104 protein-coding genes (1 of these 104 running past the window's edge) are annotated in these 112,939 nt (G+C 66.8%); 52 read left to right on the top strand and 52 right to left on the bottom strand.

Annotation, left to right across the window (positions count from 1 at the left end):
- The first annotated feature begins 35 nt into the window (after window positions 1–35).
- Entirely contained in the window at window positions 36–635 is a 600-nt protein-coding gene (locus AB1281_RS12435) for an NfuA family Fe-S biogenesis protein (protein WP_014037813.1), read from the top strand.
- Between the two features lie 10 nt (window positions 636–645).
- A complete protein-coding gene (locus AB1281_RS12430; RefSeq protein ID WP_430344898.1) occupies window positions 646–2,406 on the top strand; it encodes a hypothetical protein in 1,761 nt (586 codons plus the stop codon).
- Between the two features lie 144 nt (window positions 2,407–2,550).
- Here the strand turns inward: AB1281_RS12430 and AB1281_RS12425 are convergent, their stop codons facing one another.
- Window positions 2,551–2,964: a barstar family protein gene (locus AB1281_RS12425; protein ID WP_430344899.1), complete on the bottom strand. Its 414-nt coding sequence runs from the start codon at window positions 2,962–2,964 to the stop codon at window positions 2,551–2,553.
- The gene (locus AB1281_RS12420) at window positions 2,964–3,416 is read right to left on the bottom strand and encodes a ribonuclease domain-containing protein (RefSeq protein WP_430344900.1); all 453 of its coding nucleotides are present in this window, start codon (window positions 3,414–3,416) and stop codon (window positions 2,964–2,966) included. Before AB1281_RS12420 ends, AB1281_RS12425 begins: the two co-directional genes overlap by 1 nt.
- Window positions 3,417–3,635: 219 nt before the next feature.
- Between AB1281_RS12420 and AB1281_RS12415 the strand changes: the two genes are divergently transcribed.
- Window positions 3,636–4,247, top strand: a complete 612-nt coding sequence (locus AB1281_RS12415; RefSeq protein WP_005410310.1) for a superoxide dismutase — start codon at window positions 3,636–3,638, stop codon at window positions 4,245–4,247.
- 131 nt (window positions 4,248–4,378) lie between these two features.
- On the opposite strand, the gene AB1281_RS12410 is transcribed toward AB1281_RS12415, so the two are convergent.
- Window positions 4,379–5,227, bottom strand: a complete 849-nt coding sequence (locus AB1281_RS12410; RefSeq protein WP_430346064.1) for an endonuclease/exonuclease/phosphatase family protein — start codon at window positions 5,225–5,227, stop codon at window positions 4,379–4,381.
- Between the two features lie 162 nt (window positions 5,228–5,389).
- On the opposite strand from AB1281_RS12410, the gene AB1281_RS12405 reads away from it, so the two are divergent.
- Both AB1281_RS12405 and AB1281_RS12400 read left to right on the top strand, forming a co-directional pair.
- Window positions 5,390–6,955, top strand: coding sequence for an oligopeptide:H+ symporter (locus AB1281_RS12405; RefSeq protein WP_164116360.1), 1,566 nt, complete (start codon window positions 5,390–5,392; stop codon window positions 6,953–6,955).
- A 7-nt stretch (window positions 6,956–6,962) separates the two neighbouring features.
- A complete protein-coding gene (locus AB1281_RS12400; RefSeq protein WP_010486760.1) occupies window positions 6,963–7,589 on the top strand; it encodes a rhomboid family intramembrane serine protease in 627 nt (208 codons plus the stop codon).
- Between the two features lie 43 nt (window positions 7,590–7,632).
- On the opposite strand, the gene AB1281_RS12395 is transcribed toward AB1281_RS12400, so the two are convergent.
- Window positions 7,633–7,794 (bottom strand): hypothetical protein, encoded by a 162-nt coding sequence (locus AB1281_RS12395; RefSeq protein WP_165929939.1) that lies wholly within the window; start codon window positions 7,792–7,794, stop codon window positions 7,633–7,635.
- 209 nt (window positions 7,795–8,003) lie between these two features.
- Between AB1281_RS12395 and AB1281_RS12390 the strand changes: the two genes are divergently transcribed.
- The 3 genes from AB1281_RS12390 to cfa are packed head-to-tail and all read left to right on the top strand — an operon-like array spanning window position 8,004 to window position 10,360.
- Window positions 8,004–8,306 (top strand): GNAT family N-acetyltransferase, encoded by a 303-nt coding sequence (locus AB1281_RS12390; RefSeq protein WP_005417588.1) that lies wholly within the window; start codon window positions 8,004–8,006, stop codon window positions 8,304–8,306.
- A gap of 37 nt (window positions 8,307–8,343) precedes the next feature.
- The gene (locus AB1281_RS12385) at window positions 8,344–9,225 is read left to right on the top strand and encodes a DUF3298 domain-containing protein (protein WP_430346063.1); all 882 of its coding nucleotides are present in this window, start codon (window positions 8,344–8,346) and stop codon (window positions 9,223–9,225) included.
- Window positions 9,226–9,244: 19 nt separating this feature from the next.
- Window positions 9,245–10,360, top strand: coding sequence for a cyclopropane fatty acyl phospholipid synthase (cfa, locus tag AB1281_RS12380; RefSeq protein ID WP_430346062.1), 1,116 nt, complete (start codon window positions 9,245–9,247; stop codon window positions 10,358–10,360).
- A 173-nt stretch (window positions 10,361–10,533) separates the two neighbouring features.
- Here cfa and AB1281_RS12375 read toward each other — a convergent pair whose 3' ends face one another.
- The gene (locus AB1281_RS12375) at window positions 10,534–12,702 is read right to left on the bottom strand and encodes a M3 family metallopeptidase (RefSeq protein ID WP_101765794.1); all 2,169 of its coding nucleotides are present in this window, start codon (window positions 12,700–12,702) and stop codon (window positions 10,534–10,536) included.
- Between the two features lie 130 nt (window positions 12,703–12,832).
- Here AB1281_RS12375 and AB1281_RS12370 point away from each other — a divergent pair, with 130 nt between their 5' ends.
- Window positions 12,833–13,312 (top strand): glutathione peroxidase, encoded by a 480-nt coding sequence (locus tag AB1281_RS12370; RefSeq protein ID WP_075677299.1) that lies wholly within the window; start codon window positions 12,833–12,835, stop codon window positions 13,310–13,312.
- A gap of 78 nt (window positions 13,313–13,390) precedes the next feature.
- On the opposite strand, the gene AB1281_RS12365 is transcribed toward AB1281_RS12370, so the two are convergent.
- The 4 genes from AB1281_RS12365 to AB1281_RS12350 form a co-directional block, all read right to left on the bottom strand.
- Entirely contained in the window at window positions 13,391–14,170 is a 780-nt protein-coding gene (locus AB1281_RS12365) for a ferredoxin--NADP reductase (protein ID WP_430346061.1), read from the bottom strand.
- 80 nt (window positions 14,171–14,250) lie between these two features.
- The gene (locus tag AB1281_RS12360; RefSeq protein WP_430346060.1) at window positions 14,251–16,122 is read right to left on the bottom strand and encodes an ABC transporter ATP-binding protein; all 1,872 of its coding nucleotides are present in this window, start codon (window positions 16,120–16,122) and stop codon (window positions 14,251–14,253) included.
- Window positions 16,123–16,359: 237 nt separating this feature from the next.
- Window positions 16,360–16,809 (bottom strand): carboxymuconolactone decarboxylase family protein, encoded by a 450-nt coding sequence (locus AB1281_RS12355; protein WP_049398766.1) that lies wholly within the window; start codon window positions 16,807–16,809, stop codon window positions 16,360–16,362.
- 36 nt (window positions 16,810–16,845) lie between these two features.
- Window positions 16,846–17,742, bottom strand: a complete 897-nt coding sequence (locus AB1281_RS12350; protein WP_430346059.1) for an RNA polymerase sigma-70 factor — start codon at window positions 17,740–17,742, stop codon at window positions 16,846–16,848.
- A gap of 155 nt (window positions 17,743–17,897) precedes the next feature.
- Between AB1281_RS12350 and AB1281_RS12345 the strand changes: the two genes are divergently transcribed.
- The 3 genes from AB1281_RS12345 (at window position 17,898) to AB1281_RS12335 (ending at window position 20,568) form a co-directional block, all read left to right on the top strand.
- Window positions 17,898–19,415, top strand: a complete 1,518-nt coding sequence (locus AB1281_RS12345; protein ID WP_008268808.1) for a fumarate hydratase — start codon at window positions 17,898–17,900, stop codon at window positions 19,413–19,415.
- Between the two features lie 124 nt (window positions 19,416–19,539).
- Entirely contained in the window at window positions 19,540–19,875 is a 336-nt protein-coding gene (locus AB1281_RS12340) for a hypothetical protein (RefSeq protein WP_430346058.1), read from the top strand.
- Between the two features lie 57 nt (window positions 19,876–19,932).
- Window positions 19,933–20,568 carry a glutathione S-transferase family protein gene (locus AB1281_RS12335; RefSeq protein ID WP_430346057.1) on the top strand — a complete coding sequence of 212 codons (636 nt, stop codon included), beginning with the start codon at window positions 19,933–19,935 and terminating at the stop codon, window positions 20,566–20,568.
- 74 nt (window positions 20,569–20,642) lie between these two features.
- Here AB1281_RS12335 and arsC read toward each other — a convergent pair whose 3' ends face one another.
- From arsC to AB1281_RS12320, 3 genes are all read right to left on the bottom strand, one after another.
- A complete protein-coding gene (gene arsC, locus AB1281_RS12330; protein ID WP_430346056.1) occupies window positions 20,643–20,984 on the bottom strand; it encodes an arsenate reductase (glutaredoxin) in 342 nt (113 codons plus the stop codon).
- Complete coding sequence (locus AB1281_RS12325) at window positions 20,984–22,138, bottom strand: phospholipase A (protein WP_014037794.1); 1,155 nt, start codon at window positions 22,136–22,138, stop codon at window positions 20,984–20,986. Before AB1281_RS12325 ends, arsC begins: the two co-directional genes overlap by 1 nt.
- A 118-nt stretch (window positions 22,139–22,256) precedes the next feature.
- A complete protein-coding gene (locus AB1281_RS12320) occupies window positions 22,257–22,742 on the bottom strand; it encodes a DUF456 domain-containing protein (RefSeq protein WP_014037793.1) in 486 nt (161 codons plus the stop codon).
- Between the two features lie 235 nt (window positions 22,743–22,977).
- Here AB1281_RS12320 and AB1281_RS12315 point away from each other — a divergent pair, with 235 nt between their 5' ends.
- Window positions 22,978–23,187, top strand: coding sequence for a cold-shock protein (locus AB1281_RS12315; protein ID WP_014037792.1), 210 nt, complete (start codon window positions 22,978–22,980; stop codon window positions 23,185–23,187).
- A 72-nt stretch (window positions 23,188–23,259) separates the two neighbouring features.
- On the opposite strand, the gene AB1281_RS12310 is transcribed toward AB1281_RS12315, so the two are convergent.
- Both AB1281_RS12310 and AB1281_RS12305 read right to left on the bottom strand, forming a co-directional pair.
- Window positions 23,260–23,754 (bottom strand): glycine zipper 2TM domain-containing protein, encoded by a 495-nt coding sequence (locus AB1281_RS12310; protein ID WP_005410289.1) that lies wholly within the window; start codon window positions 23,752–23,754, stop codon window positions 23,260–23,262.
- Window positions 23,755–23,890: 136 nt separating this feature from the next.
- Window positions 23,891–24,325, bottom strand: a complete 435-nt coding sequence (locus AB1281_RS12305) for a hypothetical protein (protein ID WP_430346055.1) — start codon at window positions 24,323–24,325, stop codon at window positions 23,891–23,893.
- A gap of 79 nt (window positions 24,326–24,404) precedes the next feature.
- Between AB1281_RS12305 and AB1281_RS12300 the strand changes: the two genes are divergently transcribed.
- On the top strand, window positions 24,405–25,232 hold the full coding sequence (locus tag AB1281_RS12300; protein ID WP_033835434.1) for a tRNA threonylcarbamoyladenosine dehydratase: 828 nt from the start codon (window positions 24,405–24,407) through the stop codon (window positions 25,230–25,232).
- A 77-nt stretch (window positions 25,233–25,309) separates the two neighbouring features.
- Here AB1281_RS12300 and AB1281_RS12295 read toward each other — a convergent pair whose 3' ends face one another.
- Both AB1281_RS12295 and AB1281_RS12290 read right to left on the bottom strand, forming a co-directional pair.
- Complete coding sequence (locus AB1281_RS12295) at window positions 25,310–26,083, bottom strand: TatD family hydrolase (protein ID WP_430346054.1); 774 nt, start codon at window positions 26,081–26,083, stop codon at window positions 25,310–25,312.
- A complete protein-coding gene (locus AB1281_RS12290) occupies window positions 26,080–26,295 on the bottom strand; it encodes a DUF6116 family protein (protein WP_014037787.1) in 216 nt (71 codons plus the stop codon). Before AB1281_RS12290 ends, AB1281_RS12295 begins: the two co-directional genes overlap by 4 nt.
- A gap of 163 nt (window positions 26,296–26,458) precedes the next feature.
- Between AB1281_RS12290 and AB1281_RS12285 the strand changes: the two genes are divergently transcribed.
- The 11 genes from AB1281_RS12285 to AB1281_RS12235 all read left to right on the top strand — a co-directional run bounded on the left by AB1281_RS12285 (window position 26,459) and on the right by AB1281_RS12235 (window position 40,144).
- Entirely contained in the window at window positions 26,459–27,304 is an 846-nt protein-coding gene (locus tag AB1281_RS12285; RefSeq protein ID WP_430346053.1) for a glycine zipper 2TM domain-containing protein, read from the top strand.
- 126 nt (window positions 27,305–27,430) lie between these two features.
- Window positions 27,431–27,973, top strand: coding sequence for a GNAT family N-acetyltransferase (locus AB1281_RS12280; RefSeq protein WP_430346052.1), 543 nt, complete (start codon window positions 27,431–27,433; stop codon window positions 27,971–27,973).
- A 176-nt stretch (window positions 27,974–28,149) separates the two neighbouring features.
- Window positions 28,150–28,806 (top strand): glutathione S-transferase family protein, encoded by a 657-nt coding sequence (locus tag AB1281_RS12275; RefSeq protein ID WP_075677379.1) that lies wholly within the window; start codon window positions 28,150–28,152, stop codon window positions 28,804–28,806.
- A gap of 78 nt (window positions 28,807–28,884) precedes the next feature.
- Window positions 28,885–31,164 carry a thiamine pyrophosphate-dependent enzyme gene (locus AB1281_RS12270; RefSeq protein WP_430346051.1) on the top strand — a complete coding sequence of 760 codons (2,280 nt, stop codon included), beginning with the start codon at window positions 28,885–28,887 and terminating at the stop codon, window positions 31,162–31,164.
- Window positions 31,165–31,167: 3 nt separating this feature from the next.
- The gene (asnB, locus tag AB1281_RS12265; protein ID WP_430346050.1) at window positions 31,168–33,111 is read left to right on the top strand and encodes an asparagine synthase (glutamine-hydrolyzing); all 1,944 of its coding nucleotides are present in this window, start codon (window positions 31,168–31,170) and stop codon (window positions 33,109–33,111) included.
- Between the two features lie 66 nt (window positions 33,112–33,177).
- A complete protein-coding gene (locus AB1281_RS12260) occupies window positions 33,178–33,738 on the top strand; it encodes an NADPH-dependent FMN reductase (RefSeq protein WP_430346049.1) in 561 nt (186 codons plus the stop codon).
- A gap of 347 nt (window positions 33,739–34,085) precedes the next feature.
- On the top strand, window positions 34,086–35,516 hold the full coding sequence (locus tag AB1281_RS12255) for a replicative DNA helicase (RefSeq protein ID WP_075677331.1): 1,431 nt from the start codon (window positions 34,086–34,088) through the stop codon (window positions 35,514–35,516).
- A gap of 174 nt (window positions 35,517–35,690) precedes the next feature.
- Window positions 35,691–37,928 (top strand): TonB-dependent receptor family protein, encoded by a 2,238-nt coding sequence (locus tag AB1281_RS12250; RefSeq protein ID WP_430346048.1) that lies wholly within the window; start codon window positions 35,691–35,693, stop codon window positions 37,926–37,928.
- Window positions 37,928–39,517 carry an alkaline phosphatase D family protein gene (locus AB1281_RS12245; RefSeq protein WP_430346047.1) on the top strand — a complete coding sequence of 530 codons (1,590 nt, stop codon included), beginning with the start codon at window positions 37,928–37,930 and terminating at the stop codon, window positions 39,515–39,517. Before AB1281_RS12250 ends, AB1281_RS12245 begins: the two co-directional genes overlap by 1 nt.
- A 169-nt stretch (window positions 39,518–39,686) precedes the next feature.
- The gene (locus AB1281_RS12240; protein WP_430346046.1) at window positions 39,687–39,899 is read left to right on the top strand and encodes a hypothetical protein; all 213 of its coding nucleotides are present in this window, start codon (window positions 39,687–39,689) and stop codon (window positions 39,897–39,899) included.
- Entirely contained in the window at window positions 39,896–40,144 is a 249-nt protein-coding gene (locus AB1281_RS12235; protein ID WP_075677337.1) for a hypothetical protein, read from the top strand. Before AB1281_RS12240 ends, AB1281_RS12235 begins: the two co-directional genes overlap by 4 nt.
- Before the next feature lie 25 nt (window positions 40,145–40,169).
- On the opposite strand, the gene gstA is transcribed toward AB1281_RS12235, so the two are convergent.
- On the bottom strand, window positions 40,170–40,772 hold the full coding sequence (gene gstA / locus AB1281_RS12230) for a glutathione transferase GstA (protein ID WP_430346045.1): 603 nt from the start codon (window positions 40,770–40,772) through the stop codon (window positions 40,170–40,172).
- Window positions 40,773–40,895: 123 nt separating this feature from the next.
- On the opposite strand from gstA, the gene AB1281_RS12225 reads away from it, so the two are divergent.
- Entirely contained in the window at window positions 40,896–41,792 is an 897-nt protein-coding gene (locus AB1281_RS12225) for a LysR family transcriptional regulator (RefSeq protein WP_233490792.1), read from the top strand.
- A gap of 139 nt (window positions 41,793–41,931) precedes the next feature.
- Here AB1281_RS12225 and lpdA read toward each other — a convergent pair whose 3' ends face one another.
- From lpdA to purB, 6 genes are all read right to left on the bottom strand, one after another.
- Window positions 41,932–43,368: a dihydrolipoyl dehydrogenase gene (gene lpdA / locus AB1281_RS12220; RefSeq protein ID WP_008264626.1), complete on the bottom strand. Its 1,437-nt coding sequence runs from the start codon at window positions 43,366–43,368 to the stop codon at window positions 41,932–41,934.
- A 63-nt stretch (window positions 43,369–43,431) separates the two neighbouring features.
- Window positions 43,432–44,634: a dihydrolipoyllysine-residue succinyltransferase gene (gene sucB, locus AB1281_RS12215; RefSeq protein WP_014037775.1), complete on the bottom strand. Its 1,203-nt coding sequence runs from the start codon at window positions 44,632–44,634 to the stop codon at window positions 43,432–43,434.
- Between the two features lie 40 nt (window positions 44,635–44,674).
- Window positions 44,675–47,506, bottom strand: coding sequence for a 2-oxoglutarate dehydrogenase E1 component (locus AB1281_RS12210; protein ID WP_075677345.1), 2,832 nt, complete (start codon window positions 47,504–47,506; stop codon window positions 44,675–44,677).
- Between the two features lie 186 nt (window positions 47,507–47,692).
- Window positions 47,693–48,589, bottom strand: a complete 897-nt coding sequence (locus AB1281_RS12205; RefSeq protein WP_430346044.1) for a GNAT family N-acetyltransferase — start codon at window positions 48,587–48,589, stop codon at window positions 47,693–47,695.
- A 9-nt stretch (window positions 48,590–48,598) separates the two neighbouring features.
- Window positions 48,599–50,011: a JmjC domain-containing protein gene (locus tag AB1281_RS12200; protein ID WP_430346043.1), complete on the bottom strand. Its 1,413-nt coding sequence runs from the start codon at window positions 50,009–50,011 to the stop codon at window positions 48,599–48,601.
- 705 nt (window positions 50,012–50,716) lie between these two features.
- Window positions 50,717–52,084, bottom strand: coding sequence for an adenylosuccinate lyase (gene purB / locus AB1281_RS12195; protein WP_430346042.1), 1,368 nt, complete (start codon window positions 52,082–52,084; stop codon window positions 50,717–50,719).
- Window positions 52,085–52,378: 294 nt separating this feature from the next.
- Between purB and AB1281_RS12190 the strand changes: the two genes are divergently transcribed.
- Window positions 52,379–53,818: a class II fumarate hydratase gene (locus tag AB1281_RS12190; RefSeq protein ID WP_075677386.1), complete on the top strand. Its 1,440-nt coding sequence runs from the start codon at window positions 52,379–52,381 to the stop codon at window positions 53,816–53,818.
- Window positions 53,819–53,888: 70 nt separating this feature from the next.
- Here the strand turns inward: AB1281_RS12190 and AB1281_RS12185 are convergent, their stop codons facing one another.
- The 7 genes from AB1281_RS12185 to AB1281_RS12155 form a co-directional block, all read right to left on the bottom strand.
- The gene (locus tag AB1281_RS12185; protein ID WP_430346041.1) at window positions 53,889–54,314 is read right to left on the bottom strand and encodes a hypothetical protein; all 426 of its coding nucleotides are present in this window, start codon (window positions 54,312–54,314) and stop codon (window positions 53,889–53,891) included.
- Between the two features lie 106 nt (window positions 54,315–54,420).
- A complete protein-coding gene (locus tag AB1281_RS12180) occupies window positions 54,421–55,026 on the bottom strand; it encodes a hypothetical protein (protein ID WP_014037767.1) in 606 nt (201 codons plus the stop codon).
- 30 nt (window positions 55,027–55,056) lie between these two features.
- Window positions 55,057–55,944, bottom strand: a complete 888-nt coding sequence (locus AB1281_RS12175) for a hypothetical protein (RefSeq protein ID WP_430346040.1) — start codon at window positions 55,942–55,944, stop codon at window positions 55,057–55,059.
- Window positions 55,945–55,969: 25 nt separating this feature from the next.
- Window positions 55,970–56,998 carry an ABC-2 transporter permease gene (locus tag AB1281_RS12170; RefSeq protein ID WP_014037765.1) on the bottom strand — a complete coding sequence of 343 codons (1,029 nt, stop codon included), beginning with the start codon at window positions 56,996–56,998 and terminating at the stop codon, window positions 55,970–55,972.
- On the bottom strand, window positions 56,995–57,870 hold the full coding sequence (locus AB1281_RS12165) for an ABC transporter ATP-binding protein (protein WP_188485308.1): 876 nt from the start codon (window positions 57,868–57,870) through the stop codon (window positions 56,995–56,997). Before AB1281_RS12165 ends, AB1281_RS12170 begins: the two co-directional genes overlap by 4 nt.
- On the bottom strand, window positions 57,870–58,229 hold the full coding sequence (locus AB1281_RS12160) for a GntR family transcriptional regulator (protein ID WP_005410261.1): 360 nt from the start codon (window positions 58,227–58,229) through the stop codon (window positions 57,870–57,872). The genes AB1281_RS12165 and AB1281_RS12160 overlap by 1 nt, the downstream gene beginning before the upstream one ends.
- Window positions 58,230–58,231: 2 nt before the next feature.
- Entirely contained in the window at window positions 58,232–58,468 is a 237-nt protein-coding gene (locus tag AB1281_RS12155; protein ID WP_430346039.1) for a hypothetical protein, read from the bottom strand.
- Between the two features lie 94 nt (window positions 58,469–58,562).
- On the opposite strand from AB1281_RS12155, the gene AB1281_RS12150 reads away from it, so the two are divergent.
- The 7 genes from AB1281_RS12150 (at window position 58,563) to AB1281_RS12120 (ending at window position 64,916) form a co-directional block, all read left to right on the top strand.
- Window positions 58,563–58,811: a hypothetical protein gene (locus AB1281_RS12150; protein WP_430346038.1), complete on the top strand. Its 249-nt coding sequence runs from the start codon at window positions 58,563–58,565 to the stop codon at window positions 58,809–58,811.
- Between the two features lie 23 nt (window positions 58,812–58,834).
- Window positions 58,835–59,422, top strand: a complete 588-nt coding sequence (locus tag AB1281_RS12145) for a glutathione peroxidase (RefSeq protein WP_164115993.1) — start codon at window positions 58,835–58,837, stop codon at window positions 59,420–59,422.
- A gap of 96 nt (window positions 59,423–59,518) precedes the next feature.
- Window positions 59,519–60,496 (top strand): FKBP-type peptidyl-prolyl cis-trans isomerase N-terminal domain-containing protein, encoded by a 978-nt coding sequence (locus AB1281_RS12140; protein ID WP_014037761.1) that lies wholly within the window; start codon window positions 59,519–59,521, stop codon window positions 60,494–60,496.
- A gap of 23 nt (window positions 60,497–60,519) precedes the next feature.
- Entirely contained in the window at window positions 60,520–61,869 is a 1,350-nt protein-coding gene (locus AB1281_RS12135) for a UDP-glucose dehydrogenase family protein (RefSeq protein ID WP_049443188.1), read from the top strand.
- The gene (locus AB1281_RS12130; protein ID WP_005410256.1) at window positions 61,862–62,104 is read left to right on the top strand and encodes a SlyX family protein; all 243 of its coding nucleotides are present in this window, start codon (window positions 61,862–61,864) and stop codon (window positions 62,102–62,104) included. The genes AB1281_RS12135 and AB1281_RS12130 overlap by 8 nt, the downstream gene beginning before the upstream one ends.
- Before the next feature lie 10 nt (window positions 62,105–62,114).
- On the top strand, window positions 62,115–62,795 hold the full coding sequence (locus tag AB1281_RS12125) for a DUF2058 domain-containing protein (protein WP_075677394.1): 681 nt from the start codon (window positions 62,115–62,117) through the stop codon (window positions 62,793–62,795).
- 48 nt (window positions 62,796–62,843) lie between these two features.
- Window positions 62,844–64,916 carry an acyltransferase family protein gene (locus AB1281_RS12120; RefSeq protein ID WP_430346037.1) on the top strand — a complete coding sequence of 691 codons (2,073 nt, stop codon included), beginning with the start codon at window positions 62,844–62,846 and terminating at the stop codon, window positions 64,914–64,916.
- 12 nt (window positions 64,917–64,928) lie between these two features.
- Here AB1281_RS12120 and AB1281_RS12115 read toward each other — a convergent pair whose 3' ends face one another.
- From AB1281_RS12115 to AB1281_RS12100, 4 genes are all read right to left on the bottom strand, one after another.
- A complete protein-coding gene (locus tag AB1281_RS12115) occupies window positions 64,929–66,113 on the bottom strand; it encodes an MFS transporter (protein WP_430346036.1) in 1,185 nt (394 codons plus the stop codon).
- 85 nt (window positions 66,114–66,198) lie between these two features.
- Window positions 66,199–68,883 carry a methionine synthase gene (gene metH / locus AB1281_RS12110; RefSeq protein ID WP_430346035.1) on the bottom strand — a complete coding sequence of 895 codons (2,685 nt, stop codon included), beginning with the start codon at window positions 68,881–68,883 and terminating at the stop codon, window positions 66,199–66,201.
- Window positions 68,884–68,940: 57 nt separating this feature from the next.
- Window positions 68,941–70,032, bottom strand: a complete 1,092-nt coding sequence (locus tag AB1281_RS12105) for a homocysteine S-methyltransferase family protein (protein ID WP_049443192.1) — start codon at window positions 70,030–70,032, stop codon at window positions 68,941–68,943.
- Between the two features lie 13 nt (window positions 70,033–70,045).
- Window positions 70,046–70,975, bottom strand: a complete 930-nt coding sequence (locus AB1281_RS12100; protein WP_014037755.1) for an ArsR/SmtB family transcription factor — start codon at window positions 70,973–70,975, stop codon at window positions 70,046–70,048.
- Window positions 70,976–71,128: 153 nt separating this feature from the next.
- Between AB1281_RS12100 and AB1281_RS12095 the strand changes: the two genes are divergently transcribed.
- The gene (locus tag AB1281_RS12095; protein WP_125892114.1) at window positions 71,129–72,277 is read left to right on the top strand and encodes an acyl-CoA dehydrogenase family protein; all 1,149 of its coding nucleotides are present in this window, start codon (window positions 71,129–71,131) and stop codon (window positions 72,275–72,277) included.
- Window positions 72,278–72,360: 83 nt separating this feature from the next.
- On the opposite strand, the gene AB1281_RS12090 is transcribed toward AB1281_RS12095, so the two are convergent.
- On the bottom strand, window positions 72,361–73,272 hold the full coding sequence (locus AB1281_RS12090) for a hypothetical protein (protein ID WP_430346034.1): 912 nt from the start codon (window positions 73,270–73,272) through the stop codon (window positions 72,361–72,363).
- A gap of 251 nt (window positions 73,273–73,523) precedes the next feature.
- On the opposite strand from AB1281_RS12090, the gene AB1281_RS12085 reads away from it, so the two are divergent.
- Window positions 73,524–73,811, top strand: coding sequence for a hypothetical protein (locus tag AB1281_RS12085; RefSeq protein ID WP_430344838.1), 288 nt, complete (start codon window positions 73,524–73,526; stop codon window positions 73,809–73,811).
- Between the two features lie 196 nt (window positions 73,812–74,007).
- Here AB1281_RS12085 and AB1281_RS12080 read toward each other — a convergent pair whose 3' ends face one another.
- The 3 genes from AB1281_RS12080 to AB1281_RS12070 are packed head-to-tail and all read right to left on the bottom strand — an operon-like array spanning window position 74,008 to window position 79,121.
- The gene (locus AB1281_RS12080; protein ID WP_430346033.1) at window positions 74,008–77,181 is read right to left on the bottom strand and encodes a multidrug efflux RND transporter permease subunit; all 3,174 of its coding nucleotides are present in this window, start codon (window positions 77,179–77,181) and stop codon (window positions 74,008–74,010) included.
- Window positions 77,182–77,196: 15 nt separating this feature from the next.
- The gene (locus AB1281_RS12075; protein ID WP_430346032.1) at window positions 77,197–78,465 is read right to left on the bottom strand and encodes an efflux RND transporter periplasmic adaptor subunit; all 1,269 of its coding nucleotides are present in this window, start codon (window positions 78,463–78,465) and stop codon (window positions 77,197–77,199) included.
- Window positions 78,465–79,121, bottom strand: coding sequence for a TetR/AcrR family transcriptional regulator (locus tag AB1281_RS12070; RefSeq protein ID WP_014037749.1), 657 nt, complete (start codon window positions 79,119–79,121; stop codon window positions 78,465–78,467). The genes AB1281_RS12075 and AB1281_RS12070 overlap by 1 nt, the downstream gene beginning before the upstream one ends.
- A 250-nt stretch (window positions 79,122–79,371) precedes the next feature.
- On the opposite strand from AB1281_RS12070, the gene AB1281_RS12065 reads away from it, so the two are divergent.
- The 3 genes from AB1281_RS12065 (at window position 79,372) to AB1281_RS12055 (ending at window position 86,322) form a co-directional block, all read left to right on the top strand.
- Window positions 79,372–84,348, top strand: coding sequence for an NAD-glutamate dehydrogenase (locus AB1281_RS12065; protein ID WP_014037748.1), 4,977 nt, complete (start codon window positions 79,372–79,374; stop codon window positions 84,346–84,348).
- A 208-nt stretch (window positions 84,349–84,556) separates the two neighbouring features.
- The gene (locus tag AB1281_RS12060; protein WP_032962058.1) at window positions 84,557–85,330 is read left to right on the top strand and encodes an NAD kinase; all 774 of its coding nucleotides are present in this window, start codon (window positions 84,557–84,559) and stop codon (window positions 85,328–85,330) included.
- 47 nt (window positions 85,331–85,377) lie between these two features.
- The gene (locus AB1281_RS12055) at window positions 85,378–86,322 is read left to right on the top strand and encodes a 5'-nucleotidase (RefSeq protein WP_430344833.1); all 945 of its coding nucleotides are present in this window, start codon (window positions 85,378–85,380) and stop codon (window positions 86,320–86,322) included.
- Between the two features lie 125 nt (window positions 86,323–86,447).
- On the opposite strand, the gene AB1281_RS12050 is transcribed toward AB1281_RS12055, so the two are convergent.
- The 12 genes from AB1281_RS12050 to asnS form a co-directional block, all read right to left on the bottom strand.
- Window positions 86,448–86,999 (bottom strand): DUF2939 domain-containing protein, encoded by a 552-nt coding sequence (locus AB1281_RS12050; RefSeq protein ID WP_430344832.1) that lies wholly within the window; start codon window positions 86,997–86,999, stop codon window positions 86,448–86,450.
- Window positions 87,000–87,041: 42 nt separating this feature from the next.
- Window positions 87,042–88,034, bottom strand: a complete 993-nt coding sequence (locus AB1281_RS12045; RefSeq protein WP_075677410.1) for an aldo/keto reductase — start codon at window positions 88,032–88,034, stop codon at window positions 87,042–87,044.
- The gene (locus AB1281_RS12040; RefSeq protein WP_049463160.1) at window positions 88,034–88,720 is read right to left on the bottom strand and encodes a DUF2461 domain-containing protein; all 687 of its coding nucleotides are present in this window, start codon (window positions 88,718–88,720) and stop codon (window positions 88,034–88,036) included. Before AB1281_RS12040 ends, AB1281_RS12045 begins: the two co-directional genes overlap by 1 nt.
- On the bottom strand, window positions 88,717–90,156 hold the full coding sequence (sbcB, locus tag AB1281_RS12035) for an exodeoxyribonuclease I (protein WP_075677414.1): 1,440 nt from the start codon (window positions 90,154–90,156) through the stop codon (window positions 88,717–88,719). The genes AB1281_RS12040 and sbcB overlap by 4 nt, the downstream gene beginning before the upstream one ends.
- The gene (locus AB1281_RS12030; protein WP_430346031.1) at window positions 90,156–91,523 is read right to left on the bottom strand and encodes an FAD-dependent oxidoreductase; all 1,368 of its coding nucleotides are present in this window, start codon (window positions 91,521–91,523) and stop codon (window positions 90,156–90,158) included. Before AB1281_RS12030 ends, sbcB begins: the two co-directional genes overlap by 1 nt.
- A gap of 31 nt (window positions 91,524–91,554) precedes the next feature.
- Entirely contained in the window at window positions 91,555–92,829 is a 1,275-nt protein-coding gene (kynU, locus tag AB1281_RS12025; RefSeq protein WP_430346030.1) for a kynureninase, read from the bottom strand.
- Between the two features lie 160 nt (window positions 92,830–92,989).
- Entirely contained in the window at window positions 92,990–93,511 is a 522-nt protein-coding gene (locus AB1281_RS12020; RefSeq protein ID WP_014037741.1) for a 3-hydroxyanthranilate 3,4-dioxygenase, read from the bottom strand.
- 19 nt (window positions 93,512–93,530) lie between these two features.
- Window positions 93,531–94,193, bottom strand: a complete 663-nt coding sequence (gene can / locus AB1281_RS12015; protein ID WP_014037740.1) for a carbonate dehydratase — start codon at window positions 94,191–94,193, stop codon at window positions 93,531–93,533.
- 72 nt (window positions 94,194–94,265) lie between these two features.
- On the bottom strand, window positions 94,266–94,904 hold the full coding sequence (locus AB1281_RS12010) for an FMN-binding negative transcriptional regulator (RefSeq protein WP_430346029.1): 639 nt from the start codon (window positions 94,902–94,904) through the stop codon (window positions 94,266–94,268).
- 7 nt (window positions 94,905–94,911) lie between these two features.
- Window positions 94,912–95,226, bottom strand: coding sequence for a hypothetical protein (locus AB1281_RS12005; RefSeq protein ID WP_014037738.1), 315 nt, complete (start codon window positions 95,224–95,226; stop codon window positions 94,912–94,914).
- Between the two features lie 7 nt (window positions 95,227–95,233).
- Window positions 95,234–95,533 (bottom strand): hypothetical protein, encoded by a 300-nt coding sequence (locus AB1281_RS12000; RefSeq protein ID WP_005417403.1) that lies wholly within the window; start codon window positions 95,531–95,533, stop codon window positions 95,234–95,236.
- 30 nt (window positions 95,534–95,563) lie between these two features.
- The gene (gene asnS, locus AB1281_RS11995; RefSeq protein WP_014037736.1) at window positions 95,564–96,958 is read right to left on the bottom strand and encodes an asparagine--tRNA ligase; all 1,395 of its coding nucleotides are present in this window, start codon (window positions 96,956–96,958) and stop codon (window positions 95,564–95,566) included.
- Between the two features lie 128 nt (window positions 96,959–97,086).
- Between asnS and AB1281_RS11990 the strand changes: the two genes are divergently transcribed.
- The 7 genes from AB1281_RS11990 to zipA all read left to right on the top strand — a co-directional run bounded on the left by AB1281_RS11990 (window position 97,087) and on the right by zipA (window position 104,025).
- Window positions 97,087–97,425: a HesB/IscA family protein gene (locus AB1281_RS11990; RefSeq protein WP_006452998.1), complete on the top strand. Its 339-nt coding sequence runs from the start codon at window positions 97,087–97,089 to the stop codon at window positions 97,423–97,425.
- A gap of 90 nt (window positions 97,426–97,515) precedes the next feature.
- Window positions 97,516–98,058, top strand: a complete 543-nt coding sequence (locus AB1281_RS11985; RefSeq protein ID WP_430346028.1) for a CbrC family protein — start codon at window positions 97,516–97,518, stop codon at window positions 98,056–98,058.
- Window positions 98,059–98,243: 185 nt separating this feature from the next.
- Window positions 98,244–98,681: a 30S ribosomal protein S6 gene (gene rpsF / locus AB1281_RS11980; RefSeq protein WP_006452997.1), complete on the top strand. Its 438-nt coding sequence runs from the start codon at window positions 98,244–98,246 to the stop codon at window positions 98,679–98,681.
- Window positions 98,682–98,692: 11 nt separating this feature from the next.
- Window positions 98,693–98,923, top strand: coding sequence for a 30S ribosomal protein S18 (gene rpsR, locus AB1281_RS11975; protein WP_002804494.1), 231 nt, complete (start codon window positions 98,693–98,695; stop codon window positions 98,921–98,923).
- 105 nt (window positions 98,924–99,028) lie between these two features.
- Complete coding sequence (rplI, locus tag AB1281_RS11970; protein WP_014037734.1) at window positions 99,029–99,478, top strand: 50S ribosomal protein L9; 450 nt, start codon at window positions 99,029–99,031, stop codon at window positions 99,476–99,478.
- A 259-nt stretch (window positions 99,479–99,737) separates the two neighbouring features.
- The gene (gene smc, locus AB1281_RS11965; protein ID WP_430346027.1) at window positions 99,738–103,241 is read left to right on the top strand and encodes a chromosome segregation protein SMC; all 3,504 of its coding nucleotides are present in this window, start codon (window positions 99,738–99,740) and stop codon (window positions 103,239–103,241) included.
- Window positions 103,242–103,287: 46 nt separating this feature from the next.
- Window positions 103,288–104,025: a cell division protein ZipA gene (gene zipA, locus AB1281_RS11960; RefSeq protein WP_075677425.1), complete on the top strand. Its 738-nt coding sequence runs from the start codon at window positions 103,288–103,290 to the stop codon at window positions 104,023–104,025.
- A 187-nt stretch (window positions 104,026–104,212) separates the two neighbouring features.
- On the opposite strand, the gene AB1281_RS11955 is transcribed toward zipA, so the two are convergent.
- Window positions 104,213–104,659, bottom strand: coding sequence for an REP-associated tyrosine transposase (locus tag AB1281_RS11955; RefSeq protein ID WP_014037731.1), 447 nt, complete (start codon window positions 104,657–104,659; stop codon window positions 104,213–104,215).
- Between the two features lie 125 nt (window positions 104,660–104,784).
- Window positions 104,785–105,909 (bottom strand): pyridoxal phosphate-dependent aminotransferase, encoded by a 1,125-nt coding sequence (locus tag AB1281_RS11950; RefSeq protein WP_430346026.1) that lies wholly within the window; start codon window positions 105,907–105,909, stop codon window positions 104,785–104,787.
- Between the two features lie 336 nt (window positions 105,910–106,245).
- Between AB1281_RS11950 and ligA the strand changes: the two genes are divergently transcribed.
- From ligA to gyrA, 6 genes are all read left to right on the top strand, one after another.
- Complete coding sequence (gene ligA / locus AB1281_RS11945) at window positions 106,246–108,717, top strand: NAD-dependent DNA ligase LigA (RefSeq protein ID WP_430347000.1); 2,472 nt, start codon at window positions 106,246–106,248, stop codon at window positions 108,715–108,717.
- Window positions 108,718–108,766: 49 nt separating this feature from the next.
- A complete protein-coding gene (locus tag AB1281_RS11940; RefSeq protein ID WP_014037728.1) occupies window positions 108,767–109,252 on the top strand; it encodes a GNAT family N-acetyltransferase in 486 nt (161 codons plus the stop codon).
- Window positions 109,249–110,205: an EF-P lysine aminoacylase EpmA gene (gene epmA, locus AB1281_RS11935; RefSeq protein WP_430346025.1), complete on the top strand. Its 957-nt coding sequence runs from the start codon at window positions 109,249–109,251 to the stop codon at window positions 110,203–110,205. Before AB1281_RS11940 ends, epmA begins: the two co-directional genes overlap by 4 nt.
- Window positions 110,206–110,343: 138 nt before the next feature.
- Window positions 110,344–111,072, top strand: coding sequence for a DUF3011 domain-containing protein (locus AB1281_RS11930; protein WP_049443208.1), 729 nt, complete (start codon window positions 110,344–110,346; stop codon window positions 111,070–111,072).
- 47 nt (window positions 111,073–111,119) lie between these two features.
- The gene (gene mtnA / locus AB1281_RS11925) at window positions 111,120–112,184 is read left to right on the top strand and encodes an S-methyl-5-thioribose-1-phosphate isomerase (RefSeq protein ID WP_430346024.1); all 1,065 of its coding nucleotides are present in this window, start codon (window positions 111,120–111,122) and stop codon (window positions 112,182–112,184) included.
- Between the two features lie 217 nt (window positions 112,185–112,401).
- Window positions 112,402–112,939, top strand: the 5' portion of a protein-coding gene (gene gyrA / locus AB1281_RS11920; protein ID WP_014037724.1) for a DNA gyrase subunit A. Its footprint extends 2,183 nt past the window's final position; 538 of the gene's 2,721 nt are visible here — the first part of the coding sequence; the start codon lies at window positions 112,402–112,404; the stop codon falls past the right edge of the window.

Here is a 112,939-nt window from a genome sequence, read left to right as displayed (position 1 = left end):
TGAGCGGCTGACGCTTACTTGGCTAGAATAGCCTGATGATCCAGATCTCCGACACTGCCCAGACCCATTTCCGCAAGTTGATCGAACGCGAGGGCGTGCCCGGCATGGGCGTGCGCCTGAGCGCGGTCGACCCCGGTACGCCGCGCGCCGATGCCCGGCTGGAATTCGCCGAACCGACCGACCTGCTCGGTGACGAGTGGGCGGTGGACTGCGATGGTTTCACCCTCTATGTGGACGCCGGCAGCGTTGGCTGGCTCGATGGCGCCGAGATCGACATCGTCGCCGGCACCGCCGGTGCCCAGCAGCTGACCATCAAGGCGCCGCGCATCAAGGGTGAAGCGCCCGGTGATGCCGCCTCGCTGGTCGAGCGCGTGCACTGGGTGGTGGAGAACGAAGTCAATCCGCAGCTGGCCTCGCATGGCGGCAAGGTGGCTGTGCAGGAAGTCTCGTCCGACGGCGTGGTGCTGTTGCGCTTCGGTGGTGGCTGCCAGGGCTGCGGCATGGCTGACGTGACGCTCAAGCAGGGCATCGAAAAGACCCTGATGGGCCGCGTGCCGGGCGTGACCGCCGTGCGCGACGCGACCGACCACGACAGCGGCCACGCGCCGTACATTCCGCGCGGCAACGTCGCCTGATCGCTGACGCGTGCCTCTGACCCGGGCCGAGCAACTCATTGACCTGCTGCTGGCGCGCCAGCAGCCCCGCGCCGTCCTCGAGAAGACCACGCGCCTGCCCTATGGCTGGGCGCTGTGGCTGCGCTCGCTGGGGCCGCTGCCGCGGCCGTTCCATGCCCGCGACGTGATCGCAGTTTTCCTGCCGCGCCCGCTGCCGGGCCCGCCCGGCCAGTCGCCGCGGCTGTCGCCGTGGCAGGCGCTGCGCCGTTTGTTCTGGCAGGACTGGGACGCCGCGCCGCGCGACCAGCGCTGGATGCGCTGGACCTCGGCACTGGTCAGTGCACTGCTGCACCTGCTGTTCTTCATGCTGCTGCTATGGGTGGCGGTGATCCGTACCACCGCGCCGGACGAAGAGGGCGCCGAGGGCGAGCGCGTGCAGGTGGAGTTCGTCGGCCGCGCCACGCAGGAAGGCGGTGGCGATCAGCCGGGCGCCGAAGCGGCTGCGGCCGCGGCGGCGGGTCGGGTTGCGACGGGCCAGGAGGCGGGCGCTGCCAAGGCCCCTGCGCCGCGTCCGGTGGCTGCCGAAGCCGCCGCCTCATCCCCGGCATCCGCGCCGACCGCCAGCATTCCACCACCGCCGGCCGAAGCCGAGCCCGCGCCGGTTGCCGCTCCGCCGCCTTCGCCCGTCCAGGCCACCGAAGTGGCGCAGGCCAGCACGGATTTCGTGGTGCCGCCGGTCAGTGTGCCGCGTACCGAAGTGAGCGTCGTGCCGCGTGACAGCACACCCGTTGTGCGCGAGCGCAGCGTGCAGCCGGTGCAGGCGCCGCCGGCGCCAAGCCAGGTGCGCACCCCGGAACTGGCCGTGCGCACGCCGCAGGTGCGTGACATCCAGGTGCGCGAACGCGAAGTCAGTACGGTCGATGCGCCGGTCGCACCACAACCGTTGCGCAGCGCGGAAATGCAGGTGCGCGTGCCGCAGCAGGACGTGCAGGTGCGCGAACGTGAAGTGCAGGCCGTGGCCGATCCGCAGGTGCGGATGGCGGCGGTGGCCGGACGTGAGCCCGCCGTACGCGCGCCCACCGGCCGCGACGTGCAGGTGCGCGAACGGGAGGTGGCCTCGGCACCGGTGGCAGCACCGGCATCTTCCAGTGGCAGTGCCACGGCGGCGCCTGCAACTGCGGCCCAGGGCAGCGCGACGCAGGCGAGCAGCAGCACGCGTCCGTCAGCGTCCAGCAATACACCGGCGAACGCAGGAGCGCACCCGGCGCCCGATCCAGGCAACTGGGCGACACCTGCCAAGGGCGATGACTGGGGGTCTTCCAGCCGCAACCGTGACGGTGCCAGCAGTGGCGCCCGCCAGGCCAGCACTGCCGGCAAGGGCAGCGGCCTGTTCAATGCCGATGGCAGCGTGCGCGTGCCGGGCCAGGAAGGCGATGGCCATGCCGAGCGCGGTGCGCCCGGTGGTGCCAATGATGGCTGGAGCAAGGAGCGCATCGCGCAGTCGGGCACATGGCTGAAGCGCCCGCCGTACGACTACACGCCGACGTCGTTCGACAAATACTGGGTGCCGCAGGAATCGCTGCTGGCCGAATGGGTGCGCAAGGGCGTCAAGGCGATGGAGATTCCATTGCCGGGCACCAACACAAGGATCTCCTGCGTCATTTCGATCCTGCAGGCCGGTGGCGGCTGTGGCCTGACCAACCCCAACATGCAGGACCAGCCGGCCGTGGCACGACCGCCGCCGGACATCCCGTTCAAGAAAGAGCTGCAGGAAGATAACGGGAGCCGCTAGCGCGTCGGCCGCGCCCCACGCACTGGCCGGCTCGCGCTTTGGTAGGTGCCAACCTTGGTTGGCACAGAAATGCCGACCAAGGTCGGCGTCTACCAAGGCATCAGCGCATGCCGATCAAGGTCGGCATCCACCAGGGCAGTGCTCTTACGCGCTCTGCGACAGGAACACCCAGAACGGTACGTCGCGGCCGACCCAGTCGCGGCTGGTCTCGTCCATCACGTCCAGCAGGGTGTCGAAGTCCTTCTGCGCACCAGCGCGCAACGTGTCCACGTCGGCCAGGAACAGCGCGTAGCCATTGGCCGGCAGCCATTGCAGGTCGCGCAGGTTGTCCGACAGCGCATCCCAGTTGCCGCCGAAACCGGTCGGGAAATCCAGCTGTGCGGCCAGCCGGGCGAGCAGGGTGCGCTTGTCGGCGACGCCCTCCAGATCGATGCGGATCACCTTCAGGCCGGCATCGCGCATCGCCGCGGCCAGTGCGTCGATGTCATCGCTGTCGATGGCATAGACGCCGGCATTGTTGATGTCGTGCAGGCCGAGGCCGAAATCATCGTGGCTCATCACTGCGCTCCCTGGGCCGGTACGGTGAAGCTGCGGAATGATGCGTAATGGTCGTCGGTGTAGTACCACGCTTCCGGCGGATCGCCGCCGGTGACGATGCGGCGCGTGCCGCGGGTACGCGCGCCGGGGGTGTCGACGGTGTATTCGCGGTAATAGCCGCGTGTGCGCTGCGGCAGTTGCTGCTCGCGGTTGCCGAAGGTGCTGCCGTCCTGGCGGTGTGGGAACGGACCGCCACGCTGGATCAGGGCGATGGTCGCGCGCGCTTCGGCGGGCAGGAACGCGGGAAGTCCGCTGTCCTTGCCGGGCGAGGCGGTGGCCGGCGCGCGTGCGGCGGGCGTGCCCTGCAGATCGGGCGCGAACTGTGGCGCCGGCGGCCGCTGCAGGAAATGGTTGACGACCAGGCCGAGCAGCAGCAGGGCGATGGCGGTGATCAGCAGCCGGGGGTTGCGCATGGGCAGGGGCGGGCGAGGGTGGTGGACGCACTGTAGCGCCTGCGCGCTGCATGGTGCATGAGGAGGGCGCCGCGTCACTGCTGCGTAACAATTGCCGTCGTGCTCACTGGCAGGACGCAATTTCCTTTACATCCCCCTTGGTAATCTGGCGGTCTGTCCCCATCATTCACCGCGCACCGCCCGACACCGTCGGGTGCCCTCGCAATCAGGAGATGCATCATGGCCTACACCCTGCCCAAGCTGTCCTACGCCTACGACGCGCTGGAACCGCATATCGATGCGGCGACGATGGAAATCCATCACACCAAGCATCACCAGACCTACATCAACAACGTCAACGCGGCGCTGGAAGGCACCGAGTACGCTGACCTGCCGGTCGAAGAGCTGGTGAAGAAGCTCAAGTCGCTGCCGGAGAACCTGCAGGGCCCGGTGCGCAACAACGGTGGTGGCCATGCCAACCACTCGCTGTTCTGGACCGTGATGGCCCCGAATGCCGGTGGCAACCCGGTGGGCGACGTGGCCAAGGCCATCGACAAGGACCTGGGCGGCTTCGACAAGTTCAAGGATGCCTTCACCAAGGCAGCGCTGACCCGTTTCGGCAGCGGCTGGGCGTGGCTGAGCGTGACCCCGGACAAGAAGGTCGTGGTCGAGAGCACCGGCAACCAGGACAGCCCGCTGATGGAAGGCAACACCCCCATCCTCGGCCTGGACGTGTGGGAACACGCGTACTACCTGAAGTACCAGAACCGCCGCCCGGAATACATCGGCGCGTTCTTCAACGTCATCGACTGGAACGAAGTCGAGCGCCGTTACCAGGAAGCGATCGCCTGATCGCGGTAGCGGGATGAACTGAAGAGGCCGGGGGAGACCCCGGCCTTTTTGTTGCAGTCGTCATTCGGTAGTGCCGGCCGCTGGCCGGCAACCGTGTGGTGCCGGGGGAGCCGGTCAGCGGCCGGCACTGCCTATTCCGCGGTGGCCGTATCGCCCTGCAGGCGAAGGGTGGCCAACACGCCCAGGCGCAGGCCGGGCAGGTCGCCGTCGGCCGGCAGCAGGATCGGCTGCTGGCGGATGCCGCCGAAGTGCTTGACCTGGAACAGCACGTCCAGGCCGTGGCCGCTGCTGCCCCCCCCACTGGCCGCCGGCGCTTCGGCGCGGCCGCCGGGATTGCGCCGGGCCGGCTGGAAACCCGGCGTGCTGCGCACCAGTTCCACCGTGTTGGCCGAGAAATCGCCGGCAATCAGGCTGGGCATGCCTTCGGCGGTGGCGCCGATCCAGGTCATCAGGTCGCTGGTCTGGTGCTGGCGGGCGGTGGCCTCGTCCGGGTCCGGACGCAGCCGCGCCACATAGATGTTGACCAGCGCCTCGCCCAGCTTCAGCCGCATCATGCCGGCCGCGCTGAAGGTGCCGGGAGGGTGCAGCAGGGTCACGCCGTCCTCGCTGACCGGCAGCCGGGTCAGCATGGCGTTGCCATGCCGCAGTGGCTGGCTCGGCGGATCGGCGGTAACGAAGTCGCAGCTGTAGCGCAGCCGGCTGGCCAGCCAGCAGGCCGGGTTGCGGCCCTGCTGCTGCAGCACCTGCTGCACCGAGATCACGTCCGGTTGCAGCTCGGTCAGCAGCTGTGCGACCTGCTCGCGGCGCTGCTTCCATTGCGCGTCATCGCGGCTGGGCAGTTCCAGCGCGGCCACGGTCAGTTGCCGGGGCTCGCTCTCGCTGGCGGCGGCGGCCGGCGCCTGCGGGCGGGCCTGTGCCTGCAACGCCAGCAGCAGCAAGAGACAGCTGAGCAGGAGGCGGGCGTGGGCGAGGGGGCGCATAACGATAAGTTTACGCTTTTGTCGTGCAGGTGCCGTGACTTCCGGCAGGGCCGGGATGGCCTGCCATGGATTGGCACCGTTGTCATGCAGCCCTGCAGCGTGCTTCGCAAGCCCCGGTTCCGGTAACCTTGCGCCTTTCGCTTTGCAGGAATGCCTTACAGGATGAGCCACGACGCAGTCGCCCCCATCGCCGGCCAAGGAAAGATGCCGCGCCAGATTCCGTACATCATCGGCAATGAGGCCTGCGAACGGTTCAGTTTCTACGGGATGCGCAACATCCTGGTGCAGTTCCTGATCACCTCGCTGCTGCTGCAGGAAATCACTGCAGAAGGCCGTGCCGGTGAAGCCAAGGACATCATGCACAGCTTCATGATCGGCGTGTATTTCTTCCCGCTGCTCGGTGGCTGGCTGGCCGACAAGTTCTTCGGCAAATACCACACCATCCTCTGGTTCAGCCTGGTCTACTGCGCCGGCCACCTGTGCCTGGCGCTGTTCGAGAACAGCCGCGAAGGCTTCTTCCTCGGCCTGGGCCTGATCGCGCTCGGCGCCGGTGGCATCAAGCCGCTGGTGGCCTCGTTCATGGGCGACCAGTTCGACCAGAGCAACAAGCACCTGGCGAAGATTGTCTTCGACGCCTTCTACTGGATCATCAATTTCGGCTCGCTGTTCGCCTCGCTGCTGATTCCGCTGGTGCTGAAGAACTGGGGCCCGCAGTGGGCGTTCGGCATCCCGGGCATCCTGATGTTCATCGCTACCTTCGTGTTCTGGCTGGGCCGCAAGCGCTACGTGCTGGTGCCGCTGCCGCCGAAGGATCCGCATTCGTTCGCCAATGTGGTGCGCACCGCGCTGACCGCGCGCGTGGCCGGCCAGGGCCGTCCGGGCCTGGTGATCGCCGTGCTTGGCCTGGTGCTGGCGGTGGCCTCGTTCGGCCTGGTCGGTTCGCTGGGCATCGTGATCTGCCTGTGCCTGGCGCTGGTGGCCATCCTTGCCGGCATCGGTGGTGGCACCTGGCTGCAGCTGGACCGCGCCCGTGGCCAGCATCCGGCCGAAGCCGTGGAAGGCGTGCGCTCGGTACTGCGCGTGCTGGTGATCTTCGCGTTGACCACGCCGTTCTTCTCGCTGTTCGACCAGAAGGCCTCGACCTGGGTCCTGCAGGGCCAGCAGATGCAGATGCCGAGCTGGTTCACCGCCTCGCAGATGCAGGCGCTGAACCCGCTGCTGGTGATGATCCTGATTCCGTTCAACAACCTGGTGCTGTACCCGGCCCTGCGCCGCTTCGGCTTCGAACCGACCGCGCTGCGCCGCATGACCGCCGGCATCGCCTTCAGTGGCCTGGCCTGGATCGTGGTGGGTGGCATCCAGGTGGTGATGGACGGCGGCAATGCCATGTCGATCTTCTGGCAGATGCTGCCGTACGCGCTGCTGACCTTCGGTGAGGTGCTGGTCTCGGCCACCGGCCTGGAGTTCGCCTACAGCCAGGCGCCGCAGGCAATGAAGGGCGTGGTGATGAGCTTCTGGAACCTGACCACCACCATCGGCAACCTGTGGGTGCTGCTGTCCAACGCGGCGGTGCGCAACGACACGGTGACCCACCAGATCGCCGGCACGGGCCTGAGCGAGGCGGCGTTCCTGATGTTCTTCTTCGCCGGCTTCGCCTTCGTCGCGGCGTTGGCCTTCGGTTGGTACGCGAAACGCTATCGTATGGTCGACAACTACCGTAGCGCCTGAGCCTGACATGACCCCCGTCAATCTGCTGTTGATCGCCATCACCGCCATCCTGTCGTGGATGGCGTTCAACAACCGCAAGCTGGCCGACCGCCTGATCCTGTGGCCGCCGGCCATCGACCGTCACCGCCAGTACGACCGGCTGGTGACCTATGGCTTCATCCACGCCGACTGGTCGCACCTGATCTTCAACATGATCACCCTGTTCTTCTTCGGGGGATTCATCGAGAGCGTGATGGTGCAGCTGACCGGCAGCTACCTGACCTACCCGGCGTTCTACATCGGCGCGCTGCTGGTCTCGATCCTGCCCAGCTACCTGAAGAACCAGAAGAACCCGAACTACCTCAGCCTCGGGGCGTCCGGTGCGGTGTCGGCGGTGCTGTTCGCCTTCATCCTGATCAAGCCGTGGTCGATCATCCTGGTGTTCTTCATCCCGGCGCCGGCCATCGTCTACGCCGCGTTCTACGTCGGCTACAGCATCTGGATGGACAAGCGCGGCGGTGACCGCATCAACCACAGCGCGCACCTGGCAGGCGCGGCGTTCGGCGTGATCTTCATGCTGGCCATGCAGCCGAGCATCTTCACTCACTTCCTGCGCGAACTCTCCAACCCGACCTTCCGCCTCGGCGGCGGTTGATGACGGGAGCGGGGCGGATCGGCATCGATCCGCCCCCGCTGTTTCAGAGCGTGGGCTGCTGACCGTAGGTATCAAGCAGGCGGGCGAACACTTCTTCGCCGATGCGCTGGAAATCCTGGTCTTGGGTCTGCCCCTCCACCGCCAGTTGCAGCAGGCCCTCCAGCAGGGCGCGGTCGGTATCTGAATGGGAATCGCTGGGGTGCATCGGAGCCTCCGCGGTGGTGCGCATGATCAACGGTCGCAAGGGCCGTGCCAGCCTGGCCGTACCCCTCCGCAGGCGATAGCGGCCGCCAGCGCTCCAGCTTGAGGGTCGCAAACTGACGTGAATGGGCTGGACTTGCCCCTGTTCAGGCTTCACGCGATCATGGCGCCCGGCTGCGCACCATCCACGCAGTCGCCGCAGGAGACAGTTCCATGGCTTCGGTCACGCCCCCCGGTCTGGCCTACGAGGTCGAACACGACCTGGCCAACCACCGCTTCACCGCCCGTGTGCGAGGACAGCTGGCGGTGCTGGACTACCAGATCAAGCGCAAGCGCATGGTCATCACCCACACCGAGGTGCCCGAGCCGATCGCGGGCCGTGGCATCGCCGGTGAGCTGACCCGTGTGGCGCTGCGTTTCGCCCGCGAGCAGAAGTACAAGGTGGTGCCGGCATGTTCCTACGCCGAGGCCTTCCTGCAGCGGCACGAGGAGTACCACGACCTGCTCGTTGGCTGAATGCCAGCGGGCCACGCTTCAGCCATGGCAGGCGATGATGTACAAACATGAACAGGGGATCCCGATGAAGATTGGAAACAACCGGCCACTGCACGGCAGCGTGCTGGCCGGCGTGGTGGGCGTGCTGTTGCTGGCCGGTTGCCAGCGTGAAAGCGAGCCGGCGCCGGCGACCGACGCGGCGCCCGCCGCCGAAGCCACCGCCGCAGGCGAAACGCCGGCCACGGACGCGCCGCTGGACCTGCGCGACGTGATCGAGAACAACGAGCGCGAAGTGGTGGGCATCAGCTACCCGGCCGGCATCGACCGTTATCCGGGCCTGGCCCGCGCGCTGCAGAGCTATGCGACGAGCGCGCGCAGCGACCTGCAGCAGGCGCTGGACGGGCTGGGCAACGACAAGCCGACCATGCCCTACGAGCTGTCGCTGAGCTTCGAGAAGCTGCTGGAAACCCCGCAGCTGGTGGTGGTCAGTGCCGATGGCAGCCGCTACACCGGTGGCGCCCACGGTGAACCGCTGGTGGCCCGCTTCGTGTGGCTGCCGCAGCATCAGCAGATGCTCAGCGCCGAAAAGCTGGTGGCCGACGCCAAGGGCTGGAAGGCGATCAGCGATTTCGTCGCCGACCAGCTGCGCGAACGTGTGGCCACGCGCCTCAGCGGGGAGGACATGGACCCGGCCCAGCTGCAGGAATCGCTGCGCAATGCATCGCGCATGATCGCCGACGGCACCGGCCCGCAGGCCGACAATTTCAGCCAGTTCCAGCCGCTGACCGACGACAAGGGGCAGATCACCGCGCTGCGCTTTGTTTTCCCGCCGTACCAGGTGGGTCCATACTCGGACGGCACCCAGACCGCCGATGTACCGGCGGCGGTGCTGTTGCCGCACGTGGCCAAGGACTACGTGGAGCTGTTCGCACGCGGTTGACCGCAGTCGAGGAGGTGGCGTGGATACAGGGTTGCAGGAGCGGGTCGCCGGCCTGCTCCACGAAGCCGGGGTCCGCATCGGCGGCACCCAGCCACAGGACATCCAGGTGCATGACCCGCGCTTTTTCGCGCGGGTCATGGGCCACGGCTCGCTCGGCCTGGGCGAGAGCTACATGGAAGGTTGGTGGGATGCCAACGTTCTGGATGAATTCCTCGTCCACCTGATGCAGGCGCACCTGGATGAGCGGGTGCACGGCTGGCGCGAAGTGGCAGATGCGCTGAAGGCGCGCCTGTTCAACCTGCAGGCGGGGCAGGGCAGCTACGAAGTCGGTCGCCGCCATTACGACCTCGGCAATGATCTCTACCAGGCCATGCTCGGCCAGCGCCTGGTCTACAGCTGCGGCTATTGGCGCAACGCTGATGACCTTGATGCAGCGCAGGAGGCCAAGCTCGACCTGGTCTGCCGCAAGCTGGGCCTGCGCCCGGGCCAGCGCGTGCTGGACATCGGTTGCGGTTGGGGTGAAGCGCTGAAGTTCGCCGCCGAGCGCTACGGTGTCAGCGGAGTAGGCGTGACGATTTCGCAGGAGCAGGCCGAGTTCGCCCGCGAACTGTGTGCGGGCCTGCCGATCGAGATCCGCCTGCAGGACTACCGCGAGCTGGACGAACCGTTCGATGCGATCTTCTCGATCGGCATGTTCGAACACGTCGGTGACAAGAACTACGGCAGTTTCTTCGAGGTGGCCAAGCGCTGCCTGTCACCGCGCGGCCTGCTGCTGTTGCACAGCATCGGCACCAACATCTCCCGGCATCGCACCGATCCGTGGATTGCGCGCTACATCTTCCCCAACTCGATGCTGCCATCGGCGGTGCAGATCACCAAGGCGTTCGAAGGCCGTTTCGTGCTGGAGGACTGGCACAACTTCGGCACCGACTACGACCTGACCCTGCAGGCGTGGCGACGCAACGTGGAAGCGGCGTGGCCACGGCTGGATGCGGGTTACGACGAGCATTTCCGCCGCATGTGGCGTTTCTACCTGGCCGGGTCGATGGCCACCTTCCGTTGCCGGCATGCGCAGCTGTGGCAGCTGGTGCTGTCGCCGGAGGGCGTGCCCGGTGGGTACGTGGCACCGCGCTGACAGCCAGTAGATCCACGCCATGCGTGGATGGACGATACCGGGGTTCATGGCCCGGAAGGATCGTGCCGACCAACGGTCGGCACCCACCCGTAGATCCACGCCGTGCGTGGATGATCACAAAAAAACCGCCCGGTCTCCCGGGCGGTTTTCGTTTCAGGCGACTGCGCTGGCGATCAGTTGCCGGCGCCGGTCAGGCCACGCTTTTCCAGCAGCGGTTCGATCTGCGGCTCGTGGCCGGCGAAATCGCGGAACAGCTGCATCGCGTCGACGCTGCCGCCCTTGGACAGCAGGGTGGCGCGGAAGTGGTCGCCGTTCTTGCGGCTCAGGCCGCCGTTGTCCTTGAACCACTTCTGGGTGTTGGCGTCGAGCACTTCCGACCAGATGTAGGCGTAGTAGCCGGCCGAGTAGCCGCCCATGATGTGGCTGAAGTACGGAGTCTTGTAGCGCGGCGGAACCGGCGCATAGTAGATGCCGTCCTTCTCCAGCGCGGCGCGCTCGAAGGCCATCACGTCCTTGGCCGCCGGCACCTGGTCCGGGCCGATCTGGTGCCAGTTCTGGTCCAGCATCGCCGCACCCAGGTATTCGGTGGTGGCAAAGCCCTGGTTGAACTTCGATGCGGCAATCACCTTGTCCAGCAGCGCCTGCGGCATCGCCGAACCGTTCTGGTAGTGCTTGGCGTAGTTCTTCAGGATGACCGGGTTGTCCGACCACATCTCGTTGACCTGCGACGGGAACTCGACGAAGTCACGCGGCACCGAGGTGCCCGAGAAGTACGGGTACTTCACGTTGGAGAACATGCCGTGCAGGGCGTGGCCGAACTCGTGGAAGGTGGTGTTCACCTCATCCCAGGTCAGCAGGGTCGGCTGGCCGGCCGGCGGCTTCGGGATGTTCAGGTGGTTGGCGACCACCGGCTTGAAGCCGGTCAGCTTGGACTGCGAGACGTAGGAGTTCATCCACGCACCGCCACGCTTGGAGGCGCGCGCATACGGATCGAAGATGAAGATCGCCAGCTGGCTGCCGTCGGCGTCGAACACGTCGTAGACGGTGACGTCATCGTGGTAGACCGGCAGGTCGGTGCGCTGCTTGAAGGTCAGGCCGAATTCCTGGCCGGCAGCGTAGAACACGCCGTTTTCCAGCACGTTCTTCAGTTCGAAGTACGGCTTCAGCTGCGACTCGTCGAAGTTGTACTTGGCCTGGCGCACCTTCTCGCTGTAGAAGGCCCAGTCCCACGGTTCCAGCTGGAAGGTCGGCTTGCGCGCGGCCTTCTGTTCCTTGTCGATCATCGCCTGCAGGTCGGCGGCTTCGCGCTTGGCATTGGCCACCGCGGCCGGAGCCAGCTTGCCCAGCATCGCGTTGACCGCTTCCGGGGTCTTGGCGGTCTGGTTGGTCAGGTTGTAGGCGGCGAAGTTCGGGAAGCCCATCAGCTTGGCCTTGTCGGCACGCAGCTGCATGATGCGCGAGACCAGCGCGGTGTTGTCGAACTCACCGCCGCGGCTGCCGCGGGTGGTCGAGGCTTCGTAGATCTTCTGGCGCAGGGCGCGGTTGGCCAGGTTGGTCAGCGGCGGCTGGCCGGTGGTGTTGAGCAGGGTGATCACGTACTTGCCTTCCAGGCCACGGGCCTTGGCGGCTTCGGCGGCGGCCGCGATCTGCTCCTTGGACAGGCCAGCCAGCTCCTTGACGTCGTCGACGGTGATCGCCGAAGCGTTCACTTCCGACTGCACGTTCTGGCTGAACTTGGTGCCCAGGTTGGCCAGCTCGGCGTTCATCTCCTTCAGCTTGGCCTTGTCGGCCTCGGACAGCTTGGCGCCGGCGCGCACGTAGTTGTCGTAGTACTTCTCGACCAGGCGCACGCCTTCGGCGTCCAGGCCCAGCTGGCTGCGGGTGTCGTACAGCGCCTGGATGCGGGCGAACAGCTTGCCGTTCAGCGCGATCGCATCGCTGTGCGCGGCGAACTTCGCCGAGTAGTCGGCCTGCAGCTTCTTGCGGGTGTCGTTGGTATCGGCGCCGACCAGGCTGAAGAACACGGTGGTCGCACGGTCGAGGATGTCACCGCTCTTTTCCAGGGCGATGATGGTGTTGTCGAAGGTCGGCTTGGCCTTGTTGTTGGCGATGGCCTCCACTTCCTTCAGCTGCTGCGCCATGCCGGCGTCGAAAGCCGGGGCGAAGTCGCTGTCCTTGATCTTGTCGAACTGCGGGAAGTGCAGCGGCAGCGGGCTTTCGGCGAAGAACGGGTTGGCCTGCTGGGCGGTGGTGCTGGCGGCCGGGGTGGCGGCGCCGGCCGAGAAGGCGGGCAGGGCAAGGCCGAGGGACATGGCCACGGCAAGGGCAAGTCGAGTGGTCAAGGTAGAAGCTCCGGTAAGGCAAACAAGGGCCCGAGGGTAACCCGGCCGGCGGCGCCTGCACTTGTGTCAAAAGGCATGTTGCCGGGGCCGGGCGCGGGTACCATGCAGTCACCGCCCACGGCCCGCCATCATGACCACCGCCTACGATTTCAGCTTCCGTGACCTCGACGGCCAGCCACAGGCGCTGGCCCGGTACCAGGGCCATCCGTTGCTGCTGGTGAACGTCGCCAGCCGTTGTGGCTTCACCCCGCAATACACCGGGCTGGAGCAGCTGTGGCAGGACTACCGCGAACGCGGCCTGGTGGTGATCGGCTTCCCGTGCAACCAGTTCGGCGCGCAGGAGCCGGGTGATGCCGCGCAGATCCGCCAGTTCTGTTCGCTGGACTATCCGGTCAGCTTCCCGCTGTCGGAAAAGATCGAGGTCAACGGCGACGGTGCCGACCCGCTGTGGGCGTGGCTCGCGCGCGAAAAGCGTGGCCTGCTAGGCAGTGCCCGCATCAAGTGGAATTTCAGCAAGTTCCTGGTCGACCGCCAGGGGCGGGTGGCGTCGCGGCATGCGCCCACCACCAGGCCGGAGCAGCTGCGCGGCGAGATTGAAGCGCTGTTGTGAGATGAACCGAAAAAGGGGACGGAGGGGATTAAGTCGTTTGTGCACAAACGACTTAATCCCCTCCGTCCCCTTTTTTGCTTACTTCTCGACGAACGCGCGCTCGAACACGTAATGGCCCGGCTGGCCGATGCGCGGCGAAACCTGGAAACCTCGGGCATCGAGCACAGCGCGCAGGTCGGCCAGCATCTGCGGGCTGCCACAGATCATCGCGCGGTCGCTTTCCGGGCTCAGCTCCGGCAGGCCGAGCGTGCGCTGCATCTCGCCGCTTTCCATCAGCGAGGTCAGGCGGCCCTGGTTGGCGAACGGCTCGCGGGTGACGGCCGGGTAGTACAGCAGCTTGTCGCCGATCATCTCGCCCAGGAACTCATGCTCTCGCAGTTCCTTCTCGAAGTAATCGCGGTAGGCCAGGTCCTTCTCGTAGCGCACGCCGTGGCACAGGATCACCTTCTCGAAGCGCTCGTAGGTTTCCGGGTCCTTGATGACCGACAGCCACGGCGCCATGCCGGTGCCCGTGCCCAGCAGGTACAGGTTCTTGCCCGGGTGCAGATCGCTGATCAGCAGGGTGCCGGTGGGCTTCTTGCCGACCAGTACCTTGTCACCCGGCTTGATGTGCTGCAGGCGCGAGGTCAGCGGGCCGTCCTGCACCTTGATGCTGAAGAACTCCAGGTGCTCTTCCCAGTTGGCGCTGGCGATGGAATACGCGCGCAGCAGCGGCCGTGCCTCGGTTTCCAGGCCGATCATCACGAACTGGCCGTTCTCGAAGCGGAAACCGCTGTCGCGGGTGAGGGTGAAGCTGAAGTAGGCATCGGTCCAGTGACGGACCTCAAGCACCGTTTCGGCGCCAAAAGCGGAGGACATGGGCGTATCTATCGGAAGTCGTCGGGGGTGATTCTATCTCAAATGAGACAGGTTCTCATTAGGCGGAACGAGAGGCGTTCTCAGCGGTAACCGGCCGCCTGCAGCTCGAACAGCTCGGCGTAGCGGCCGCCCTGGGCCATCAGCTGCTCATGGGTGCCGCTGGCCTCGATCCGGCCATCGGCCAGCACCAGGATGCGATCGGCCATGCGGACCGAGGAGAAACGGTGGGAAATCAGCACTGCGGTGCGATTATCCGCCAGTTCCCTGAACCGCTGGAACACCTCGAACTCACTGCGCGCATCCAGCGCTGCCGTTGGCTCATCCAGGATCATCACCTGCGCATTGCGCATCCATGCGCGGGCGATGGCGATCTTCTGCCACTGGCCACCGGACAGGTCCACGCCCTGCTTGAAGCGGCGGCCGATCAGCTGGTCGTAACCGCCGGGCAGGTCGTCGATCACTTCCTCGGCCATGCCGCGCCGTGCGGCGTCGGCGATGCGCGCCTGGTCGTCCATCGCCTCGACCTGGCCGACACCGATGTTCTCGCCGGCACTGAGGTTGTAGCGCACGAAGTCCTGGAAGATCACCCCGAGGTTGGCGCGCAGGTCGTCCAGGTCGTAGTCGCGCAGGTCGCGCCCATCGAGCAGGATGCGGCCCTCGTCCGGTTCGTACAGCCGCGCAAGCAGCTTCACCAGCGTGGTCTTCCCGGCGCCGTTCTCACCGACCAGGGCCAGCACTTCGCCGGCCTGCAGTTGGAAATCGAGGTGGCGCACGGCCCATTGCTCGGCATCCGGGTAGCGGAAGCCGACGTTCTCGAACACGAAGCCCTCGCGGATCGGCTGCGGCACGCGCACCGCACCTTCGCGCGAGTGGATTTCCGGCTGGATCTGGAAGAACGAGAACAGGTCATCCAGGTACAGGGCCTGGCTGGCCACCTGCGAGAACCCGATCAACAGGCCTTCCAGCAGCTGGCGCAGGCGAAGGAAGCTGCCGGCGAGGAAGGTCAGGTCGCCGATCGAGAAGTCGCCGCGTACCGTGCGCCAGGCGATGTAGGCATAGGCGGTGTAGTAACCCAGCGTGCCCAGCGCGGCCAGCAGCGTGCCCCAGAACGCGCGGCGCCGGGCCAGGGCGCGGTTGGCCTGGAACAGCGCCACCGACAGCCGCCGGTAGCGCTCCACCAGGAAGCGGTGCAGGTTGTAGATCTTCACTTCCTTGGCCGTTTCCACGCTGGCACCGAGCTGGCGCAGGTAGTCGAGCTGGCGGCGCTCGGGCGTCCACTGGAAGTTGAGGCTGTAGCCGGCCGCGTTGAAGTGCGATTCGCCGATGAAGGCCGGCACCAGGGCCAGCGCCAGCAGCAGGATCAACCACGGCGCGTAGACCAGCAGGCCGACGGCGAGGCTGGCCACGGTGATCGCGTCCTGCACCTGGCCGAACAGCTGGCTCATCAGGTTCATCCGGCCCATGGTCTGGCGCCGCGCACGGTCCAGCTTGTCCTGCAGGTCCGGGTCTTCGAAGTCCTCCAGGTCCAGCGTTGCGGCGTGTTCCATCAGCCGGATGCTGGTGACGTTGGCGAACAGTTCCGAGAGCAGCGCATCGGCGTAGCTGACCAGGCGGCCGAGCAGGTCCGAGGCGATGGCCAGGCCGAATTCCAGCGCCAGCAGGCCCAGCAGCGGATTGAGCATGCCGCTGGACAGCGCCTCGCCCAGCGGCGGGAAACCGGCGTCGTGCTGGCTCAGGTGCAGGGCGCTGTCGATGATCAGCTTGCCGACGTACAGCATCGCCACCGGCAGCAGCGCACGGATCAGGCGCAGCCCCAGGCTGGCCAGGGTGAGCGCGGGGCTGGTCTGCCAGACCATGCGCAGGAACGGCGGCAGGTTGCGCATCGCCTTGAAGCGCTGGCGCAGGCTGGGTTTCTTCGCGGCGGCAGCGCCAGCGGTGGGGATGGCAGGCATGCGCGTATTGTGCGCGCCTGATACGTGCAGATGGGGTCAGTGCAGCCGTGTGGCCGCGCCGGGGTCAGATCCCTTTGCGGCGCAAAGGGCTCTGACCCCATCAGCCCGGATCGGGTCAGAGCCCTTCGCGTGGCGAAGGGATCCGACCCTGCCGCATCCACGCATGGCGTGGATCTACCGTGTCGACCAAGGTCGGCACCTACCAACCGTTGCAGGAACCCGCCCGGCCAGACCCCGTTACGGCAGCGGCGGCAGCAGGCCCGCGCCCAGCCGGTTCCAGGCGTTGATCACCGCGATGCCCATGCTCAGGTCGCTGATGCCCTTCTCATCAAAGTGCGGTGCCAGTGCATCGAACGCCGCCTGTGACGGCGCACCGTCGGTCAGCCGGGTCAGTGCCTCGGCCCAGCCCAGCGCCGCGCGTTCGCGGGCATCGAAGAAGCGGCTTTCGTGCCAGGCGGGCAGGGTGTCCAGCTTACGCGGCTCGATGCCGCCCTTGCGCAGCGCCGTGCCGTGCATGTCCATGCAGTAGCCGCAGCCGTTGAGCTGCGACACGCGCAGGAACACCAGTTCCATCAGGGTCGGATCGATCGAGCTGTCATGCACCGCCTGGCTGGTGGCCAGCAGGCCCTTGAAGGCTTCGGCGGCCAGGCGGGTATAGGGAACGCGGGGAGAGGCGTGGTCGGACATTTTCGGCTCCACGGCGGCCACAGTGGCCACCTTTCACTACAAGGACGCCGCACCGTCATCGCGCGTGACAACACCCGGCAGCTTTTCCGGATTCAACACGCTGTACACGTTGGCGATGCGGCCATCGACCACCTCGATGGTGGTGACCGAGTGCAGGCGGTCGCCCTGGAAGCGCAGGATCGCCGGTTCGCCATTGACGTAGCCCAATTGCGCCGGATGCACCGCGCCGCGGCGGGCGATGGCCCAGAACAGGCGGCCGATGCGTTCGGCGCCGAGCAGGGGCCGCACCGCCGCAGTGACCACGCCACCGCCGTCGGAAACCAGTACCGCGTTGGCGTGCAGCAGGGCCTGGATCGCTTCGCTGTCGCCGCGCTGCGAGGCGTCCATGAAGCGTGCGAGCAGCTGCCGGTGCTGGCTGGCGTCGGCGTTGAAGCGCGGCCGCCCGGCCTGCAGGCGCTGCCGCGCGCGGTGCACCAGTTGCCGGCAGTTGGCCTCGCTGTGGCCGAGCAGGTCGGCGATCTCGCGGTAATCGTGATCAAAAGCCTCCTTCAGCAGGAACGCGGCGCGTTCCTCAGGGCCGAGCTGTTCAAGCAGGGTCAGGAAGGCGACCGAGACGTCGTCGGCCAGCGCATGCAGCTGCGCCGGGCCGGGTGCCGGGTCGGGCTCCAGGCTGACCGCCAGCGGTTCGGCCAGCCATGGGCCGACGTAGTGCACGCGCTCGCGTTTGGCCGCGCGCAGCCGGTCCAGGCCTAGCCGGGTGGTGGTGGTGACCAGCCAGGCCTCGGCATCGCGGACGCTGGCCGGATCGGCACCGGACCAGCGCAGCCAGGCGTCCTGGACCACGTCTTCGGCGTCGGCGCGGCTGCCGAGCAGGCGGTAGGCCAGGGCCATCAGGCGCGGACGGTGGGTCTGGAAAGCGGTTTCAGGGTTCATGTCGACCAGGACGCCGGGAAGGGAGCACGCGTGACAGGGAGTGTGGGGTCAGAGCCCCTTGCAGGGGATCCGACCCCGAGATTGTGATCCTGCGGCCGGGGGAGGGGGTAAAATGGGCGGATTACCCCCGCCAGCCTCCAGCAAGCGAGCAAGTCGTGACATCGATCAAGCAGGAAGACCTCATCCAGTCCATCGCCGACGCGCTGCAGTACATCTCGTACTACCACCCGGTCGATTACATCAAGAACCTTGCCGCCGCCTACGAGCGCGAGGAGTCGCCGGCCGCGAAGGAAGCGATGGCCCAGATCCTGATCAATTCGCGCATGTGCGCCGAAGGCCACCGTCCGATCTGCCAGGACACCGGCATCGTCACCGTGTTCCTGGAAATCGGCATGGACGTGCGTTGGGACGACGCCACCATGGGCGTGGAAGACATGGCCAATGAAGGCGTGCGCCGCGCCTACATGCACCCGGACAACAAGCTGCGCGCCTCGGTGCTGGCTGATCCGGCCGGCAAGCGCATCAACACCAAGGACAACACCCCGGGCGTGGTCAACGTCAAGGTGGTGCCGGGCAACACGGTCGATGTGATCGTCGCCGCCAAGGGCGGTGGTTCGGAAGCCAAGACCAAGTTCGCCATGCTCAACCCGTCCGACTCGATCGTCGACTGGGTGCTGAAGACCGTGCCGACCATGGGCGCCGGCTGGTGCCCGCCGGGCATGCTCGGCATCGGCATCGGCGGCACCGCCGAGAAGGCGATGCTGCTGGCCAAGGAAGCGCTGATGGAGCCGATCGACATCACCGAGCTGCAGGCTCGCGGTGCGTCCAACCGCATCGAAGAGCTGCGCCTGGAGCTGTACGAGAAGGTCAATGCGCTGGGCATCGGTGCGCAGGGCCTGGGCGGCCTGACCACCGTGCTCGACATCAAGATCAACGATTACCCGACCCATGCGGCCAACCTGCCGGTGGCGATGATCCCGAACTGCGCGGCCACCCGCCATGCGCACTTCACCCTGGATGGCAGCGGCCCGGTGATGCTGGACCCGCCGTCGCTGGAAGACTGGCCGAAGCTGACCTACGACGCATCCAAGGGCACCCGCGTGGACCTGGATACGATCACCCCGGAAGACGTGGCCAGCTGGAAGCCGGGCCAGACCCTGCTGCTCAACGGCAAGCTGCTGACCGGCCGCGACGCCGCGCACAAGCGCATGGTCGACATGCTCAACAAGGGCGAGCAGCTGCCGGTCGATCTGAAGGGCCGCTTCATCTACTACGTCGGACCGGTCGATCCGGTGCGTGACGAAGTGGTGGGCCCGGCCGGCCCGACCACGGCGACCCGCATGGACAAGTTCACCCGCCAGGTGCTGGAGCAGACCGGCCTGCTGGGCATGGTCGGCAAGGCCGAGCGCGGCCCGGCGGCGATCGAAGCGATCCGTGACAACAAGTCGGCCTACCTGATGGCCGTCGGTGGTTCGGCCTACCTGGTGTCCAAGGCGATCAAGGCGGCCAAGGTGGTCGGCTTTGCCGACCTGGGCATGGAGGCGATCTACGAGTTCACCGTGCAGGACATGCCGGTGACCGTGGCGGTCGATTCCACCGGCGAGTCGGTGCACAAGACCGGCCCGCGCGAATGGCAGGCCCGCATCGGCAAGATTCCGGTGGTGGTGGAGTAAGTCCTCCCGCTCCGTCCCAGGCAACGGCGCCCGTGTGGCGCCGTTGCTGCGCATGGCGGGAGCATTAACGAATCTGCAGCAATCGCTCTGCTACGGTCGGAATCTGCTCACACAGGAGGTGTCCATGACCTTGCTTCGATCCATCATGGTTGGCGTCGTGATGGCGCTGGCCGGCTGCAGCACCCCGGCATCGTACGAAGGTGCGGATTTTTCCGCGTCCTCGCAGTGCCGCATGCAATGCCAGGCAGGCTATCGCAGCTGCATGGCACAGGGCAGTACCGGCAACAGTGCCTTCAGCTGCGAACAGCAGGTGGTGCCAGCACCAGACAAGCGCTGCAAGGACGTTGCCAACCCCGAGCTGCGCCGCGCCTGCGAGCTGAAGGCGCATGACTGCACGATGCGCGCGCCGATGATGTCCTGTGGCGAACGCCGCGATACCTGCATGAGCAGCTGCGGCTGAGCAACGGCGCTCGCACGGGCGCATACTCGGCCGGTCCACCTGCACAGGATCCGCCGCATGAGCACCACGCTGTATGGTTCGACAAGCACCGCCGCCCTGGTGGTGCACTGGCTGCTGATCGAGCTCGGCATCGAGCACGAGTTGGTGCTGCTGGATTTCGACGCGCGCGAGCACAAGTCGGCGGAGTACCTGGCACTGAATCCCGCCGGCGTGGTGCCGACGCTGCTGATCGATGGCCTGGTACTGACCGAAGCGGCGGCGATCGCACTGTACCTGGCCGACCGCCATCCGGAGGCCCACCTGCTGCCGGCACTGGGCACGCCGCAGCGCGCCGATGCCTACCGCTGGATGTTCTGGTGTGCCAATACGTTGCAGCCGGCCTATCGCGCCTGGTTCTATCCGAACGAGGTGGCGGGTGAGGCAAACGTGGAGGCCAGTCGCGAGATGGCGCGGCAGCGCCTGGAAGCGGCCTGGCAGCATGTGGCCGCGCACCTGCTGGCGCATGGGCCCTACCTGCTGGGCGCAACGCCCTGCGTGGTCGACTACATGCTGGTGATGCTGATGCGCTGGTCGCGCAACATGCCCAGGCCCAGTGACACCTGGCCGCCGCTGAAGGCGCATGCCACGGCGATGAAAGCCCGCCCGGCGTTCGCAGAGGTGTACCTGCGCGAAGGCATCACCGACTGGCGGTAACCCAAAAAGGGGACGGAGGGAATTAAGTCGTTTGTGCACAAACGACTTAATTCCCTCCGTCCCCCTTTTTGGGGTTACAGGATCTCCAGCACCGTTTCCGGTGGGCGGCACAGCCGCGTGCCCTTGGGGGTGCGCACCACCGGACGGTTGATCAAATGCGGGTGTTCGGCCATCGCGGCCAGCAGGGTGGCATCGTCGGCATCTTCCAGCCCGAGTTCGGCGAACTGGGCTTCCTTGCTGCGCACCAGATCGCGCGCGCTCAGTGCCGACTCGCTCAGCACCTGGCGCAGCGCGGCTACGTCCGGTGGGTTGCCCAGGTACTCGATCACCACCGGATCGAAGCCCGCATCGCGGATCAGCTTCAGTGCGCCGCGCGAGTTGCTGCAGGCCGGGTTGTGCCAGATCGTCACGTCCATCAGAACCACTCCAGCAGCGACACGCCCACGCCCACATAGGTGGCCTTGTGGTTGTAGTCGATCATGCTCTCGCCATAGCCGTCGAAGATCTGCACATGGCCACGCAGCAGGTTGCTGATCGGGAAGCCGTAGTCCAGCTGCAGTGCACCGTGGGAGCGGCTGCCGGTGCGCAGCGAATGGCGTGCCATCAGCGCGACCTCATGCCCGTTGCGGTTCCAGATCAGGGTCGCGTCACCACGGCCCATGTAATCCTCGATGTCCGGATTGTTGTCTTCGCTGCGGCTTTCCGGGATGCGGTACCACGGGCGCAGCACCAGCGCCCAGTTCTCGCGATCCAGGCCGATGTTGAGCATGACCCGGTTCCAGCTGCGCGAGAGCGGATCGGCCCGTCCGTTGGACTGGTGGTTGAGGCTGATGCCGGTCATGCGCCCGCGCCAGCCACCAATCGAGTAGCCGTTGCGGAACACCATCATCACTTCCGGTTCGTAATTGGTTTCGCGGAACGGGCGCGAATCCTCGCTGTTGTAGGCCTGCCAGCGCGAACTCTGGGTGTAGCCGGCCCAGATGTCGCCGTTGTCGCCGAACAGGTTCTCGGCGATCTTGGTCTTGAAGCTGATCTGGAACTTCAGTTCGGCACTGTCGAGCACCTGCGGGGTCGTCACGCTGTTGGCCGGGTTCGGCGAGTGCGGCATGGTGTTGCGGTCGCTGGTCCAGAACGCGGGCAGCAGGTACACCGGCTTGTAAGCGCGCAGCTGGAACGGGCCCAGCTTGGAGTCCTCGGCCAGCTCCCAGCGGCTGTCCAGCAGCGAACCGCGGCCGGCGTTGGCCAGCGCGCTGTCCGGTGCCGCCGGGCGGAACAGGTCGCTGACCCGCTCGCGCAGTTTCTCTTCGCCCTGGCTCACGCGTGCGGTCTGGCGCTCTTCGCGGCGGGCCTGCGCGGCTGCCTCGGCAGCGGCGTCGGCAGCGGCGGTGGCCTGCGGGGTGTGCGCGAACAGGCGGTCATAGCAGGCCAGGCGCGCCGCGTCGGTGGTGATGGCCGCGCAGGCGGCCGGCGAGGTGTCGGTGCTGGGCACGAACTCCTGCGCGGCCAGCGGTGCACTGGCCAGGGCAAGCGCCAGCGGCGCCAGACGGGGAAGCAGCGTGGGGAGGGTCATTGCAGCAGGCCCTTCGGTGGATACGGGAATCGCACAGTGTGGCGGCTGCACCGGATCGCGGCCAGCCCCACGGTTTATGCACGGCCACGGCGTGCGCGTGGCGTGAAGGCCAGGTGGCTCAGAAGAACCAGGCGAACGCGAACAGGCCCAGCATCGCGATCACCACCGCCAGTTTCAGTGCCAGGCCGAGCAGGATGCCGAGCCAGGTGGCCAGGCCGACCTTGGTCGAGCGGCCGAGTTCGCGGGTGTGCCAGTACTCGCCGAGCAGGGCGCCGATCAGGGGTCCGGCAAACAGGCCGATGGGCATGAAGAACAGGCCGACGATGCTGCCGACGAAGGTGCCCCACAGGGCCTTGCGGCTGGCGCCGACGCGCTGCGCGCCGACCACGGTGGCCAGCACGTCCACCAGCAGTGAAAGCAGGGTCAGCACACCCAGCGCGACCAGGGTCGGCCAGCCGACATGGGCGAAGCCGTCGGCCCAGGCCGCCAGCAGCAGTCCGATGAACACCAGCGGGATGCCTGGAAGGGCTGGCAGGACGATGCCGGCGATGCCGATCAGGACAAAAATGACCGCTAGCAGATACAAGATGAATGAGAGTCCCATGCTGTCCCGTATGGTGTCCGTTTTGGGGTTGACAGTGAAAGATTTTGCCAGTTGCTTTTTCGTTTTGGGCGGGTTAAGTTGCAGTCGCTGAGCTTGGCAAGGTCACCGTGGATCGTGGCCTGATGAAGCAAGATCTTTCCGATCCGCTGCATCGATGCACCTCGCTTCCCCCTTGCTTGTCAGCCGCCCACCGGGCGTTTCCAACAACAAGAGAGAGTCAAAGGGAGTTAGTGAGATGGCTGAGCGCGAGACCGGTACCGTAAAGTGGTTCAATGATGCGAAGGGCTTCGGCTTCATCAGCCGGCAGAATGGCGAGGACGTGTTCGTGCACTTCCGCGCCATCGAGACCCAGGGCTTCAAGAGCCTCAAGGAAGGCCAGTCGGTGACCTTTGAAGTCGTGCAGGGCCAGAAGGGCCTGCAGGCTGACAAGGTGCAGCCGGTGTAATACCTGCCGCCCGTCGGCATGAAAAAGGCCCGCGCAAGCGGGCCTTTTTCTTTGCCGTTGGCCCGGTGCAGGTCAGCGCAGGATGACCTTGCCATTGACCACGCGCACGTAGGTGTTCTCGCGGATGCCGCCGAGATCGCGCTGGTTGACCACGATGGTACGGCCATCATCCATGCGCACGCTGATGTCATAGGTATCGCTGGTGACATTCTTCTGGATCTGGTTGCCGGCCAGGGCGCCACCGACCGCGCCTGCAGCGGCGGCGATGTTCTTGTTGCCACGGCTGCCACCGGTGTGGTCGGAGATTTCATGGCCGGCCACGGCGCCGACGATGCCGCCGAGGATCGCGCCGGTCGCGCTGGGCGCGGTGCGGCCCGAGGGCACGGTGTTGATGCGGGTGACGATGCCGCAGTCGGCGCAGCGGCCCTGGTTGTAACCGCCATTGTTGCCGTAGCCGCCGTTGTTGTAGCCGTTGTTGTAACCACCGCCGCCGTAACCGGGCGAGGTGGCACAGCCGGCCAGCGCGAGGGTAGCGATGGCGCTGGCGGCGATGAGCTGGATCTTCATGGGGCGTCTCCTGGCCGTGAAGGCGGGTGTGTTGGGTGGTACTGCGTCATGCAGCAGGGTGGAGGAATCCTCTCCTTTCGAACGTGAACAACGCGCCAACCGTGCGCGCGATGCCCGGCTGCAGGATGAATGCGCCTCAGCGGAAGTCCTGGTGGCAGGCACGGCAGTCCGCCTGCAGTGTTTCCACCACCTGGGCGAGGGCCTTGCAGTCGCCTGGCGGTGAGGCCAGCGCCGTGTTGAGGTTGCCGCGCAGCTGGCTGGCGTGCTGCTGGAACTGCGTACTGTCCCTCAGCCCGGGAAAGGCCAGATCCAGGTCATTGGACAGCAGGCGCAACGCCTGCAGGCGTGGCACGCTGTCGGCCAGGCTGCAGCGGTTCTGCTGCTGGGCCTGCTGCAGCAGCTGCGACTGCCGCTGCATCACCTGCATGAGGCTGTCCGGGAACGGGTCACGGCGGGCCTGCAGGGCACGGCTGACCATCACCGTAGCGATCAGGCCGATCAGCAGGCCCAGGCAGAGCACGAACAGGTAACGATGGGCGGAGGACAGGCGGCGGGGCGGGCTGGCATTCATGCGGGCTCTCCGGGCATGCAACGGTGGGTTCGATGCCGGCGTACTGCGGGCGCCGGCACCTGCACGTTAAAATAGCCCGATGAACGAACAGGTCAAACAACGCTTCGCCGGCATCGAACGGCTGTATGGCGTGGGCGCGCTCGAGCGCCTGCAGGGCAGCCGCGTGGCGGTGGTCGGCATGGGCGGCGTCGGCTCGTGGGTGGTGGAGGCGCTGGCCCGTTCGGCGGTCGGCCACCTGACCCTGATCGATGCCGACGATATCTGCGTGTCCAATACCAACCGGCAGCTGCCGGCGATGGAAGGCAACTACGGCCGCAACAAGGCCGAAGCAATGGCCGAGCGCTGCCGGGCGATCAATCCGGACATCGAGGTCGACGCCGTGCAGGCGTTCCTGACCGTGTCCAACATGGCCGAGCTGCTGGACCGGGGGTTCGATCTGGTGATCGATGCCTGCGACAGCTTCCGGGTCAAGGTCGAGACGATCGCCTGGTGCCGCCGCCGCAAGCTGCCGTTGCTGACCGTTGGCGCCGCCGGTGGCCGTACCGACCCGACCCTGGTGCGCATCCGCGATGTCTCTCGCACCGAGCACGACGCCATGCTGGCGCTGATCCGCAAGAAGCTGCGCAGCGAATTCAACTTCCCGAAGAACGCCAAGCGCTATTTCGGCGTGCCGGCGGTGTATTCGCTGGAGAATGTGAAGTACCCGCAGGCCGATGGCAGCGTCTGCGGCATCCGACCGAACCTGGGCGCTGATGCGGCGTTGAAGCTGGACTGCGGCGCCGGCCTCGGCGCAGCAACCCACATCACCGGCGCGTTCGCCTTCGCGGCGGTCGGCAAGGCGCTGGAGATGCTGCTGGAGCCGAAGAAGGTGAAGGCTGAAGTGGTCGAGGATCACGCAGACGCGTGATGGTAGTGCCGGCCGCTGGCCGGCAACGCCGGAATGCTTGAATCAGCGCAGATGCCGGCCAGCGGCCGGCACTACCGCTATAGCGCCGGCAGCGCGAACAGCCGCCGCGCATTCTCCGTCGTGGCCTGGGCCACGGCGTCCAGTTCCATCCCGCGCAGCGCGGCCACATGGCGGGCAATGGTCGCCAGCCGCGCCGGTTCGTTGCGCTGGCCGCGGATGCCGGCGTCGGGCTGGTCCGGCGCGTCGGTTTCCAGCAGCAGCTGTTCCAGCGGCATTTCGCGCACCAGCCGCTGCAGTCGTTGCGCGCGGTCGTAGGTCAGCGGACCGCCGAGACCCAGCAGGAAGCCCTGCCGGTGCAGTTGCGCGGCCTGTTCGGGGCTGCCGGAAAAGCTGTGCACCACGCCGCGCAGGCCGCCGATGCGGCGGATGGCGGCGATCACTGCATCCACCGCGCGTCGCGCGTGCACGATCACCGGCAGCTCGAATTCACGGGCCAGTTCCAGCTGGCCGATGAAATACGCCTGCTGAGCCTCGGCATCCAGTCCTTCGACGAAGAAGTCCAGGCCGCATTCGCCGATCGCGCAGGGGCGCTCGCGTTCGATCCACTCGCGCAGCAGCGGCAGGTGCCCAGGCTGGTGCTCGGCCAGGAACATCGGATGCAGGCCGTAGGCCGGGTACAGCCCCGGCGCCTGCCGGCAGACCTCGCGCAGCTTCGGCCAGCTGGCTGCGGTCACCGCCGGTACCACCTGAAGGCGCACCCCAGCCGCCTGCGCACGCTCGACCACGGCGGCGCGGTCATGGTCGAACTCGCTGGCGTCCAGATGGCAGTGGCTGTCGACCAGCACGCTCAACGCTGTTCCAGCGGCGGGGGCGTGATGGCGTTGCGGCTCTTCCAGTTGGCCAGCAGCAGGGTGCCGAAGCCCAGCACCAGCTCATCGACGAACGGAATCGGGTCCGGGATGAACAACGTCAGCACGAACAGGCCGGCGGTGAGCTTGAACAGGGTCGGGTAGCGCAGCCGGCGGGCCCATTGCAGTACCGGCAGCAGCATCGGGTTGGCCATGGCGTGAATCCTCGTGGGGGATATGCAAACGCTACCACGGGCCCAGCATTTCCCGATGCTGAATGGGTTACAGGAATGAGCAGGAAATGTGGAGATTCCGTTCAGGCAGCGCATGCTGCAATCTGGCCTGAGAACGTTGCGGATGGTCCGCAAGGAGCAGGTCATGAAAAGCACAACTACAACTGTCCTGGTCGCAGCGGGCGCGCTGCTGGTCGGTGGCATCGCCACCGCCGCCTTCATGAAGAGTGGCGACAAATCGCCGGATTCCATCAGCGCCGGAACCCCCAATGGTGAATCGCGCCTGGTCGACGGCAATGCCGCCGACGATGGCGCGCGTGGTGACAAGCTCGACCCGACCGCGCCGCGCGGCCTGGAGTACGCCGACGTGCTGAAGGTCGATCCGATCACCGAAAAGCAGAAGGCGTACGCTACCGTGATCGGCACTGACCCGGTGCGCGAGACCTCCACCACCCAGACCCCGCATGAGGTCTGCCAGGACGTGACGGTGCAGGAGCGCCTGCCGGAGCGTGATGGCAACGTCGGCGGCACCGTGGTCGGCGCTGTGGTTGGCGGCCTGCTCGGCAACCAGGTTGGTGGCGGCAACGGCAAGAAGGCCGCGACCGCCGCCGGTGCCGTCGCCGGCGGCTTCATCGGCAACCAGATCGACAAGCGCCATGTGGGTGGCCGCGTGGTCAACCGTACCGAACGCCAGTGCCATACCGAGACCGCCACCTCCGAGTCGAGCCGCGTCACCGGCTACAACGTGACCTACCGCAACGAGGACGGCACCACCGGCACCATGCGCATGGCCAGCAAGCCGGGCAACCGCATCGCCATGGGCAACACCGATGTGGTCAAGGGCTACAACGTGACCTACCGCTATGACGGCGCCGAGAAGACCGTGCGCATGGACAACAAGCCGGCCAGCGATCGCCTGCCGGTGGTCGATGGCCAGCTGGTCACGCAGACCGCTGCCGCCGGTGCCACTGCCGCAGCCACGCGCCAGTAATCCCGGCGCAGCACGCAGTACCTGACGGGCCGGCGCATGCCGGCCCGTTTCGTTGCGGCTGGCGATGTTCATCCGCGCAGGGAAGCAATCCTCCATCATGGATGCCCCCTTCGACATGGAGCCGGCATGAGCATCTTCGACCTGCGCATCGAAACCGAGCGGCTGATCCTGCGCCCGCTGCTGCGCGAGGACTACGAACCGTACCTGGCGTTCTGCGCCGACGAAGACACGATGCGCACTCTCGGTGGCGTGCAGCCGCCGTCGGTGGCCTGGCGCGGTTTCTGCAGCCTGGCCGGCGCCTGGCAGCTGTTCGGCTTCTCGATGTTCAGCGTGATCGAGAAATCCAGCGGCGACTGGATCGGGCGGATGGGACCGTGGCAGCCGCAGGACTGGCCGGGTACCGAGGTCGGTTGGGGCATCCGCCGTGCCAGTTGGGGCAGGGGCTATGCGCCGGAGGCGGCGGTCGCGGCGATCGACTGGGCCTTCGATACGCTGGGCTGGGACGAGGTGATCCACACCATCGCCGAGAACAACGACAACTCGCGGGCCGTGGCACGCAAGCTCGGCAGCACCCTGCTGCGCATGGGAGAGTTGCCGGCGCCTTACAACGACAAGCCCATGCAGATCTGGGGCCAGTCGCGCGAACAGTGGCGGCAGCGCACACGCTGAACATTGCCCGGTAGTGCCGGCCGCTGGCCGGCAATCTCCTTGCAGCAGGATTCATGCGATTGCCGTACAGCGGCCGGCACCACGGTATAGCCATGCTGCACCCGCGCTTGGCATTCACCGGCGTGCTTGCCAGACTGCACGCAGCCGGCCGCCGGCCGGATCCGAGGGAGCAGGCAATGGTGGAAGAGCGCGTCCCGTTGACGGTGCACGGCATGTCGGTGTCAGGCAATTGCCACAAGGTCCGCCTGCTGCTCGAGCAGCTCGGCAGCCGCTACCGCTGGGTGGAAGTGGACAGCGCCCATGGCCAGACCCACACCCCTGAGTTCCTCGCGCTCAATCCCAATGCGAAGGTGCCGCTGATCGTCCGCGACGATGGCCGCGTGCTGACTGAATCCAACGCGATCCTGTTCTGGCTGGCCGAAGGCACGCCCTACCTGCCCACCGATGGCTGGGAGCGTGCGCAGGCACTGAGCTGGATGTTCTTCGAGCAGTACACGCACGAGCCGTGCGTGGCGGTCGCGCGATTCATCCGCGGCTGGACCCCGCCTGAGTCGCCGCGCCGTGCCGAACTGCCACGCCTGCACGAGCGCGCCGCCGCCGCGCTGGCGGTGATGGAGCAGCATCTGCGTGAAGCGCAATGGTTCACCGGCAGCGGGTACGGCATCGCCGACATCGCGCTGTTCGCCTACACCGACGTTGCAGGCGAGGGTGGAATCAGCCTGCAGCCATTCCCGGAGGTGCGTGCCTGGCTGCAACGGGTGCGCGGGCAACCGCGCTTCCTGCCGATGCCGGCGGTGACCGCCGAGGTGCGCGCACGCTTTGAGGCCGCGTGACTCTCATCAAGGTGACCCCCACAGGGTAGCGCCTGGCCAACGCCGGGCGGAATGCAGCAACGACACGGAGGGTGTTCGATGTTCGCTGTGGTTCCAGATCCGATTCCCGCACGCATGCGCGTGCTCAACCGCGCCGACGTGTGCGACGCCAATTTCCTCGAAGCGGTGCGTGGCTGGCGCGGCACCCCGCGCCCGCGCCCGGCGCCGGATGCGCCGATCCTGCCGGGCAGCACGCTCACTGCCGCCGCGTTTGGCGAGCTGTTCGATTCGCAGCTGGCCAGCCGCCAGCTGGACCTGATGGCGCGCGCGCTGCGCGTGCAGAACAAGGTCTTCTACACCATCGGTTCGTCCGGCCACGAGGGCAACGCGCTGCTGGCGCGGGCCTGCCGGCATACCGACCCGGCATTCCTGCACTATCGCTCCGGAGCCTTCATGGCCGAGCGTTCGCGCCAGGTGCCGGGGATCGACCCGCTGCGCGATGCCGCGCTGTCCTTTGCTGCCAGCGCCGATGACCCGGCCAGCGGGGGGCGCCACAAGGTGTGGGGCAGCAAACCGTTGTGGGTGCTACCGCAGACCTCGACCATCGCCTCGCATCTGCCGAAAGCGCTGGGCACCGCGCTGGCCATCGAAAGTGGCAAGCGGCTGGGCCACGAACTGCCGATTCCGGCCGACAGCATCGTGCTGTGCTCGTTCGGCGACGCCTCGGCCAACCATGCCACCGCGCAGACCGCGTTCAATACCGCGATGTGGTCGGCCTACCAGAAGCTGCCGGCACCGGTCCTGTTCGTCTGCGAGGACAATGGCCTGGGCATCTCGGTGAAAACGCCTGAAGGCTGGATCGCCGAACGCTTCAGCCGCCAGCCGGGGCTCGACTATTTCTTCGCCGATGGTCTGGACCTGGCCACCGGACACGCCCAGGTGCAGGCCGCGGTGGAACACTGCCGGCGCACGCGGCGGCCGACCTTCCTGCATCTGCGTACCACGCGCCTGATGGGGCACGCCGGCACCGACTTCGAGGTGGAATGGCGCGCGTTGCCGGAGCTGTGTGCGGCCGAGGCGCAGGATCCGCTGCTGCGCTCGGCACAGATCGCGATGGAATCGGGCTGGATGGATGCGGCTGCCATCGAGGTGGCCTACGAGACGATGCGCGCGCGCTGCATGGCCGCCGCCGCCGATGCCGAAGGACGCCCGAAGCTGCAGTCGCTGCGGGAAGTGATGGAGCCGCTTGCGCCCTATACGCCGGCTGCGGTGCAGGCCGAAGCACGGCGCGAGGTGCCCGCCGGGACGCGTGAAGCGCTGTATGGCGGTGCGGAGGCCCTGCCCGAACGGCAGGCGCCGCGCCACCTGGCGATCCAGATCAACCATGCCCTGCAGGAACTGCTGGCGAAGTATCCGCAGAGCCTGTTGTTCGGCGAGGACGTCGCGCAGAAGGGCGGTGTCTACACCGTCACCAAGGATCTGTTGCGCCGCTTCGGCCCACGCCGGGTGTTCAACACCCTGCTGGACGAGACCATGATCCTGGGCATGGCGCAGGGCCTGGCCAACCTGGGCATGCTGCCGATTCCGGAGATCCAGTACCTAGCGTACCTGCACAATGCCATCGACCAGGTGCGCGGCGAAGCGTGTTCGCTGCAGTTCTTCTCCAACGACCAGTACCGCAACCCGATGCTGGTGCGGGTGGCCGGGCTGGGCTACCAGAAGGGCTTCGGTGGCCACTTCCACAACGACAACTCGATCACCGCGCTGCGCGACATCCCCGGGCTGGTGGTGGGCTGCCCGTCGCGTGGCGACGATGCGGTGATGATGCTGCGCACGCTGGCCGCACTGGCGCGGGTGGATGGACGCGTGGCGGTGTTCCTGGAGCCGATCGCGCTGTACATGAGCAAGGACCTGCACGAAGCGGGTGATGGCCAGTGGCTGTTCGACTATCCGGCACAGGGCCAGGCGCTGGTGCCGGGCGAGGGCCGGGTCTATGCGCCGGAGGCCGGCGACCTGGTGATCTATACCTATGGCAACGGCGTGCCGATGGCATTGCGCGCATCACGGGCGATCGAGCAGCAGCTGGGCTGGCAGGTACGGGTGGTCGACCTGCGCTGGCTGGTGCCGCTGGACGCCGGCTTCATCGCCGCCCAGGCTGCCAGCGCTCGGCGGGTGCTGGTGCTGGACGAAGGGCGCCACAGTGGCGGGGTGGGGGAGGGCGTGGTCACCGCGCTGGTCGAGGCGGGATTCGGCCATCTGCCGTTGCGCCGGGTCTGTGGTGCCGATACCTACACGCCACTGGCGGGGGCAGCAATGTTCGGGCTTCCAAGCGACAATGCGGTGATTGGCGCCGCCCTCGACCTGGCGCAGGAACCCTGATGCATGTGTGGATTGGCGGGAATGTTGTTGCCGGCGCCGCTGGCGTCGGCCGAGGCGCTGCAGGCGCAGGCGCTGGCCATGGGCCAGGCGCTGCACCACCGCGGGCCGGATGATGGCGGCAGCTGGGTCGATGCCGAGGCGGGCATCGCGCTGGCGCATCGGCGGCTGAGCATCCTCGACCTGTCCCCGCTGGGCCACCAGCCGATGGCCTCGGCCGACGGCCGCTACGTGATGGCCTACAACGGCGAGGTCTACAATTTCGCCGCCCTGCGCGAGGAACTGGAGCCGCTGGGGCATGCCTTCCGCGGCCATTCCGACACCGAAGTACTGCTGGCGGCGATCCTGCAATGGGGCGTGGAAGACACCCTGCAGCGCTGCAACGGCATGTTCGCCATCGCGCTGTGGGACCGCCACGAGCGTTGCCTGTGGCTGGCCCGCGACCGCGTCGGCAAGAAGCCGCTGTACTACGGCTGGGCCGGCGACACGCTGGTGTTCGGTTCGGAACTGAAGGCGCTCTGGCAGCACCCGGCGTTCGACAACGACATCGACCGCGATGCGCTCACATTGCTGCTGCGGCTCGACTACATTCCCGCGCCGCACAGCATCCACCAGCGCTGCTACAAGCTGATGCCGGGCCGCGTGCTGCGCCTGGACGCGGCGGCTGTGGCTGCAGGTGCCGCAGCACATCGCCCGGAACAGGCACAGCGCCCGTACTGGGATGCGCGCGCGCGCATGCAGGCGGCGTTGGCCGCTCCGTTCCAGGGCCGTATCGAGGACGCCGAGGAACAGCTGGACACGCTGCTGCGCGACGCGGTGGCGCTGCGCATGGTGGCCGATGTGCCGGTCGGCGTATTCCTGTCCGGCGGCACCGATTCATCGCTGGTGGCGGCGCTGATGCAGGCGCAGAGCGGGCAGCCGGTGCACAGTTTCAGCATCGGCTTCACCGACTCGGGGCATGACGAAGCGCCGCTGGCGAGGGAGCTGGCGGCCCACCTGGGCTGTGATCACACCGAGCTGTACGTCAGCGGCGCCGATGCGCTGGCGGTGGTACCGCAGTTGCCGGCGATGTTCGATGAGCCTTTTGCCGATGCGTCGCAGGTGCCGACCGCGCTGGTCGCCCGGCTGGCACGGCAGGGGGTGACCGTGGCGCTGTCCGGCGACGGTGGCGATGAGCTGTTCTTCGGCTACACCCGGTATGTACGCGCGCTGCGCAACTGGCAGATGCTCGGCCGCGTGCCGGGGCCGCTGCGGCGCTGGATGGGCGCACGCGCGCAGCAGCAGGGCGAGGCCTCGCGGACCGGTGGCCTGGCCGCGCTGCTGGCCGAGACCGGCGCACGTGGCATCGGCGACGTCTACCGCAACCGCATCTCGCGCTGGCGCGACCCGGCCGCGGCGGTGCCCGGCGCGCAGGCCGCCGGCAGCTTCTACGACCTGGCTGATCCGCTGCACGGCGCGGGTACGCCGGCCGATGCGATGATGCTGGCCGATTTCGTGACCTACCTGCCGGACGACCTGTTGTGCAAGGTCGACCGGACCTCGATGGCGGTCAGCCTGGAGGCACGCGCGCCGCTGCTGGATTGGCGCGTGGCCGAGTTCGCGTGGTCGTTGCCGTTGGGCTTCAAGCGCAGCGAAACCACCAGCAAGGTGCTGCTCAAGCGCGTGCTGGGCCGTTACGTGCCGCATTCGATGGTGCATCGTCCCAAGCGCGGCTTCGGCGCACCGGTCAGCGATTGGCTGAAGGGTGACCTGCGGCCCTGGGCCGAGGACCTGCTGCAGCCGGCGCGGCTGGAGCGTGAGGGCGTGCTGTCGGCGGCGGCGGTGCAGCCGTTTTGGCAGCAGTTCCTGGGAGGGCAGCGCAAGTGGCATACCCACCTGTGGAACGTGCTGATGTTCCAGGCCTGGCAGGCGCATTGGCGGCAGGTGCGCGCAGGCGTTGCGGGCGGTTGATCTTCACCGGCCTGCACGGGCCCGGCGACTAGGCTGGGCCTCCCGCACCGTGAGGAGTATGTCCCGATGTCCGTCCCCACCATCGCCGTGTTCGTCGGCAGCCTGCGCAAGGATTCCTGCAACCGCAAGCTGGCCCATGCGCTGGAGAAGATCGCCGGCGATCGCGCGCGCTTCCAGTACGTGCAGATCGGCGACCTGCCGCTGTACGACCAGGACTTCGACGCGCACTATCCGCCGCAGGGTACCCGGCTGAAGGACCAGGTGCGCGCCGCCGACGCGGTGCTGTTCGTGACCCCCGAGTACAACCGGTCGGTGCCGGGCGTGCTCAAGAACGCCATTGATATCGGCTCGCGCCCCTACGGTGACAGTGCGTTTGCCGGCAAGCCGGCGGCGGTGATCGGCGCCTCCATCGGCCTGATCGGTACCGCCGTGGCCCAGCAGCACCTGCGCAACAGCCTGGCCTTCCTGGACATGCACGTGCTGGGCCAGCCCGAGGCGTTCATCCACTTCAAGGATGGACTGATCGATGCCGACGGCACGATCCACAACGAGGGCACGCAGAAGTTCCTGCAGGGCTACGTTGACCGGTTCCTGGCGCTGATCGCGGTGCACGTGAAGGGCGACTGAGGCCGATGGGGTCAGCGCCCTCTGCTTCGCAGAGGGATCCGACCCCAGCCATGCCCGGGGTCGGATCCCGTCGCGCAGTGGCGGGCTCCGATCCCACGTCCAGCTGAGCGGGCCAGAGCCTGTACGTTGCACGGGATCCGACCCTGGTCGCCTGATCTGCGATAATGCTCTGCTCGGGCGCCGCAATGGCGCCTGTCGCAGGCAGTGCGACGCCCCCACGCCAGGCTGGCCAGGCGCCGGCGGATATCCCCCGTTTCTCCACGGCTTATCCACAGGCTTGTCCATGGCCGCCGGGGTCGGCGCATGCCTACACTCGTCTGGCCCACTTTTGCAGGAAACACCGCAGCATGTCCGCTCGTCCCGGCTTCCGTTCCAACCGCAGAGAGCGCGGTGATGGCTTCGATCGCGATCGCGACGAGTCGCGCATCGACCAGTTGCGGGTACCACCCCATTCGGTGGAAGCCGAGCAGGCGGTGCTGGGTGGCCTGATGCTGGCGCCCGAGGCGTATGACCGGGTCAACGACCAGCTGACCGAAGGCGACTTCTACCGTCGCGATCACCAGATGATCTACCGGGCGATCCGCGAGCTGTCCGAGCGCGAACGGCCGTTCGATGCGGTGACGCTGGGTGAGTGGTTTGAGTCGCAGGGCAAGATGGAACTGGTGGGCGACGGCGCCTACCTGATCGAACTGGCCAGTACCACGCCGTCGGCTGCCAACATCGTGGCCTACGCCGAGATCGTGCGTGACAAGGCGGTGCTGCGGCAGCTGATCCAGGTCGGCACCGACATCGTCAACGACGGTTTCCAGCCCGAAGGGCGTGACAGCAGCGAGCTGCTGGCCTCGGCGGAAAAGAGCGTGTTCGCCATCGCCGAACAGGGCGCGCGTGGCCGTACCGATTTCGTGGCCATGCCTGGTGCGCTGAAGGATGCCTTCGAGGAGCTGCGCAACCGCTTCGAGAACGGCGGCAACATCACCGGCCTGCCGACCGGTTACAACGATTTCGATGCGATGACCGCCGGCCTGCAGCCGACCGACCTGATCATCCTCGCGGCGCGCCCGGCAATGGGCAAGACCACCTTCGCGCTGAACATCGCCGAGTACGCGGCGATCAAGTCGAAGAAGGGCGTGGCGGTGTTCTCGATGGAAATGTCGGCATCGCAGCTGGCGATGCGCCTGATTTCCTCCAATGGCCGCATCAACGCGCAGCGCCTGCGTACCGGCCAGCTGGAAGACGAGGACTGGAGCCGCGTCACCAGCGCGATCAAGATGCTGAAGGAAACCAAGATCTTCATCGACGATACGCCGGGCGTGTCGCCGGAAGTACTGCGCTCCAAGTGCCGCCGCCTCAAGCGCGAGCATGATCTCGGCCTGATCGTGATCGACTACCTGCAGCTGATGAGCGTGCCGGGCAACAGCGAGAACCGCGCGACCGAAATCTCGGAGATCTCGCGTTCGCTGAAGGGCCTGGCCAAGGAACTGAATGTGCCGGTGATCGCGCTGTCACAGCTCAACCGCTCGCTGGAAACGCGTACCGACAAGCGCCCGGTGATGGCCGACCTTCGCGAGTCGGGCGCAATCGAGCAGGATGCGGACATGATCGTGTTCATCTACCGCGACGACTACTACAACAAGGAAAACTCGCCGGACAAGGGCCTGGCCGAGATCATCATCGGCAAGCACCGAGGTGGCCCGACCGGTTCGTGCAAGCTGAAGTTCTTCGGCGAGTACACCCGCTTCGACAACCTGGCCCACGATTCGGTCGGCTCGTTCGAATAACGGTCATGCCGGCCACTGGCCGGCAACCACCTTTCGGCCCGGTAAACCATTCGGAACGCAAAAATTCCGTATGTGGCGTGTAAATGACATGTAACGCGCCGCTTCTACGATTCCGCCGCTGCTGCCCTTCGACGCCGCCCTTCGGCGTCCAGCGTGCCCAAGGAATCCGCCTCCATGTCGTCCCACGCTCCGCTTCGCCGCAATCTGCTGGCCCTGCTGGTCTGTGCTTCGCTGCCGTCGCTCGCTGCCGCTGAAACCGCTCCCGACGCGCAGTCGGCGACCACCCTCGATTCGATCTCGGTGATCGGCCGCGGCGAAGCCCGCCAGGTGCAGCGCGTGACCGCCGAGGACATGAAGATCCTGCCGCCCGGTGCCAACCCGCTGAAGCTGCTGGCCAGCAAGCCGGGCGTGCACTTCGAGTCGGCCGATGCCACCGGCGCCTACGAATGGTCCACCACCATCAGCCTGCGTGGTTTCAACCAGAACCGCCTGGGCTACACGCTCGATGGCATCCCGCTGGGCAACATGGCCTATGGCAACAGCAACGGCCTGCACATCAGCCGTGCGGTGATCAGCGAGAACCTGGGCGGTGCCGAGGTGTCCACCGGCATCGGCGCGCTGGGCACGCCGTCCACCAGCAACCTCGGTGGCGTGTTCCAGTTCTATTCGATCGATCCGTCCACCGAGTACGGCGTGGTGCTGGCGCAGGGCTTCGGCAGTGACAGTGCGCGACGCAGCTATGCGCGCCTGGAGACCGGTGAGCACCAGGGCTTTGCTGCCTACCTGTCCGGCGTGTATTCGGAAGGCGACAAGTGGAAGGGCAAGGGTTCGCAGGAGCTGAAGCAGTTCAACGGCAAGGCCACCTACAACTTCGGAACGGACAGCAGGATCACCGCGCTGTTCAACGCTTCGCGCCGTGTCGAGGCGGACTACCAGGACCTGTCGCTGGAGATGATCGATCGCCTTGGCTGGGACTGGGACAACTACGCGCCGGACTGGGATCGCGCCGTCGCCGCGGCACGTGGGAAATTCAGCGGCGGCGTCAACAGCCCGTGGGATGCGTACTACTCCGGCCACGGCCTGCGCAATGACGACCTGTCCAGCATCGCCGGCGATTTCGGCCTGAACGAGTCGATGCGGTTGAAGGTCAATGTCTACAACCACAGCAACCGTGGCCAGGGCCACTGGTTCAGCCCGTCCAATCCGTCCAACCCGGGCACCAGCCGCGAGATTCCGATCTCGATCCGCACCACCGAGTACGCGATCGACCGTACCGGCGTGACCTCGGCGTTCACCTGGAACGTTGGTGGCCACGAACTGGAAGCCGGTCTCTGGTACGAGGACAACGGCCACAGCGTGCAGCGCAACTTCTACTACATCGACGGCCCGATCACCGACGACTTCTTCCTGCGCAACCCGGACCAGCGCGTGTGGCACCAGCGCTACACGACCATCACCCGCCAGTTCTACGTGCAGGACCGCTTCCGCCTGTTCGATGACCGGCTGACCATCGACATCGGTGCGAAGTCGCCGCACACCCGCACCAGCGTGCGCACGCCGCTGGGCAGCTATGCCAACAACAGCAGCCTGACCTCGAAGAAGGGCTTCCTGCCGCAGGCCGGCTTCAACTTCAAGCTCAACGAAGGCAACGAGATCTTCGGTTCGTTCGCCAAGAACATCGCGGCCTATGCGCTGGGCGTGGGCAGTCCGTTCAACGTGCCGCAGGCCGCCTTCGATGCCAGCGCGCAGAACCTGAAGCCGGAACAGTCGCGCACGATCGAGCTGGGTTGGCGTGGCTACGGCCGTGGCTATGAAGCCTCGGTTGCGGTGTACGACGTCAAGTTCGACAACCGCCTGCTGGCGATCGCACAGTGCGTGGGCATCCTCGGTTGCCCGGCGCTGTTCTCCAACGTGGGGTCGGTGACCAGCCGTGGCGCCGAGGCGACGCTGCAGCTGAAGCCGATGCAGGACCTGTCGTGGTCCAACGCACTGTCCTGGAATGACAGCACCTACGACAACGACTACGTGAACAACGGCGTGGTGCCGACCCGCGGCAAGAAGACCGTCGACACCCCGGAATGGATGTTCGCCAGCACCCTGGCCTGGACCCCGGGCCCGTGGGACATGCGCCTGTCGGCCAACCACGTGGGCAAGCGCTACGTGACCTACACCAACGATGTGTCGGTGCCGAGCTACTGGCTGGTCAACGCTTCGGTGGCCTATGACTTCGGCAAGCTCGGCCCGGCGCAGAACCTGACCGTGGCGTTGAACCTGACCAACCTGACCGACAAGCGCTACCTGTCCTCGATCAACACCAACGGCACCTACGCCGCCGACCCGACCCGCAGCCTGGCGACCATGCAGGTCGGTGCGCCGCGCCAGGTGATGGCTACCGCAACCGTGCGCTTCTGATGCGCGGGCCTGTCGATCCGGAACGCCGTCGTCGCCTGCTGCGCATGGCGTGGCAGGGCACGGGGGCGGCGATCGCGCTGGCGGCGATGCCGGGGCTGGCCACGGCCGGCCCACGGCCGCGGCTGGGGCGTGATCCGTTCACCCTCGGTGTCGCCGCCGGTGATCCGGATCCACAGGGGGCCGTGTTGTGGACGCGGCTGGCGCCGGACCCGCTCAACGGCGGCGGCATGCCGTCGCGGGCGGTGCCGGTGCGCTGGTTCGTGGCCGAAGACCCCGGCATGCGCCGGCTGGTGCAGCGGGGGACTGCGGCCGCGGTGCCCGAGCTGGCCCACTCGGTGCACGTGGAGGTCAACGGCCTGCGCCCAGGCCGCGACTACTACTACCGTTTTGCCTGCGACGGCGATGAGGAAAGCGCGGTCGGCCACTTCCGCACCGCGCCGCTGCTGGACACGCCGCTGCAGCAGCTGCGGCTGGCCCTGTGCACCTGCCAGGCCTGGAACAGTGGCTACTACCCGGTCCTGCGCGATATCGCGAAGAGTGATGTCGACCTGGTGCTGCATGCCGGTGACTACCTGTACGAGTACAGCCCGCTGCAGAACGCGCGTGGTCTTACGCTGGATGCCGAGCGCTTCAGTGGCGAGACCGTCAGCCTGGAGCGCTACCGTGACCAGTACGCGCTTTACAAACTCGATCCGGATCTTCAGGCCGCGCACGCCGCACACGCGTTCGCGGTGATCTGGGACGACCATGAAGTACAGAATGATTACTCCGGCATCCACCCGGAAAAACCCGGCGTATCAACGGAGGACTTCATCATCCGCCGCGCCGCCGCCTACCGCGCGTTCTACGAGCATCTGCCGATGCGCAGCACACCTGCGGGCAACGGCGGCCTGCGCGTGCATCGGCGCCTGCGTTACGGCGATCTGGCACAGCTGACCCTGCTCGATTGCCGCCAGTTCCGCCCGGCCAATCCCTGTGGCGTGGGCGAGTCGCCACGCTGTGATGCTGCACTGGACCCGCGCATGAGCATGCTCGGCACGGGCCAGGAGGCGTGGTTCGCGCAGTCGATGGCGGCCGCGCAGGGCACGCGCTGGAACGTGGTGGTGCAGCAGTTGCTGATGGCGCAGCTGCGGCTGGACGGCGGCACGCCACGCGAGCGCTTCTGGAATGACGCCTGGGATGGCTATCCCGCCGCACGTAACCGGCTGCTGCAGGCGATGCAGGCAGGCGGGCAGGGCAATGCCATCGTGCTGGGCGGCGACTGGCATTCCACCTTCGTCAACGACCTGAAGCTGGATTTCGACGCGGCCAGTGCGCCGGTCGTAGCCACCGAATTCATCGCTCCGGCGATCAGCAGTGGCGGCGACGACACGCCCTACGGGCCGTACTACGGGCCGTCGATTCCGCAGAACCCGCATATCCGCTATTTCGACGGTGACCGCCGTGGCTGGTGGAAGCTCCAGCTGAACCGGCAGACCGTGGATGCGGAACTGCGCTTCGCCGACAGTGTGCTGCGTGCGGACGCTGCGGTGCGCACCGCGGCGCGTTTCCAGGTGACCCACGGCCGTCCGGGCGCGGTCCCGGTGTAAATCCCTGCGGTTGTGCCGGCCGCTGGCCGGCAACCTCCTGAATCTCCGGTTTCCCCACCATCGGTTTCATCGCTCCCAGCCCGGGTTTCGTCGCAAACCGTTTGCGGGCGGCCAGGGTGGGGCGCCAAGGTGTCCGCAGGCGGCAGGGTGCCGCCCCAAGGAGACCGTGATGAAGACCCTGTTCGCGCTCGGTGTGTGGTGCCTGCTGTTCGTGCTGTGCTGGCCGCTGGCGATTCTCGCCCTGATCGCGTGGCCGTTCGTGTGGCTGCTGAGCCTGCCGTTCCGCCTGGTCGGCATCACTTTCTCGGCGCTGTTCGCCTTCCTGCGCGCGCTGTTCATGCTGCCGGCACGCCTGCTCGGTGACCGGGCGGTGGCTGCATGAGGACGGTGCTGCTGGTCGGTCTGGTCCTGCTTGCGGGGCCGGTACTGGCCGCGCCTCCAGCGCCGCCCTCGGTGTGGCTGGAACGCCAGCAGACCGCCGCGGCTGACGAGGCGAACGCTGCAGCGGTCTCTGTGCAGAAGGCCAAGGAGCGCTGCAGGGTCGCGAAGGAATGGAAGGTCGGCGATACGGTTGTGCAGCACAGGGTCTGTGAGGATCCACCGAAGAAGCCAGCCGGAAAGGTGTAGCGCCGAGCCTGTGCTCGGCTCTACATCACGCTGCCTCTGCGCGCAACGCCGCCTGCACGGCCGGTCGCGCGTTGATCCTGCGGACATAGGCAGGCAGCGCCGGCCACGCCGCCAGATCGATGGAGAAGAAGCGGCACCAGCCAAGCACCGTGAAAAGATAGGCATCGGCGACGCTGAAGTCTGGTCCCATGAGGAAGTCCTGCGTTGCCAACGTCTCCTGCAGCAGGTCGAAACGCTTGAACAGCTTCTGCCGGAAGAAGGCCTTGGCCGCTTCCGGCAGATCGGCGTTGAACAGCGGCGCCGAGCCGGCGTGGATCTCGCTGGTCACGAAGTTCAGCCATTCCTGCAGTCGTACCCGCTCCCAGCTGCCGACGGGTGGGGCCAGCGCGCATCCGGGTTTCAGGTCGGCCAGGTACTGGACGATGGCCGGGCCTTCGGTCAGCACCTGCCCGTCATCCAGTTCCAGCGCCGCGACATAGCCTTTGCGGTTGATGGTGCGGAAATCGCGGCCATCCGCGGTCTGCTTGGTGGTGTTGTCGACCTTGACCAGCTCGAAGGGCAGGCCAAGCTCACGCAGCACGATATGGGGCGACAGCGAGCAGGTGTAGGGCGCGTAGTACAGCTTCATGGACGGTCTCGAGGGAGAAAGGACGGCCGGGTCAGCCGGTACGAGGCAGTCTGCTGTGCGAGCTGTATCCGGTAAAATCAATCTTCGATTTTCCTTCCATAAGCTGGGCTACTGCCTGTCATGATGAATCTTGCCCACTGGCGCCTGCTGGTTGCGGTGGCCGACGAGGGAACCATCTCGCGTGGCGCTGACCGGGTCGGCATCAGCCAGTCCGGTGCCAGCCAGGCTCTGGCCCAGCTGGAGTCCTCCCTGGGGTTTGCGGTGTTCGTGCGCGAGCGGCGCCAGGTGGAGATCACCGCGCTCGGGCAGCGGGTGATCGAACACGCACGCATCATGCTGGGCGGCCTGCAGGCGATCCGTGCGCTGGCCGATGACAGCCAGGGGTTCAGTGGCGCACGCATCCGTCTGGCGACCTTCCCGTCACTCGTTTCCAGCGTGCTGCCAGCGCTGCTGCGGGATTTCCAGCGCCGCCACCCGGGCATCGAGGTGGTGATCGTGGAGGGTACGGACGAGGAGGTCGAGCGCTGGCTCGAATCGGGCACGGTCGATGCCGGCGTGGTGATGAACCCCGCTGCCGATCGCGTCCCGTTGATGCTGGGCAGCGATGGGTGGATGGCGGTGCTGCCGCAGGCGCATCCGCTGGGGCGTCGCGCCACGGAAAGCGGGGTGGCCTTGAGCGAGCTGGCGGGCGAACCCTTCATCCTCGCAACAGGGGGCTGTGCGGTGAACGGTCAGCGCCTGATGGCGGACGCTGGTCTACAGCTGAGCGACGTACGGGTGACCGTGCGCGACTGGGCCAGCGCGTGCGTGCTGGCGCGCGAGGGACTGGGCGTCTCGCTGGTGCCGGAATCGACGTTGCCGGACGATCTCCACGGCCTGCGCGTGCTGCCGGTGAAGCCGGCCATCCGTCGATTGTTTGGCCTGGTCTGTTCGCCGGCGGGTCGCGCATCGCGTGCAACGCAGGTCTTCATGCAGGAGCTGGCCACGGCCGTTGCGGGCAGTGCGTCTGGATCAGCGTGAGCCCGCTACCGGCGGGGAGCCCGAGCGTGGGGGCGCCAGCTTCCCGGCAGGGTTGCGGGCAACAAAAAACCCCGCCGAGGCGGGGTTTTTCGTTTGCAGGCGCGTGCCGACCAACGGTCGGCACCTACCATGATGCAGATCAGTTCGCCTTGTGGATGGCGCGCTTGCTGACCGCCATCGCCGCGTCGTGGATCACTTCCGACAGCGACGGGTGGGCGTGGCAGATGCGGGCCAGGTCATCGGCCGAGCCGCTGAATTCCATGGTCAGCACGCCTTCGTGCACCAGCTCGGAGACGTTGGCGCCGACCAGGTGCATGCCGAGGATGCGATCGGTTTCGGCATGGGCCAGGATCTTCACGAAGCCTGCCGGCTCGATCATCGCCACGGCACGGCCGTTGGCGGCGAACGGGAAGCTGCCAGCCTTGTACGGAATACCTTCGGCCTTCAGCTGCGCTTCGGTCTTGCCGACCCAGGCCAGTTCCGGCTCGGTGTAGATGACCCACGGGATGGTGTCGAAGTTGACGTGGCCCGGCAGGCCGGCGATCAGCTCAGCCACCGCGATGCCTTCCTCGAAGCCCTTGTGCGCCAGCATCGGGCCGCGCACGCAGTCGCCGACCGCCCACACGCCGTTGACGCCGGTGTGGCAGTGCGCGTCGACTTCGATCTGGCCGCGCTCGTTGATCTTGACGCCGGTGCCTTCGGCCAGCAGGCCCTTGGTGGCGGCGCGACGGCCAACGGCCACCAGCAGCTTGTCCACGGTCAGGGTCTTTTCGCCTTCGCTGTCGGTGTAGGTGACAACGACTTCCTTCTTCTTGCCCTTGCCGGTGATCTCGGTCTTGGAGACCTTGGCGCCGAGGCGGATGTCCAGGCCCTGCTTCTTGAATTCCTTGGCAGCGGTCTTGGCCACTTCGGCGTCGGCCACGGCCAGGAACTCCGGCAGTGCTTCCAGGATGGTGACTTCAGCGCCCAGGCGCTTCCACACGCTGCCCAGTTCCAGGCCGATCACGCCGGCGCCGATCACCGCCAGGCGGTTCGGCACTTCGGTGAAGTCCAGGCCGCCGACGTTGTCGACGATGGTCTCGCCGTCGAACTTGGCGAACGGCAGTTCGATCGAATCCGAACCGGCGGCGATGATGACGTTGGTGCCCTTCAGCTCGACGATGGAACCGTCATGCTGGGTGACCTTGACCACGTTGCCCGGCTGCAGTTCGCCAAAGCCGTAGTAGGCGGCGACCTTGTTGGCCTTGAACAGCATGCCGATGCCGCCGGTGAACTGCTTGACGATCTTGTCCTTGCGGCCAACCATCGCCTCGACGTCGATCTTGGCATCCTTGAAGCTGATGCCGTGGTCGCCAAAGATGTGGCCCATGTTCCAGAACTGGCGCGAGGAATCCAGCAGCGCCTTGGACGGGATGCAGCCCACGCGCAGGCAGGTGCCGCCCAGCGCCGGCTTGCCGTCCTTGCCCAGCGCTGCGTCGATGCAGGCGGTCTTCAGGCCCAGCTGGGCCGCGCGGATGGCAGCGTGGTAACCGGCCGGGCCGGCACCGATGACGACGACGTCGAATTGTTCAGCCATTGAATTATTCCTTGATGCATTACCAGAACCCCTCCGCGCAGGCGCGGAGGGGCGGGAGGTTTCTTACAGGCCGAACAGCATGCGGCCCGGGTTTTCCAGCTGGTTCTTGATGTCCACCAGGAACTGCACCGAGTCCTTGCCGTCGATGATGCGGTGGTCGTACGACAGCGCCAGGTACATCATCGGCGCGATCACGACCTGGCCGTTCTGGGCGATCGGACGCTCCTTGATGGCGTGCATGCCCAGGATGGCGCTCTGCGGCGGGTTGATGATCGGGGTCGACAGCAGCGAACCGAAGGTGCCGCCGTTGGTCACGGTGAAGGTGCCGCCCTGCAGTTCTTCCAGGCTCAGCTTGCCGTCACGAGCCTTCTTGGCGTAGTCGGCGATGGTCTTCTCGATGTCGGCGAACGACATGCGCTCGACGTTGCGCAGCACCGGCGTGACCAGGCCCTTCTCGGTCGACACGGCGATCGAGATGTCCGAGTAGCCGTGGTAGATGATGTCGTCGCCGTCGATCGAGGCGTTGACCAGCGGGAAGCGCTGCAGCGCGTTGGCAGCGGCCTTCACGAAGAAGCTCATGAAGCCCAGCTTGATGCCGTGAGCCTTGACGAACTCGTCCTGCAGTTCCTTGCGCGCCGCCGAGACCTTGGACAGGTCGACTTCGTTGAAGGTGGTCAGCATGGCGGTGGAGTTCTTCGACTCCATCAGGCGCTCGGCGATGCGCTTGCGGATGCGGGTCATCGGCACGCGTTCTTCCGGACGTGCGCCACCGGCCTTGCCGGCGCCGCCGTTGCGGGCGAAGTTGACGATGTCTTCCTTGGTCACCGCGCCGCGACGGCCGGTGCCGTCGACGTCGGCCGGGTTCACGCCTTCGGTGATGGCGGTGAAGCGGGCGCCCGGCGGCAGCGCGTCGGCGGCCGACTTGGCAGCCGGGGCCGGAGCAGCGGCAGCGGCCGGAGCCGCGGCGGCCGGGGCAGCAGCGGCAGCCGGAGCGGCTTCAGCGGCCGGGGCCGGGGCAGCAGCGACGGCGCCTTCCTCGATGATCGCCACGACCTGGCTGGAGGTCACGGTCGAGCCTTCGGCGAACTTGATTTCCTTGAGCACGCCGTCGACCGGCGACGGCACTTCCAGGACGACCTTGTCGGTTTCCAGGTCAAGCAGGTTTTCGTCGCGCTTGACGGCGTCGCCCACCTTCTTGTGCCAGGTGGCGATGGTGCCGTCGGCGACGGATTCGGGCAGTACCGGGGCTTTGACTTCGGTGGCCATTGCGGGAGCTTCCTGGTTTGTCTTCTAAATAGGGGGAGGATTATTCAGCGAACGTGTCGTTGAACGGGTTGACCAGTGCATCGGCGACCAGCTGCTGCTGTTCGCGGACGTGGTCAGCCATGTGACCGGCAGCCGGCGAAGCCGAACGTGCGCGACCGGCGTAGTGCAGGTTCTGGCCATCGGCCAGGCAGAACTGCAGGTGGTGGCGGATCTGGTACCACGCACCCTGGTTCTGCGGTTCTTCCTGCGTCCACACCACGTCGGTGGCCTTGCCGTACTTCTTCAGTTCGGCAGCCAGCAGCGCACGCGGGAACGGGTACAGCTGCTCCACGCGGATGATCGCCACGTCGTCCTGGCCACGCTTGGTCTGGTCTTCCAGCAGGTCGTAGTAGACCTTGCCCGAGCACAGCACCACGCGCTTGACCTTCTTGGCGTCCGCGTTGGCGTCGCCGATCAGGTGCTGGAACTCGCCGTTGGCCAGTTCGTCCAGGGTCGACACGGCCAGCTTGTGGCGCAGCAGCGACTTCGGCGACATCACCACCAGCGGCTTGCGGGTGGTCAGGTGCAGCTGGCGGCGCAGCATGTGGAAGGCCTGTGCCGGGGTCGACGGCACCACCACCAGCATGTTCTCCAGCGCGCACAGCTGCAGGAAGCGCTCCAGGCGCGCCGAGCTGTGTTCCGGGCCTTGGCCTTCATAGCCATGCGGCAGCAGCAGGGTCAGGCCGGAGATGCGGCCCCACTTGGCTTCACCGGCGGCGATGAACTGGTCGATCACCACCTGGGCGCCGTTGGCGAAGTCGCCGAACTGGCCTTCCCAGATGCACAGCGTGTTCGGATCGGTGGTGGAGAAACCGTACTCGTAGGCCATCACCGCTTCTTCGCTCAGCAGCGAATCGATGACGGTGGCCTTCTCCGGCGAATCCACCAGCTGCCGCAGCGGCATGTAGTAGTTGTCGGTCTTCTGGTCGTGCAGGATCGCGTGGCGGTGCGTGAACGTACCGCGGCCCACGTCCTGGCCGACCAGGCGCAGTGCATGGCCTTCGTCGAGCAGGGTGGCGTAGGCCAGGTTCTCGGCAAAGCCCCAGTCGCCCGGGATCTCGCCGGCGGCCATCTTGCGGCGGTCGTCGTAGACCTTGGCCACGCGCGAGTGCAGCTGCACTTCGTCCGGAATGGTGTTGATCAGCTTGGCCAGCTCGACCAGCTTGTTCTTCTCGACCTTGGTCGAGACCGGGTCGGACAGCTTGCCTTCCAGCAGCTTCGGCCAATCGACGAACAGCGGGCTGGTCGGCGGGGTCTTCTCGACCTTGGCCAGCTCGGTGGTCACTTCACCGGCGTCCAGCTTCTCGCGGTAGGCATCGACCATCGCCTTGCCGGCGCCGGCGGCGATCACGCCCGCCTTTTCCAGCTGCTCGGCGTACATCTCGCGGGTGGTGGCGTGCTTGCGGATCACCTGGTACATCAGCGGCTGGGTGATCGCCGGTTCGTCGGCCTCGTTGTGGCCCCAACGGCGGTAGCACATCAGGTCGATGACCACGTCCTTGGCGAACGTCTGGCGGAACTCGAAGGCCAGCTGTGCGGCGAACACCACCGCTTCCGGATCATCGCCGTTCACGTGCAGCACCGGTGCGGCGATCATCTTCGCCACGTCGGTGGCATAGCGCGTGGAACGCGTATCCAGCGGGTTGGAGGTGGTGAAGCCGACCTGGTTGTTGACCACGATGTGCACGGTGCCGCCGACGGCGAAGCCGCGGGCCTGCGACATCTGGAACAGTTCCATGACCACGCCCTGGCCGGAGAAGGCCGCGTCGCCGTGGATCAGGATCGGCATGACCTGCTTGCGTGCGGTGTCCTTGCGGCGCTCCTGGCGCGAACGCACGGAACCGGCCACGACCGGGTCGGCGATTTCCAGGTGCGACGGGTTGAACGCCAGCGCCAGGTGCACCGGGCCGCCATCGGTGGCGACGTCGGCGGAGAAGCCCATGTGGTACTTCACGTCACCGGCCGACGCGTGCTCGTCGTGCTCGAACTTGCCTTCGAATTCGTCGAACAGCTTGCGCGGGTTCTTGCCCAGGGTGTTGACCAGCACGTTCAGGCGGCCGCGGTGGGCCATGCCGATCACCACGTCCTTGACGCCATCCTTGCCGGCACTGCGGATGATGGTGTCCATCATCGGGATCAGCGAGTCGCCGCCTTCAAGCGAGAAGCGCTTCTGGCCGACGTACTTGGTGTGCAGGTAGCGCTCCAGGCCTTCGGCCGCGGTCAGGCGCTCCAGGGTGCGGCGCTGGGTGTCAGCGTCCAGCTGGTAGTTGCCACCGGCCGCTTCCAGCTTCTTGTAGATCCACTGGCGCTGCTCGACCTCGGAGATGTGCATGAACTCTGCACCGATCGAGCCGGTGTAGGTCGCCTTCAGGCGCGCCAGCAGGTCGCGCAGCTTCATGCGCGGCTGGCCGCCGACGCCGCCGGTGCTGAACTCGCTGTTGAGGTCGCCATCGGACAGGCTGTGGAACGGCAGGCCCAGGTCCGGGGTGTTGACCGGCGCGGCCAGACCCAGCGGATCGAGGCGGGCGTCCAGGTGGCCGCGCGAGCGGTAGGCGGTGATCAGACGACCGACATTGCGCTCACGCTCGTCGCCCGCACCGTTACCGGTGCCGGCTTTCAGCGCATCCTTGGCCGCGTCCGCGATGTGGGAGATGACGGCCGAGTGCGGAATGTCACCTGCTTCGCGGCCCTTGAAGCCGTCGAAGTAGGTTTTCCATTTGGGATCGACACTATCCGGGGAGACCAGGTACTGCTCGTACAGGTCCTCGACATAGGAGGCGTTGCCGCCGGCGAGTTGCGAAGATTGCGCAAACTGCTTCAGTTGATTGTCCACGATGGAGGGTGTTGATTCGCTTTGTGGGGTATGGCTTCAGAAGGACCCGGCAGGAAGATGAATAGCCCTGCGCGGGCGCGTTCAAACAGCCAAATTGTACCCCCAACCGGACACGAAGGGGCACCACCACAGGCATCCCGCGTCCGCCGGTGCCGGTTCCAGACAGGTTGGGTCAGCCGTGCCGACTCAGATGCCGAGCGCACGCAGTTCGCTGCAATCGCGCGAACGGTCCCAGACACGCTGCAATTGCTGCTCGAACGGCTGCGAACGTGCTGGCAGCGCGATGCCGGCCTCGCCGTCGAGGCGATGGCCGATCAGACGAAAGTAGAAGTCGCCCGCATCGTTGAGCAGGCAGGCCGAGGCCAGCGCGCGGTCGACCGGATCGCTGACCTCGCGGAACTGGATCACGCTTGGCAGGCGCTGGGCCAGCGCCAGCAGCGGCGCGCCGGCAGCGGCGATCGCGGCGGCGTCGTGCACGATCACCCGCAGCTGCTTGTCGTGGCGGGCGGTGACGAAGCGGCGCAGGGCGGCCTGTACCGGGGGCGCGTCGAGCAGGCCCGGGTCCAGCTGGCGGCTGTGCAGCCACAGCTGACGACGGGCGCGGTGGATGATGGCCGTGGTGATCGCCACCGCCTCGGCGCGGCTGTCGATGGCGCTGGCCGCGCCCAGCCGGCGGCGCATCTGCTGGTGCCCGATGCCGGCTTCCTCGAACACCTCGCCCTCGGGCAGGAAGCCCTGGCGTGCATAGAAGTCGCGGGCGGGCAGCTGGGCATGCAGGTGCAGCTCGGCCAGGCCGAGCCGGCGCCCGGCTTCGACCAGTGCCGCCAGCAGGGCCTCGCCGACCCCGTTGCTGCGATGGCTGGCCAGCACGGCCATGCGGCCGATGCGGCCGTCCGGGGCCAGCCGGCCGGTGCCGACCGGCTGGTCGTCACTGTCCAGCGCCAGCACATGGGCGCTGACCGGGTCCAGTGCATCGCGTTCCAGCTCGGCGGCGATGCCCTGCTCCTGCACGAACACGCGTTGGCGCACCTCGTGGATGGCGGCGTGGGCATCGGCGTGGCTGACCTGCTGGACCCGGATCATGGCGGTGGCTCAGGCCCGGCCGGCGCTGTCGTCTTCTTCGTCGTCCTCGAAGTTGACGATGACCTCGATACCGTCGTCGTGCACGGTCACGGAGTGGACATCGTCGGACACCGCTTCAGCGTCGATCGCATCCACGCGGTCGCGGCCTTCGACGACCTCGCCGAGCACCACGGCATCCTCGCCGTCTTCCTCGTCTTCGGCCTCGTATACCTCATTCGGGTCGATCAGCTGGAACACACCACCGACCAGCAGTTGCTGGACCACGGCACGGCCCTTGTCGGACAGGCCGCGATAGGCGGCGGCGTCGAGTTGCTCGGCACCGGCCAGGCGCTGCGCGTCCTTCACCGGCAGCGCGAAGTCCTGGCCGCTGACGTAAAGGCTGGCGCCACGCTTGGCCCGGCGCCAGGCCAGGCGGGCCCACGGGTGGCGCTGCAGCAGCAGGCCCGAGGCCAGCGCTTCGACCACTTCCTCCGCGGCCGGTGCGGCCTGGTGGGCCATCACTTCGCCGGCGGCGCGGTAGGTGGTGATGAAGCGGCCGAACCAGTCGCCCAGCTTGTCCGGGTCATTCATGCGGATGGCGTTGAGGGCGGTGATCACCCGTGCCATCGCCACCGTGTCGATTTCGTTCGGGTCGGCCGGCACCTTCAGGTCGGCATCCTGGTAGCGGATGTTCTCGTCGGCATCGGCGATCAGGGTGTCCAGGTAGTCGCTGATCAGCTCGGCCGACGCCGGTGCGCGCATGCCGAACGAGAAGGTCAGGCACGGGTCTTCGGCGACGCCGTGGTGCGGCACGTTCGGCGGCAGGTACAGCATGTCGCCCGGCGCCAGGACCCAGTCGTGGGTGGGTTTGAACACCTTCAGCAGCTTCAGCTCCACGTCCGGGCGGAAGCCCAGCGGCGGCTGCTTGCCCTTGATCGATTCGCTGGCGTCGATCTGCCAGCGGCGGTGGCCATGGGCCTGCAGCAGGAACACGTCGTACTGGTCGACGTGGGCGCCGACCGAGCCGCCGGTGGCGGCGAAGCTGATCATCACGTCATCCATGCGCCAGCGCGGCAGGAAGCTGAAGTGCTCGATCAGGGCGCGCACGTCCGGGTCCCACTTGTCCACGTCCTGCACCAGCAGGGTCCAGTCGTGGTCGGGCAGGGCGGGGAACACGTCTTCCTGGAACGGGCCGGTACGCACGCGCCAGCCGTCCTGGGTCTTGTCGTGCTCGATCAGGCGTGCCAGCACGCCTTCTTCGCAGGCCAGTCCGGCCAGGTCTTCCGGCTGCACCGGGGTCTGGAAGTCCGGGAAGGCATTGCGGATCAGCAGCGGGCGCTTCTGCCAGAAGTCGCGCAGGAAGGTGGCCGGCGCCATGCCCAGCGGCTGGCCGGGGCGGGCGGTGACTTCGATCAGGGGGGCGGAGGACTTGCGGGCGGCCATGGGGGAATCCTTGCAGCGGAAAGCGGGAGGGGCGGCACGGCGGGCCGCCTGAGATCTCCATTGTCCGCCGTTCGTGGGGATTGCGCACGTGCGCGGGTTTGTCGCGGGATGTCCGGCCAACGGCGGAGCCCCTCGTGGCGACATCTTGGTAGGGTCGACTGTTAGTCGACCGTCTTCATGAGCTGGGCCGGGCGGGTGGGCCATGCAGGGGACGCTGCAAGTACGTCCCTGTAAGCTCGATGGCGCCATCCATGGCGCCAACGCCCCTGCATGACCCACCCGCCCGGCCCCTGACAGTTTCCTGCGGGGGCCGCCACGGAATGGAAGAAGAAAAGCAAGGCAAAAGCGGATCGCGCGCTGCGCTTGCTCATGCTCCTGACCCCATCGGACAAACAAAAGAGGGACGCGGCGAAGCCGCGTCCCTCTTTCAAATTCCGTCCCGACAACCCAATGCTCTTCGATCCGTCACCGGGAATCTGTCAGAGGTGGGACGGGTTGGGTTCGCGGGGGTGTCCGCGGCATGGATGCCGCGGCCAAGCCCCCAAGGACGGGTTCACGGCGTCCCCCGCGAACCCAACCCGCCCCGCCAAGCACGGCATAACCCAGAGCCGCCTTTGACGTTGCAGTTGCTGTTGCCGTTGCCGTTGCCGTTGCAGTAAAGCCTGCCGCAGGCGGCGCCCGCGACCGCCGCCGCAAAGGAAACCCTTAAATCTTCTTCGCCAGCGACTCGGCCAGGCCGGTGTAGCTGCCCGGGGTCATCTCCAGCAGGCGCTGCTTCGCATCCGCCGGCAGCTCCAGCCCCTGCACGAACGCACGCATCGACTCGGCGGTGATGCCCTGGCCGCGGGTCAGCGCCTTCAGCTGCTCGTACGGGTTCGGCAGGCCGTGGCGGCGCATCACCGTCTGCACGGCCTCGGCCAGCACTTCCCAGGCCGCGTCCAGATCGGCGTCCAGGCGCTGCGGGTTCACTTCCAGCTTGCCCAGGCCCTTGGCCAGCGAATCCAGTGCCACCTGGCTGTGGCCGAACGCGGTACCCAGCGCACGCAGCACGGTGGAATCGGTCAGGTCACGCTGCCAGCGGCTGATCGGCAGCTTCGCGCTGAAGTGCTCGAACAGCGCGTTGGCGATGCCGAAGTTGCCTTCCGCATTCTCGAAATCGATCGGGTTGACCTTGTGCGGCATCGTCGACGAGCCGACTTCGCCTTCCTTCAGGCGCTGCTTGAAGTAGCCCAGCGAGACGTAGCCCCAGATGTCACGGGCCAGGTCGATCAGGATGATGTTGGCGCGGCGTGCAGCGTCGCCGATCTCGGCGATGTTGTCGTGCGGCTCGATCTGCGTGGTGTACGGGTTGAACACCAGGCCCAGGCCGGTCACGAAGCGCTCGGCGAAGGCCGGCCAGTCCACGTCCGGGTAGCTGGCGATGTGGGCGTTGTAGTTGCCGACCGCGCCGTTGATCTTGCCGGTCAGTTCGACGGCGGCGATCTGCCTGCGCTGGCGCTCCAGGCGGGCGACCACGTTGGCCAGTTCCTTGCCCAGGGTGGTCGGCGAGGCGGTCTGGCCGTGGGTACGCGACAACATCGGCTGGCCGGCCTGGGCGTGGGCCAGGCTGCGCAGGGCGCTGGCGATGCCGTCCAGGGTCGGCAGCAGCACTTCGCGGCGCGCCTGTTCCAGCATCAGGCCGTAGCTGAGGTTGTTGATGTCTTCGCTGGTGCAGGCGAAATGCACGAATTCCAGCGCCGGGGCCAGCTCGGCGTCGTCCTTCAGCTGTTCCTTGATGAAGTACTCCACCGCCTTGACGTCATGGTTGGTGGTGCGCTCGATCTCCTTCACGCGTGCGGCCTGGGCCGGGCTGAAGCGGGCGGCCAGCGCGCGCAGGCGGGCGATGGCCGCGCCGGAGAACGGCGCCAGCTCGACGATGCCCGGTTCGGCGGCCAGGGCCAGCAGCCATTCCACCTCGACCGTGATGCGGGCCTTGATCAGGCCGTACTCGGAGAAGATCGGGCGCAGGGCGTCGACCTTGCCGGCATAGCGGCCATCGAGCGGGGACAGGGCGAGCAGGGCGGAATCGGACATGTCGGCAGGGCTGGGACGAGCGGCGGGGCCGATATTCTACGACGTGCCGGTGAGGTAGTGCCGGCCGCTGGCCGGCTACCACGCCCGGCCCACGATTCCATGGAGTGCCGGCCAGCAGCCGGCACTACCCCTTGCGCGTGCAGGACGGCCGTGCAGACGGAACGATCTGGCCCGTCCTCGTCATCCCACGCTACCGGCAAGGGAGTATCGTTGGCACAGCCGCCAGCCCGGGAAGCGACACCCTGCCAGCCGCCGCTTCCCTTTCCCCAACTGAAGTAGTGCGGAGTAGATGCAATGAGCAAAGCTGCAAGCAAGGGTGCCACCCCGGGATTCCGGATCGAACATGACAGCATGGGCGAGCTGCAGGTGCCTGCCGACGCCCTGTGGGGCGCGCAGACCCAGCGTGCCGTGCAGAATTTCCCGGTGTCGGGCCAGCGCATGCCGCGTGGTTTCATCCGTGCACTGGGCCTGGTCAAGGGCGCTGCCGCCGGCGTCAACGCCGAGCTGGGCCATCTGCCCAAGACCGTGGCCAAGGCCATCCAGACCGCTGCCGCTGAAGTGGCAGCCGGCAACTGGGACGCGCAGTTCCCGATCGACGTCTACCAGACCGGTTCGGGCACCTCCTCGAACATGAATGCCAACGAGGTCATCGCCACCCTGGCCAATCGTGCTGGCAAGGCCGGCAAGACCGCGGTGCACCCCAATGACCACGTCAACCAGGGGCAGAGCTCCAATGACGTGATCCCGACCGCGTTGCGCGTATCGGCGGTACTGGCGGCGCATGAGCAGCTGCTGCCGGCGCTGGTGCACCTGCGCAAGACCCTGGACAAGAAGGGCCGCAGCCTGCGCAAGGTGGTCAAGACCGGCCGCACGCACCTGATGGATGCGATGCCGCTGACCTTCGAGCAGGAGTTCGGCGCGTGGTCGGCACAGCTGGCCTCGGCACAGGAACGCATCGAAGACAGCCTCAAGCGTGTGCGCCGGCTGCCGCTGGGTGGCACCGCCATCGGTACCGGCATCAATGCCGACCCGCGCTTCGGCGCGCAGGTGGCCAAGGCGCTGAAGCAGCAGACCGGTTTCAAGTTCGACAGCGCCGAGAACAAGTTCGAAGGCCTGGCCGCGCAGGATGATGCCGTGGAACTGTCGGGCCAGCTCAATGCACTGGCCGTGGCGCTGATCAAGATCGCCAATGATCTGCGCTGGATGAACGCTGGTCCGCTGGCCGGGCTGGGCGAGATCGAACTGCCGGCGCTGCAGCCGGGCAGCTCGATCATGCCGGGCAAGGTCAACCCGGTGATTCCGGAGGCGACGGTGATGGCCTGCGCGCAGGTGATCGGCCACCACACCGCGATCACCGTGGCCGGGCAGACCGGCAACTTCCAGCTCAATGTCACCCTGCCGCTGATCGCGGTGAACCTGCTCGATGGCATCGGCCTGCTGGCCAATGTGTCCCGCCTGCTGGCCGATAGCGCGATTGCCGGGCTGAAGGTGCGCGAGGACCGCGTGGCCGAAGCGCTGGCGCGCAACCCGATCCTGGTCACGGCACTGAACCCGATCATTGGCTATGAGAAGGCCGCGGCCATCGCCAAGCGCGCCTACAAGGAACAGCGTCCGGTGCTGGATGTCGCGCTGGAGGACAGTGGCCTGGACGAAGCCGAGCTGCGCCGCCTGCTGGACCCGGCCGCGCTGACTGCCGGTGGCATCCAGGCGGGGGGCGGTGGCGCCGGCGGTTGATCGAACGGCGTGCGGACCAAGGTCCGCACCCACCACATGCAGGCACGCCGCCCTTGGGCGGCGTTTTTCTTCAGCGACGGTCGGCGACGATGTTGCCGAAGGTGACGGTGTAATCCTTGAATTCCGGGATGCGCTGGATCAGGTCGGCCGGGATCACTTCCATGCCCTCCGGCGGCTGGATCTTCACCGGCTGCATGTTGGGATCGGCCGGGGCGGCGACCAGGGTGTTCTGGCGCAGCACCTGCAGCTTGCCGAACATGGTCTGCAGCATCTGCTTCTGTGCCTCGTCCAGCGGGATCTGGATCTCGTCCACCTTCATCGAGCCATCGCCGAGGATGATGATGTTCGGCGCCGGCGGGCGACGCACGGTGACCATGCCTTCGCTGACGGAAATCTTGGGCTTGCCGCGCTCCGCGCGGTGGTTGCGGTAATCCTTGTCACAGCCGACCAGGCCCAGGCAGAGCAGGGCGGCCAGCAGCAGGAACAACTTCTTCATGGCATTCGGTTCGGGGGCGTCCGGGGCCGCCATTGTAAGCCGGTCGGCGCACTGCGGCCGGCAGCAGGGCGCCGCTGCCGGCCGGGTGCGCTGATCTGTCACAGGCCTAGCGCTGGACCACGGTGTCCTTGCCGCAGTCGTCGACGTCACTCTGGTCCATCGTTGCGTAAGGCTTGAACGCCGGCAGCTCGCGCGCCAGTGCCTGCTGGCTGGCCAGCATCGCCGGCATGCGGTTGCAGATGCGCTTGGCCTGGGCCTCGATCTTCTCGGCCTCGGCGTTGATCCGCTTTTCGATGCCTTCGCTGTCGCCGCTGAAGATGCCCTTCAGTGCCTCTCCGGCAGCGTTGGCGCCGAGCTTGGCGCCGGCCAGGCCGACATCCATGCCGTCCATCGCAATGGCGACGACGTGGCCGCGGTACTCCAGCAACCGCCGGCGCTGGGCCTCGTTGGCCGGTACGTCCTTGCCGTCGATCAGCAGGTGGCCATCCGGCGTGATCTCCGCACGCGGTTGCTTGTCGGCAGAGATATTGATGTTGCCCTGGGTGATGTCCTTGCGGGCATCGACCATGGCCTCCTTGACGGTCTGGCCGACGCCGCTGGTGGCCTCGGCGACGCTCTTGCCGACGGTCTTGTCGGGCGTGGAAGAAGTGCCGCCGCAGGCGATCAGCGGCAGGCACAGCAGGGTGGCAGGCAGCAGGCGCAGCAGGTTCATGGCAGTTCCCTCGAATCGGTCCGGTGGCGGTTACTTGTTGCGGGGCAGGGTGACCGTGCCGCTGACGTTGCGGTGGCCGATATCGCCGCTGCCGCTGTGGTCGACGGTCAGGCTGCCGCGCACGCCGTCGACCTGGATGTCGCCCGAACCATGGCTGCGCACATGCACGTTGCCGCCGATGTCGGACAGATCGACATCACCGGAGCCGACCACGCCGACGTCGACGTTGCCCTGCACGCGCTTGAACCCGATGTCGCCGGAACCGACGGTGTCCAGTCGTGCGTTGCCGCGGACATCGCTGATTTTCAGGTCACCCGAACCGACAGTGCCGGTGACCGCATCGCCGCCGATGTTGCGCGCCTTGACGTCGCCGGAGCCGAGCGACAGCAGGTTCAGCGAGCCGCCGCCATCGATGTCGAGGTCACCCGAACCCACCGCTGCGTGGATGCTGCCGCGGGTGCCGCGAACGATCGCGTCGCCCGAGCCGACGTCCACGCTCAGCGACTGGGCGTTGTCCACGCTGGCATCGCCGGAGCCGACCTTGAGCTGCAGTGGCAGGTTGTCCGGCACGCTGCCACGGATGTCCAGCCAGGCATAGCTGTTGCCCAGGCTGATGCCGCTGTGGCGGCCGTCGCGGCGCAGGCTGACGACCAGCTTGTCGCCTTCCCTGCGCTGGTCCAGTACCAGCTGGTCCAGCCATTCCTGGCTGGAGGCACAGGCGCGGCCATCGAGCTGGCCACCGCCCTTGCTGGCGACGACCTTCAGGTCATGCTGGTTCACCTCCAGCACCACCGCCTTGGCGCCGGCCACATCCAGCTTCAGCGTGCGGGCGGCGGTGAACTTGCAGTTCGGAGCATCGGCGGCCAGCGCCGACAGCGGCAACAGCAACAACGCAGAACAGGCGAGCAGGGAACGCATGGGTGGTGCCTCCGGGTGGATGGAATCAGATCTCGCCGGCGCGCTTGCGCAGGCGGATGGCGAGGACGATGAACACGACACCGACGGCGGCACCGATCCACAGTTCCGGCATCGCCAGTGACTTCAGCTGCGAGGCCGGCGACATCAGGCTGACCACCGATTCGAGATCGCGACGCGTGCCTTCCTCGGCGCTGAGGCGATACACCAGGTCAGTGCCCGGCACGCCGCCCAGCAGCAGGCGGCCGACGATGTTCTGCCAGAACCAGCCGGTGGTCAGGCCGATCAGCGGCATCACCTTGGTGGTGCTGACAATGACGCCGGCGAACAGCGGCAGCATCACTGCCCACAGGAACGGCTTGGTACGGGCCCAGGCCGAGCACAGCAGCAGCCAGCCGGCGGTGGGCAGGGCCCACAGGGCGTAGACCGGGATCCAGGCCAGGTGACCCGCGGCCAGGGTCAGCGGGCTGGCCGGGCCCCAGATCAGGGTCATCGGGCTGCCACCGTGCATCAGCGCGACGATGCTGATCACCAGCATGAAGCCGAACATGGTGATGATGCCGGCGATCACCGCGATCAGCGGGGCCACGACCAGTGCGCTGATCACCTTGGACAGCACGGTCTGGGTGTCCGACAGCGGCAGCGACTTCCAGAACAGGATGCTGCGGTCGCGACGGTCGTCGTACAGGGCGCCCAGGCAGTAGAAGAACACCACGAAGGCCAACACCAGGAACGGCCAGGCCGAGCTCAGCACCAGGGTCAGGTCGAGGCCGTTGCCGAGGTCGGTCAGGTCCTTGGCGCTGATGTCGCGGGTCAGCAGGGCCAGGTCCAGGCCGTTGATGTTCACGCTCTCGCCGTCGACATGCAGTGCACCGTTGCGCGCTGCACGGTTCAGCGCAAACAGGCCGAAGGCGATGCCGACGGTGCTCATCACCAGCGAGATCAGGCCGGCGATCAGCGGCGCATACAGGAAACCGCCACGGTTCTCCCAGTACTCGCGCTTGAGCAGCCAGCGCAGGGTGCCCATCGGGCTGACGGGGTGGTTGACGGCATTCATGCGTAGGTCCCCTTCATGATGGCGACGAACAGGTCGGCCAGGCCCGGGCTGCGGGTCTCGCCAAGGGTGGAGAGCTGGGTGCGCGGCACGCCATCGAACAGCATCACGGTCTTGCCGAACGTCAGGCTGCGCTCATCGATCGGCTTCAGCGCCCGCGCGGTCTCCAGCTGGTCGGCGTTGACCAGCAGTTCGGTGTAGCGCTGGCCGACATCGTCCATGTCCGCATCGAGCACGATGCGGCCATCACGGATGAACATGACGTCGCTGAGGATGTGCTCGATCTCCTCCACCTGGTGGGTGGTGACGATGATGGTCTTCTGTTCGTCGAAATAGTCTTCCAGCAGGCGCTGGTAGAACTCCTTGCGGTACAGGATGTCCAGGCCCAGGGTGGGTTCGTCCAGCACCAGGATGCGGGCATCGATGGCCATCACCAATGCCAGGTGCAGCTGCACGATCATGCCCTTGGACAGTTCGCGCACGCGCTGCTTCGGCTGCAGCTTGGTGTTGGCCAGGAAGCGCTCGCAGCGGGCACGGTCGAAGCGCGGGTGCACGCCGGCCACGAAATCGATCGCCTCGCGGACCTTCAGCCAGCGCGGCAGCACGGCGACGTCGGCAATGAAGCAGATGTCGTTCATCAGCTCGTCGCGGTGCAGCCGCGGGTCGCGGCCGAGCACGCTCAGCTCACCTTCCACCGAAGTCAGGCCGAGGATGGCCTTCAGCGCGGTGGTCTTGCCGGCGCCGTTGGGCCCGATCAGGCCGACGATGCGCCCGCTCGGAATGCTGAAGCTGGCATTGTCGAGCGCGACGGTGGTCTTGTAGGCCTTGCGCAGGCCTCGGGCGGTGATGACCGGTTCACTTGCAGTGCTATTCATCAGACTTTCCCCTGGGGCAGCAATTCGTCGAGGCTCAGGCCCAGGCGCTGGATGCGCTCCAGCACCGCCGGCCATTCTTCGTTGAGAAAGCGCTCGCGCTCGCTGCTGCGAAGCTGCGTGGCCGCCTGCTCGGTCATGAACATGCCCAGGCCGCGGCGCTTCTCGACCAGGCCTTCATCGGCCAGTTCCTGGTAAGCGCGCGAAACGGTGATGGGGTTGAGCTGGTAGTCGGCGGCCACCTGGCGCACCGAAGGCAGGGCATCGCCCGGCTTGAGGATTCCGTCGAGCATCATGGCGATCACGCGCTCCTTCAACTGACGGTAGATGGGAGCGCCGTCGCTCCACTGGATGTCGCTCATATTCAGCTCCGTGGGGTCAGCGGCTGTGCGAACGAGAAATACGGCATGGACAGGGAGCTGTGCAGCCGACGCGGGGGAGGGGGGGAGGGATCGGCGTTACCGGCCGGTGAAACGGATGCGTCCTGCGCACTGTCGGCGGAGGCGGGGGCGGTTGGGATGGCCAGCCAGGCCAGCACGATCAGGGTCGAAACAGCAGCGGCCGCGGGTGCGGTGAGGTTGCGACGGATCCGGGCGTTCATGGCTTCCCCCTGTCTCAGGTGACTGGTGTTGTATGCAACTATAACACCGGCACGCCTACGTGCAACCCCCTGCCGTCCCCAACTGATGGCATGGGTGGTCAAATCGCTGAAATATCCCTTTATCTGTTTGATTGAAAAGGGAAATAAAATTGTCGTGCAGGCCGATCAAGCCCTGCCTTCCATTCAGCGTTGTCCATGCTATGTCATCCCTGCGCCGTTGCTGGTGGGTCCTGCCGGGAAAGGCCACGCCACGCAAAGCCGCCGGCGCCCGCCGCAACAAGGGGGAACGAAGCCCGGTGCTATAGTTCAGCCGATTCCCGGCCGCTACCGGCCGGCCCTGTGAATGGCTACTGCGGACTGCTCTCGATGCCCCTGCCGACCGTTATCCCGCGCCGCCTGCGCGGCCTGTCCCTGCTGACCCTGCTGGTGGCCGGCCTGGCCGGTTCCGCCCATGTGCTGGCGGCCGATCTGCTGGACCTGGACTACCGCCCGCTGGCCAGCAAGCAGCAGGTCAACCTGCAGCAGCGCTACCACGGGCAGGTGCTGCTGGTGGTCAATACCGCAAGCAAGTGCGGCTATACCCCCCAGTACGAAGGCCTGGAGGCGCTGCAGAAGCGTTATGCCGGCCGCGGCTTTGCCGTGCTCGGTTTCCCGTCCAACGATTTCAAGGGCCAGGAACCGGGTGACGAGAAGCAGATCCAGGATTTCTGCACGCTTACCTATGGCGTCAAGTTCCCGATGTTCGAGAAGGTGCACGTCGTCGGTGCGGAGGCCACGCCGCTGTACCAGCGGCTGACCGCAGCCACCGGCGTGGCGCCGGGCTGGAACTTCCACAAGTATCTGGTCGGCCGCGATGGCAAGGTCATCGCCCAGTTCGCCAGCAAGGTGACGCCGGACGATCCACAGCTGACCGCGGCGATCGACAAGGCGCTGGCCGCCGCCGCTACGCATTGATATCCGGCACGGATGCCTCGACATCTCGGGCATGCGTGCGACAATGTTTCTTTTCGCGCCGACGTCGGCGCCCAGACACTTCCAGGAATGCAGCGAATGAAGATGGGAATGCGCGGCGCCGCGGCGTCGGTTCTGATTCTGGCGATGGGCACTTCGGGTGTCGCTCTGTCGCAACAACCGGCTGCCCCCGCGGCCGCCAAGGAGACCGCAACCTTGAATTCCCCCAAGCAGAAGCTCGGCTACGCCATCGGCCTGGATGTCGCCAAGTCGTTCACCCCGATCGCCGATGAGATCGATGTGGCCGCGCTGCGCACCGCCGTGGAGCGTTCGTTCGAAGGCCTGCAGCCGCAGATCACCCAGGAACAGGCCAAGGCCACCGATGCCGCGCTGCGCCAGGTCGTGATGGCCCGCAGTGGCCAGCAGGTGCCGGGCATGGCGCCGGGTTCGCAGCCGCCGAAGGTCGATCGCGTCAAAGTGTCGCAGATGATCGGTTCCTATTCGGTCGGCCCGTCGCTGGCACAGCTGAAGGACGACATCGACGTCGCCTCGCTGTTTGACGCGATCAGCACCGGCCTGAGCAAGGGTCAGCCGAAGATGACGGAAGCTGACGCGACCGCCACCATCCAGGCCTTCATGGGCAGCAAGCAGGCCGAAATGCAGGCCAAGGCCGCTGCCGCCGCGCAGACCAACCGCGAGGAAGGCAACGCGTTCCTGGCCAAGAACAAGACCCAGCCGGGCGTGGTGACCACCCCGTCGGGCCTGCAGTACCAGATCATCCGCCCGGGTAGCGGCGAGCGTCCGCTGCCGAGCAGCAAGGTGCGCGTGAACTACGAAGGCAAGCTGCTCAACGGCACCGTGTTCGACAGCTCCTACGGTCGCCAGCCGGCCGAGTTCGGCCTGGACCAGGTGATCAAGGGCTGGACCGAAGGCGTCGCGCTGATGCCGGTCGGTTCGAAGTACCGCTTCTGGATCCCGGGCGAGCTCGCCTACGGTGAGAACGGTACCCCGGGTGGCCCGATCGGCCCGAACGCGACTCTGACGTTCGACGTCGAGCTGCTGGGCGTCCTGCCGTAAGCGACCACGGAGCCTGCACGGACATGCGCGTTGCGATTTTCGGTACCGGTTATGTAGGGCTGGTGACCGGTACCTGCCTGGCCGACGTCGGCCACCAGGTGGTCTGCGTCGATATCGACCAGGCCAAGGTCGATGGCCTCAACCAGGGCATCATCCCGATCTATGAGCCGGGCCTGGAGCCGATGGTGAAGGCCAACCACGCCGCGTCGCGGCTGGCGTTCACCACCGATGCCGCGGCCGCGATCGGCCACGGCCAGGTCGTGTTCATCGCCGTCGGCACGCCGCCGGACGAGGATGGCAGCGCCGATCTGCAGTACGTGCTGGCCGTAGCCCGCACCATCGGCCGGCACATGAGCGTGCCGACCGTGGTGGTCAACAAGTCGACGGTGCCGGTGGGCACCGCCGACAAGGTACGTGCCGCCATTGCCGCGGAGCTGGCGGCACGTGGCGCCGACATCGCCTTCGACGTGGTCTCCAACCCGGAATTCCTGAAGGAAGGCGACGCCGTTGCCGACTGCATGCGCCCGGATCGCATCATCATCGGTGCGACCAGCGCCGAGTCGGTGGCGGTGATGCGGCGCCTGTATGCACCGTTCAACCGCAACCACGACCGCGTGGTGGAAATGGACGTGCGTTCGGCCGAGCTGACCAAGTACGCCGCCAACGCGATGCTGGCGACCAAGATTTCGTTCATGAATGAAATCGCCAACATCGCCGAACGTGTTGGCGCCGATGTCGAGCAGGTCCGCCAGGGCATCGGCTCGGATCCGCGCATCGGCTGGCATTTCATCTATCCGGGCGCTGGCTACGGCGGCTCGTGCTTCCCCAAGGATGTGCAGGCGCTGGCCCGCACCGCGCAGCAGGCCGGCCTGGAGCCGAAACTGCTGAACGCGGTGGAAGCGGTCAACGATGCGCAGAAGGGCCATCTGTTCGCCCTGATCCAGCGCCATTACGACAAGGGCGAGGACGAAGGCGTGCGTGGCAAGACGTTTGCCGTGTGGGGCCTGGCATTCAAGCCGAACACCGACGACATGCGCGAAGCCTCCAGCCGTCGCCTGCTGGCGCAGCTGTGGGAAGGCGGTGCGACGGTGCGTGCGTACGATCCGGAAGCGATGCACGAGTCGCAGCGCATCTTCGGCGAGCGCGACGACCTGGTGTTCTGCAGCAATGCCAACGAGGCGCTGCAGGGCGCGGATGCCTTGGTCGTGGTGACCGAGTGGAAGCAGTTCCGCAGCCCCGATTTCCAGAAGCTGCGCGAGCAGTTGAAGGACGCGGTGGTGTTCGACGGCCGCAATCTGTACGAGCCGGCGGACGTGGAAGCGGCAGGCCTGGCGTACTACGGCATTGGCCGGGGGCGCTCGCTGCATGTCTGATCTGCTGCCAACCGAACGCGAGCAGGCGCTGGAAGCGCGCCTGGTCGAACTGGAAATGCGCGTGTCCTTCCAGGAACAGGCGCTGGCCGAACTGAGCGATGCGCTGGCCGATGCCCGCATGCAGGGCATGCGCAACGCCGACGTGCTGCGCGTGCTGCTGGAAGACCTGGGCAAGGTCCGCAACGCGCTGAATTCTTCCGATCCGGCGAGCGAACCGCCGCCGCCGCACTACTGATCCGAATCCTATGAGCGATACCCTCCGCGACCAGCTGATGGGCCTGGGCTTCAAGCCTGCGCCCAAGCCCGAGCGCAAGAATGATGGCCCCCGCCGTGATGGCCGCCCGCAGGGCAAGGGTGGCAACGGCAATGGAAAGCCGCAGGGCGCTGGCAAGGGCGAGCACAAGCCCGGCGAGCGTCGTGGGCATGGCCATGGCGGCCCGGGCAAGCCCGGCCAGTCGCGTGGCCCGGGCCAGCAGGGCCCGCGCAAGCCGCGCAGCGCCGAAGAGATGGACCTGGCCAAGGCATACGCCATCCGCGCGCAGAAGGAAAAGGAAGAGCGCATCGAGACCGAGCGCCTGAAGCAGGAAGAAGCGCGTGTGCGCCGCGAGGCCAAGGCCAAGCTGGAAGAACTGCTGAAGGACAAGGGCCTGAATGCCGAATCGGCGGACATTGCCCGCCACTTCCCGTACGGCGGCAAGATCAAGCGCATCTATGTGACCGCCGAACAGCTGACCGCGCTCAACGCCGGTGAGCTGGGTGTGGTCCAGCTCAATGGCCGCTACCTGTTGGTGACCGCCGAGGTGCTGGCGCAGTCCGAGGCGGTGTTCGCCGCATCGGTGGCGCTGAAGGTCGATCCGAATGCGCCGGCCGAGGAAGATCCGTACGCGGACCCGCAATACCAGGTGCCGGACGACCTGGTCTGGTAAATGCGTGACCGCCGCGGGCGCGCTGCCGTCGCGGCCGTGGGGGAAGGGATGACCGCTGATCCAAGCCGCGGCTACGTGCCGCACATTGACGGCCTGCGCGCGATCGCCGTGCTGGCCGTCATCGTGTTCCACCTGGACCCGGCCTGGTTGCCAGGCGGGTTCACCGGCGTGGATGTGTTCTTCGTCATCTCCGGTTTCGTGGTAAGCGCGTCGGTACACCGGTTGCCGCCGCTGTCGCTGGGGCAGTCGATGCTGCGCTTCTATGCGCGCCGCATCCGTCGCATCGCGCCGGCACTGCTGGCCTGCCTGTTGCTGACTGCCGTGGCGAGCGTGCTGTTCATTCCCGAGTCCTGGCTCAGCGAAGCCAGTGACAAGACCGGGCTGATGGCGTTCTTCGGCTTCAGCAACTGGGTGCTGGCGGCGATCGGCAACGATTACTTCGCACCCAAGGCCGAGTTCAATCCCTACACCCATACCTGGTCGCTGGGCGTGGAAGAGCAGTTCTACCTGCTGTTCCCGCTGCTGTTCCTGGCCTGGGCGCGTGGTGCACGCGGGCGCTGGATCAGCCTGGCACTGTTCGCACTGGTCAGCATCGCGTCGCTGCTGCACGCCGCGGTGCTGGGCCTGCGCGAGGCGCCGCCATCGTGGGCGTTCTATGCCACCAGCACCCGCCTCTGGCAATTGGGAGTGGGCGTGCTGCTGTTCCAGCTGCTGCATGTGCGCGAATCGCTGCACCCGGCAACCGGCCAGGTACTGAAGCGCGCTGCGCCAGTGTTCTCCCTGCTGGCCATGGTGGCGCTGGGCCTGCTGGGGTGGGCGCTGTGGTCCGCGCGTGCAGGGCGTTCGCCGTGGCCTGACGGCCTGCTGCCGGCCTTCGCCACCGCGGGCCTGCTGTGGGCGCTGCATCATCATCCGCAGGCATGGGTGGCGCGCCTGTTGGCCAGCACTCCGATGCGCCGCATCGGCCTGCTGTCGTACTCGCTGTACCTGTGGCACTGGCCGGTGTTCGTGCTGATGCGGTGGACCGTGGGCCTGCAGACTCCCTTGCAGATGACCGCTGCGATGGCGTTGGTGCTGCTGCTGTCATGGCTGTCGTGGCGCTGGGTGGAACAGCCGTTCCGCGGCACGTTGGCGCAGCGCCTGCGTCCCGGGCGTTGGGTACTGGCCGGCGCGGGCGTACTGCTGTGCGCCGCCGGCATCCAGACCGTGCTCTACCTGCAGGCGCCGCGGCTGTCGTTGAGTACGGTCAGCCGGCATCCGGCCGATTGGTACCCCAATGGCAAGAGCGTGGCCGCTGACTATCCCGATTGCGCACTGGTGGCTGCCAAGCATCGTTTCGAAGGCGGCAGTGCGCGGACCTTTGCCCGTGGAAACTGCGACCGCCCGCTGCCGGTCGGTGCGCCGAAGCGGGTGTTCGTTGCCGGTGATTCGCATGCGATGGCCTACATCGAGCTGCTGCAGCGGCTGGCGCTGGAAGCCGGCTCGGAGGTCTCCCTCTATGGCCGAGGCGGATGCCCGCAGGTGAGCCTGCAGAAGTGGCGCGGCGCCGGTGCCGGTTGCGCTGATTTCGATGCCGCGGTGTTCGCCGACATCGCGCGGCGTGCGCAGCCGGGGGATGCCGTGGTGCTGGTGTCGTTGCGCGTACCGCGCCTGTCCGATCAGTTCGTGCTGTTCGATGCGCAGGCGCAGCTGGCGGGTGAGCGGACTGCGGAAGCGGCGGCAGGGCGCCAGGCCGAAGTGGCCGAGGCCATCACGCAGTGGAGGCCACTGGCCGAGCGCGGAGTGCGCATCGTGCTGGAGGCTCCCAAGCCGGTGTTGCCGGCGCCTCCCTATCGCTGCTCGGACCGCTTCAACGCCCGCAACGAGGTCTGCCGCAACGGCCTGGACAGCACGCGGGAGGCGATGGAAACGCTGCGGGCACCGATGCTGGGCAGCCTGCAGCAGGTGGTTGATGGCCTGCCAGGCGGCGTGCTGTGGGACCCGATGCCGGTGCTGTGCGACGACGCGCTGTGTCCCGCGCAACGCGATGGCCGCCCGCTGTTCTTCGATGGCGATCATCTCAGTGCGCATGGCAATCGGGTGCTGCTGCCCTCGCTGCAGCAGGTGCTGTTGCGGCGCTGAACCGGGAAGGGATCAGCGCGCGCGGCTGTTCCGTCGCGCACGGATCAGCGGCAGGCTCAGCGCGAAGAAACAGAGCAGGGCGCCAATCAGGGCGAAGCCGCTGCCGGCCAGGAACGCGGTGCGACCGTCGTCGATCTTCCACAGTTGGCCGGCAATGAGTGCGCCGAGCACACCGCCGACACCGGACGAGAATCCGTACAGCAGCCCCTGGCCATGCCCATTGAGGCGACCGGGGAAGTAGGTCGCCAGCATCTGCATCGCTGCAGCGAAGAACGCCGCAAAGCCCAGCGCGTGCGCGGTCTGCGCCAGCAGCATCACCGGCAGGTTTTCCGGGAACAGTGCGGTCACGGCCCAGCGCAGGCAGGAACTGACCAGCGCGATCAGCAGCATCCAGCTGGCGTCATAGCGGCGGAAGAAGCGGCCGATGGTGAAGAACACGCCCACTTCGAAGACCACGCCGATGGTCCACAACAGGCCCAGGGTGGAGGTGCGGTAGCCGTGATGGTCCATGTAGACCGAGAAGAACGTGTAGTACGGGCCGAAAGACAGCTGCTCCATGAAGGCGGCCAGGAAGAACGCCAGCACCGGCGGTCGGCGCACGATCTGCCAGAAGCCGCTGCCGTCGCCGTCGGTCTTGCCGATACCGCGCGCGTAGTGGTTGCTGAAGGCCGAGGCGACCAGCAGCGCGAACAGGGGCAGCATCATCCACGGCAGCAGCCCGGCGCGGCTGGCCGTGCCGTCACCTTCGATCAGCCAGCCGAACAGGGTCACGACGGCGATGAAGCCGAGCGAGCCCCAGACCCGGATCAACCCGTAGCGATGGCTGTCACTGCCGAGGTGGGTGAGGGTGATCGACTCGAACTGCGGCATCACCGCGTTGTAGAAGAAGCAGAACACCACCATCGCCGGGTACATCCACGGCTGCGGCAGCGGCAGCAGGAATACCGCGAAGCTGAGCAGGGTCAGCACGCAGCCCGCGCGCAGCAGGCGGATTGGTCGCGGTGATGCGGCCGCCAGCGAAGTCCAGGTGCTGGGGGCGATCACCCGGGTGGCGTACCACAGGCCCATCATCACGCTGATGGCGGTCACGCTCATGCCGCGCGCGGTCAGGAACAGGCTCCAGTACGGGGTGAACGCACCGAGCGCCGCGTAATAGAACAGGTAGAAGCTGGAAAGGCGGGCAACGGGAACGGTCATCGCGGAATGATGAGGCAAAAAGGGGACGGAGGGGATTAAGTCGCTTATGCACAAACGACTTAATCCCCTCCGTCCCCTTTTTGTGTCATTCGGGGTCGTAGTCGAGGTTGGAGGCCAGCCAGCGTTCGGCCTGGGCACGGTCCACGCCCTTGCGGCGGGCGTAGTCGCTGACCTGTTCGCGGCTGAGGCGGCCGACCACGAAGTACTGGCTCTGCGGATGGCTGAAGTAGTAGCCCGAGACAGCGGCCGTAGGCAGCATCGCGAAGCTCTCGGTCAGTTCCATGCCGGCGTTCGCTTCGGCCTGCAGCAGGTCGAACAGGCGGCGTTTTTCGCTGTGCTCCGGGCAGGCGGGATAACCCGGTGCCGGACGGATGCCACGGTACTGCTCGTCGATCAGGGCTTCGTTGTCCAGCGTCTCGGCGCGCTCATGGCCCCAGAACTCGGTACGCACGCGCTGGTGCAGGCGTTCGGCCAGCGCTTCGGCGAAGCGGTCGGCCAGTGCCTTCAGCAGGATCGCGTTGTAGTCGTCGTGGTCGGCTTCGAAGCGCGCCACGTGCGCGTCGATGCCGATGCCGGCAGTGACGGCGAACGCGCCGATCCAGTCCTGCTTGCCACTGTCGGCGGGCGCGATGAAATCGGCCAGGCAGAAGTCCGGGCGCTCGGCCGGCTTGTCCACCTGCTGGCGCAGGAAGTGCAGGGTGGTTTCGCCCTGCGGGTGCTGCACGCGCACGTCGTCGCCGATGCTGTTGGCTGGCCACAGGCCGAACACGGCCTTGGCGGTCAGCCATTTCTCATCGACGATGCGCTCGAGCATCGTGCGGGCGTCCTTGTACAGTTCGCTGGCCTGGGTGCCGACGATCTCGTCGGTGAGGATGGCCGGGAACTTGCCGGCCAGCTCCCAGGCCTGGAAGAACGGCGTCCAGTCGATGTAGTCGACCAGTTCGGCCAGCGGGTAGTCGTCGAATACGTGCAGGCCGGGCTGGTCCGGTGCCGGTGGCGTGTAGCTGTCCCAGCCGCCCTGGAATTTCTGCCCGCGCGCATGTTCCAGCGTGACCAGGCGCTTGGCGTCGCCGCGATTGCGGTGGCGTGCGCGGATTTCGGCATAGTCGGCTTCGTTGGCGGCGACGAAGGCCTCGCGCAGGTCACGCGAGATCAGCGACTGGGCGACGCCGACCGCGCGCGAGGCATCCTTCACCCACACCGTGGGCGCCTTGTAATGCGGGTCGATCTTCAGCGCGGTATGCGCGCGCGAGGTGGTGGCACCCCCGATCAGCAGCGGCAGGTCGAAGCCCTGGCGCTCCATCTCGCGGGCGACGTGGCTCATCTCCTCCAGCGACGGGGTGATCAGTCCGGACAGGCCGATCAGGTCGGCGTTGTGCTCGCGGGCGGCATCGAGGATCTTCTGTGCCGGCACCATCACGCCCAGGTCGACCACCTCGAAGTTGTTGCAGGCCAGGACCACGCCGACGATGTTCTTGCCGATGTCATGCACATCGCCCTTCACCGTGGCCATGATGATCTTGCCATTGCTCTTGGCGGTATCACCGCTGCGTGCTTTCTCCGCTTCGATGTACGGCAGCAGGTAGGCCACGGCCTTCTTCATCACGCGTGCGGATTTCACCACCTGCGGCAGGAACATCTTGCCGGCACCGAACAGGTCGCCCACGATGTTCATGCCGTCCATCAACGGGCCCTCGATCACGTCCAGCGGGCGGCTGGAGGCCTGCCGGGCCAGCTCGGTGTCTTCCTCGACATAGGCATCCAGGCCGTGTACCAGCGCATGTGCCAGGCGCTGCGCGACCGGCTTCTCACGCCAGGCGAGGTCTTCGGTCTTCGCCGCGCCCTTCCTGCCCTTGTAGCGCTCGGCGATCTCCAACAGGCGCTCGGTGGCATCGCTGCGGCGGTTGAGGATCACGTCCTCGACGCGCTCGCGCAGCTCCGGTTCCAGTTCGTCGTAGATCGGCATGGCGCCGGCGTTGACGATGCCCATATCCATGCCGGCGGCAATGGCGTGGTACAGGAACACCGAGTGGATGGCCTGGCGCACCGTTTCGTTGCCGCGGAACGAGAACGAGACGTTGGAGACGCCGCCGGAGACGTGGCAGTGCGGCAGCGTCTGCTTGATGATGCGGGTGGCTTCGATGAAGTCCACCGCATAGTTGTCGTGCTCTTCGATGCCGGTGGCGACAGCGAAGATGTTCGGGTCGAAGATGATGTCCTGGGGCGGGAAGCCGATCTCGTCGACCAGGATGCGGTAGGCGCGGGTGCAGATCTCGACCTTGCGCGCACAGGTGTCGGCCTGGCCGCTTTCGTCGAAGGCCATCACAACCGCGGCGGCACCGTAGCGCAGCACCTTGCGCGCGTGCTCGCGGAACAACGCCTCGCCTTCCTTCAGCGAGATCGAATTGACCACGCTCTTGCCCTGCAGGCACTTCAGGCCGGCTTCGATCACGCTCCACTTGGAGGAGTCGACCATGACCGGGATGCGGGCGATATCCGGCTCGGACATGATCAGGTTGAGGTAGCGGGTCATCGCCGCTTCCGAATCGATCAGGCCCTCGTCCATGTTGACGTCGAGGATCTGCGCGCCGCTGGCGACCTGCTGGCGGGCCACGTCCACCGCCTCTTCGTAGCGGCCTTCCTTGATGAGCTTGCGGAACTGCGCACTGCCGGTGACGTTGGTGCGTTCTCCGACGTTGATGAACAGCAGGTCCGGAGTGATGACCAGGGGTTCCAGGCCGGACAGGCGGGTAGGGCGGACAGGCGTCATGGCAGGCGTCGGCTCAACAGCGATAGGGCGGGAAGTGTGGAACGGTGGCAGCGACATTCATGCGGCCTGCTCCTGGACACCGGGCAGGGCGCGCGGCGGCAGCCCGGCCACGGCCTGGGCGATCGCACGGATGTGGTCGGGGGTGGAACCGCAGCAGCCGCCGACCAGGTTCAACAGGCCATCCTCGGCGAAACCACGCAGGGTGCCGGCCATGTCCTCGGGCGTCTCGTCGTACTCGCCGAAGGCATTGGGCAGGCCTGCGTTGGGATGTGCGCTGACGTAGCAGTCGGCGACCTGCGAGAGGGTTTCCACGTGCGGGCGCATCGCATCGGCGCCCAACGCGCAGTTCAAGCCGATCGACAGCGGGCGCGCATGCGCCAGTGACGCATGGAAGGCCTCGGCGGTCTGTCCGGACAGCGTGCGCCCGGAGGCATCGGTGATGGTGCCGGAGATCATCACCGGCAGGCGTGCGCCACGGGCGTCGAAGGCCTCCTCCAGTGCATACAGCGCGGCTTTCGCGTTGAGGGTATCGAAGATGGTCTCGACCATGAGGGTGTCGGCGCCGCCGTCGATCAGGCCCTCGATGGCTTCGCGATAGGTGTCGCGAAGCTCGTCGAAGCTGGTGTTGCGGAAGCCGGGATCATTGACGTCGGGGCTGATCGAGGCGGTGCGGCTGGTAGGGCCGATCACCCCGATCACGAAGCGCGGTTTGCCCGGCGTGGTCGCGGCCACGGCATCGCAGCAGGTGCGTGCGACCGCGGCCCCGGCCTTGTTCAGCTCGTACACCAGGTGTTCGAGGTGGTAGTCGGCCTGGCTGACCGAGGTGGCGTTGAAGGTGTTGGTCTCGACCAGGTCCGCGCCGGCGTCCAGGTAAGCGGTATGGATGTCGGCGATGACCTGTGGCCGGGTCAACAGCAGCAGATCGTTGTTGCCCTTCAGGTCATGGCCTTCCGGCGCGCCGTGGTCGCAGCCGGGGCCGTGCGCATGGTCATAACCACCGGCGAAACGCTCGCCGCGGTAGTCGTCTTCCTGCAGGCCATGGCGCTGGATCATGGTGCCCATCGCACCGTCGATGATCAGGATCCGCTCGCGCAGGGCGTCGAGCAGGGCATTTGCACGATCAGGATGCAACCAGGGCAGGGCGGGCATGGCGGTCTCGGGCTCAGGGCTTGTTGGCGATCAGCGAAATCACTTCGAAGTGTGGCGGACGCTTCTCGCGGGTGACCGTCTCCAGGCTGGATACCTGCAGGCCGGCCTTGTCGACGAACTTGCGCAGCTCCTTGTCGCTGAAGCCGAGGTTGACGTGGCCGTAGGCCTCCACCGCCGCCTTGTGCTCGTGGCGGGCCAGGCTGCACAACAGCAGGCGGCCGCCCGGGCGCAGCACGCGCGCGGCTTCGGTTACGGCCTGCGCCGGTTTGCTGGCGTAGGTCAGCGCGTGCATCAGCACCACCAGGTCGAAGCTGCCGTCCTTGAACGGCAGAGCATGCATGTCGCCCTCGCGCACCTCTACATTGGGCAGCCGGCGCAGGCGCTCGCTGGCAGCGGCGACTACGCGCGCGCTGGTATCGATGCAGATGTAGCGCTTGGCGTGGGGGGCGACCAGTTCGGCCAGCACGCCGTCACCGGAGGCGATGTCCAGCACGTCGCCGGTCTCCAGCAACGGCAAGGCGGTGCGCGCCAGAGCCTCCCAGGTACGGCCCGGAGAGTAGTGGCGCTCCATGTCGCCGGCCACGCTGTCGGCCCAGTTCTGGTCCGAGGCGCGGTGGGCCAGCACTGCAGCCACCCGCTCGGCATCCTGCCGCAGCAACGGGTCGTCGCTTCCGTTGCTCAAGGCATGCCACAATGCACGCTGCGCCGGGTCCAGCTGGGCCTCGTCGAAGCGGTAGTAGGCCGACACGCCGGCACGGCGGTCGCGGACCAGGCCGGCTTCCTTCAGGCGCGCCAGGTGGGTGGACACGCGCGGCTGCGCCAGCCGGGTGATCGCCGACAGTTCGGCCACGGTCAGTTCCTCCTGCTCCAGCAGCGCCAGCAGGCGCACGCGGGTGGCATCGGCGAACACCTTCAGGCGGGTCGACCAGTCTTCCAGATCCATAAATATCTACCTATCGCGATATAGAGATATATTCGCCGAGAAGGCCTGCCGCGGTCAAGTCGCCAGCGTACGGAAGCAGCCGGGCCCCGGTACAATCGGGGCACCTGGGCGCGCCGTATGCGGCCCATAACTTCATGTACCCGGGAGGGTGTTGTGGATTTCAGCTTTACCGAAGAGCAGTTGATGCTGCAGGACGTGGCGCGGCGCATCGCGCAGGAAAAGATCGCCCCCAGCGCGGAGCACCATGACCGCACCGGCGAGTTCCCGCTGGACAACATCCGCCTGCTGGGCGAGAACGGCCTGATGGGCATCGAAGTGCCGACCGAATACGGCGGTGCGGGCATGGACCCGGTTGCGTACGTGCTGGCGATGGTGGAGGTCGCCGCCGCCGACGCAGCCCACTCGACCATCATGTCGGTCAACAACTCGCTGTTCTGCAACGGCATCCTCACCCACGGTACCGAGGAACAGAAGCAGAAGTATGTGCGTGCCATCGCCGAAGGCGAGGCCATCGGCGCGTTCGCGCTGACCGAGCCGCAGTCCGGTTCGGACGCCACCGCCATGCGCTGCCGTGCAGTGAAGCAGGCCGATGGCACCTTCGTCATCAACGGCAAGAAGAGCTGGATCACCTCTGGTCCGGTGGCCAAGTACATCGTGCTGTTCGCGATGAGCGAGCCGGACAAGGGCGCGCGCGGCATCACCGCATTCCTGATCGATACCGACAAGGCCGGTTTCGGCCGTGGCAAGACCGAACCGAAGCTGGGCATTCGTGCCTCGGCCACCTGCGAGATCGAGTTCAACGATTACGTGGCGCAGGCCGAAGACGTGCTGGGCCAGGAAGGTGAGGGCTTCAAGATCGCGATGAGCGTGCTCGATGCCGGCCGCATCGGTATCGCCTCGCAGGCCATCGGCATCGCCCGTGCTGCCTATGAAGCGACCCTGGCGTACGTGAAGGAGCGCAAGGCGTTCGGCGCGGCCATCGGTACCTTCCAGATGACCCAGGCCAAGATCGCCGACATGAAGTGCAAGCTGGACGCAGCGCTGCTGCTGACCCTGCGCGCGGCATGGGTGAAGGGCCAGGGCAAGCGCTTCAGCACCGAAGCGGCCGTGGCCAAGCTGACCGCCTCGGAAGCGGCGATGTGGATCACCCACCAGGCCGTGCAGATCCACGGCGGTATGGGCTATTCCAAGGAGATGCCGCTGGAACGCTACTTCCGTGATGCCAAGATCACCGAGATCTACGAGGGCACCTCGGAGATCCAGCGCCTGGTGATCGCCCGCAACGAGACCGGGCTGCGCTGAGTTGCATGGCCGCGCCGCTGCAAGGGCGGCGCGGCCAGTCGCTCCCTGCCATGCAGGGATGACGACATCCCACCGGCAGCGCGTCAGCGCGGCACATCGCACTGGAGCTGCCTGCCATCCCAGCGGCAGATGGGGCCGGACGGCGCTGCGCCCGGATTGACGATGATCTGCACGCCATACAGGTGCGCTGAATCCAGCCAGTTCTGGTAGCTCTGTTCGTCATTGAAGTGATAGGCGCCAGAGTAGCCTTCACCGGTTTCGGCATTGGATGCCGCGCCATCGGGAATGCGGTTGCCGCTGGCATCCACGCTTTCGCCGGAAACGTATCGGGCCCTGTCGACGGAGTCCGGTGAGATCACCAGCCTGGTCCGGGAGCCATCGCGCCAGGTGATGACATAGGTCACCGTCTGCACCCCGAACAGCTTGCTGACCCAGCTCAGGACGATCGAAGAGAGGGTGGTGGCCAGCGAGTTCCACGCCGCGTGTTCGCTGTTGGCGCCGCTGAAGGCCTGGCCAACGGCGAGTTCCAGCTGGCTGCGGTAGGTTGCCGAATGGACCACGTCATAGGCGTTGAGATCTCTCATTGCTGGCGGGAAGGTGATCCCGTTCGCGCTCTGTGGATCGTCGGGGTGGATGGGGACGACGGCGCCGCTGCCGAAGGCTTGCGGGACGAACTGTGTCCCGGATGCAATGTGGCCCTGCGGCAGTGCGAGGATGCGCCTGAATGTCGAGGTCACTTCCGCCGGGACCGCTGTGGGAACGGCACGATAGCGCCGCAGCTCGCGGTCATATTCCACGGTGTAGCCATTGAGCCGACGCTGGTCCGGGTCGACCACGACCGTCAGGCCCACTCCGGACTGGAGTGCGGCCGAGCGCGGGTCGGCGCAGGGACTGCAGGGCACGACGCCGCCCGCACGGGCGGGCGACTGTGAGACGACGGCGGCTGCAAGCAGGAGACAGGCTGCGAGCCATGGGGTGCGAAGCAAGCCGGGCATGGGAGCTCCTTGTACAGTCCGTTGAAGGAGCGACATGGATAGCGCCGCCACGCAAGCAGCGCTGCGAGGTAGTTCACACCTTCTTCGGCTGTGTTGGCAGGCGTCAACGAACGCCGCAGATGCCCTGGACGTGCCGGCACGAGCCGACAGCGGTTGTCTTGCCGCGTTGAAGTGGCTGGCCGGCACTGGATGATCACGACAGCGTTGGCCTTCCCACTACAATGCCCTCCGCTTTCACGGAGAACGTGCAGATGATCTACCGCGGTTGGGGAATCATGACGCTGGTGACGCCGATTGCAGCGATCCTGCTGCTGGCGTACTTCTTCCCGCATGACGGCCCCAAGGGCAATATTCCGCTGCAGCAGGTGCTGCTGGGGGCAGGTATCGGCGCAACCGTGAACGTGCTGCTGGGCCTGTGGCTCAACCGTGCGCCCCGGCAGAAGGGCGAGGCCGCGCGCCATCATTTCTTCTTCGTACCGATGCAGTGGGCCGCGCTGGTTCTGGTGGCGGTGTGCATGGTGGTCGCACTGCTGCGCTGAGACGCTGCCCGAACAGCGCCAACCAAGGTTGGCGGCTACCGGCCATGCCGTTGTTCCTGTAGAGGCCAACCCTGGTTGGCATATGGGCATGCCGATGTTCTGGTAGATGCCAACCTTGGTTGGCAGGGATTCAAAAGCGGCAAGAAAAAAGGCCCCGGATCGCTCCGGGGCCTTTCTGTGTCATCTCACCACCGGATCAGCGATCCGGGCGGTGTGCAGCATCCGCGTCGCGCTGGCGTTCCATGAACTCCTTGGACGGTTCATCCAGCTTGTCACCCAGCATGCGGCGCACGACCACGAAGAACACCGGGATCATCAGCAGGCCGAGCAGGGTGGCGAACAGCATGCCGCCGATCACGCCGGTACCGATGGCGTGGCGGGAGTTGGCGCCGGCGCCGGTGGAGATCGCCATCGGAATCACGCCCATGATGAACGCGAACGAGGTCATCAGGATCGGGCGGAAGCGCAGGCGGGCCGCTTCGATGGTGGCATCGCGCAGGTTCCTGCCGGCTGCGCGCTGCTCCACCGCGAACTCCACGATCAGGATCGCGTTCTTCGCCGCCAGGCCGATCACGGTGATCAGGCCGATCTTGAAGAACAGATCGTTGGGCAGGCCACGCAGCATCGACAGGCCGAGGGCACCGAGCACACCCAGCGGCACGACCAGCAGCACTGCCACCGGGATCGACCAGCTTTCGTACAGGGCCGCCAGGCACAGGAACACCACCACGATGGACAGCACCAGCAGCAGCGTCGCGGCGTTGCCGGCCAGGATTTCCTGGTAGGACATGCCGGACCAGTCGTAGCCGAAGCCGGCCGGCAGGTCGTCGTTGACGATGCTCTCCATGGTCTGCATCGCTTCACCCGAGCTGGTGCCCGGGGCCTGCGAGCCGACGATGTTGATCGCCGAGTAGCCGTTGTAGCGGCTCAGCGACGGCGGTGCCGACACCCATTCGGACTTGACCACCGTGTTGAGCGGGATCATCGCGTTGGTGCCGTCGGCATTGGTGGTCAGGCTGGACGGGCTGTAGAAGCTCTTCAGCGATTCCTGGCCGGTGCGGTACGGGCCATCGGCCTGCATGGTCACGCGCTTGATGCGGCCTTCGTAGAAGAAGTCGTTGACGTACACCGGGGCCAGCATCAGCTGGATGGTGCTGTACACGTCCGACACCGACATGCCCATCGACTGCGCCTGCACGCGGTCCACGTGCAGCTGCAGCTGCGGGGCGTTTTCCAGCCCGTTCGGACGCACGCCGACCAGTGCTTCGGGCTTTTGCGCAGCCTTGCCCAGCAGGATGTTGCGCGCCTGGGTCAGCTGTTCGTAGCCGGCACCACTGCGGTCCTGCAGCCACATGTCGAAGCCGCCGAACTGGCCGAGGCCCTGCACGGTGGGCAGGTTGACCACGAAGATCTGCGCTTCCTTGATGCCGTAGAACGCGCCGTTCATGTTCTGGATGAACTCGGGCGCGGTGAACTTGCGTTCCTCCCACGGCTTCAGGCGGATGAAGCCCATGCCCACGTTCTCGCCGGAACCGACGAAGCTGAAGCCGGCCACCTGCAGCATGCCTTCATAGCCATCCTGCTTTTCCAGGATGCCGCGCATCTGCGCGAACACTTCGTTGGTCTGGCCCTTGGTCGAGCCCGGCGGCAGCTGCACGATCGCCAGCGCATAGCCCTGGTCTTCTTCCGGCAGGAAGCTGCCCGGCATGCGGGTGAACAGGAAGCCGCACAGCGCGGTCAGCACCACGAACAGGATCATCCAGCGCGGCGCATGGCGCACCGCCGAGGTGATGTGGCCCACATAGGTGTGGCTGATCTTGTCGTAGTACTTGTTGAAGGTGCGGTAGATGATGTTCGGGTTGTCGTTGTGCGTCGGCTTGAGGAAGGTCGCGCACAGCGCCGGGGTGAAGCCCAGTGCCAGGAACGCCGAGAACGCCATCGAGATGGCGATGGTCAGCGCGAACTGCTTGTAGATCTCACCGGCAGCACCGCCCTGCAGGGCGGACGGGATGAACACCGCGGCCAGCACGACGGTGATCGCCACCACCGCGCCGGTGATCTGGGTCATTGCCTTCTGCGTGGCCGGCTTCGGCGCCAGGCCTTCCTCGGTCATGATGCGTTCGACGTTCTCGATCACCACGATCGCGTCATCGACCACGATGCCGATCGCCAGCACCATCGCAAACAGGGTCAGCTGGTTGATCGTGAAGCCGATCATCCACATGCCCAGGAAGGTGCCGAGCAGGGCCACCGGGATGACCAGGGTCGGGATCAGCGTGGCGCGGAAGTTCTGCAGGAAGATCAGCATCACCAGGAACACCAGGAACACTGCTTCAAACAGTGTCTTGACCACTTCCTGGATGGAGATCTTGACGAAGGTGGTGCTGTCGTACGGCGAGAACCAGGTCACGCCGGACGGGAAGCTGGGCTGCAGCTCGTCCATCTTGGCGCGCACCGCATCGGCCACGTTCAGGGCGTTGGCGCCCGGCAGCAGCTGGATGGCGAAGGCGCCGGTCGGCTTGCCGTTGTACTGGGTGTCGAAGCCGTAGTTGTTGGCACCGAAGGCAACGCGGGCGATGTCCCTCAGCAGCACGCGCGAGCCGTCAGCGTTGGCGCGCAGGATGATGTTCTCGAACTCCTGCGGCGAGCTGAAGCGGCCTTCGGCCGAGACCGTGGCGGTGAAGTGCTGGCCTTCCGGCGACGGGTCCGAACCCAGCGCACCGGCAGCGAACTGCACGTTCTGCGCACGCACCGCGGCCAGCACCTGGCTGGCCGACAGGCCGTAGCCCTGCATCTTTTCCGGGTTCAGCCAGATGTTCATGGCGTACTCGGAACCGAACTGCTGGGTGCTGCCGACGCCGGGGATACGCGAGACCTGGTCGAGCACGCGCGAACCAACGATGTCGTTCAGGGCGTCACGGTTGATGGCCGGTGTATCGGACTGCAGCGCGATCACCATCAGGAAGCCGGCGTTGGCCTTGGCCACCACCACGCCCTGCTGGGTCACTTCCGAAGGCAGTCGTGGCGTGGCCAGCGAGACCTTGTTCTGCACCTGCACCTGGGCGATGTCCGGATCGGTACCGGTCTCGAAGGTCAGGGTGATCTGCGCACGGCCGTTGGAGGCGGACGAGGAACTGAAGTACAGCAGGTGATCGATGCCGGTCAGCTGCTGCTCGATCACCTGGGTGACCGATTTCTCGGTGGTGTCCGCACTGGCGCCCGGGTAGGTCGCCGAGACGGTGACCTGCGGCGGGGCGATGTTGGGATAGGACTCCACGCCCAGGTTGAGGATCGCGATCACGCCGCTGAGCGAGATCAGGATCGCAACCACCCAGGCGAAGACTGGATGTTCGATGAAAAATTTAGGCATGACGGAAGGTTCCCGTTACTGCTTGTTCGAATCGGTGGCGGCCGGCTTGGCCGCATCGGCCTGCTCGGGCTTGGCCGCGTCGGCCGGTGCCTTGCCTGCGGCCGGTGCTGCGCCCGCCGGAGCGGCGCCGCCTGCGGCAGGCTTGCCGTTGGCGTCCTGCCCCGGGGTCCACGGCTTGGCGACTGCCGGTGCACCTTCCTTGACCTTCTGCACGCCGGCCACGATCACCTTGTCACCGGCGGCCAGGCCGTCGCTGACCAGCCAGTTGCCGTTCTGCGCGCCATCGGTCTTCACGTTCTTGCGCACGACCTTGCCGTCGGCACCGACCACCATCACGTAGCCGCCGGTGGTGTCGCGCAGCAGGGCCTGCTGCGGCACCAGGTAGGCGTTGTTGCGCTCGCCCAGGTTGGCCTGGAAGCTGACGAAGGCGCCGGGCAGCAGGATCTGCTGCGGGTTCGGCAGCAGCGCGCGCAGCGACACTGCGCCGGTGGCCGGGTCGACCGTGGTCGAGGAGAAGTCCAGCGTGCCCGGCTCATCATAGGTGCTGCCGTCGGCCAGCTTGACGTTGACCGTAGCCTTGCCGTCACCGGACAGCGCCAGCGCGCCCCTGGCCTGCTGCGCACGCAGCTGGGTCAGCTCATCCACGCTCAGCGAGAAGTTGACGTACAGCGGGTCGAGCTGGTCGACGGTGGTCAGCAGGGTCACATCGCCCTGGCCAACCAGCGCGCCCTCGGTGACCTGCTGCTTGTTGGCCACGCCGCTGATCGGCGCGGTCACTTCGGTGTAGCCCAGGCTGATGCGCGAGGAGGTCACCGAGGCTTCGGCCTGCTTGACTGCGGCCAGCGCGGTGCGCTCGGCCGATTCGGCATTGTCCAGGTCGGCCTTGGAGACGAACTGCTGCGGGGCCAGCGAACGTGCGCGGTCGGCGGCGACCTTGGCGTTGGCGTAGGTCGCGCGGGCCGAGGCCAGCTGCGCCTCGGAGGCATTGAGCGAGGCACGCAGCGGCGCCGGGTCGATCAGGAACAGGGTCTGGCCCTGCTTGACCTGCGAGCCTTCCTGGTAGACGCGCTTGAGCAGCACGCCGGGCACGCGTGCGCGGACGTCGGCGCTGCGGAACGGCGACAGGCGGCCGACCAGCTCGCGCTGCAGCGGCAGGGTCTGCGGCTTGGCGTCGATCACGCCCACCTCCGGCGGCGGGGGCATCTGCTGTTCCGGCTTCTTGCAGGCAGCCAGAGCGACAGCAACGGCGCACGTCAAGGCAAGGGTGCGGAGTGGGGCGGTCATCAGGAGGAACTCCGGGGTTGGTTTGTAGACGGGGCCGGCGACGGCTGTGGCGCGAACGCGCGCAGGAAGCTGTCGACGGAGAACTCTGCCCAGCGCCGACGCAAGAGCGCGTCATCACGATGGGGGGTGTGGAAGCGCTGTTTGTCGAAATCCTGACCGGCGATCATGCTCAGCAGCAGTTCGGCCATGAAGTGCGGGTCGTCATGCCGGAGCTGGCCTTGCATGCAAACGGTTTCAATCCATTCAGCAAGATGAAGCGTCAGCGCGCCGGCACCATGCCGGTACAGCGTACGCGCCTCTTCGGGAAACTGGGCCGCCTCGGCTGCAATCAGCCGGCAGGCCTGTCCTACGTGCGGTTGGTTGAAATGCTCCAGGAAGTCGGTGGCGAACTGGAGCAGGCTGGCACGCAGGTCGTCACCGCGGAGTGCACGCAGCATGGCCCCGGTGGCGTGGCCGACGTGGCGCTGCATCACCCGGCGCAGCAGTTCCTGCTTGCTGCCGTAGCGCGAGTACAGGGTCTGCTTGGAGCAGCCGGCATGCTGGGCCACCGCGTCCATGCTCATCTGCATGCCCTGCTGGGCCAGCAGTTCGCGCACGGCATCGAACACGCGCTCATCGCGCGCGTCGAGGGCAACGGGGAGGTAGGCCGGGTTCACGCGGTGGACTATACCGTCCAGTTCAGGATTGTGGAATCGAATCGGCGTCGCCGCGTGTGTCTTCCGGTAACACGCTTTGCCGATCCTGTCGGCAGTGCTGAAGCAGGCGCCAGCTCCATACCGGAGCGAACTGAATAGGCGTCTAAACCGCAGCAAACCCGAATCTGGTTATTCCGTCCTGCAGCAAGGCCTTTTCGTGCGGTAGGGCTACAATTTCATTTTCCCAACTGAGCAAGCGCATCGCTCTGCCATGAAACCGCAAAAAACCGCAGCCAAGACCGTGAAAAACAAGACCAAACCAGCAGAGTCGGAGGTCGCAGTGACCGCTGGTTTCTCCCTGGAGCCGGTGTACACGGCATTGCGCAAGCGTTACCCCGCGGCCGCACAGGCCGAAGCGGTGGCCTTCGCCACTGACTTCTACAAGCGCATGGAGTCGGACGAGTTCCCGCACCACAGCGCTGAAGAGTGGGCCGCGCTCGCGGCTGAGACGCTGGAATTCGCCCGGACCCGCAAGGCCGGCAAGGCCAACGTCCGCGTGTTCAATCCGACCGCGAAGGCCAACGGTTGGGAATCGCCGCACACCGTGCTGCAGATCGTCAACGACGACATGCCGTTCCTGGTCGACACCGTCACCATGTCGCTGGCCGAGCAGGGCGTGGGCGTCCACGTGCTGGGCCACCCGGTGCTGCGCTTCACCCGCGACAAGGCCGGCAAGCTGGTCAAGGTCGGCGAAGGTGACACCGAGTCGGTGATGCTGCTGGAAATCGACCGCCAGCCGGCCGAAGCCATGGCTGCCATCGAGCAGGCCATCAACAAGGCGCTGGACGAAGTGCGTGCGATCGTGCGCGACTGGCAGCCGATGAAGGACAAGGCGCTGGCGCTGGCCGACGACCTGGGCAGCCGCCAGCTGCCGGTCGACGACGCGTCGCGCAAGGAAGCACAGGAGTTCCTGCGCTGGGCCGCCGACAACCACTTCACCTTCTTCGGCTACCGCGAGTACCGCGTCGAGAAGCAGGGCAAGGAAGAAGTGCTGGCGCCGCTGAACGACACCGGCCTGGGCCTGATGCGCGGCAAGGACAAGTCCGCCGCCCGTCCGGTCAAGACCCTGGCCGCGCAGGGCCTGAACACCACGTCCGGTCTGAAGGACGCGCTGATCCTGACCAAGACCAATGCCCGTTCGCGCGTGCACCGCGCCGGCTACATGGACTACATCGGCGTGCTGGAATTCGACGCCAAGGGCAAGATCATCGGCGAGCAGCGCTTCCTCGGCCTGTTCACCTCCAGCGCCTACAACCGCCGCCCGTGGGAAATCCCGCTGGTGCGCCAGCGCCACGAGCACGTGATGAAGCAGTCGGGCCTGGCCCCGGCCAGCCACAGCGGCAAGGCGCTGCGCCACATCCTGGAAACCCTGCCGCGCGAAGAACTGTTCCAGTCCAGCGAGGACGAACTGTTCCGCACCGCGATGGGCGTGCTGGGCCTGCAGGAGCGCGTGCGCAGCCGCCTGTTCCTGCGCCGCGACAAGTACAGCCGTTTCATCTCCGCGCTGGTCTACCTGCCGCGTGAGCGCTTCAACACCGACGTGCGCCTGCGCATCGAAGCGATGCTGAAGGACGCGCTGCACGGCGAGTACGTCGACAGCTCCGTGGTGCTGGGCGAATCGCCGCTGGCCCAGGTGCACCTGATCGTGCGCCCGAAGCCGGGTGAGATGCTCGACGTCGATACCGCCGAACTGGAGCAGAAGCTGGCCCAGGTGCTGCGCAACTGGCAGGACGACCTGCGTGAAGCGCTGGTGACCCGCCATGGCGAAACCGAAGGCCTGCGCATCGCCGCCCGCATCGGCAAGGCACTGCCGGCCGGCTACATCGAAGACAACAGCACCGCCGTTGCCGCCAACGATGTCAGCCAGCTCGATGCGCTGACCGGCCCGGACGACCTGCGCCTGAGCCTGCAGGCCGTGCCGCGCGAAAGCGGCGATGGCCTGCGCCTGAAGCTGTATCGCCAGCTGGACGACATTCCGCTGTCGGACGCGCTGCCGATGATGGAAAACATGGGCCTGCGCGTGATCGCCGAGCGTCCGTACCGCCTGTCGGTCGACAACGCCCCGGTGTACGTGCAGGACTTCGAGGTCGAGTCGACCGCCGGCGCGATCGATGCCGCCAGCGTCGATGAAGCCTTCGGCGAGACCTTTGCCCGCGTCTGGCACGGCGATGCCGAGAACGACGGCTTCAACCGCCTGGTGCTGGCTGCCGGCCTGCACTGGCGCCAGGTCGCCATGCTGCGTGGCTACTGCAAGTACCTGCTGCAGACCGGCGTACCGTTCTCGCAGGCCTACGTGGAAGGCACCTTCGCGCGCTACCCGCTGCTGGCCCGCCTGCTGGTCGAGCTGTTCGAAGCCCGCTTCGATCCGGCCACCGGCCACGAAGGCAAGGACGACATCGCGGCTGGCCAGGCCCAGCTGAAGGCCCACTTCGACGTGCTGGCTGCTGGCGACGACGCCACCCTGAAGGTGCTCAAGACCGTGGTCGACGCCCGCAAGGGTGACCGCGACGCGCAGATGCAGGCCGCGCGCGACGCGCTGCTGAAGCTGATGGACCGCGTGTCCAGCCTGGACGAGGACCGCATCCTGCGCTCGTTCATGGGCGTGATCGACGCGACCCTGCGCACCAGCTACTACCAGACCGATGCCAACGGCCAGCACGGCCATGTCATCAGCTTCAAGTTCGATTCGGCGCTGGTGCCGGACCTGCCGAAGCCGCGCCCGTACCGCGAAATCTTCGTCTACGGCCCACGCGTGGAAGGTACCCACCTGCGCTTCGGCGCGGTCGCCCGTGGCGGCCTGCGCTGGTCGGACCGTCGTGAAGACTTCCGTACCGAAGTGCTGGGCCTGGTCAAGGCACAGATGGTCAAGAACACCGTCATCGTGCCGGTCGGCGCGAAGGGCGGCTTCTTCGCCAAGACTCCGCCGGTGAACGGCGACCGTGATGCGATCTTCGCCAACGGCGTGGCCTGCTACAAGCTGTTCATCCAGGGCCTGCTGGACATCACCGACAACATCGTCAACAACAAGATCGTGCCGCCGGTGGATGTCGTGCGCCACGACATGGACGATCCGTACCTGGTGGTGGCCGCCGACAAGGGCACCGCGACCTTCTCCGACATCGCCAACGGCCTGGCCATCGCGCACGGCTTCTGGATGGGCGATGCGTTCGCCTCCGGTGGTTCGGTCGGTTACGACCACAAGGGCATGGGCATCACCGCACGCGGTGCGTGGGAGTCGGTCAAGCGCCACTTCCGTGCGCTGGGCCGTGACAGCCAGAGCCAGGACTTCACCGCGGTCGGCGTCGGCGACATGTCCGGCGACGTGTTCGGCAACGGCATGCTGCTGTCGCGCCACATCCGCCTGGTCGCTGCGTTCGATCACCGCCACATCTTCCTGGACCCGAACCCGGATGCGGCCACCACGTTCGTTGAACGTGAGCGCCTGTTCACCGTGCCGCGTTCGAGCTGGGCGGACTACGATGCCAAGCTGATCAGCAAGGGCGGCGGCGTGTACCCGCGTACCCTGAAGTCGATCGAGATCACCCCGCAGGTGCGTGAAGCGCTGGGCCTGGACGAGAACGTCAAGGCGCTGTCGCCGAACGACCTGATGAGCGCGATCCTGAAGGCGCCGGTCGACCTGCTGTGGAACGGCGGCATCGGTACCTACGTCAAGGCCGCCAGCGAGCAGCACAGCGATGTCGGCGACCGTGCCAACAACGCGCTGCGCGTGAACGGTGGCGAGCTGCGCTGCAAGGTGGTGGGCGAGGGCGGCAACCTGGGCATGACCCAGCTGGGCCGCATCGAAGCCGCGCAGGCCGGCGTGCTGCTCAACACCGACTTCATCGACAACTCGGCTGGTGTCGACACCTCCGACCATGAAGTCAACATCAAGATCCTGCTCAACGATGTGGTGCGGGCCAAGAAGCTGACCGTCGAGCAGCGCAACAAGCTGCTGGCTTCGATGACCGATGAAGTCGCCGAGCTGGTGCTCAACGACAACTACCGCCAGAACCAGGCGCTGAGCCTGATGGAGCGGATGGCGGTCAAGCGCCTGGGTTCCAAGCAGCACTTCATCCGTACCCTGGAGCAGCAGGGCCTGCTTGATCGCCAGATCGAGTTCCTGCCGTCCGATGCCGAGCTGTCGCAGCGCAAGGCACGCGGCCAGGGCCTGACCCGTCCGGAACTGTCGGTGCTGCTGTCCTACTCCAAGCTGGTGGCGTTCGCCCAGCTGCTGGATTCGGACATCCCGGAAGATCCGTACCTGTCCAAGGAACTGCAGCGCTACTTCCCGACCCCGCTGCAGAAGAAGTACGCCGACGCAATGGAGCGTCACCGCCTGAAGCGCGAAATCATCGCCACGGCCGTGACCAACCAGACCATCAACCGCATGGGCGCCACCTTCCTGATGCGCATGCAGGAAGACACCGGCCGTTCCATCGCCGAGGTCGCCAAGGCCTACACCATCAGCCGTGAAACGCTGGATGCACGCGCGCTGTGGGCGCAGATCGATGCCCTCGACGGCAAGGTGCCGGAGTCGGTGCAGATCGACGCACTGGAAGTGATCTGGAAGCTGCAGCGCTCGTTCGTGCGCTGGCTGCTGTCGCGCCCGGGCGCGATGCCGGGCATCACCGAAGCGGTCAACCGCTACCAGGGTCCGTTCAACGACATCCGCGTTGCCTCGGGTGTGCTGCCGGATTCGCAGCGTCCGACCTATGAAGCCCTGGTGGCCGAGTGGAAGGAAAAGGGCCTGCCGTCCGCGCTCGCGCAGCAGCTGGCCGAACTGCACTTCCTGGAGCCGGCGTTCGACATCATCGAACTGGCCCGTACCCGCAAGCTGAAGCCGGTGGACGTGTCCAAGGTCCACTTCCGCCTGGGCGATGCCCTGCAGCTGCCGTGGCTGTTCGAGCAGGTCGATGCGCTGGAGGTCAACGGCCGTTGGCACGCCGTGGCACGTGGCGTGCTGCGCGACGAGCTGGCCGCCAACCACCGCAACCTGGCTGGCCAGGTGCTGGGCACCAAGGGTGGCAGTGCTGAGGCGAAGGTGGCGGCCTGGATGGGCCGCGACGACAACAGCCTGCGCTTCACCCTGGCGATGCTGGCCGAACTGGCCGAGCAGAAGACCCTGGACTACCCGACCGTCTCGGTCGCGGTCCAGCGCCTGGGCCAGCTGGCCGCACATGGTGCGTAAGTGAAGTAGTGCCAGGCCATGCCTGGCATGAGTGAAACGGAACGGCCCCGCGAAAGCGGGGCCGTTCTGTTTTGTAGCGCGCGCCTGGGACGGGTAGTGCCGGCCGCTGGCCGGCAACCCCATGGACCTCCCCGCAGATGGGCGATTGCCGGCCAGCGGCCGGCACGACCGGGTATGCTCTTGCTGGCACACCCACCCGGATCCACCGATGAGCGACACCCCCCGCATCGCCTTCCTGGCCAGCGCCACCGAACCTGCACAGATGGCCCGCGCGGCGATGGTCTCGCGCTATGGCGATCACGCGCCGGAGCAGGCCGACGTGCTGTGTCCGCTGGGCGGCGACGGCTTCATGCTGCAGACCCTGCACCGGCATGGGCACCTGGGCAAGCCGGTGTTCGGCATGAAGCTGGGCACCGTCGGCTTCCTGATGAACCAGTACCGTGGCGACGACGACGTGCAGGCGCGCATTGCCCGTGCCGAACCGGCCAACCTGCGCCCGCTGGAAATGGTGGCGCTGACCGAGTCGGGCACCAGTACCGGTTCGCTGGCTTACAACGATGTGTCGCTGCTGCGCCAGACCCGGCAGGCCGCGCATATCGGCATCGACCTCAACGGGCAGGAACGCGTGGCCGAGCTGATCGGCGACGGCGTGCTGGTGGCCACCCCGGCCGGCAGCACCGCCTACAACTATTCCGCGCACGGTCCGGTGCTGCCGCTGGGTTCGCATACCATCGCGCTGACGCCGTTGGCCCCGTACCGGCCGCGTCGCTGGCGCGGGGCGATTCTCAAGGCCGACACCGAGGTGCGCTTCCGCGTGCTCGATCCCTACAAGCGCCCGGTCAGCGTCACTGCGGATTCGCACGAGACCCGCGACGTGGTCGAGGTGACCATCCGTGAGTCGAAGGACCGCCGCGTGACCCTGCTGTTCGACCCGGAGCACAACCTGGAAGACCGGATCCTGAGCGAACAGTTCGTTTTTTGAGGACAATGGGCGGCCGGCCCCGCCGACCGCTTGAAGGACCCCCACCGATGGGCGACAACTCCCCCCGTTTGCTGACCGTCGCGGTGACCTCGCGCGCCCTGTTCGACCTCGAGGAAAGCCATGCGCTGTTCGAGAGTGATGGCGTGGCGGCCTATGCCGAATTCCAGCGCCAGCATGAGGACGATATCCTCGGCCCCGGCGTGGCCTTCCCGGTGGTGCGCAAGCTGCTGGCGCTGAACCAGGGCGCCAGCCCGGAGAGCCCACGGGTCGAGGTGATCCTGCTGTCGCGCAACTCGGCCGATACCGGCCTGCGCATCTTCAACTCGATCCAGCACTACGGCCTGGGCATCATCCGTGCGACGTTCACCGCCGGCGAGCCGACCTGGCCGTACGTGAAGCCGTTCGGTACCGACCTGTTCCTGTCGGCCAACCCGGAATCGGTGCGCAGCGCGCTGCGGCATGGCATTGCGGCGGCGACCATCCTGCCCAAGCCGCCTGGCGAGACCGCCGCTGCGGCGGCCGACCAGATCGATACCGGTCGCCCGGCCGGCCAGCTGCGCATCGCCTTCGACGGTGACGCCGTGATCTTCGGTGACGAGAGCGAGCGCATTTCGCGCGAGCAGGGCGTGGAAGCCTTTGGCCGCCACGAGCGCGAACGCGCCCGCGAGCCGCTCAGCGGCGGTCCGTTCCGCGGTTTCCTGTCGGCCCTGCATACATTGCAGGAAGTGTTCCCGGCCGGCGAGAGTGCGCCGATCCGCACCGCACTGGTCACCGCGCGATCGGCACCGGCGCATGAGCGGGTGATCCGCACCCTGCGCGAGTGGGGCGTGCGCCTGGACGAGGCGCTGTTCCTCGGTGGTCGCCACAAGGGGCCGTTCCTGCAGGCGTTCGGCGCCGACATCTTCTTCGATGATTCGCAGCACAACATCGACAGTGCCCGCGAGCATGTGGCCGCCGGCCACGTACCACATGGTGTCGCCAACGAGAGCTGAGGGCACGACGGGTCGGTGCCTGGCACTGCCATGCTTCCGTGCCCACCAAGGTGGGCACCTACCAGGGCGCTGTGCCCTGGTAGTCGCCAACCTTGGTTGGCATTGCCGTCAGGCCACGGGTCCGGTCACGGCCTGCCGGACATCCCCAGCTGCAGGTCCACCACCTTCCAGCGCAGGCCCTGCGGTTCAAGAACCACCTTCAGCGGCGGTTGGCCGGGGCCGCGATCGACATCGATCACGAAGCGGTCCAGTGCCTCGAAATGGTGCTCGGCATGCTTCAGCGGCCGCGCCGGTTCGGTCGCACCGAAGGCATCGCCGCCCTGCAGTTCATTGCGGCCACGCTTCCACAGCACGTGGCCCTGCAGCATCGCGCCGATCCCGGTCGGGGTCACCATGGTCTCCACCGCAGCACCGCCAAGCTGGTCGCCCAGGCCATAGAGCAGGGCGCCGAACGGGCTGGCTGCCACGTCGGGGCCGGCCTGGCGCACCAGGTAGTCATTGAGCTGCGCACGCAGGCTGCTGCGCACGCGCGGGAAATCGACGTAACGCTCCAGGCGGGCAGTGTCGCGCTGCTCGATGGCCTTGGACAGGCCATTGACGGTCATGTAGGGGCCGCCGAACCACCAGGCCGCGACGGCCAGGACCAGCAGCACAATGAGTGCGGTGAGTTTCTTCATGCCGACCAGACTGCCGCAATGGCGGCAGTGCCGGGTGAAGACTCAATGACTGGGCGAGCCACGGCCGTCACCGAAGGCATCGACCAGTTGTTGCCGTTCGGCCGGGGTCAGTGCTTCCAGCCGCGTCGCCAGCACCTCGTCGAGGCTGCGGGTGCGGGTGGTGCCGAGGATGCCGCTGGCCACGCCGGGATGGCCCAGCGCATAGGCGAAGGCGGTCTGGGCCGGGCGTTGGCTATGGATCGCGCCCATGGCGCGCCGCATCTGGCGGGCACTGCGCATCAGCTGGCGGCTGCTGGGTTTCAGCCAGGCGCGCGCCAGGTACCAGCCATCGGCCAGCCGTGGCAGGCGAGGGCGCGCGGGCAACAGGTGACCCTGCGCCAGCACGGTGCCGGCCAGCACGCCAATGCCCACCGCCTGCAGCTGGTCGATCAGCGGTTCGCGGTCCTGCTGCAGGGCGTTGTAGTCCAGCAGCACCACATCGAACGCGTCGGGATGGGCGATCATCCAGCGCAGGGTCGATGCCGAGTGGGTGTTGATGCCGGTGTGGCGGATCAGGCCGCGTTCGCGCAGGCGTTGCAGCGCGGCCAGCAGGTCGTCATTGATGTCGTGTTCGCTGGCGCCATGCAGCTGGTAGAGGTCCAGATGATCCAGGCCGAGGTTACGCAGCGACGCCTCGCAGCTGGCGGTGATGGCCGCGGGCGAGAAGTTGCGCTGCTCGGCGCCGCTGATGCCGGCCTGGCCGGTGAGCGTGCCGCCTTTGCTGGAGATCACCAGCGCGTCGCGCGGGTACTGCTTCAGCAACGGGCGCAGGATGCGGCCCAGGCGCGGCTCGGCATGGAAGCCGGAATAGTTGTGGCCGGTATCGAGCAGGTTCACGCCATGGGCGAGCGCATGCTCGACCACGGCGGCCGCCTCATGCTCGGGGAAGCGGCGATGACCCCAGAAGCCGGAGCAGCCCAGGCCGATCGGTGAAACGGCCAGGCCTGTGCGGCCGAGCACGCGCCGCTGGCGGGCCAGCGGAAGATCCTGCGACATCAGAACTCCAGGTCCAGCGCGGCGCACAGGTAGTCGACGAATGGACCGAGGGCGGCTAGGTCCTTGCCCAGCGTGGACAGCAGTCGCGGGCCGGTCATGGTGGCATCGTCCAGCGAGCGCCACATCACCCAGTTGCGGTGCTTGAGGTCGTCGATGAACTCGAAGTCGGCCGGGAAGCCACGCGGGGGCCGCACCAGCTTCTCGCTCTCCTCGAAATCGAAGCGCTTGCGCAGGGCCGGCGCATGCGCGGCGGCCTTCCAGCTGCCCGGGTTGTCGAGGATGAAGTGGCGCACGCGACGCTGGGTTTCAGGCTCCGGATGCCACAGGCCGGCACCGACGAAGCTCTCGCCGGGCTGCAGGTGCACGTAGAACGAAGGCGCGGCCACCTCGCGGCGGCGCTCATGGAACAGGCGCGCGCCCTGCCAGGTCTTGTACGGTGACTTGTCGTTGGAGAAGCGCGCGTCGCGATGGATGCGGAACAGCGAGCCGCCGACGCCGCGGGTATCGGCGCGGAAATGCTCGCTGACCTCGGCCAGGGCCGGCTGCAGGTCGCCCAGCAGGCGCAGGAACGGCTGCCGTACGTGGTCTTCATACTGCTGGCGGTGGTCGTTGAACCAGGCCTTGTCGTTGTGCCGCGCCAGGCTGCGCAGGAACTTGAAACTGGCGTCCGAGAAGTAGGTGCTCACAGCGTCTCCTGCAGGTGCTGGCCCCAGTCGCGCAGCGATTGCAGCAGGGCCTGGCGCCGCGCGTCGTCGGGCGCTTCGGCGGCCAGTGCATCGAGCTGCTGCTGGTACTGGGGCAGGTTGAGTTCGCCCAGCCCGCCGTCGCCGAGCAGGCGCTGGCGGCGGTAATCCTGCCAGCGCTGGCGTTCCGCCGGCGCGAGGCTGTCGGGGTGGTTGCGTGCGCGGTAGCGGAACAGCAGCTCCGGCAGGCGCGGGTCGCGGAAACGGCCTTCCAGCGCGGCCAGCTGCTCCGGAGCGGTGGTGCGTGCCAGTGCAAGCAGCGGCTTGTCGCCATTGCCGAGGAAGCCGTCGTACAGCGAGGCATCGACGTCGACCACGGTGGCGGCGCGGGGCTGGTTGTAGACCTGCCGGGCCTTCTCGGCCAGCTCTGGGGCGAACGCGCGCAGCCGTTCCACCTTGGCCTCGATCGCGGCCACGTCCAGGCCGAGGCGCGCGTGGTCATCGGCGCGCAGGTGGTTCCAGGCGATCAGCGCCGGCACCTTGTTCAGATGTACTTCCTTCAGCGGCACCCGCGCCATGCCTTCGGGCAGCTCGCTGGCGCGCATGTACAGGCGCTGCGCGATCACTTCGGCCGGCAGTTCCAGCAGGTCGTCGATCTCGCCTTCCAGGTCGAACACGATCACCCGGTTGTTGATGGTCGGGTGAACGGCCAGCGGCAGCACCGGGGCCGCACACAGGCGGCTGGCCGGGTAGCGCATGGAAATGTGCAGCACCGGCTTCATCGCGGCCACGTCCAGCAGGCTGCCGACGAAGCGCTTGTCACGCAGCTTCAGCGCGTAGTCCCACAGGCGTGGCTGCGACTGCTTGAACAGGCGTGCCATGCCGATGGTGGCGCGTACGTCGGACAGCGCTTCGTGCGCATCACCCTCGCGCACGTTGTTGGCCTCGGCCAGGTGCTCGAGCTTGAACGAGGTGGCGCCATCCTCGCGAAGCGGCCACTGGATGCCGTCCGGACGCATCGCGCGCATCAGCCGCAGCATGTCCAGCAGGTCCCAGCGCGAATTGCCGTTGCGCCACTCGCGCTCATACGGGTCGTGGAAGTTGCGGAACAGGCCGTAGCGGACGAACTCATCGTCGAAGCGCAGCGTGTTGTAGCCCAGCGCGCAGGTGCCGGGGCGCGACAGCTGCTCGTTGATGCGGTCGAAGGCCTCGGCCTCGCTGATGCCCTCGGCCAGGGCCTGCTGCGGGGTGATGCCGGTGACCAAGGTGGCCATCGGCGAGGGCAGCAGGTCATCGGCCGGGCGCACGAAGAAGCTGACCGGGGTGTCGATTTCGTTGAGGTCGGCGTCGGTGCGGATCGCGGCGTACTGCGAGATGCGCGTGCGGCGCGGGTCCTGGCCGAAGGTTTCCAGGTCGTAGAACAGGAAGCTGTCGGCCATCAGTGCGCGCCCTCCAGGACCGGCAGCAGCGCGTGGATCTGCGCTTCCAGTGCGGCCCAGTCGATGTTGTCCAGTGAATCGTGACCGGCGGTGGCGGCCACCAGCATGTCGCGCTGCAGCTCGGTACGGCGCAGCGCCTCGGCGTAGGGCGTGTGCAGGAAGGTGACCATCGTGTAGTGCGGTACGAAACGGGTCGGCCAGCGCCGCTGCAGTTCCTGCTCCAGTTCGCGCTGCAGCAGGAACGCGGGATCGGCGACGCGGTCGCGCATCTCCAGGTAGTTCTCCAGCGCCATCTGCTGGATGGCACGTGCATTCGGCTTGCGCTCGGCTTCGAACGCGGCGAACGCGCCTTCCAGGTCATCGGCCTCCATCAGGTGGCGGGCCAGCGCAACGCAGTCCTCGAACGCGCAGTTCATGCCCTGGCCGTGGAATGGCACCATCGCATGCGCGGCATCGCCGATCAGCACGGCGCGGCCGTGCTGGTGCCAGCGCTCCAGGGTGAGCGTGCCGAGCAGGCCCGGCGGGTGCTGTTCCCAGTCCGCGCGCAGGTTCGGGATCAACGGCAGGGTGTCGGCGAACTCGCGTGCGAACAGCGCTTCGGCCTGCGCACCGGTGTTGACCGTGGCGAAGCTGGGATCGCCCTGGTTGGGCAGGAACAGGGTGACGGTGAAGGTGCCTTCGTGGTTGGGCAGGGCGATGCACATGTAATGGCCACGCGGCCAGATGTGCAGCGCATTGCGCTCGATGCGGAAGCTGCCGTCGGCGGCCGGCGGGATCTCCAGCTCCTTGTAGGAGTGGTCGAGGAAGGCGATGTCCTCGCCCAGCGGCGCACGGCGGTTCATCGCCGCGCGCAGTGCCGAACCGGCGCCGTCGGCACCGATCAGGGTGTCGAAGCGGATGTCGTGCGGGCTGTCGTCGCGGTCATCGATGAAACGCGCGTAGCCGGCATCGAAATCAACGGTGTGCAGGCGGCGATGGAAGTGCACGGTGGCGCCGGCCTGTTCGGCCAGTTCCAGCAGCGTGGTGTTCAGGTCGCTGCGGTGGATCGACCAGATCACTTCGCTGTCATCACGGCCATAGCGCTGCAGCTGTGGTTCGCCGTCGCGCGGGTGCACCATGCGGCCGCGCATCATCACCGCGCGCGCCATCACTTCGTCCTCCACACCCGCCTGGCGCAGCGCATTGCGCCCGCGCTCGGCCAACGCCAGGTTGATCGAACGACCGCTCTCGTAATCGGCCACGCGCGGATCGCCGCGGCGTTCGTACAGGGTGATGCGCCAGCCTTGCCGTGACAGCAGGATGGCCAGCAGGGACCCGGCCAGGCCGGCACCAACAATGCTCAACGAGCGGGAAGCATGTGCGATCAACGAACTGTCCAGCAGTAGAGGAGAGGCTGGCTTAAAGGCCGGCCCAGGCTTCCACTTCCTCGACGAAGTGGTGCACGTCCAGGTAGCGGTTGTAGAGCGGGGTGGGCGAGATGCGGATCACGTCGGGCTCGCGCCAGTCGCCGAGCACGCCGATGCCACGCAGGTGCTCGAACAGTGCGCGGCCACGCTCGCGGCCACCGATCACGCGCAGCGACAACTGGCAGCCGCGGCGCTGCGGGTCGGCCGGGGTGATGATGTCCAGCACCTGCGGCAGGCGCGCGCGCACCAGCGCCTCGAGCATGCCGGTCAATGCCAGCGATTTGCTGCGCAGCGCTTCCATGCCGGCGCGCTCGAACAGGTCCAGCGAGGCACGCAGCGGTGCCAGGCCGAGAATCGGTGGATTGCTCAGCTGCCAGCCCTCGGCGCCGATGGCCGGCGTGAACTGCGGCGCCATCTGGAAGCGGGTGGCTTCCTCATGGCCCCACCAGCCGGCGAAGCGCGGCAGGGTGGTGTCGCGGTGGTGGCGCTCGTGCACGAAGGCACCCGCGACTGCCCCCGGGCCGCTGTTGAGGTACTTGTAATGGCACCACACGGCGAAATCGGGGGCTACGTCATGCAGGCGCAGCGGCAGGTTGCCGACCGAGTGCGCCAGGTCGAAGCCGATGCGTGCGCCCTGCAGGCGTGCGGCGCGGGTGATCGCATCGAGGTCGAAGGCCTGGCCGGTGCGGTACTGCACGCCAGGCCACAGCACCAGCGCAAGGCGCGGGCCGTGTTCGGTGATGGCGCGCTCGATGGCGTTCAGCGAGATCGTGCCGTTGGCTTCGTCCGGCTGCACTTCCACCAGGCACTCGGCCGGGTCGAAACCATGGAAGCGGATCTGGGCTTCCACGGCGTGGCGATCGGTCGGGAACGCGCCGGCTTCCATCAGGATCACCGGGCGCTGGGCGGTCGGCCGGTAGAAGCTGACCATCATCAGGTGCAGGTTCACGCTCAGCGTGTTCATCGCCACCACTTCGCTGGGCAGCGCGCCGACCACGCGGGCCAGCTGCGCGCTCACCAGACGGTGGTAGGACAGCCACTGCGTCGGGCCGGTGAAGTGGCCTTCCACCGCCAGCTCGCCCCACTGCTTCATCACTTCCTGCACCGCTGCCTGCGCGCCGCGCGGCTGCAGGCCCAGCGAGTTGCCGACGAAGTAGGTCTGCTCGCCGCCACCGTGGCGCGGAATCAGGAATTCATTGCGCAGCGGGCGCAGCGGATCGGCGGCGTCCAGGGCGATGGCGTTGGTGCGGCTGAGCAGGTCGGACATGGTCGGGCAACAGGCTGCAACGGGACCGCCAGTGTAGCGCCTGGCACGGCGGGACCGACGCCCGGGATGCCTGCGTACCGCTATTGCTGTAGAGCCGAGCCCATGCTCGGCTTCGTGGCCCGGCAGCCGAGCATGGGCTCGGCTCTACAGGGGCGGGTGGTCAGCCCGCCGCCGGCGCCGGCAGCGGGTCCACGTGCCCGCACTGGCTGCAGGTGCGCAGTTCCAGGCTGGCGTGGTAGCGCGCAAATACCTTGGGCAGGTCGGTTTCGATGTTCTGCAGCGGGAAATACTCTTCGTGCAGCTTGTGGTTGCAGCGCTCGCAATGCCAGATCACGCCATCCATCTCGTGCGGCAGGCGCTTGCGCTCGACCACCAGGCCAATGCCACCGGGCGGGCGCCGCGGCGAGTGCGGCACCTTCGCCGGCAGCAGGAAGATCTCGCCGGCACGGATCGGAATATCGCGCACCGCGCCGTCTTCCTGCACCTTCAGCACCATCTCGCCTTCGAGCTGGTAGAACCACTCGGGGCCTTCGTCGTAGTGGTAGTCGGTGCGCGAGTTCGGCCCGCCGACCACCATCACGATGAAATCACCGTTGTCGATCATCTTGTTGCCCACCGGCGGCTTCAGCAGGTGGCGGTTCTCTTCGATCCAGGCGTGCAGGTTGATCGGCGAAGCGAGCATGGTGGTCATCCGTAAGGGATCAGTCGCGCTTGCCCTTGCGCGGGACGTAGGACAGGGCCTTTTCGTAGGCCGGCTGCAGTTCTTCCTGCGAACCGACGTCGATGCCCATCTCGCGCACGCGCCCGTCCTTCAGGCTGTAGACCCAGCCGTGCACCATCAGCTTCTGGCCGCGGGCCCAGGCGTCCTGCACGATGGTCGAGCGGCACAGGTTGGCGACCTGCTCGATCACGTTCAGTTCGCACAGGCGCGCGTGCTTGAGCTCATCGGTCTCGATCGCATCGAGGATGCCGGTGTGCTTCTGCATCACGTCACCGACGTGGCGCAGCCAGTTGTCAGCCAGGCCGACGCGGGTGTTGTGCAGGCAGGCATGCACGCCGCCGCAGCCATAATGGCCAACGATCAGGATGTGCTTCACCTTCAGCTGGTCCACCGCGTACTGCACCACGCTCAGGCAGTTCAGATCGGTGTGGGCGACCACGTTGGCGACGTTGCGGTGCACGAACACTTCGCCCGGGGCCATGCCGATGATCTGGTTGGCCGGCACGCGCGAATCGGAACAGCCGATCCACAGGTACTCGGGGTGCTGCTGCTTGGCCAGCTGGTGGAAGAACTCAGGGTCTTCCTTCTCGATCCGGTCGGCCCAGTCGCGGTTGTTCTGCAGCAGCTTGTGGATGTCTTTCATGTACGGGTCCCTGGCGTCGGGTGGGGGCTCGCCGCAGCCGTCCGGCTGCGTCGTCGCGGGAATCTGGGGCGTTCAGTCGCTGCGGGCGGCCTGTTCGCGGTGCCAGCGCATCCACTGCGCCAACTCGGTGGAATAGGGGGTGCCCAGCTGTTCCAGTTCGGCGATCACTGCGCGCTGGTTCGCATCGGGATGGTTCTGGCTCAGCTTGAGCTTCAGCTGCACGTGTTCGACCTGGAAGCGGAAGCCGACGATGGCGCGCAGCTCCGGGCCGTGTTCGGCACGCGTGGCATCGAACTGCCAGGCCTGGCCGACACTGGCTTCGAAGTGGTCGCTGATCGCACCGACGAGCTCGGCCAGCGCATCGGTTTCGTCGAAGGTCTGCAACTGGCCACGCAGCTCGGCAGCAACGTAGTTCCAGGTCGGCACCCGCGCGGCGGGCTCCTTGTCCGGGTACCAGCTGGCCGAGACGTAACCGTGTGGGCCGTCGACCAGTACCTTGGCCGCGCCGCCGTGGCGCGACTGCGGGTTGGCGCGGGCCCAGTGCCCGCGCAGCTCGACACGCTCGCCATCACGCCGGTACAGCACCGGCATCCGGGTCAGTTCCGGCAGGCCATCGCTGCCGGGCGTGAGCACGGTAACGAACGGGTCGCGCGCCAGCAGGCGGTCCAGCCAGAGCAGGTCGGTCTCGGCGAAGGCGCGCGGGGTGAACATGCGAGGGTCAGGCGCGCCCGCCCAGCGACTGGATCATGCGGCCGCGCAGGCCCTCATCACTGTCAGCCTGTGGTGGCTGTACTTCGTGCAGGCTGAAACCGCGCACCAGCGCGTCTTCCTCGTCCAGGCCATCGTACTCGACGAACTCGGCGTCGAACAGCTGCGAACGAGCGGTGTCTTCGCTGTCATAGCTCAGCGTGTTGCCATCGCTGTCGAGCACCTCGGCGGTGCCGGCCGGGCGAACGCGCAGGCGCGCCCAGATCAGGGTGTTGCCGAGGCTGGCCAGCCACCAGCTGTCGCGCGAGGCGGAGATGTCATTCATGGAGGTATTACCAGAGCGAGGCCAGCCAGAGCAGGGCGGCCATGCCCAGTCCGGCCAGCAGGGTCAGCAGCGATACCCAGGCCGGCGTCGCCAGCCCGGACAGCGAGCGGTCCGGCTGCTGGCGATAGTCGCGGCGCAACAGCCAGGCCAGGGCATCGGGCTTGAGGAAGGCGCCGCTGCCGAAGCGCTCGGCGAGCGCCGGATGGCGGTCGCGCACGTGCACCAGGGTCAGCGGCCAGAAGATCACGAAGGCACTGAACCCGGCCACTGCAACGCCGACGAAACAGAGGGCGAAGAACAGGGTCATGGGGTCAGTACCTCCGTGGTCGTGTGGGGCTTAGAAGTCCGCGCTGCCCGGGGCGCGCGGGTAGGGGATCGCATCGCGGATGTTGGACAGCCCGCAGACGTACACCACCAGGCGTTCGAAGCCCAGGCCGAAGCCGGCGTGCGGCACCGAGCCATAACGGCGGAAATCGCGGTACCAGCTGTAGTGCTCACGGTCCAGGCCGAACTGGGCCATGCGCGCGTCCAGCACGTCCAGGCGCTCTTCGCGCTGGCTGCCGCCGATGATCTCGCCGATGCCCGGGGCCAGCACGTCCATCGCGGCGACGGTCCTGCCGTCGTCGTTCAGGCGCATGTAGAAGGCCTTGATGTGTTCCGGATAGTTGGTCACCACCACCGGGCGGCCGACATGTTCCTCGGTCAGCCAGCGCTCGTGCTCGGTCTGCAGGTCCAGGCCCCATTCGACCGGGAAGTCGAACTTCTTGCCGGACTTCTGCAGCAGGCTGACCGCATCGGTGTAGTCGATGCGCTCGAACGGCGCGTTGATGAAGTCTTCCAGCTTGGTGATCGCGTTCTTGTCCACGCGCTCGGCGATGAAGGCCAGGTCGTCGCCACGCTCGTTCAGCACCGCGCGGAACAGGTACTTCAGGAACTCTTCGGCCAGGCGCGCGTCTTCGGCCAGGTCGGCGAAGGCGATTTCCGGTTCGATCATCCAGAACTCCGCCAGGTGGCGGGTGGTGTGGCTGTTCTCGGCGCGGAAGGTCGGGCCGAAGGTGTAGACCTTGCTCAGCGCCAGGCAGTAGGCCTCGACGTTCAGCTGGCCGGATACGGTCAGGAAGGTTTCCTTGCCGAAGAAGTCGCGGCTGAAATCGATCGCGCCCTTCTCGTCACGCGGCAGGTTCACCATGTCCAGGGTGGACACACGGAACATCTGGCCGGCGCCCTCGGCGTCGGAGGTGGTGATGATCGGGGTGCTGATCCAGTTGAAGCCGTTCTCGTGGAAGAAACGGTGCACGGCCTGGGCCAGGCAGTTGCGGATGCGGGTGACCGCGCCGAACAGGTTGGTGCGCGGGCGCAGGTGCGCCACTTCGCGCAGGAACTCCGGCGACATCGGCTTGGGCTGGATCGGGTAGGTGAGCGGGTCTTCGACCCAGCCGACCACCTCCAGCGCGCTGGCCTGGATCTCGAACGACTGGCCCTTGCCCTGCGACTTCACCAGCGTGCCGGTGGCGATGACCGAGCAGCCGCTGGTCAGGCGCTTGATCTCATCGAAATTGGCCAGGCTGTCGCCGGCCACGACCTGGATCGGGGCGAAGCAGGAGCCGTCGCTCACATTGACGAAGGCCAGATTCGCTGAACCGCGCACCGTGCGCACCCATCCGCGTACCGTGACTTCGCCGCCTTCCGGGATCTTCCCGGCAAGCGCATGTTCAACGCTGACCACCGTCATGACTTGAATCCTCTGCTGATCGACTCGATCTGTGAACACGGGAGTTTACCGGTTGCAGCGTTCTGCTTGCGAGGCATTTTTCGTGGCAACGGCTCCTTATAATGTCCCCGTACCTCTGGAGTAGCCCCATGGCCGTCAGCCTGACCCCCATTGCCTTCGAGCGCGTGCAGCGCTTCGTTGCCCAGACCCCCGGCGCGCTGGGCCTGCGTTTCGGCGTGACCAAGACCGGCTGCTCCGGCTGGGGCCACGTGACCGACCTGGCCCGCGACGAGCGTGAGGGCGACACCGTGTTCGACCAGGACGGCGTGAAGATCTACGTCGACGCCAAGAGCCTGGCGCTGGTGGACGGCACCGTGATCGACTTCGGCAAGCACGGACTGAGCGAGACCTTTACGTTCAGCAATCCCAACGCCACTGCCGAGTGTGGCTGTGGCGAGAGCTTCACCACCGACGCCGACAAGGCCTGACGGCCGCCGGGCATGGCCCTGCGCTGGCAAGGCGTGCTCGGGTAGATGCCGGCCTGGGTCGGCACGCTGGGCTCGGCAGGGACCCCACGGATGGAACGACCGGCTTTTACCTATCACCCCAACGCCTACGACCTCTCCTTCGAAGAGGTCGAGGGGGTCTGCGACTGCTGCGGCCAAACGCGCACACTGCGCTACCGCGGGCCGTTCTACACCGCCCTGAAGCCCGATTACCTGTGCCCGTGGTGTATCGCCGATGGCAGGGCAGCGGCCAGTTACGAGGGTGAATTCACCGGCTGGAGCGATATCGAGGGGGTATCCCCGGATCCGGCCGATCCGCCGCCGACCATCGCCCGTGAGCTGCTGCTGGAGATCTGCGAGCGCACCCCGGGCTACTCGTCCTGGCAGCAATCGGTCTGGTTGAGCCATTGCGAACGGCCCTGCGCCTTCCTCGGCTACGCCGGTAGCGACGACCTGCTGCCGATCCTCGATCAGGTCCGGCCTGACGTGGTCGATATCAATCCGCGCGACGCCGACTGGGTGCTGGAGCATCTGAGCCGGGACGGGATGATGGTCGGCTGCCTGTTCCAGTGCCTGGAATGCGGCCAGCATCGCCTTCACGTCGATCTGGGATGAGCACGTGCCGGACATGGCCCGGCGCTCCCGTTCAGGTTGCCCGGTTCCCGCCCGGTTGCCCGGTGGCGCCGCTTGCCGCATAATGCGCGGCTTCCTGCCTTCCTGGCGGGAATCCTTGCCCCACCGCGGTCTCAACGGCGGGGGGCTGTCCGGCCGCAAGGCCACATCCGAAAGGTAGAAAAAACATGAGTCGTCATTACGAAATCGTGTTCATGGTCCACCCGGACCAGAGCGAGCAGGTCCCGGCCATGATCGAGCGCTACAAGTCGCTGGTCGAGAACGGCAACGGCACCATCCACCGTCTGGAAGACTGGGGCCGCCGCCAGCTGGCGTACCCGATCCAGAACCTGGTGAAGGCCCACTACGTGCTGATGAACATCGAAGCCGACCAGGCCGTTCTGAATGAACTGACCGAAAGCTTCCGCTTCAACGACGCCGTGCTGCGCAACCTGGTCATCAAGCGTGACGAGGCTGACACCGAGCAGTCGCTGATCATGAAGAGCAAGGACGAGAAGGGTGACAAGCCGGAGCGCGGTGAGCGCCGTCGTCGTGACGACGAAGAAGGCGAGTCCACCACCACCGCTGACAACGAAGCCGGCGACGACGCCGCTTCCGCCGCCTAAGGAGCCTTCCCATGTCCAAGTTCTTCCGTCGCCGCAAGTTCTGCAAGTTCACGGCTGAAGGTGTGAAGGAGATCGACTACAAGGATCTCAACACCCTGCGCCAGTACCTGACCGAGAACGGCAAGATCGTGCCGAGCCGCGTCACCGGTACCAAGTCGAAGTACCAGCGTCAGCTGGCGACCGCCGTCAAGCGCGCTCGCTTCCTGGCCCTGATCCCGTACACCGACAACCACGACGTCTGATGCCCGGCGGGGCGGCCTGGTGCCGCCCCCGCTGTGCCAGCTATTCGGACAGCCTTTGTTGCGGGGCATCGCCTCGCTAACGAATAACTCATCTGGAGCAATACCATGCAGCTGATCCTCCTGCAGAAAGTCACCAACCTCGGCAACCTGGGCGACCTGGTCGACGTGAAGCCGGGCTACGGCCGTAACTTCCTCGTGCCGCAGGGCAAGGCCGTTCCGGCCACCGAGAGCAACAAGGCCGAGTTCGAAGCCAAGCGCGCCGAATACGAAGCCAAGGCCCAGGCCATCCACGCCGACGCTGACGCCCGCAAGGCCAAGCTGGAAGGCGCGAGCGTGACCATCCCGGCCAACGCTTCGACCGAAGGCAAGCTGTACGGCTCGGTCGGCGCCCGCGAAATCGCCGATGCCTTCACCGCTGCCGGCCTGCCGGTCAGCAAGAGCGAAGTCATCCTGGGCGAAGGCGCCTTCCGCAACATCGGCGAATACGACGTGCTGGTCCACCTGCACGCCGACGTCGAGACCACCGTCAAGGTCGTCGTCGTCGCCGAAGCCTGATCCCACGCCGCAAGGCCTGGAATCACCGCAGAACGGGCGCCCGCAAGGGTGCCCGTTTTGTTTTATGGCTCCGTTTCGTGGCGTCGGGCCACGTCCGGCCGGCGGGGTGGGGCTGGACAATGTTCCACGCCCATTCGTAGAACACGGCCACATCGGTATACTCAGGGCGTCACACCCGTTCCACGGGCATCGATCCCAGCAGGATCAATGACTTGGAGGGTAAACGCAGGCCGCTTGCCGGCCCCAGTCCGGAACCCCTATGCGTCTTTCCACGATCAAGCTGTCCGGCTTCAAGTCGTTCGTCGATCCGACCACCCTGCACCTGCCGACCAACATGACCGGCGTGGTGGGGCCCAATGGCTGCGGCAAGTCGAACATCATCGACGCCGTGCGCTGGGTCATGGGCGAGAGCTCGGCCAGCCGCCTGCGCGGCGACTCGCTGACCGACGTGATCTTCTCCGGTTCCAATGCCCGCAAGCCGGTCTCGCAGGCCACCGTCGAGCTGATCTTCGACAACTCGGACCACACGATCTCGGGCGAGTACGCCTCGTTCAACGAGATCTCGGTCAAGCGCACGGTCAGCCGCGACGGCACCAGCAACTATTACCTCAACGGCACCAAGTGCCGTCGCCGCGACATCACCGACCTGTTCCTCGGCACCGGCCTGGGCCCGCGCAGCTACTCGATCATCGAGCAGGGCATGATCAGCCAGATCATCGAGGCGCGCCCGGAAGACCTGCGCGTGTACCTGGAAGAGGCCGCCGGCATCTCCAAGTACAAGGAGCGCCGCAAGGAGACCGAGACCCGCATCCGCCACACCCGCGAGAACCTGGACCGGCTGGGCGACCTGCGCGACGAGATCAGCAAGCAGCTCGAGCACCTCAAGCGCCAGGCCAAGCAGGCCGAGCAGTACCAGGCCCTGCAGGAAGAGCGCCGGGTCAAGGATGCCGAGTGGAAGGCCCTGGAGTTCCGCGGGTTGGACGGTCGCCTGTCCAAGCTGCGCGAAGGGCTGTCGCAGGAAGAGACGAAGCTGCAGCAGCTGATCGCCGACCAGCGTGACGCCGAGGCCCGCATCGAGACCTCGCGCGTTCGACGCGAAGAGGCCGCCGACGCGCTCAACACCGCGCAGGCTGCGGTCTACCAGGTCGGCAGCACGCTGGCGCGCCTGGAACAGCAGATCCAGCACCAGCGCGAGCTGTCGCAGCGCCTGCACAAGGCACGCGATGAAACCCGCCAGGCACTGGCCGAACTGGGCCAGCACATCAGCGGTGACGAGGCCAAGCTGATGGTGCTGCGCGAAGCGGTCGAGGCCGCCACCCCGCAGCTGGAGGAGCTGCAGGAAGAAAACGAGATAAAGCAGGAAAGCCTGCGCGAGGCCGAAGACCGGCTGGCCAGCTGGCAGCAGCGCTGGGAACAGCACACTTCGCGGAGTTCGGAGGCCTCGCGCGCCGGTGATGTCGAGCGCACGCGCGTGGACTACCTGGACAAGCAGATCCTCGATGCCGACCGCCGTCGCGAGGCCCTGGCCGCTGAGCGCGCCGGGCTGGACGTGGACGCGCTGGAAGAAGCTTTCGAGCAGCTGCACCTGCAGCACGACACGCAGAAGACCGCGCTGGATGAATTGAGCGAAGACGTCGAGCTGCGCAAGCAGGGCGTGGCGGAAGTGCAGGAACAGCAGCGCAATGGCCAGAATGAACTGGCCGAACTGCGCAAGCAGGCCAACGGCCTGCGCGGTCGCCTGGCTTCGCTGGAAACCCTGCAGCAGGCTGCGCTGGGCCAGGAGCAGGGCGCTGCCGTGGCGTGGCTGAAGGCGCGCGGGCTGGATTCGGCGGCGCGTGTCGGCGAACGCCTGGACGTCGATGCCGGCTGGGAAAATGCGGTGGAAAGCGCGCTTGGCCAGTTGATCGAAGGCGTGCTGGTCGATGACCCGGGCAGCCTGGTTGATGCCCTCGGCGAACTCGGCGATGGCCACATTGCGCTGGTTGCCAGCGCGGGTGCCGACGTCAAGGCTGCACCGACTTCGCTGGCGGCACGCGTGCGCGGCCCGGCGGCGATCCGTCGCCTGCTTGCGCACCTGCATGCTGCCAAGGACCTGTCCGAGGCGAAGGCCCTGCAGGCCAGCCTTCCGGAAGGCGATTCGATCATCACCCAGAGTGGCGAGCGCCTGGGCCAGGGCTGGCTGCGCGTGTCGCGCTCCGGTGCAGCCCAGCAGGGCGCGCTGCTGCGCGAACGCGAGATCAACGAGCTGCGCGAGCAGATCGAACAGCTGCAGGATCGCGAGGCCGAGCTGGAAGAACAGCTGAGTGGTTTCCGCGAGCAGTTGCAGGCGGCTGAACAGCAGCGCGAAGACGCGCAGCGTGCGCTGTACCAGGCCCACCGTGCGGTGTCCGAGCTGGCTGGCCAGCTGCAGGGCCAGCAGGGCAAGGTGGAAGCGGCGCGTACCCGCATCGACCGCATCGAAGGCGAACTGAAGCAGCTGCAGGAAACGCTGGAAGCCAACAACGAGCAGGCGCGTGAAGCGCGCTCGCGGTTGGAGAACGCGGTCAGCAGCATGGGTGACCTGGAATCGACCCGGCAGGGGTTGGAGGGAGAGCGCCGCCAGCTGACCGAGGCCCGCGACCTGGCCCGCGACGCCGCACGTGCGGTGCGCGAGCGCTCGCATTCGCTGGCCCTGACCCTGGAGTCGCAGCGTGCGCAGCTGGCTTCACTGAGCCAGGCGTTGGAGCGCATGGGTACCCAGCGCGGGCAGTTGGATTCGCGACTGGGCGAACTGCATTCGCAGCTTGACGAAGGTGATTCGCCGGTCGAATCGCTGCAGGCCGAGCACCAGAATGCACTGGAAGAGCGCGTGCGGGCTGATCGCGTGCTGACCGAAGCGCGCACGCTGCTGGACGGCATCGACGCCGAGCTGCGCAATTACGAGCAGACCCGTCACCAGCGTGACGAACAGGCGCTGGCCCAGCGCGAGCGTATTTCGCAGCGCAAGCTGGACCAGCAGGCGCTGGTGCTCAGCGCGGACACCCTGCAGGGCGCGGTGGAGAAGGCCGGATTCGTGCTGCAGGACGTGCTCAACGCACTGCCCGAGGACGCCCGCCTGGGCGACTGGGAGCAGGCCGTGCACCAGATCGATGGCCGCATGCGCCGGCTGGAGCCGGTCAACCTGGCCGCCATCCACGAATACGGCGAGGCCTCGCAGCGTTCGGACTACCTGGATTCGCAGCACACCGACCTGACCACGGCGCTGGAAACCCTTGAGGATGCCATCCGCAAGATCGACCGCGAGACCCGCGGCCGCTTCAAGGACACCTTCGACCGCGTCAACGCCGGCGTGCAGGCGCTGTACCCGCGCCTGTTCGGTGGCGGCCACGCCTACCTGGAACTGACCGGTGAAGACTTGCTCGACACCGGTGTGACCATCATGGCGCGCCCGCCGGGCAAGCGCGTGTCCAGCATCTCGCTGCTGTCCGGCGGCGAGAAGGCGATGACCGCGGTGGCGCTGGTGTTCGCCATCTTCCAGCTGAACCCCGCGCCGTTCTGCCTGCTGGACGAGGTGGACGCGCCGCTGGACGAAGCCAACGTCGGCCGGCTGGCCAACATGGTCAAGGAAATGAGCGAGAAGGTGCAGTTCCTGTTCGTCAGCCACAACAAGGCGACGATGGAGGCCGCGCACCAGCTGTCGGGCGTGACCATGCGCGAGCCGGGCGTCAGCCGCCTGGTCAGCGTGGACCTGGAAGAAGCCGCGCGATTGGCGGGCGCGGCCTGACGTGCCATCCTAGTTACCTGAATGAACTAGCCGGAGAACCTATCGAATGTCCGACACGGCACTGTTGCGCATCGGCATCCTGGCCGCCGGCCTGCTGTTGATCGCCGCGATCTTCCTGTTTGGCCGTCCGAAAAAGAAGCCCCAGGGGCGCCGCGTGGAAGGCGCGGAACCGACCAGCGGTGAGCGCCGCGAACCGGTACTGGGCGAGGACGGCGTTGTCGTGGCCGATGGCCGCGTCGAACCGGGCATGGGCACGGAAGGCGAACAGGCCGAACTCGGCCTGGCCGATACCGACCCGGGTGCCAGCGATCTCGGCAAGCGCGCCACCCAGGATTTCGACAAGATCGTTTCGCTGTTCGTGGCCGCCCGGGCCGGCGAGCAGCTGCGCGGCGAAGACATCGTGGTGGCGGCGGAGAAGACCGGCCTAGTGTTCGGCCACATGAACGTGTTCCACCGTCTGGTGGAAGGCCATCCCGAGCGCGGGCCGATCTTCTCGATGGCCAGCATCATGAAGCCAGGCAGCTTCGACATGGCCAACATCCGTGCCATGGAAACCCCGGCCATCGCCTTCTTCCTGACCCTGCCGGCGCCGCTGACCGCGCTGGATGCCTGGGAGAAGATGCTGCCGACGGTGCAGCGCATGGCCGAACTGCTGGATGGCGTGGTGCTGGATGACAGCCGCAACGCCCTGGGCCGCCAGCGCATCGCACACATCCGTGACGAACTGCGCGCCTACGACCGCCAGCACCAGGCCCCGCCGCTGACCAAGACCCCGCGCTGGTAAGCGCCCAACTGTAGAGTCGAGCCATGCTCGACTCAAGCTTGGGGCGACCGACCAAGCCATCGTGACCGGGCCCTTTGTTGATAAATGCCTTTCTGTAGAGTCGAGCCATGCTCGACTTGCGGATCCCCGGGTAAGCCCCAGTCGAGCATGGCTCGACTCTACAGGGTCGACCCTCCCTGACTCGCCTCTAGGGCGATCGATCTAACCACCGGCACCAGGCAAACGGATGATCGCCGAGCTGTGCCGCCAGCCCGGCGCGGACAGGATTCGCTGCGATGTACAGAGCCTGGTTTCTCAGGGATTCATCACATCGCACAGCGTGATCATGGTAACCGCGCTGCCAGAGTGGCCCGTCGATGCCTATGAGTCGGCTGCAGCGGGATTTCATCATCTGCACCGACGCGGCAAGGGTTCCTGAGCGCAGTTGCATCAACCAATGCACGTGATCTGGCATGACCGCCCATGCGAGGTTAAGGCATCGACCCTCCTGCTGAATCCACTGCAGGCCCGCTACAACGACGGCGGCCTGGTGTGGATCATCAAAGTGCCGATGGCGCTGGTGAGTGACGGTGGTGATCGCGTAGACGTTCCGCAGTTGCGACCAACGGCCTCTCAGTAGACGTGGACTGGGCATGCCTCAGCATTGGCTGGCCGAGGCAGCTTGGGTATCGCTTGAGTGCGGTCAGGCTTGTAGGGAAGGCCCCAGTCGAGCATGGCTCGACTCTACAGAGAGCCAGGTCAGCTCCCACTCGAGTGGGGTCAGGCCGGCACGCCGGCCACCTTCGCGAACGCGCGGCGGAACGCGGCCATCTCGTCCTCGCTGCCGACGGTCACGCGCAGGCGCTGTGGCCAGATCGGCCAGCTGCGTCCGATCACCACACCGTTGTCCGCCATCGCCTTGGCAAAAGCCGCACCGTCGCGCTGCACATCCACCACGAAGCAGTTTGCTTCCGATGGAACGCAGCTGAAACCACGCTTGCCCAGCCATGCAATGGTGGCCTGGCGCACCTTGGCGTTCTGCAGGCGACGCTGCGGAATCAGCTGCGGATCGTGCAGGCTGGCCAGCGCCGCCGCCAGCGCGGGCACCGGCAGCGGGTTGTCGCCCAGGCTGGCCAGCTCGCGCAGACGCTCGGGATGTGCGGCCGCTACGCCCAGGCGCAGGCCGGCCATGCCGTACAGCTTGGAGAACGTGCGCAGCACGATCAGATCGTCGCGCTGTGTCACCTGCTCGATCAGACTGGGCTGCTCGCTGTACTGCAGGTAGGCCTCGTCGACCAGCACGCGGGTGGTAGCGGGCTTGTGGGCCAGCAGCCAGGCGAGCTCATCCGGCGGGCTGACCGAACCGGTCGGGTTGTTCGGATTGCACACGTACAGCAGCCCGGTCGGGCGCTCATGCGCGGCGGCGACCATTGCGCGCAGGTCATGCGCGCCGTCGTCGCGCAGCGGCACTTTCTGCACGTGTGCACCGTGTGCGGCGGCGACCTCGCCGAGCGTCTCGAAGGTGGGGTCGGCCACCACCAGTCCCGCCTGCGGGCCGGTCCATAACGTGGCGGCGCGGTTCAGCGGTTCGCTGGAGCCCGGATAGAGCCGCACATGGTCGGCCGGGATGCGGGCCTGCTCGATGAAGGCATCGCGTACCTGTGCCGCCAGGGCGAAGCGGTAGCGGCCGCAGCTGGCAATGCTGTCGCGCGCCGCCTGCTGGGCAGCGGGGGAGGGGCCGTACGGGCATTCGTTGAAGTTCAGTAGTACGGCGCCTTCGGCAGGGGGCGCGGCGACGGCGGCCGCGGGTTGGGCCTGGCCGAGTTGCGGCAGGCCGCTGCTGGCGACGGCGAGGCCGGCACCGGCCAGTTGCAGGAAGCGTCGACGGGAGGCAGGCAGGGTCACGGGTGGGATTCCGAGGGGCAACCGTCTCACGCTAGCGCTGGTGGGGGTGGGCGGCAAGCTGCTTTTCGTGGAGTCGAACCATGTTCGACTACAGATGTGCCAACCAAGGTTGGCACCTACCAGAGCGGGAGGGTGGTTGGCACCTACCAGAGCGGGAGGGTGGTTGGCACGTACCAGAGCTAGGGAGTGGTTGACACGTACCAGAGCTAGGGAGTGGTTGGCACGTACCAGAACGAGGGAGTGCCAGTCGAGCAAGCTCGACGCTACAAAGGCTGCGGCGTTACAGGGCCTGACGGCCGGGCGCGGTAGAATCCACGGCCATCCCAGAACCACCGGATCCCGATGAGCCCCAGCCCCGCCGAACGCGCCGAAGACCTTCGCCGGCAGATCGCCCAGGCCAACCGCGCCTACCACGAGCTGGACGCGCCGGAAATCCCCGACGTCGACTACGACCGGATGGTGCGCGAGCTGGAAGCGCTGGAGCGCGAGCACCCGGAACTGGCCCGTGCCGACAGCCCGACCCAGCAGGTCGGTGCGCGCCCGTCCGGCCGCTTCCCCGAAGTGCGCCACGCGGTGCCCATGCTGTCGTTGTCCAATGCCTTCAGCGATGAGGAAGTGGCCGACTTCGTGCGCCGCATCGATGAGCGCCTGGGCCGTCGCAGCCTGCGGTTCTCGGCCGAGCCGAAGATGGACGGCCTGGCGATCAGCCTGCGCTACGAGGACGGTCATTTCGTACTCGGCGCAACCCGCGGTGATGGCAGTACCGGCGAGGACGTGACCGCCAACCTGCGTGAGATCGGCGATGTTCCCAAGCGCCTGCACGGCAAGGACTGGCCAGACGTACTGGAGGTGCGTGGCGAGGTCTACATGGCTCGCGCCGACTTCGAGGCCTACAACGAGCGTGCGCGCCAGCAGGGCGGCAAGGTGCTGGCCAACCCGCGCAACGCGGCAGCAGGTTCACTGCGCCAGCTCGATCCGAAGATCAGTGCGCAGCGCAGGCTGAGTTTCTTCGCCTACGGCACCGGCGAAGTGCAGGGCGGCGAGCTGCCGGACACCCATTCGGGCACGCTGGCCCAGCTCGGTGCCTGGGGCTTTCCGGTCAGCGAGTTGTGCAAGGTGGTGGAAGGCACCGACGGCCTGCTGGGCTACTACCGTGACATCGGCGAGCGCCGCGATGGCCTGCCGTTCGACATCGATGGCGTGGTGTACAAGCTGGATGACCGCGCCGGCCAGCAGGCGATGGGTTTCGTTTCGCGCGCGCCGCGCTGGGCCATCGCGCACAAATTCCCGGCGCAGGAACAGAGCACTACGGTGGAGGCGATCGAGATCCAGATCGGCCGCACCGGTGCCGCCACGCCGGTTGCGCGGCTGGCGCCGGTGGCTGTGGCCGGCGTGATCGTATCCAACGCCACGCTGCACAACGCCGACCAGATCGCACGCCTGGATGTGCGCGTGGGTGACAGCGTGATCGTGCGCCGTGCCGGTGACGTGATCCCGGAAGTGGTCAGCGTCATCCTCGACCGCCGCCCGCAGGGCACCACGCCCTGGCAGATGCCGACGCGCTGCCCGGTGTGCGGCTCGGAAATCGTGCGCGAGGAAGGTGCCGCCGCATGGCGCTGTTCGGGTGAACTGTCTTGCCCGGCGCAGCGCAAGGAGGCGATTGCCCATTTCGCTTCGCGTCGTGCGATGGATATCGACGGCCTCGGCGACAAGTACATCGAAACCCTGGTCGACGCCGGCATCGTCAGGAGCGTGGCCGATCTGTACCGGCTCAACCGCGACCAGCTGCTGCACCTGAAGCTGGTGCTGGACGCCGAGGATCCGTCGGCACTGGCGGCCGCGCTGAAGCTGCACCTGCCGGCCGAAGGCAGCGGCGCGGTGCTCAATGCGGTGCTCAAGCTGGATGGCAACGATCCGGCGTGGCGCGCGCAGGCGCTGGCGCAGCCGGCCAGCTTCGAATGGAACACGAAGAAGATCGCCACCAAGTGGGCCGACAACCTGATCGCGGCAATCGATGCCAGTCGTGCGGCCACGCTGGAGCGCCTGCTGTTCGCGCTTGGCATCGAGCACGTCGGCGAGAGCACGGCCAAGGCGCTGGCGCAGTGGTTCGGTGACCTGGAGCTGATCCGCCACCTGCCATGGCCGTTGTTCAAGCGCGTGCCGGACATCGGTGGCGAAGTGGCGCGTTCTCTCGGCCATTTCTTCGAGCAGCAGGGCAACCAGCAGGCCATCGATGACCTGCTGCAGGTCGGGCAGGTGCGCATCAGCGATGTGCACGCGCCCAGCGCCAAGCTGCGCGAAGGCCTGGATCTTGCGCAACTGCTGGTTGAATCGGAAATCCCCGGCATTACCCGCCTGCGTGCGGAGAAGCTGGTGGCTGCGTTGCCGGGCGCTCAGGCGGTGCTGGATGCCGAGCATGGCCAGTTCGTCAACGCCGGCCTGCCGGACGACACCGCGCGCGGTCTGGCCGACTGGCTCGATGCAGATGGCCACGGCGCGATGCTGCTGGCGGCCGAGAAGGCGATGCAGCAGATCCTGGCCAAGGCGCCGGCGCTGGCCGAGATCGTGGCCGGCCCGCTGGATGGGCAGACCGTGGTGCTGACCGGCACCCTGGCCCAGCTCACCCGCGATGCCGCCAAGGAACGCCTGGAAGCGCTGGGTGCCAAGGTTTCCGGCAGCGTGTCGAAGAAGACCAGCTTCGTGGTGGCAGGCACCGAGGCCGGCTCCAAGCTGGACAAGGCGCAATCGCTGGGCGTGCCGGTATGGGACGAAGACCGCCTGCTGGCCTACCTCGCCGAACACGAATGATGACCCCGCCGGGTGCCTGGCGCCCGGCATGAAACACAGAGGAACACCGATGCAGACCGCCCCGCTGGATTTCCGCCTGGCCACCCGTGCCGACGAAGAACTGTTGATCGAGCTGATGCGTGAGTTCTACGCCGAAGACAGGATCGACTTCGATGACGCGCGCGTGCGTCGCGGCGTGGACGCGCTGCTGGCCGATCCGCGCAATGGCGAAGTGCTGCTGTGGCTGGACGAGGCGGGCGAGGTGGTTGGCTACGCGGTGATCGCGATGGGCTTCAGCCTGGAGCAGGGCGGCCATTTCATGCTGCTGGACGAGCTGTACCTGAGCCATCGCGCGCGCGGTCGTGGTCGCGGCAAGCAGGCGCTGGCCATCTGTGAACAGCGCGCTCGCGGGCGTGGCGTCAGCCGACTGCGCCTGGAAGTGAACCACCACAACGAACTGGCCCGCCGCCTGTACCTGGCCAGCGGTTACATCGACGACACCCGCGATCTGCTGACCCTGCCGCTGGATCATCCGCGCCCGGAGGGCATCCTGTGAGCGAGGCCCTGCTGCGCGCGCTGCAGCAGCGTGCCGCGCTCAATGCGCTGGTACGCCGCTTCTTCGCCGAGCGCGATGTGCTGGAGGTGGAAACGCCGATCCTGTCGGTGGCAGGCAACACCGAACCGAACATCGACAGCTTCCATACCGATTTCACCGGCCATGTCGATGCCGGTGGCCGTCGTCGTTGGCTGCGCACTTCGCCGGAGTATCCGCTCAAGCGCCTGCTGGCGGCCGGCGTGGGCGACTGCTACGAGCTGGGGCGGGTGTTCCGCAACGGCGAAGCGGGTGGTCGCCACAACCCGGAATTCACCATGCTGGAGTGGTACCGGGTCGGCTGGGACCACCACCGGTTGGTGCAGGAGACCGCCGAGCTGGTCGGCCAGGCGCTGGCTCTGGTCGGACGCCGTGCAACGCTGCGTGTGCTGAGTTACCGCGAGCTGTTCCAGCAGCATGTGGGCGTGGACCCGTTCGAGGCCGACGAAGCCGCGCTGCGCGTTGCGCTTGGCGACGTGCACATCGACCCGGTCGGGTTGACCCGTGATGACTGGCTGGATCTGCTGATGACCCACCACATCCAGCCGCAGTTCGATGACGCGGTCATGACCGTGGTCCACGATTGGCCCGCCAGCCAGGCCGCGCTGGCCCGCATCCGTGCCGGCACGCCGCCGCTGGCCGAGCGTTTCGAGCTGTATCTGGGCGCGGTGGAGCTGGCCAACGGCTATCACGAACTGAACGACGCGCAGGAGCAGCGCACGCGCTTCCAGCGTGACCAGCAGCGCCGACACGAACGCGGCCAGGTGCAGCCGGCGCTGGACGAAGCATTGCTGGCTGCGCTGCCCTCGATGCCGGCCTGCGCGGGTGTGGCGGTGGGCGTGGACCGGCTGCTGATGGCGATGAACCGCACGCCGCGCATCGCCGACGTGCTGGCCTATGACTTCGCCCACGCGTGACGCTCGCGTGTTGCTGAACATCGCAGGCTGAACGAAACGCGGGTTCTGTGCGCTTGCGTCGGTAAGCAGGATGATGCTCTTATCACGGCCAATGCCGGACACTGGCATGCAGTTCATCCATTCCTGCTGGGGAAGGCTTTGGTCAAGTGGTTCGCGGTTGTCGCTGCACCGGTGTACTCCATTGCGCTCTGGGGTGCCTGGCTGCCGTCGCCGGCGTCGGCCCAGCAGGTGGGCTACGACGACGAAGTGGTGACCTGCGAATCACGCGACATGGGCTGGGTGCACTGCGATATCGAGGTCGCCAACGGCGTCGATCTGGTGCGCCAGCTGTCCAGCAACAGCTGTATCCGCGGCAGCGAGTGGGGCACCGACCGCAGTGGCGTGTGGGTCACCCTGGGCTGTCGTGCCGAGTTCCGCGCGCGCCGTGCCGCGGGTGCCGCACCGGCAGCGAACGAAGGCAAGCGCCTGGTGCGCCGCGTGGTGCGCTGTGAATCCAATGGCCGCCCGCAGAGTTGCCCGGTACGACTCGATGGCGCGCCGGTGCGCCTGCTGCGCCAGTTGTCGGTGCTGCCGTGCCGCGAAGGGCAGGGTTGGGGCTACAAGCGCAATGAAGTCTGGACCAGCCGTGGCTGCCAGGGCGACTTCGAGGTGGCCGATGATGATGGCCGCTTCGTCGACATGCCGCGCCGCCTGACCTGCGAATCGAAGTCGAAGAAGCGGCGATTCTGCGGTGCCAGCATCTCGGTTGGCGCCGTGGTCTCCGAGCAGCTGTCCAGCACGCCCTGCGAGGAAGGCAGCACCTGGGGCTGGAACCGCAACGGGATCTGGGTGGACGGCGGCTGCCGCGCCGAATTCTCGGTGAATTGAGCCCGGGCAGGCTCCAACCCTGCGGGGCGTGGCCCTACAATGGGGCCATGAACACTGCCCCTGACATCGACTACGCCCGTTACGACCACATCCGCCCGATCCTGTGGACCGGCGATGCCCTGCAACTGCTGGACCAGCGCAAGCTGCCGTTCGTGGTCGAGCACGTGGTCTGTCATGACAGCGACGAGGTTGCCAGCGCCATCCACGCGCTGACCGTGCGTGGCGCGCCGGCGATCGGCATTGCTGCAGCCTGGGGCGTGGTGCTGGCCGCACGCGCGGTGCAGGCCGCAGACGGTGCGCAAGCCCTGCAGCAGCTGGAGCCGGCCCTGCAGCGCCTCAACGCATCGCGCCCGACTGCGGTCAACCTGGCCTGGGCGCTGGCACGCATGCGCCGTTGCCTGAACGCCGCTGGCGCCGATTGGAAGGCGTTGCTGGAATCGGAAGCGCAGGCCATCGCCGAGGAAGACCTGGCCGCCAACCGCCACATGGGCGCACTGGGCGCAGGCCTGATCGAGGCCGGCAGTGGCGTGCTGACCCACTGCAATACCGGCTCGCTGGCCACTGCAGGCTTCGGTACCGCGCTGGGCGTGATCCGCGCCGGCATGGCCCAGCACCGCATCGCCCGCGTGTTCGCCGGCGAGACCCGGCCGTGGCTGCAGGGTGCACGCCTGACCGTGTGGGAGCTGCAGCAGGATGGCATCGATGCCACCCTCATCGCCGATTCGGCTGCCTCGCACCTGATGAAGACCGGCGCCGTGCAATGGGTGATCGTGGGCGCGGACCGCATCTGCGCCAATGGCGATACCGCCAACAAGATCGGCACCTACCAGCTGGCCATCGCCGCCCGCCACCACGGTGTCAGGTTCATGGTGGTGGCGCCGTCCTCGACCGTGGACATGGAGACCGTGGACGGCAGCCAGATCGAGATCGAGCAGCGCGACCCGGGTGAGCTGTACGGCGTGGGTGGCACCCGTACCGTCGCCGAGGGCATTGCCGCCTGGAACCCGGTGTTCGACGTCACCCCGGGCGAGCTGATCGACGCCATCGTGACCGAGCGCGGGGTCATCCTGAACCCGACCGCCGAGAACATGCGCGCCGCCTTCGGCGGTTGAAGCGCAGGGGAGGGGCGGCGTGACCTCCGCCCCCGGTAGTGCCGGCCGCTGGCCGGCAACCCCCTAAGTTCCTGATTTGTGCCGGTAAAATCCCCGTAAAGGGAGGCGGAAAACGGCCTGTTGTGGTAGTATCCACAGGTTGAATCGAGGTTCCGGCACGACCCCCTCCCGCAGAGGGCTGCGCCGGACTGGACCGCTACCAGACAACGGAACCCGAATGGCAGAAACCGCCAAGGAAATCATCCAGGTCAACCTGGAAGACGAGATGCGCAAGAGCTACCTCGATTACGCCATGAGCGTGATCGTGGGCCGCGCGCTGCCGGATGCGCGCGACGGCCTCAAGCCGGTGCATCGCCGCGTGCTGTACGCGATGAACGAACTCAACGCGCACAGCAACAAGCCCTACTTCAAGTCGGCGCGTATCGTCGGTGACGTCATCGGTAAGTACCACCCGCATGGCGATCAGTCGGTGTACGACACGCTGGTGCGCCTGGCACAGCCGTTCTCGCTGCGCTACATGCTGGTCGACGGCCAGGGTAACTTCGGTTCGATCGACGGCGACTCCGCTGCAGCGATGCGATACACCGAGGCGCGCATGTCGCGCCTGGCGCATGAGCTGATGGCGGACATCGACAAGGAAACCGTCGATTTCCAGCCCAACTACGATGAAAAGGAACTGGAGCCGACGGTCATGCCGACCCGGTTCCCGAACCTGCTGGTCAATGGTTCGGCCGGTATCGCGGTGGGCATGGCGA

The sequence above is a fragment of the Stenotrophomonas sp. NRRL B-14846 genome, assembly GCF_050473585.1.
GTDB lineage: Bacteria > Pseudomonadota > Gammaproteobacteria > Xanthomonadales > Xanthomonadaceae > Stenotrophomonas.
Note: the sequence above shows the minus strand (reverse complement) of the source record. Positions and strands in the feature narration are given on the sequence as shown.

Excerpts from the sequence above, each read along its gene's own strand:
- AB1281_RS12435 (WP_014037813.1), top strand. The coding sequence starts at position 36 with ATGATCCAGATCTCCGACACTGCCCAGACCCATTTCCGCAAGTTGATC.
- AB1281_RS12425 (WP_430344899.1), bottom strand. The coding sequence starts at position 2,964 with ATGAGCCACGATGATTTCGGCCTCGGCCTGCACGACATCAACAATGCC.
- AB1281_RS12420 (WP_430344900.1), bottom strand. The coding sequence starts at position 3,416 with ATGCGCAACCCCCGGCTGCTGATCACCGCCATCGCCCTGCTGCTGCTC.
- AB1281_RS12415 (WP_005410310.1), top strand. The coding sequence starts at position 3,636 with ATGGCCTACACCCTGCCCAAGCTGTCCTACGCCTACGACGCGCTGGAA.
- AB1281_RS12410 (WP_430346064.1), bottom strand. The coding sequence starts at position 5,227 with ATGCGCCCCCTCGCCCACGCCCGCCTCCTGCTCAGCTGTCTCTTGCTG.
- AB1281_RS12405 (WP_164116360.1), top strand. The coding sequence starts at position 5,390 with ATGAGCCACGACGCAGTCGCCCCCATCGCCGGCCAAGGAAAGATGCCG.
- AB1281_RS12400 (WP_010486760.1), top strand. The coding sequence starts at position 6,963 with ATGACCCCCGTCAATCTGCTGTTGATCGCCATCACCGCCATCCTGTCG.
- AB1281_RS12395 (WP_165929939.1), bottom strand. The coding sequence starts at position 7,794 with ATGCACCCCAGCGATTCCCATTCAGATACCGACCGCGCCCTGCTGGAG.
- AB1281_RS12390 (WP_005417588.1), top strand. The coding sequence starts at position 8,004 with ATGGCTTCGGTCACGCCCCCCGGTCTGGCCTACGAGGTCGAACACGAC.
- AB1281_RS12385 (WP_430346063.1), top strand. The coding sequence starts at position 8,344 with ATGTACAAACATGAACAGGGGATCCCGATGAAGATTGGAAACAACCGG.
- AB1281_RS12370 (WP_075677299.1), top strand. The coding sequence starts at position 12,833 with ATGACCACCGCCTACGATTTCAGCTTCCGTGACCTCGACGGCCAGCCA.
- AB1281_RS12365 (WP_430346061.1), bottom strand. The coding sequence starts at position 14,170 with ATGTCCTCCGCTTTTGGCGCCGAAACGGTGCTTGAGGTCCGTCACTGG.
- AB1281_RS12360 (WP_430346060.1), bottom strand. The coding sequence starts at position 16,122 with ATGCCTGCCATCCCCACCGCTGGCGCTGCCGCCGCGAAGAAACCCAGC.
- AB1281_RS12355 (WP_049398766.1), bottom strand. The coding sequence starts at position 16,809 with ATGTCCGACCACGCCTCTCCCCGCGTTCCCTATACCCGCCTGGCCGCC.
- AB1281_RS12350 (WP_430346059.1), bottom strand. The coding sequence starts at position 17,742 with ATGAACCCTGAAACCGCTTTCCAGACCCACCGTCCGCGCCTGATGGCC.
- AB1281_RS12340 (WP_430346058.1), top strand. The coding sequence starts at position 19,540 with ATGACCTTGCTTCGATCCATCATGGTTGGCGTCGTGATGGCGCTGGCC.
- AB1281_RS12335 (WP_430346057.1), top strand. The coding sequence starts at position 19,933 with ATGAGCACCACGCTGTATGGTTCGACAAGCACCGCCGCCCTGGTGGTG.
- arsC (WP_430346056.1), bottom strand. The coding sequence starts at position 20,984 with ATGGACGTGACGATCTGGCACAACCCGGCCTGCAGCAACTCGCGCGGC.
- AB1281_RS12325 (WP_014037794.1), bottom strand. The coding sequence starts at position 22,138 with ATGACCCTCCCCACGCTGCTTCCCCGTCTGGCGCCGCTGGCGCTTGCC.
- AB1281_RS12320 (WP_014037793.1), bottom strand. The coding sequence starts at position 22,742 with ATGGGACTCTCATTCATCTTGTATCTGCTAGCGGTCATTTTTGTCCTG.
- AB1281_RS12315 (WP_014037792.1), top strand. The coding sequence starts at position 22,978 with ATGGCTGAGCGCGAGACCGGTACCGTAAAGTGGTTCAATGATGCGAAG.
- AB1281_RS12310 (WP_005410289.1), bottom strand. The coding sequence starts at position 23,754 with ATGAAGATCCAGCTCATCGCCGCCAGCGCCATCGCTACCCTCGCGCTG.
- AB1281_RS12305 (WP_430346055.1), bottom strand. The coding sequence starts at position 24,325 with ATGAATGCCAGCCCGCCCCGCCGCCTGTCCTCCGCCCATCGTTACCTG.
- AB1281_RS12300 (WP_033835434.1), top strand. The coding sequence starts at position 24,405 with ATGAACGAACAGGTCAAACAACGCTTCGCCGGCATCGAACGGCTGTAT.
- AB1281_RS12290 (WP_014037787.1), bottom strand. The coding sequence starts at position 26,295 with ATGGCCAACCCGATGCTGCTGCCGGTACTGCAATGGGCCCGCCGGCTG.
- AB1281_RS12285 (WP_430346053.1), top strand. The coding sequence starts at position 26,459 with ATGAAAAGCACAACTACAACTGTCCTGGTCGCAGCGGGCGCGCTGCTG.
- AB1281_RS12280 (WP_430346052.1), top strand. The coding sequence starts at position 27,431 with ATGAGCATCTTCGACCTGCGCATCGAAACCGAGCGGCTGATCCTGCGC.
- AB1281_RS12275 (WP_075677379.1), top strand. The coding sequence starts at position 28,150 with ATGGTGGAAGAGCGCGTCCCGTTGACGGTGCACGGCATGTCGGTGTCA.
- AB1281_RS12270 (WP_430346051.1), top strand. The coding sequence starts at position 28,885 with ATGTTCGCTGTGGTTCCAGATCCGATTCCCGCACGCATGCGCGTGCTC.
- asnB (WP_430346050.1), top strand. The coding sequence starts at position 31,168 with ATGTGTGGATTGGCGGGAATGTTGTTGCCGGCGCCGCTGGCGTCGGCC.
- AB1281_RS12260 (WP_430346049.1), top strand. The coding sequence starts at position 33,178 with ATGTCCGTCCCCACCATCGCCGTGTTCGTCGGCAGCCTGCGCAAGGAT.
- AB1281_RS12255 (WP_075677331.1), top strand. The coding sequence starts at position 34,086 with ATGTCCGCTCGTCCCGGCTTCCGTTCCAACCGCAGAGAGCGCGGTGAT.
- AB1281_RS12250 (WP_430346048.1), top strand. The coding sequence starts at position 35,691 with ATGTCGTCCCACGCTCCGCTTCGCCGCAATCTGCTGGCCCTGCTGGTC.
- AB1281_RS12245 (WP_430346047.1), top strand. The coding sequence starts at position 37,928 with ATGCGCGGGCCTGTCGATCCGGAACGCCGTCGTCGCCTGCTGCGCATG.
- AB1281_RS12240 (WP_430346046.1), top strand. The coding sequence starts at position 39,687 with ATGAAGACCCTGTTCGCGCTCGGTGTGTGGTGCCTGCTGTTCGTGCTG.
- AB1281_RS12235 (WP_075677337.1), top strand. The coding sequence starts at position 39,896 with ATGAGGACGGTGCTGCTGGTCGGTCTGGTCCTGCTTGCGGGGCCGGTA.
- gstA (WP_430346045.1), bottom strand. The coding sequence starts at position 40,772 with ATGAAGCTGTACTACGCGCCCTACACCTGCTCGCTGTCGCCCCATATC.
- AB1281_RS12225 (WP_233490792.1), top strand. The coding sequence starts at position 40,896 with ATGAATCTTGCCCACTGGCGCCTGCTGGTTGCGGTGGCCGACGAGGGA.
- lpdA (WP_008264626.1), bottom strand. The coding sequence starts at position 43,368 with ATGGCTGAACAATTCGACGTCGTCGTCATCGGTGCCGGCCCGGCCGGT.
- sucB (WP_014037775.1), bottom strand. The coding sequence starts at position 44,634 with ATGGCCACCGAAGTCAAAGCCCCGGTACTGCCCGAATCCGTCGCCGAC.
- AB1281_RS12205 (WP_430346044.1), bottom strand. The coding sequence starts at position 48,589 with ATGATCCGGGTCCAGCAGGTCAGCCACGCCGATGCCCACGCCGCCATC.
- AB1281_RS12200 (WP_430346043.1), bottom strand. The coding sequence starts at position 50,011 with ATGGCCGCCCGCAAGTCCTCCGCCCCCCTGATCGAAGTCACCGCCCGC.
- purB (WP_430346042.1), bottom strand. The coding sequence starts at position 52,084 with ATGTCCGATTCCGCCCTGCTCGCCCTGTCCCCGCTCGATGGCCGCTAT.
- AB1281_RS12190 (WP_075677386.1), top strand. The coding sequence starts at position 52,379 with ATGAGCAAAGCTGCAAGCAAGGGTGCCACCCCGGGATTCCGGATCGAA.
- AB1281_RS12185 (WP_430346041.1), bottom strand. The coding sequence starts at position 54,314 with ATGAAGAAGTTGTTCCTGCTGCTGGCCGCCCTGCTCTGCCTGGGCCTG.
- AB1281_RS12180 (WP_014037767.1), bottom strand. The coding sequence starts at position 55,026 with ATGAACCTGCTGCGCCTGCTGCCTGCCACCCTGCTGTGCCTGCCGCTG.
- AB1281_RS12175 (WP_430346040.1), bottom strand. The coding sequence starts at position 55,944 with ATGCGTTCCCTGCTCGCCTGTTCTGCGTTGTTGCTGTTGCCGCTGTCG.
- AB1281_RS12170 (WP_014037765.1), bottom strand. The coding sequence starts at position 56,998 with ATGAATGCCGTCAACCACCCCGTCAGCCCGATGGGCACCCTGCGCTGG.
- AB1281_RS12165 (WP_188485308.1), bottom strand. The coding sequence starts at position 57,870 with ATGAATAGCACTGCAAGTGAACCGGTCATCACCGCCCGAGGCCTGCGC.
- AB1281_RS12160 (WP_005410261.1), bottom strand. The coding sequence starts at position 58,229 with ATGAGCGACATCCAGTGGAGCGACGGCGCTCCCATCTACCGTCAGTTG.
- AB1281_RS12155 (WP_430346039.1), bottom strand. The coding sequence starts at position 58,468 with ATGAACGCCCGGATCCGTCGCAACCTCACCGCACCCGCGGCCGCTGCT.
- AB1281_RS12145 (WP_164115993.1), top strand. The coding sequence starts at position 58,835 with ATGCCCCTGCCGACCGTTATCCCGCGCCGCCTGCGCGGCCTGTCCCTG.
- AB1281_RS12140 (WP_014037761.1), top strand. The coding sequence starts at position 59,519 with ATGAAGATGGGAATGCGCGGCGCCGCGGCGTCGGTTCTGATTCTGGCG.
- AB1281_RS12135 (WP_049443188.1), top strand. The coding sequence starts at position 60,520 with ATGCGCGTTGCGATTTTCGGTACCGGTTATGTAGGGCTGGTGACCGGT.
- AB1281_RS12130 (WP_005410256.1), top strand. The coding sequence starts at position 61,862 with ATGTCTGATCTGCTGCCAACCGAACGCGAGCAGGCGCTGGAAGCGCGC.
- AB1281_RS12125 (WP_075677394.1), top strand. The coding sequence starts at position 62,115 with ATGAGCGATACCCTCCGCGACCAGCTGATGGGCCTGGGCTTCAAGCCT.
- AB1281_RS12120 (WP_430346037.1), top strand. The coding sequence starts at position 62,844 with ATGACCGCTGATCCAAGCCGCGGCTACGTGCCGCACATTGACGGCCTG.
- AB1281_RS12115 (WP_430346036.1), bottom strand. The coding sequence starts at position 66,113 with ATGACCGTTCCCGTTGCCCGCCTTTCCAGCTTCTACCTGTTCTATTAC.
- metH (WP_430346035.1), bottom strand. The coding sequence starts at position 68,883 with ATGACGCCTGTCCGCCCTACCCGCCTGTCCGGCCTGGAACCCCTGGTC.
- AB1281_RS12105 (WP_049443192.1), bottom strand. The coding sequence starts at position 70,032 with ATGCCCGCCCTGCCCTGGTTGCATCCTGATCGTGCAAATGCCCTGCTC.
- AB1281_RS12100 (WP_014037755.1), bottom strand. The coding sequence starts at position 70,975 with ATGGATCTGGAAGACTGGTCGACCCGCCTGAAGGTGTTCGCCGATGCC.
- AB1281_RS12090 (WP_430346034.1), bottom strand. The coding sequence starts at position 73,272 with ATGCCCGGCTTGCTTCGCACCCCATGGCTCGCAGCCTGTCTCCTGCTT.
- AB1281_RS12085 (WP_430344838.1), top strand. The coding sequence starts at position 73,524 with ATGATCTACCGCGGTTGGGGAATCATGACGCTGGTGACGCCGATTGCA.
- AB1281_RS12080 (WP_430346033.1), bottom strand. The coding sequence starts at position 77,181 with ATGCCTAAATTTTTCATCGAACATCCAGTCTTCGCCTGGGTGGTTGCG.
- AB1281_RS12075 (WP_430346032.1), bottom strand. The coding sequence starts at position 78,465 with ATGACCGCCCCACTCCGCACCCTTGCCTTGACGTGCGCCGTTGCTGTC.
- AB1281_RS12065 (WP_014037748.1), top strand. The coding sequence starts at position 79,372 with ATGAAACCGCAAAAAACCGCAGCCAAGACCGTGAAAAACAAGACCAAA.
- AB1281_RS12060 (WP_032962058.1), top strand. The coding sequence starts at position 84,557 with ATGAGCGACACCCCCCGCATCGCCTTCCTGGCCAGCGCCACCGAACCT.
- AB1281_RS12055 (WP_430344833.1), top strand. The coding sequence starts at position 85,378 with ATGGGCGACAACTCCCCCCGTTTGCTGACCGTCGCGGTGACCTCGCGC.
- AB1281_RS12050 (WP_430344832.1), bottom strand. The coding sequence starts at position 86,999 with ATGAAGAAACTCACCGCACTCATTGTGCTGCTGGTCCTGGCCGTCGCG.
- AB1281_RS12045 (WP_075677410.1), bottom strand. The coding sequence starts at position 88,034 with ATGTCGCAGGATCTTCCGCTGGCCCGCCAGCGGCGCGTGCTCGGCCGC.
- sbcB (WP_075677414.1), bottom strand. The coding sequence starts at position 90,156 with ATGGCCGACAGCTTCCTGTTCTACGACCTGGAAACCTTCGGCCAGGAC.
- kynU (WP_430346030.1), bottom strand. The coding sequence starts at position 92,829 with ATGTCCGACCTGCTCAGCCGCACCAACGCCATCGCCCTGGACGCCGCC.
- AB1281_RS12020 (WP_014037741.1), bottom strand. The coding sequence starts at position 93,511 with ATGCTCGCTTCGCCGATCAACCTGCACGCCTGGATCGAAGAGAACCGC.
- can (WP_014037740.1), bottom strand. The coding sequence starts at position 94,193 with ATGAAAGACATCCACAAGCTGCTGCAGAACAACCGCGACTGGGCCGAC.
- AB1281_RS12010 (WP_430346029.1), bottom strand. The coding sequence starts at position 94,904 with ATGTTCACCCCGCGCGCCTTCGCCGAGACCGACCTGCTCTGGCTGGAC.
- AB1281_RS12005 (WP_014037738.1), bottom strand. The coding sequence starts at position 95,226 with ATGAATGACATCTCCGCCTCGCGCGACAGCTGGTGGCTGGCCAGCCTC.
- AB1281_RS12000 (WP_005417403.1), bottom strand. The coding sequence starts at position 95,533 with ATGACCCTGTTCTTCGCCCTCTGTTTCGTCGGCGTTGCAGTGGCCGGG.
- asnS (WP_014037736.1), bottom strand. The coding sequence starts at position 96,958 with ATGACGGTGGTCAGCGTTGAACATGCGCTTGCCGGGAAGATCCCGGAA.
- AB1281_RS11990 (WP_006452998.1), top strand. The coding sequence starts at position 97,087 with ATGGCCGTCAGCCTGACCCCCATTGCCTTCGAGCGCGTGCAGCGCTTC.
- AB1281_RS11985 (WP_430346028.1), top strand. The coding sequence starts at position 97,516 with ATGGAACGACCGGCTTTTACCTATCACCCCAACGCCTACGACCTCTCC.
- rpsF (WP_006452997.1), top strand. The coding sequence starts at position 98,244 with ATGAGTCGTCATTACGAAATCGTGTTCATGGTCCACCCGGACCAGAGC.
- rpsR (WP_002804494.1), top strand. The coding sequence starts at position 98,693 with ATGTCCAAGTTCTTCCGTCGCCGCAAGTTCTGCAAGTTCACGGCTGAA.
- rplI (WP_014037734.1), top strand. The coding sequence starts at position 99,029 with ATGCAGCTGATCCTCCTGCAGAAAGTCACCAACCTCGGCAACCTGGGC.
- smc (WP_430346027.1), top strand. The coding sequence starts at position 99,738 with ATGCGTCTTTCCACGATCAAGCTGTCCGGCTTCAAGTCGTTCGTCGAT.
- zipA (WP_075677425.1), top strand. The coding sequence starts at position 103,288 with ATGTCCGACACGGCACTGTTGCGCATCGGCATCCTGGCCGCCGGCCTG.
- AB1281_RS11955 (WP_014037731.1), bottom strand. The coding sequence starts at position 104,659 with ATGCCCAGTCCACGTCTACTGAGAGGCCGTTGGTCGCAACTGCGGAAC.
- AB1281_RS11940 (WP_014037728.1), top strand. The coding sequence starts at position 108,767 with ATGCAGACCGCCCCGCTGGATTTCCGCCTGGCCACCCGTGCCGACGAA.
- mtnA (WP_430346024.1), top strand. The coding sequence starts at position 111,120 with ATGAACACTGCCCCTGACATCGACTACGCCCGTTACGACCACATCCGC.